Source organism: Microcoleus sp. POL10_C6 (assembly GCF_036701585.1).
Lineage (GTDB): Bacteria > Cyanobacteriota > Cyanobacteriia > Cyanobacteriales > Microcoleaceae > Microcoleus.
The window spans coordinates 209,148-313,844 of sequence record NZ_JAUBRB010000001.1; the positions used below are offsets into that span (position 1 = coordinate 209,148).

The window sequence follows — 104,697 nt, forward strand, 5'->3', positions numbered from 1 at the left end:
AGTCGGTGTGGGAGTTGGTGTGGGAGTTGGAGTTGGTGTTGGTGCTATCAGTCCATCCACAGTAGCGGTAGCAGGGGGACTGATAGCACCGCTGTTGTCTGTGGCGCTGTAGGTGAAATTGCTTCCTGTAAAGGTGCCCGTCGTTTGGAAAAATAGTTGCTGCAACTGTGCTGGAGTCAGGACTTGGCCTGGTGTCACTGGTACGCCACCGTTGGCTGGATCTCCTAAAAACAGGACTGCTTGGTCTGGTGAGGGCAGGGTGTTGATCGTGTAAGAGACGATCGACCCGTCGGGGTCGAGGTCGCGGCCTCCCAATCCCGTGACTAACTGGCTGCTGTTGGGCCCTAGGCTGGAGGTGGCATTGTTGGCCTCTGGCGGTTGGTTGGGAGTTGGAGGTGGTGTCAGAGTTGTGGTGACTGTAGATGCGTTGTTGTCCAGAGTCGGGTCAGCGGTAGTTGAGGTACTTCTGGCGGTGTTGGTGACGCTGCCGGATGCAGGTACGATGAAGCTGACTGTGTTGGTGACGGCGGCACCGCTGGCTAAGCTGGGAACGGGCGCGAAGGTGACAATACCTGTATTGGGATCGTAGACACCGCCGTTGACTTCTGTTACGGCGCCAACGATGCTGTCAGTAATTGTGAGGTTTTCGGCTGTGCTTGGGCCGTTGTTGACTGTGGAAATTATGTAAGTAACTCTTTCACCTGGTGCTGCTGCCGCAGTCCCGCTTTTGGTGGTAACGACATCGGCACTAGGTGTCAGAGTTGTGGTGACTGTAGCCAGCGGATCAGTGCCGTTGTTGTTCTCAGGAAAAGGATCTGGGGTAGCTGAGGTATTTCTGGCAGTGTTGGTGACGCTGCCAGATGCAGATGCAGGTGCGATGAAGCGGACTGTGTTAATGGCAGGAGCACCGGAAGGCAAGCTGGGAATCGGTGGGAAGGTGACAATCCCAGTATCTGGATTGTAAACAGCCTCGTTGGGTAGACTAACTATTGTTAAACCGCGAACAATGCTGTCGGTAACGGTGACGTTTTCGGCTGTGCTTGGCCCGTTGTTGACCGTGGAAATTGTGTAAGTAACTGTTTCACCCGGTGCTGCTGCCGTAGTCCCGGTTTTGGTGGTAACAACATCGGCAAGAGCAGCAACAATTGTAGTTGAGACTTGAGAGATGGGTTGGGAACTATTGTTGTTAGCTAGATTGGGGTCGAAAGTGCTGGATGTGCTATAGGCAGTGTTAGTTAAGGGAGCTGTGACTGTTGGGGAAACTGTGGCGGTGATGGTGCGGGTTTGGCTAGCACCATTAGCCAGAGTCGGAATCGCCGGCCAGATGACCGTCCTCGTTGTGGGGTTGTATGTGGCGAGGTCGGAGGCGCTGACGAAACTTAAGCCCTCTGGGAGCGGATCTTGAATCAGGACGCTTTCGGCGCTGTTTGGCCCGTTATTTGTGGAGGTAATCGTATAGGTAATGGTGCTATTGGGTATGGCGAACAGCGGGCCTTTTTTAACAATGGAAACGTCTGCTACAAGTGTAGGCGGATCGATACTTTGGACGATGACATTGTTAACTTCGTGAATGTTTGTATTTCCCCCTGTCGAAGCAGCAAACCCAAATTTAAAAGTACGTGGCACTTCTCCGTTTATGGTTGTCAAATTTGGTATGTCGATCAGTGTTTCGCCCGCATCAAAGATGCCGTTGCTGTCCAAGTCGAAGGCAACTGTGAGACGGTTAGGAGATATTATTGAATTCGCCGGAAATAATGTAATTTGGACACTTCTTTTAGCAGCAGTGCGAGTGGTTGTATCTTTATTATCTATGCCAAGGGCAATGGAAGTGCTAGTTAAAAAATTATAAGATGTGCTTTGGCTGCCTCTAAGTCCTAATGAATCCGGCCGTTGCCCGGGGCCGCCCACACGCCCTCCCACTCCTGTTTGACTAGCAGAATAATTGCCAAACTCGTCTAATCCGACACCTAAATAACCTCCTGAAATACCAAGTGAAGCGGGGCTATTATTATTCTGAGCATAGCCGAGAGAGCCACCATAGCCTCCCGCTTCTGTTGGCGTAGCTGTTCCGTCAATGAGGAAAAAACTAATGCCATCGGCACCAAGGGGGGTATCATCCCCTACTGGTCGTTGTGGAAAAAGGACAGTACCTCTGTTATAGGCAAAGTAATCAAAGGTAACTCTCAGACCCTCAGTGGCCGAGATGGGGTTGTTGTAGATTACAAAAGCTGCTTGTTGAAAGGCGTTTGATGTTAATCTCAAAGTACCTTGTCCCTCTAGATCGCCAGTCCCTAAAGCAGGAATAACACCGCTGGTGTTGGCTGTACTACCTGCGGTTAAGCCTGGGTTAGATGAAAGGGTGTTGCCAACTCCATATATCCAAGGCCCGATTACTGTTGAATTTTTAAATTCTTCAGCAGCTAAGGTAGCCAGGACTGATGTGTAGCTTTCTAGGACTTTTTTTTCAAAGGCTAATTCGGTATTTATTTGTCCTGTGGTAATTTCTAATTCCCAGTTGCCACCTAATGCTGCACTCCCTGTTAAATTATTGGAAGCGGCAATATTTGCTCCTGTTATTTCGCTGAGTTTTTGTATAAACTTTAGACCTGATTCCCCGGCGCCTGTGTAGCAACTTAACAGCAGAATACTACCTGTTTCTTTGAGAGCTTTACCCCACTGCTGCAATTGGCGGGAATAGGTTTCTATATTGTGAATATTGAGTTCTGCCCGGCCGATTTCTACTGATGCTGATGCGCCGTGAGCAACTATTTGAATGCTGTTGAGGTTGTGCCGCGAGGCTGCTATTTCGGCAATTTGTTCGATTCCATCCCGGGTTCTATCGAGCAGGATTACTTCTGTATCGCTTTTCACTCCCCTGAGAAACTCTTGGTAGTTTTCTACTTGTGAATCCACAATCGCTAGATTTTTTCGACTAGCCGTCTCTGCTTTATGGCTAGCTTGTCTCAAGATTTTAGTTTCCATATTGGTAGATTTCCCTGTTTGTGTAGATGACTAATTTGACAGATTTAGGAGGGTTTTCATTTGGGGTTAATTTTGTTGCTAAATCTAAGCTACCCCTTTTCATAGATGACGATAAACTTTCAACTATAAAGTTTTAAAAGTTATTTTTTACGAGACATAATACTTACCTCTATTTGTTATTTGTGATGTTAGTCAATCATTAGACAGGATTTACTGCGATCGCCCTTGGATGTCCTGATGCGGCCGATGGCTGCAAATTCTAACATGAATAAGGGGTAACAGCCTTTGTATTAGCGAAGATGCTCTATTTTTGGAAAAAATGATATTAGGTCTAAGGTTAGTTATATGGTAAATTACTTACGGATTTATCAGCATAAGGGGTCTAACCCCTCATAGCGCTGTTCTTAGTCTGGTGATATCGAGGCTGGCTCAGACAGCTTGAACCGTAAATATACTGAAAATATTAATTTCCTAAAAATTGGCAGATTTTGACTTTGAGGTGCGATCGCTCTTAAAAGTTGAGAGTACCGTATTTCTAGAGATTTATACTTATACTAATTGGGTGTGCAGTAAACTCACAGCCATGTAATAATAACAACTTAACGCTACAAAAGTTAACAAAAAAAGTTGACAAATTATATATGTTAATACCAGGATTGCGGTGACAAAAAAGAACGATCGCCCTTCAGTTCAAAAAGTACGATCGCCCTTTACACCCTGTTTTTATCTAAATCATCAAACTGCGTCGATCGCACCCTCTAACGCCGCTTGCTAAGCGTCAATATCGAGTTCGCGCACTAAAAAAGCCCATTCATCAGCCAATTCTTCAATCACTTTAGCTGTAGGTTTGCCACCCCCGTGTCCCGCTTTAGTTTCAATGCGAATTAACACTGGTTTTTCTCCCGCGTGGGTTTCTTGCAAAGCAGAAGCAAACTTGAAACTGTGGGCGGGAACCACGCGATCGTCGTGATCGGCAGTTGTAATCATTGTCGCCGGATAAGCCGTTCCCGGTTTGAGATTGTGCAGGGGAGAATAGCCGTAAATTGTCGGAAATTCCTCGGCATTTTCGGGAGAACCGTATTCCGAAGTCCAGGCCCAACCAATGGTAAACTTGTGGAAGCGCAGCATATCCATAACCCCGACTGCGGGCAATGCTGCACCGAACAATTCCGGTCGCTGAGTCATGCAAGCCCCTACTAATAAACCGCCGTTGCTACCACCTGCGATCGCCAATTTTGCAGGTTTGGTGTATTTGTTTTCGATCAGCCATTCAGCGCCAGCTATAAAGTCATCAAACACGTTTTGCTTATTCAACTTTGTCCCTGCTTGGTGCCATGATTCGCCGTACTCGCCGCCCCCCCGCAAACAGGCGATCGCATAAACTCCGCCCAGATCCAGCCATACGACATTGCTAATCGAAAAACTCGGAGTTAGGGACACGCCAAAACCGCCGTAGCCGTAAAGATAAGTGGGGTTATTGCCATCAAAGTGCAAGCCTTTCTTGTGGGTGATAAACATGGGTACTTGCGTACCGTCTTTGCTGGGGTAAAATACTTGTTTTGTTTCGTAATCCTCGGGATTAAAATCGACATTTGGCTGCCGATAAATCGTACTTTTATCTGTCACCATATTGTAGTGATAGATGATGTTAGGTGCAGTGAAACTGGTGTAAGCATAAAAAGTTTCGGTGTCGTGCCTCTTGCCGCTGAATCCTCCCGCCGAACCGATTCCGGGCAAGGCAACTTCTCGCACGAAAGAGCCATCTAAGTTAAAGATTTTAATCTGAGTGTAGGCGTCTTTCAAGTAGGAAGCCACAAATTGATTGTTCAGCAGGCCTATGCCTTCGAGAGTTTCTGCTGCTTCGGGGATAATTTCTGTGAACCCCCCCTCTCTGGGCGACGGGGGAGTTTCATCACAAGCGAGGGATGAGGGAGGTTGGTTGTTGGTGTCGATCGCAATTACGCGGCCCAACGGTGCATTTAAGTTTGTTTGAAACCAGAAAAGAGAGCCTTCATTGTCGATGAAACTGTACTCAGCCTCGAATTCGCTAATCAGTTCTACAACGGTTGATTCCGGTGCAGTTAAGTCCTTGTAGAAAATCAAGTTTTTGGTTTCAGTTCCTTGCCAAACTGAGATAATCAAGTATTTGCCATCTTCGGTGACGCCGCCGCTAAATCCCCACTCTTTTTGGTCGGGTCGCTCGTAGATTAATACGTCTTCAGATTGGGGGGTGCCGATGTGGTGGTAAAACAGTTTTTGGTAATAGTTAACTTCTTCGTGCTTGCTTTTTTCGTTGGGTTCGTCGTAGCGACTATAAAAAAAGCCTTTGCCGTCATGAGTCCATGAAGCGCCAGAAAATTTAATCCACTTTAAATGGTATGATAAATCTTCTCCGGTTGCCACATCGCGGACTTTCCATTCCTGCCAGTCGGAACCAGAACTTGACAAACCGTAGGCCATGTATTGGCCATCTTCGCTGATAGCTACGCCACCCAGAGCAACGGTTCCATCTTCTGAGAGAGTGTTGGGGTCAATTAATACTTTGGGTTCGGTGTCGAGGGATGTTAATGTGTAGAGTACGGATTGATTTTGCAGGCCGTCATTCTTGTAGTAGAAATAGCGAGATCCTTCTTTGAAAGGTATGCCGTATTTCTCGTAATCCCAAAGTTGAGTCAGGCGCTGTTTGATTTTTTCCCGCGCCGGAATTTCGTTGAGGTAGGCAAAGGTAACTTGATTTTGGGCTTCCACCCAAGCTTGGGTTTCCTCAGAGTCGGGATTTTCCAGCCATCTGTAGGGGTCGGATACTTTGACGCCGTGGTAGTCGTCTGTTTGGTCGATTTTGCGGGTTGTGGGGTAGGTGAAAGGTCGATCGAATTTGGTCATGATTTTTTACTATTCTCGGTAACTTTTTCCAGTTTACCCTTTCGCGGCAGTGACAGGGGAGAGTCGCTCAATTGGGGATTTGAGATTTTATCCTAAATCTGGGTTAAATAAGTAACCCCACCTCAAAAAACAGAAGACTTAGATACCTGAATCGTTTAAAATATTGGGTGTAGAGCAATCCTAAATCATTTGTGAATTTCTTACTCCCTCCCCGCGAGTTCGGGGAGGGTTGGGGTGGGGTAAAAGAATTAGGACTCCTGCAAGGAGTGCTATATAACATAAAAGCTAGAGTCAATAAATACTATTTTAAAATGAGATATAATTAATGTGGTTTTTGTCGGAATAAAGGGCTTCCCAAGAATGACTAAATTTCCCCATGACAGTTGGCAAAAGAATACCTCAGAGAGTTATTGTCACCTCTAGGAGAAGTAGAAACAAGTAAAGATGTTTCTGCTCAAGTTTGAGAAATTGATATCGGGTTTAAACCCACCTCTGGATCGCCTGAATACGTAGAGAATTTAGGTTTATTAGGTCAAATGACTGCGACTGTGGCTGCGATCGAACCATTTCGCAATGCCGTCAATACAGAGGATATCTTCAGTTGTGTTGTCAAACTTTTAAATACTAGGGCAGAATTACTGCGCCGAGCTAATCGAGAAGAGCAACGTTTAGAATCCCAGCAATTACCCCGGTTGTGGATTCTGACTCCCACTGCTTCGGAGGCTTTGTTAAGCAGTTTTAATTTTATGGTTCCAGAAGAATCAGAAGGTTGGGGGAGGGGGGTTTATTTTCTATCGGAAGTTTGGCGAGTAGGATTGATAGCTATTCACCAGCTACCGAATGTTCCAGAAACGATGTGGTTGCGGATTTTAGGTAAGGGTAAAGTACAGCAAGGGGCGATCGCGGAATTAACAAGATTGCCTGTTGATAGTCCCTTACGAGCTAATACGCTAGAATTATTGTACAACCTGCAAGCGAATCTGCAAGTAAATTTAGCAGCTAGTGCCCCAGGAAATCAGGAAGATAAGGAGTTAGTTATGGCGCTCGTACCTCTGTTACAACAAAAAATAGATGAGGCAACACAACAAGGAAGAGAAGAAGGAAGAGAAGAAGGAAGAGAAGAAGCACAGCGGTTGATTTGGCAGAACTTTCTGCAAGTCCGATTTGGGGAGTTAGACGCTCAGACAATTGCCTTTTTTTCCTCTGTCTCGGCTTTACCTGTTGGTGAATTCACTATGTTGTTAGTGCAATTATCCACATTGCCAATCGCTTCTTCAGATAGACAGCAAGTACAAACTTTAATCGCCGAAAATGTCTTGAGAAAGCGCTTTGGTCAATTAGAAGCAAACACCGTCAATCTCATCCCAAATTTGCTCGCATTGTCTGCCGAAAACTTATCGCTATTGCTGTCACAACTGCCAGATTTGTCAATAGAAAAACTAATTTCTCGATTAGAAAACTCTTCCCTTTGACTAAAAAAAGAGCGATTAAGCTTGCTCAAGTTCTTGTGGAAAGTAGGGGTTGGGCGTCCCGCCCGCCGCCAGAAAAGACAATTTAGATGCGGGACAACTTATAACTAATCCAACTCCCTCCTTCCTTCCAAAGCGCGAGCCAATGTAACTTCATCGGCATATTCCAAATCTCCCCCCATCGGCAAACCAAAAGCTATGCGCGTTACAAGGGTAAAAGGTTTTAATAAGTGACCGATATAAAGAGTAGTAGTTTCGCCTTCCACGCTGGGACTAATAGCAATAATTACTTCCTTAACCTTTTGCTGGCTGACGCGCCGGACTAATGGTTGAATATTCAATTGTTCCGGGCCAATTCCATCCATCGGCGAGATAACGCCACCAACAACGTGATATTTGCCCATGTATTCCCGCGTTTTTTCTAAAGCGATTACATCGCGGGATTCTGACACTACACAAATGGTATGACTGTCGCGGTTGGGATTGCGGCAAATTTCGCAAACAGGGTCAGCAGATAAGTGAAAGCATACTTGACAGAAACCTACTTGCTGTTTGGCATCAATCAAAGATTTAGCTAGGGCTTGCACTTCTTCTTCCGGTCGCTTCAAAATATGTAAAGCGAGCCGCTGGGCTGTTTTTGGGCCGACTCCGGGCAAGCGCTGCAATTGTTCGATTAAACGAGCTAAAGGTCGAGTGTACATTAAAAATTGGCGGTAATTGGTAATATCATTTCTGGTTGATTCGCGACAATATAATTTGTGCGATGTAGGGGCGGGTTTTACCAACCATCTATGTTTAAAACTAAGTATATCATAAACCAGCCCCGCCCATACACTGATGATTATTGACTAATTTACCCTCCACTAATTTTAGCTTTGTAGCCTAACTTTGTGATAATTTCTAGCAGCTTTTGCTTGTGTTCGCCTTGAATTTCGATTTCATTATCTTTGACTGTGCCGCCAGTACCGCATTGGGCTTTTAGCTGCTTGGCTAAAGTTGCTAATGTTTCGGGTTTTTCCTGAAAGCCGCTGATGACTGTAACTGTTTTGCCGCCGCGTCCTTTTCGGGATGCTTCGATTTTGAGGTTTTGTTGATTGGGGGGAACTTCGGCAATTCCCCGTTGGAGGGCTGCCGAGTTGTCAACGTTGCCGAATTCGGAGTAAACTATTCGTTTGCCCTCGGTTGTTTTGCTGTCAGAATCTTTGCGTTTGGATGCTGCCATAGGTTAAGATGCTTGAACTTTTTTTACTGCTATTTCTAGTTTTAGCGGATTGGGGTATGGTTGCGATCGCTCGGAATGGCATCTATCTTCTACTTATTGTATTAGCCCGTCAAGCGTTCAAGGAATTATAATGAAATTTGTTCGATCGCCTCCAGTCCACAACCAATTTGGTACGATCAACACCAAGCCTCTAGCTTACCCGTGAATCTAAAAAATCTAAAATCTAAAATCTAAAATCAAATGACAGTCACCCCCCTGCATCTCACCACCGAAACCAGCGCCCAACGCCCCGACTCCCTCGGCAGATTCGGCAAATTCGGCGGCAAATACGTCCCCGAAACCCTGATGCCCGCTTTATTTGAACTAGAAGCCGCTTTCCACAAATACCGCAGCGAACCGGAATTTCAACAGCAACTCCAACAATTGCTCAAAGATTATGTCGGCCGCCCCAGCCCTTTGTATTTTGCCGAGCGCCTCACAGAGCATTATGCTAAAGCAGACGGAACTGGCCCGCAAATTTACCTCAAACGCGAAGATTTAAACCACACGGGAGCTCACAAAATTAACAATGCTTTAGCTCAAGCATTGCTCGCAAAACGTATGGGCAAAAAGCGCGTAATTGCTGAAACTGGTGCGGGTCAACACGGCGTTGCTACCGCCACAGTTTGCGCTCGTTTTGGTATAGAATGCGTTGTCTACATGGGCGTTCACGACATGGAAAGACAGGCTTTAAATGTGTTTAGAATGCGCTTGATGGGAGCCGAAGTGCGGCCGGTGGCTGCGGGTACGGGAACGCTGAAAGATGCCACTTCCGAAGCGATTCGCGACTGGGTGACAAATGTTGAAACAACTCATTACATTCTCGGTTCCGTAGCGGGCCCGCATCCTTACCCCATGATGGTACGCGATTTCCATGCGGTAATCGGTGAAGAAACGCGCGCTCAGTGTCAGGAAAAGTGGGGTGGTTTGCCGGATATTTTATTAGCTTGTGTCGGCGGCGGTTCTAATGCAATGGGTCTTTTCCACGAGTTTGTCGGGGAAGAAACTGTCAGATTGATCGGTATTGAAGCGGCGGGCGAAGGTGTGGAAACTGATAAACACGCTGCTACTTTGACTAAGGGAAGTGTGGGAGTTCTGCACGGGGCGATGAGTTATTTGCTGCAAGATAATGAAGGTCAAGTGATTGAGCCGCATTCGATTAGTGCAGGTTTGGATTATCCGGGTGTGGGGCCGGAACACAGTTATTTGAAGGATGCGGGCAGGGCTGAATATTATAGCGTAACTGATGCAGAAGCGCTGGAAGCATTTCAGCGGCTTTCGCAGTTGGAGGGGATTATTCCAGCTTTGGAAACTTCTCATGCGATCGCCTATTTGGAGACTCTGTGCCCGCAGCTAACAGGCAATCCGCGCATTGTGCTTAACTGTTCCGGACGCGGCGACAAAGACGTGAACACTGTAGCGAAGGTTCTGAATATCTAGGCTAGCGGAATGTGGGGCGATCGCTCTGTAGGAATTGGTAACAATTAACTTTATTTCTCGTTTGATTTCATGTCCAAAGGTTTGATTTCGATTTGCTTGGGATTGTTGACAATCCTGCCTAAGTGTGAGACCTCCATTCCTATGCGATCGCTGCCACAAACTCCCATGAATACTAATGTTGCTTCCAGTGCTATTACTGACTTAGAAAAAGCGGTTAACCAACAGATAAATCAATACCGAGCATCTAAAAAGTTGCCACCGCTGAGTATCGATCCGCGAATCACTCAGATAGCAAGAATTCACAGCGAAAATATGGCTAAGGGTAAAGTCAGTTTTAGCCACGATGGATTTGAGGGGCGGGCGAAAGCAATTACCATTCCTTATCAAAGTGTAGCTGAAAATCTTGCTTACAATTTTGGCTACAACGACCCGGTACGCAATGCTGTTGAGGGTTGGATTAAAAGTGACGGCCACCGTAAAAATATGGAGGGTCAGTTTAATGTGACAGGTATTGGGGTTGCGAAAAATGCCAAAGGCGAGTATTATTTTACTCAGCTTTTTGTTCGCAGTCGATAATTTGAAGGAAGAAGGAAGAAGGAAGAGGGAAGAGGGAAGAGGGAAGAAGGAAGAAGGCAGTCAACAGTCAACAGCCAACAGTCAACAGTCAACAGTTACCAATAATGGAATTTGCAGATTTTCAAGTGTGCGATGGTGATATTCCCGATTCTCTCTTATCTTATTATTTGACTGCGCCGGCGATCGCGGTTGATACGGAAACAATGGGTTTGCTACCTTGGCGCGATCGCTTGTGTTTGGTTCAGTTGTGCAATCCCGAAGGTAAAGTTGCAGTGGTGCGGATTGCCAAAGGCCAGACAGCAGCACCGAATTTAAAGAAGTTAATGGAAGCCGAAAATATTGAGAAAGTATTTCATTTTGCGCGCTTTGATATGGCAACAATGCGTTACAATTTAAGTATTGACATTGCACCAGTTTTCTGCACCAAGCTAGCTAGTAAACTTGCTAGAACTTATACCAACAAACACGGATTGAAAGAATTAATTCTAGAACTCGAAAAGGTAGAATTAAATAAAACATCTCAAAGTTCCGACTGGGGAAATGCGACTAATCTTTCGGACGATCAACTAAATTATGCTGCTAACGATGTCCGCTATTTGCTGAGCGCTAAACAAAAGTTGACTGCTATGTTGCAGCGAGAAGAACGCTGGGAAATTGCACAGCAATGTTTTCAGTGTTTGCCAGTTTTTGTGAGTTTGGATTTATTGCAGTACAACAATGTTTTCGAGCACGGCTAATACTATTTTAGATTTTAGATTTTAGATTGGCAATGACTGATGACTACCAGGGTTTAGAACACGAGCATAAAATTGCATTCTTTTTTGGAACTGGTATAATATTCTGTCACCTCGCAGAACTGCCCTCAAATTGGTTTGTAGTGAAGACTTGAGTTATCATAAAACTCGCTCGGAATTTAGTCCTCACTACAAACATAATTATTATTATTTGACCGGACTTGATGTGAGTTAAAAAAAATTCAAAACAGTGATCTATGGGTGATTAGGACTGATCGGGATTGTGTTCGTGCAGTAAAGCTTCAATTTGGTCGTCAACATTTCTAATCACCTGTTCCAAAGCGGGCAACCCCTCTAAAGGCACAGGAGAAAGCCGAGTTCGATCGCGAATTTGATTCACTTTCCGCTGCAATTCTTCGGCCAGCCGCAGTGCGTCCCGACTCAAAGTAGACAATTGCTGCTGCTGGTAAAACCTCAAAGCTGCCCCCCGCAAAACTTGCAGGGTGGCTTCTTCCTTGCCACCCACCGTCATTACCCGCAAGCGCAACAGCAAATGAGTGTTTTGATATATGCGCTCAACTTCGACTTGTTTGGGCTGTTCCACCGGGCAAACAGGCATATCTGTCAGCCGCTTCAACTCGTCGATGACCTCTTGGAAAAGGACGATATCGATACCTTCGAGCATGGATTTCAAAACGCCATCTTGACTCCAAAGAATCCGGCCTTGGGACTGGTGGCGCTCAAAAAACAGGCGACCGATACCCTCTCGCAGCACTCTACCGAGCAATTCTTGTAGGAGTTGGGGCGCGGGCAAAGTTGCCAAAACTTCCACTTGGCTTGACAAGTGCAAGGCCTCGACATTCAAAACCGATAGCTGTGTCGGTGTCGGGGGAACCTCAGCGGCAGCAGGTTTAAACGGCTCAGGAGGGGGCATCGAGGGTTCTGGCACAGACAGCAGCGTTGCTGCATTGGGGCCTGAAGTTGCTGGTGCGGATTTTTTGGCTGTTGGGGCTGCAGCGGTTTCTGTCTGGCTCGGTTCTCGGAGTTGGTTCCCGTGCAGCAAGTAAGCTGAGAGCATCGAGCGCTGAGTTTCCGAGGCAATTGGCTCTGTTGTGACTGAGCAATTCATGTAAGCTAAAATCCGCTGCACGTAGTCCAAGGCGGAGTCATCTTGGGCATCGACTACGCCCAATTTAAACAGATTACCTTCTAGAGATAAAGGCAAAACTTGATAATAAAGGCAAGCTTCAAAGGGGACAACAGTGTCGATTAGGTGAAATATTCGATCGGAGTCCATTGTAGCTGCCGAGTGTGTTGAAGATGTATGTACCATTAGCTGCTTTGTAGTTGGAAGCGCGATCGAGCGCGACGCACCAACCTGATGCGATAAAATTAAACGCTGCAACTTCCCTGACGGAGGAATTGGCCTAACAACCGGAAGCTTTTCTTAAATAAAAATTCTTAGTCCCAGAATTTTCTCCCTTCTGTATTGCAGCCTCAAACTCTACCAAAAGATTGAGAACTAGATGATGGCTAGCGCACTCTAGACCCACTATCATTGATCGCCCGATGTTGATGCCCGTGGCTGGCAACAATAGAATTATATCTTTAATGCACAAGTATTAGAGATGCACCACAACCGATGATTTACGGGCTACCGCTGAATAGAGGATTGGCTAAAAAAGCCTGAAAAGTCGATCGTGCTGCTAGTATCTTACCTCAGAGAGTTAACTGTGAGCGTTTTGGAGCGCGATCGTCACGGCAGCGCTACGATATCCCGATCGATCTAACCTGAATTGATACAAGGGGCATGGCGCGGTTTTCCACGGGGAAACTCGCAGCACTCTGTGGCTTTTGGGGAATTGATTTGTAGCGCGGATTCTGAAAAATGCTACCGCCCATTAACAATTAGCAATTGCCCGCCACCCATTACCAATCTACTCGTTGCGGAGCGATTGAGCTGCTAAATAGAGTTTGCTCCACTCGCCGATGACTTGATTGGTTTTCAGTTTTAATTCAGATGCGATCGTCTCTACACTTTTCCCTGCTTTCAACGATTCTACCAACTGCCGCTGCACCGGTGTGAGGTCTTGTAAATATTGCTGCCACTGGGCGGGAGTCAAGCCCAAACTGTGTTCTTGGAGCGAAGTTTCCAGCCAGTTGGCGACTAATTCCGGTGCTTGTTTGACCGCAAAAACCCGAATCGCGTGGTAACTAACTTTTTCTCGCAAGCGGTAAATTTGCTTGATTGGAACATTCAACTCCTCGGCAATTGCCTCTTGGGAACGACCTTGCAGGTAAAGCTGCAGCCACCGGGAAGCCAGCGGATCGACTTCAGCGGCCAAGTAATTCTCAAATTCTTGTTGGACAATCTGCCGCTGAGTTTGCTGCTCTTCCCAAGCTTGATTTTCTCGATACTCGGACATCGCCTGTTCGTCTAGCAGGCTGAGCGGTTCGTCTGTATCGTCGGGTAGAACCTGTTCCGACACCAGCCGCACCCAGTCTCCAGCAGGCACTTGCGTCAACCCGCCGCGCTGAGCACGCCGCAGGTAGTTGACAAAACGGTACACCAGCAGCGGCTGGTTGCGGATCGGCCGCAAGCAGTATTCTTCTGTGCTCGCTAGCAGCAAAGCATTTCGCAGGCGTCTGTCTGAGGTGCATTCGGCAATCCAGGCGACTTGCTGCTGCAGGTAGCGATCGGAATTGAGCATTTCCTGAATCACTTCTTGCAGTACCTCCACCGCACTCCGCTGTCTGTCGCGACTCAGGGAAACCCACGCTTGGATTTTTTGCCGGAGCACAACTAAACCGCCGAGCCGCCCGATTAAGTTGCGGTAAGCTTTTTCTGGGGGTACTCCCAGATATCGAGAAATCAAAATTCGATATAAAAAGTCGATCGCGCCAGAGGCGACAGACAATTGAGTTGGGCTAAGAGTGTCAAATCTTTCGGGATTGTCTCCCAACAGCCACCGGACAACACTCTCGCGAGTGCTAGAATTTTCGTCCGGGCAATCTTTTTCCAGTCGAGACTTCCAATCTTGTCCTAGTCTTTCCGCCAAGGTCATGGGCTGTCGAGAATATTGTCTTTCACCCCCGATTTTACGTGGTATCCTGGATTTTTGAGTATTTTTCAGATATACGATCGCGCGATCGGATAAATTACCTTAAATTACCCTAAACAAAATTCCATTACGGTGCGATATGCCTAACTTTTTATTAGAACTCGGTACAGAAGAATTGCCCGCATCTTTTGTCGCAAGCAGCGCCCAGCAGTGGCAGCGACTTGTACCTGCAACGCTGGCAGAAGAATCCTTGACAAATGACTCAATTAATGTATACGCTACTCCGAGGCGTTTGGCCGTTCTCGTGAAAGGACTGCCAGTTCAGCAATTAGACAGAGAAGAAGAGGTAAAAGGGCCGCCCGCGAGTTCGGCTTTTAAAGATGGCAAACCGACGAAAGCAGCGGAAGGTTTTGCGAAAAAGCAGGGCGTAGAAATTGATGCTTTGGAAGTTCGCGCTACCGATAAAGGCGATTTTGTATTTGTGCTCAAAAAGATTCCGGGGCGGATGACAGCGGATATTTTGACAGAACTTGTGCCGCAGTGGATTAATAAGTTAGAAGGCAAAAGATTTATGCGGTGGGCTGACGGAGATTTGAAGTTTCCGCGCCCGATTCGATCGCTCGTGGCACTGTTAGATGATACTGTACTGCCAATTACATTGGTGAGCGGTTCGGATACGGTCAAGAGCGATCGAATTTCCCAAGGACACCGGGTGTTATACACCCCCCCTACACCCCTGGGAGGGGTCTCGATTCCCCAAGCCGAGGATTATGTCGAGTGTCTGCGGGCTGCTTGCGTGGAGGTCGATCGAACCCAGCGCAAAAATCAAATTAAAGCACAAGTAGAAGCCGCAGCGACAAAACAAGGCGGTTACGCCGACATTACCGAAGATTTGTTAGAAGAAGTCACCGACTTAGTAGAATGGCCGAACGCAGTTGTCGGCAAATTTGACGAAGAATTTTTGATATTGCCGCCGGAAGTAATCACCACAATTATTGTTACAAACCAGCGATACTTCCCCATCCTCAAAAGCCCAGATTATCCCGAACTTCTGCCCTATTTCATTACAATTTCCAACGGAGATCCTGCTAAAGCCGCGATTATTGCCGCCGGTAACGAGCGAGTAGTGCGGGCAAGATTGGCAGACGGTCAGTTTTTCTATAAAGCAGACTTGGTAAAGCCTCTAGAGGATTATTTGCCAAAGTTGGCAACAGTTACTTTCCAGGAAGATTTAGGGACTGTACGCGCAAAGGTCGATCGGCTGTGCAAGATTGCCAGTTTAATTGTCAATCAACTGCAAATCACAGAGGAAGAGCAAGCTGATGTAGCCAGAGCAGCCTTACTTTGTAAAGCCGACCTCGTAACCCAAATGGTTTACGAACTTCCCGAAATGCAAGGAATCATGGGGCAGAAATACGCCTTAGCAAGTGGCGAATCGGAAGAAGTAGCCACAGCGATTTTTGAACATTATTTGCCCAAAGGTGCGGGCGACAATTTACCCCAAACTCTCACAGGTCAAATTGTCGCAATAGCAGACAAATTAGATACTTTAGTCAGCATCTTCGGCTTGGGAATGTTGCCGACGGGTTCATCCGATCCCTTCGCTTTGCGTCGCGCAGCCAATGCAATAACTAACATTATTTGGGCGGCTAAGTTGCCAATTAATTTGCACAAGTTGCTCGCAGAAGTTGTTGCAGAATTTACCGCAGCCCGCCCGCAAACATCGGCGGACTTGCTGGATCAGTTATACGAGTTTTTCCTGCAAAGAATTCGGACTTTGTTGCAAGAAGAAAAGAATGTAGATTACGATTTGGTAAATGCCATTTTGGGAGAAAACGACCCAGAATATACTGAACGAGCATTGAGAGATTTGTTAGACGCGCTGGAAAGAGCGCTCTTTCTGCAACAAATCCGCAATAACCAGACTTTGGATCTAATTTACGAAACAGTCAACCGTTCAACTCGTTTGGCGGCTCAAGGTGATTTGGATAAAATAGAATTGGAACCGAAAACGGCGGTGAAACCGGAGTTATTTCAAAAGTCGTCTGAACAAGCTTTTTACGATGCAGTCGTGCAGTTAGTGCCGCAAACGCTGCTATCCAAACAAACTCGCAATTACCAGCAGTTAGTAGATAGTTTGACGGAAATTGCTCCGACTGTCAGCAACTTTTTCGACGGGCCAGAAAGCGTTTTGGTGATGGATTCTGACCCGGAAATTAAGCAAAATCGGTTGAATTTACTGGGGCTGCTGCGGAATCACGCGCGGGTGTTGGCTGACTTTGGGGCGATCGTGAAAAGTTAGAATTGACAATATTTGAGTCCGCCTGGGATTGAAAACCTCCGCTTCAGTCCGCCGGGGGTTGAAAACCTCCGTCTCAAAGCGAAAGTCCTCGCTCTGAGGACTGAAACCCTGACATAACATACTTTTCAGTCCGCCAGGGGTTGAAACCCCCGTCTCAAAGCGAAAGTCCTCGCTCTGAGGACTGAAACCCTGACATACCATACTTTTCAGTCAGTTTTAACTGACTTTAGCTGTTAGACAGGGGTTTTCAACCCCTGGCGGGCCTGGGGGAAAACGAGGGGGCCTGTAGGCAAACCAACTTGAGAAACCTACTTGTTAAAAATCGGGATCGAAATAACATTAAAGCTTACCAATAAAAGTAGTACATCTATTAGGATTGTTTCCGAACCGCGCGAGTCTCAGCAGAGTTCGATCGCTCTCTTAAAAAATAAGCAAAATGGCCAATAGTCAATAACCAATTCAAGGTTAAAATATAAACTTATAAAACCAGGGAAATTCGCTCCATCACACACACAACTTATGCCGATAGCTCATATCATTGGACTAGGAAAATCAGGAATTGCCGCCGCCAGACTGCTCAAACGCGAAGGATGGGAAGTAACGCTGAGCGATCGCTCATCTTCCCCAAACTTGCTCGAACAGCAACAGGAATTTGCTAACGAAGGAATTAACGTTGAGTTAGGTAAATCCTTTGAACCAGTCGAATCGATAGAATTAATAGTAGTAAGTCCTGGCGTTCCCTGGGACAGTCCAGCCTTAGTGCGCGCCAGAGAGTTAGGCATTGAAACAATCGGAGAAATGGCTCTCGCGTGGCGTTACCTCAAATCTCCTTGGGTGGGAATTACCGGCACTAACGGCAAAACTACTACTACTGCTTTAATTGCTGCTATTTTTGCAGAGGCCGGGCTTTACGCTCCCGCTTGCGGCAATATTGGCTATGCTGCGTGCGAATTAGCTTTAGCAGAAAAACCGCCGGATTGGGTAATTGCAGAAATCAGCAGCTATCAGATAGAATCCTCGCCATTTGTAGCGCCGCGAATCGGAGTTTTGACGACTTTGACGCCGGATCACCTCAGCCGCCACAAAACGTTAGAAAATTACTACAACATTAAAGCACATTTGCTCAAAAAGTCTGAATTGCAAGTAATTAACGGCGACGATCCTTGTTTGCGCCAGCAAGGAGTTGACCTTTGGCCGGATGCGTTTTGGACGAGTGTCAAAGGTGAAAAAGAACTGTTGGGAAATACAGATTTTGGAGCCTATATTCAAGATGGTTGGGTAATAGCTCAAAGCGAGAAAATTCTGCCTGCTGATTCTTTGCGGATGGTGGGAGAACACAATTTGCAGAATTTGTTAATGGCGGTGGCTGCGGCTAATTTAGCGGGAATAGATAAAAGTGCGATCGCCCGGGCGATCGCTAAATTCCCCGGAGTTTCGCACCGCCTCGAACACATCTGCACGTGGGAAGGCATAGATTTCATCAACGACAGCAAAGCTACTAATTATGACGCCGCGCAAGTCGGGTTGGCTTCTGTGAGCGCGCCGGCGATTTTAATTGCGGGCGGTGATGCCAAAGAAGGGGACGATCGCGCTTGGATTGATACAATCAAGGCGAAAGCTGCTGGGGTGTTGCTAATTGGGGATGCGGCAGGTATTTTTGCCGATCGGCTCGAACAAGCAAATTACAACGCTTGGGAAATAGTCGAGACAATGGAACGAGCAATCCCGCGAGCCGCAGAATTAGGCAAACAGAACAACGCTAAAGTCGTGCTGCTTTCGCCAGCTTGTGCTAGCTTCGATCAATACCAAAACTTCGAGCAACGAGGCGATCATTTCCGCCAATTATGCCTCGAATCCCTAGTTTAGATATTTCATTGTTCGCTGTGTACAAATTAAGATTGTTATACACAGCGAACACTAACCAAATTCAATCTGCGTTCATCCGCGTCTATCGGCTTACATCTGCGGTTAAAAATTAAAACCTCTGATTTCCACTTACTTTAACTAACCGTCTTCCAGATATCCTTAATTTTCGCCTGTTGTTCCCACTCTAGCTCATAAAAAACTAGCATCATTTCCTCATGAGTGTAATCAATAATTATTGCAGCCAATTGAGCGGCAGTTTGCGCTTTCAGCATGGCTAGTTTCAACGTGGTCATTCCTTCTTTATCCATCAACACTAAAACTTGGATTTTTACCTCACTTTTATTTTAATTTTGCCTGCAACTATCTGTTAATTTTGCCTTAAAATTAGCAATTTTAGCAGCATTTACTGTGTCAAAATTGTGCGAATTTATTTTAACTTGGCTGCAAAGCTGAGAGAGCAATTTTTCATCAATCTCCAGAATCTTGCCTTCGGAAGTGACTTTTTTTTGCAACAAAGTTGCGATTTCCCTTTCCAGTTGGCGATTTCCTTGCTGAAAGAAATCTTGAGAGTTAGAACGAAACAAACCGCTATTGACTTGCTGAATTTGGCTGGCTGTCAGCGATTGAGCCGAGACAGCAGCCGGAAATGCAAAAGATGCTGCTAGCCACCAGCTAGAAATTATCTGTTTGAGAATGCTGTTCATAACTGTCAGGAGGATTTTTTACCTCAAGTGGTTTCTCGTCTTCTGACTCGCTTACTAATTCATCTTCTTGTTCAAGTTTTTCTTGCCACTCGACAAGCTGCTGAAAAAGTTGCGGGTTAATTTCAAATACGGGTTTGTTGGTTTCTGACATATTTACTCCTGAAAGTAATTGAAAGACTTGGATTTAACTGGTTCCCTGGCTCTGCCAGGGAACCGCTGTCGAGAGGCTCTGCCTCGCTTTTTCAGCAGGAAAATTGGAGGCAGAGCCTCCGGATCTGCGTTACCACGCTGAGCCTGGAAACGAGTAGAAAAACAATTATGTCGATCGGAATTTACGCTCAAACCTTCAGCAGCGACATAATTATGCCAGTTAAAGACCCACCAAGCAAAACTAAAGTAGCTAAGGTACTAATGCCAAATCCTGCCGCTCTTTTTTCAGCAGCTTGATAGTAACCCCAAGCAAACAAAATGCGTCCAATTATCCAAACTGCGCCGATACCGGCGCCCCAAATTGGGCTGATAAATTGCGAGAACAGCCACAGCGAGGGCAAAAATAGAATCATTTGCTCTAAGGTATTTTGCTGAACTCGCACCACTCGCTCAAAGTCTGGGTTTCCTGTCATCTGCGGGGGAGAAACTTTGTATTTGAATCTAGCTCTGCCGACGTTGATGGTAACAACGAAGTAGAGAATTAATGCTGAAACAGTAATTAGACTAGGCCAAAGTGTGGCGTTTGCTTCTGAGAGCATGATTCGGTATTATGGGGTGGAGTATATATCTTGATTATAAATCAATTATTGCCGATCGCGTTATTCATCGCCCTCCCGTCATTCCATGCACGGAATGTGATTCAACTGGTGGCTATTAGCGACGCGACAATTGCTTTCGGATTCTGGGACATCCTCGAAAACTTGCTGGCTGGGATTTTGATTCTTTTGACTGCACCTGCACAGGGAGACAAGCCCCCGACTCTTCTCGTGAGTCACCCCAAATTTTAGACCCTAGTTCAAGCTCCTAGATTCATCTGTGGAGTAAATTTAAAATCTAAAATCTAAAATCTAAAATCGCTGGAGTAAATCTAAAATGTAAAATCGACTGGGTAGCCCCAAATTTTAGACTTTTGTTCCAGCTACCAGATTTATCAGTGGAGTAAATTTAAAATCTAAAATTTGAAATCTAAAATCTAAAATCTAAAATCGACTGACCTTACCTGCATACGGATACAAGTCCCCAACTTAAGGAGATTATTTTGCTCAACAATATTCGAGACAGTCTTAAATATTTCACCAGGAGCAGGATTCCTCGAGAGCATTTAAAGCAAATACGAGTTGACTTGTTGGAAGAATCAACCCTAGATATTAACTATCTTGTCTTAATTCTCGGCTCCTGTATAATCGCTACCTTTGGACTGCTTGCCAACAGTGCCGCCGTCATCATCGGTGCTATGATAATCGCCCCTCTGATGTTGCCAATCCGAGGGTTAGCATTTGGAGCGGTAGAAGGTAACGTTATGCTCTTCCGCAAAGGTTTAATTGCATTAGCAGTTGGGACGGTGCTAGCAATTTTTCTAGCTTGTTTTTTGGGAGCGTTGGTACAACTTCCCGGCTATGGGAGCGAAGTTCTAGCTCGTTCTAAACCTACATTACTAGACTTAGGAATTGCGATCGCCGCTGGGGGAATCAGTGGTTATGCGAAAGTTCAGCCCAAAGTTTCTGCTACTCTGGCGGGAACTGCGATCGCCGTGGCTCTCATGCCGCCAATTTGTGTTATAGGTTTAGGCTTATCTCAAGCTAATTGGTCGCTCAGTTTGGGAGCAAGCCTCCTGTATCTTACTAATTTGCTGGGGATTACTCTCTCCTGTATGCTAACCTCTTTAATGGCCGGCTACACGCCCCTGCATCGCGCCGGTAAAGCCCTCTTGTGGGCGCTAGGATTGACGGCTATACTTGTAATTCCTTTGGGGGTGAGTTTTGCAGAATTGATCGAGCAAGCTCAACTCGAAGCCAGCCTGAAGCGGGCGTTGCTTAACCGAACTATCACTTTTCAACGGGTGGAACTGATTAAAACTGATACTAACTGGTTGATGAAACCGCCGGAAGTGCGTCTGATTGTTCGCAGCAGCGAAGCTTTGACACCCAAACAGGTGCAGCTTTTAGAAGCATTTGTTGAAAAAGAAATGGGTCAACCATTTACCTTAATTTTTCAAGTGAGTCAAGTTGAAGAAGTGCGGCGATCGATGCTGAATAAGTCCCGCTCGAAACCGAAGCCTTAACTATTTTATTCCTAATTATATGACCCCAGAAACTCTAATTAACGAAGCGACTATCGAGGGCAATCTGAAGAAATTTCTTTTAGTGCTATTAGTCTCCTTAAGTGTGGCGATACTGCCGCAACTATGGGGCTGGTTGCGACAAATTCCCTACACGCTGCTTTTAGTAATTGTCGGGTTGGGTTTGGCTTTTATAGATGTGCGATTGGTGTCGCTCTCGCCCGAACTGATTCTGTTGATTTTTTTGCCGCCTCTTTTGTTTGAAGCTGCTTGGAATCTGGAATGGTCTAAACTCAAGCGGGATTTAGTGCCGATCGCTCTTTATGCGGTTTTGGGTGTTGTTGTTTCTGTTGCTGGCGTGGCTTTTGCTCTCAACCAAATAGCTGGAGTTTCTTTAGCAATCGCCCTGTTGGTAGGAGCTAGTATATCTGCTACAGATCCAGTTTCAGTAATTGCATTGTTCCGGGAACTGGGAGTTGAAAAACGCCTAGCTTTGCTGGTGGAGGGAGAGAGTTTATTTAATGATGGCATTGCTGTTGTTGCCTTTAGTTTTTTGGTGGGATTCTCTTTAGGGACGGATGAAGTTGGCATCCCATTTCTGGTGGGGCGTTTCTTAGCTTTTGTGGGAATTGGGATTGCTGTCGGGAGTGCGATCGGTTTTGGTATCTCCTATCTCACCCAACGGTTTGATTTACCTTTGGTGGAGCAATCGTTAACCTTAGTTTCTGCCTACGGCACTTATATAATTGTGGAGGATTTAGGCGGTTCTGGGGTGATTGGTGTGGTGGTGATGGGCTTGATATTTGGCAATTTCGGCTCTCAGATAGGTATGCAGCCCAGTACCAGACTGGCGGTAACACAATTTTGGGATTTTGTGGCGTTTTTTGTAAATTCGATCATGTTCCTGCTGATTGGCGATCGGATTAGTTTTGCTGGTTTGCAAGCGAATTTAGGAGTGATTGCCATAACTGTGGCGGCGATGTTTGTGACGCGAGCGATCGCTATTTTTGGTTTAGGATGGTTGAGCAATAGGTTGGCAAAATCAGAAATTTCATTAGCCGATAGAACAGTGATTTGGTGGGGAGGATTGCGGGGTTCTGTCTCAATTGCTTTAGCTTTGAGCGTGCCGGAGGTTTTCCCCGAACGGGAAAAAATTATTGCGATCGTGTTTGGTGTAGTTTTATTTACGCTGCTAGTACAAGGTTTAACCACCAAGGCGCTGCTGGAAAAACTGGGGTTGTTGGGCAACCAGGAGTTGCGCCAGGAGTATCTGCAGGCGATCGCCCAACGTGTTGCTCTCAATCGGGTTCTCAAGTATCTATCTGAAGTATCGAGCGATCGTAAAATCGAGCCTGAGTTTTCTAATCATCTCGTGAGTCAGCTTCAAGAAAAATTAAACTTGCTGCAAGCAGAAATCAATCAAATGTACGATCGATCTCCTGAACTGCGGCAGATGACTATCGACAAACTAGAAGGGGATTTGCAGGCAATAGAGGCTGATACTTATGCTGAATTTGTGCGAGCTGGTCAATTGAATGAGCTGCCTGTTTCTGTGTTGCAGCAATGTTTTAAAGAGCGGAATGAGACAATTGTTTCTTAAAGCGAATTCGTTGGCAGGATTAACAGAAATAAGTTCTACTACAACGAGTACGGGTTTTGGGCTTTCGACTGAAACCATTGTGGGCAATCAAAAACAGTCCGAATTGTTGAGGGGCGGACATGGTATAATTCCTGATATTGTAGGGTTCGTCAGCCTACGATAATTTGAATATGAGCTAGATCATAGAAAGATTCTGCAGAATTTGGCATACTGAGAGTAAGGTTAAATAGGAGGTCAATTTAATGACCAATACTGCTCTCAATTTTAAGACTGCACCCGGACATGAAGTTCTGGCCGCGGCGGGTAAGAAAATGTTGAGACCGGGGGGGAAACTTGCTACGGAACAGTTATTTGAATGGGCGGATTTTCAGCCTGGGGAGACTGTTTTGGAGTTGGCTGCTAGTTTTGGATATAGTTCGATCGCCCTGGCTGAACGTTTTGGCGTAAAAGTAGTGGGAGTTGAGAAAAATCCCGACAGTGTGGCCCGCGCTCGTGCTAATGTTGCAGCAGCCGGTTTGAGCGATCGAGTGGAAATTGTGGAAGGAGATATTTTTCACTTGGATCGGATTTCTCAACAGTTTGATTGGGTGTTGGCTGAAGCTATCCTGACAATGCAGTCGCCGTCAGGGAAAGCTAAAATTGTATCGGGAATTTGCGCTCGGCTAAAACCAGGCGGCAAGTTTCTCTCTCACGAACTTTTAGCTAGAAACCGAGAATCAGAAATTCAAAAAGCTTTATCAGAAGTGACTCGGGCTAATTCAACGCCTTTGTCTGAGTCTGGCTGGATTGCTGTTTACCAAAACGCGGGTTTGCAAGTAGAAAAGTCTCAAACCGGGGCGATGGGCCTCCTAAATTTGTCGCGAATGCTGCAAGATGAAGGGTTTGTGGGTACTGTGCGGATTGTGTGGAATATATTAAGTCGATCGCAAATTCGCGATCGTATCTTAGCAATGCGTCGAGTTTTCCAGCATTACCAACAGGATCTAGGCTACATCGTTATCTCTGCCAAAAAACAATCTTAACCGACTCAATCGATTTTTGATTTTCGATAGAAGAAAGTGAAGCCACTGATAAATTCGAGACTTGTGACCAAATTAATTAATTGTCAAAAACTATGACTACGACTCTTTTACCGCTACAATCTTCAGCAATCCAACTCCGAGACGCAATTGAATATCCCGCCGCCGGAGTCCTGAACAAAATTTTAGTCAAAGACAAGAATTGTCAGTACAGTTTATTTTGTCTGGCTGCCGGAACGGAAATTTCGGAACACTCTTCGGCACGGAATGCCACAGTTAATGTCATAGAAGGAAAGGGTATTTTGACTTTGGAAGGCAAGGATATTGTTTTGGAACCGGGGGTATTTGTCTTCATGCCCGGTCAAGCTCTTCACGCTTTGAAAGCCGAAGAAAATTTGGCGTTTATTTTGACACTTTCTGAGGTCAATTAATTTCCGCAATATTGCTTGGGGGGCGGGTTTCATACTTGCCTAAAATCAATAATCTCATAAACCCGCCCCGATTCACAGATTGTGGGGGCGGTTTTATATAGTGAGTAAGCTTTTCTACATTTAAACTGTGTGTCAAAAATCAATAAAACTCTTGTGGGACGGGCTTCTAGCCTGTCCCGAATTTCCAATTTAAATGCGTAACAGCTTAGCAGTCAAATAGTGTTTTTGAAACCCGCACTCCAAGAATTGGGATTTTAACATTTAGTCTATTTCATCTCCAGAGGCGATATCCTCCAATCTTTCCCAATCCAATACAATAATTTTACCGCCTCGACTGTAGCAGACAAACGGCTTGAGTTTCTTAAACAACCGCACGCATTCTTCGTAGGTAATTCCAATGCTGCGAGCAATTTGATAGTAGGGAAAACGTTTTTCTAAACATACACTATTATCCGCCATCTTCGTACCTTGCTCGACCCCAAAGTAATGAATAAACCGGGCCAGCCGCACGATCGCCCTTTCCGACACCAAACCGTGCACTGTCTCGTGCAGTTGCTGCAACCGCTGATTAAACACCGCCAATATTCGCAAGGCAATCTCAGGATTTTCTCGAATTGCTGCTAGCAAAACTTCCCGTTCTGTGGTAAGAACTTCCACATCAGTTTCTGCCGTCACCGTTGCGGGGGCAATGCCGTTGCCTAGCAAAGCAGGTGCGGCAAAAATATCTCCCTGAAACAAAGTGCGGAGAATTGTTTCTTTGCCCGCCGCCGCTGTTTTTGCAACCCGCAGAGAACCGCTCAAAAGAGTGTATAATTTTTCGGGGATGCGATCGCCCTCATACATCACAACTTCTCCCTGTCGGTAACTGCAAATTACTGTGTGTTCTTGCAATCGCTCTAATTCAGTTCGGTTTAAGCTGGCAAATATTCCAATTTTAGCCAGTTGCTCGACAGTTGCTTTCATGCAGTTAACTCTACTAGCTCGCAGTTCAATAAGAGTACAATAACGGTGAATCCAGAATACATCCAGCAAAGCAGAGCCATCTACGAAAATGCAGAACCAGAATATCGGCGGCATTATTTTGACGAGCTAGCTGGCGGATTTGTGCTCGTCCACCAACACCACAATCTTAATGATTCGGAAAGTTTTGTGGCTGAAGTTTTGGCTAAAATAGGAAAGAGAGTTAGACTTTTGAGCGAACAAGCACCGTCGGGAACTAAAACTCCAGACGCTGACGTTGACGGTCAAATTTGCGAATTTAAGGAATTAACAAAAGAGTCGAGTAATCTCAAAAATAGAGTACAAGAAGGGTTTGGAAAAGCCAAAAATCAAAGTGCAAATGCAGTCATTTTTCACGTAAATATAGAAATTTACGACATTCGAGAGATAGACGAAGGCATCAGGCAAGCCATATATTGGGATGTTAAGCATCTCATGCAAACTATCATTTTGGTTTTTAACAACCAATCTGTTCTAAAAATTACTAGAGAGGAATGGGAAAATGGGCAGCGTTTTTCAAGAATTTGAAGAAATCGTAAATAGTGGTATAAAAAATAATATGCCGCGGGATGCAAGATTGATTATTGTTGGAGAGATCCTCTACGCAGTAACTCGGGACGAACTAACCAATAAAGAAGGTTGGCTGCTAGAAAATATGCTCGGAGGCAGAGAAGAATGGGAAAAGGGGCTAGAATATGCTATTTTTGGAGATCCAAAACACGGACACATAGCGCCAACCCTAACTATCTCCGATCAACCTCTGGTTATTGCCGGCAAAACTTTTCATTCTCGTTTGATGACGGGTACGGGAAAATATCGCAGTATTTCAGAAATGCAGCAAAGTGTCAACGCTAGCAGGTGCGAAATTGTTACCGTGGCTGTGCGGCGAGTACAAACAAATGCTCCCGGCCATGAAGGATTGGCAGAGGCTCTTGATTGGACTAAAATTTGGATGCTGCCAAATACTGCCGGTTGTCAAACTGCGGATGAGGCGATTAGAGTAGCTCGTTTAGGGCGGGAAATGGCGAAACTTTTAGGGCAAGAAGACAATAATTTTGTCAAATTAGAAGTGATTCCCGATGCTAAATATTTGCTGCCAGATCCGATCGGCACTTTGGAAGCTGCAGAACAATTAGTTAAAGAAGGTTTTGCCGTTTTGCCCTACATCAATGCCGATCCCTTGCTGGCAAAACGCCTCGAAGAAGTCGGTTGTGCGACAGTCATGCCTTTAGGTTCGCCCATCGGTTCAGGGCAAGGGATCAACAATGCGGCCAACATTCAAATAATTATTGACACGGTAAATATTCCTGTGGTTGTCGATGCGGGGATCGGAACGCCCAGCGAAGCGGCGCGAGCAATGGAAATGGGAGCCGATGCACTGTTGATTAATTCCGCGATCGCCAATGCCCAAAATTCCCCGGCAATGGCAAAAGCAATGGGAATGGCAGCAGAAGCGGGGCGGCTGGCGTACTTAGCAGGCAGAATGCCGATCAAAGATTATGCGATCGCCTCTTCCCCCCAAACAGGCACTGTCACCTCAAAATAAATTCCTGAATTTTCCTGGGCGCTTTTTTGGTACAGTTGTAAACATCAAAAATATTAAGGATTGTGACTGATGCCTTACATCAAAGATGACGATGGACGCCTGAACAACTTTGCTAAAGAGCCGAAGGTGTATGAAGCCGTACCTCCCAACAAAAATCAGCAACGCAACTACATCATCATGGGTATTGCAGCAGCCATGTTAGTCGCCGGTTTGGTGTACGTGGCTGCCTCCGTCTGAAAACTGGCCTGAGACTCAAAGCTGCTTCAAATCGCAATTTTAAATAATCCTTCGAGAAACCATGTTTTCCTTTCCCAAGGAAACATGGTTTTTGTGTTTCAATACAAAGCAGGTAGTTGCGACAATCCTGAAGCGTGCCAAGCGAGCTGGAAAGCTAAATAAGACCAGCATAAATTTGGTGTTTTCCTCTTGGCTGTCGGGTTCAGGGACTTGGGTTGCAAATACTAACACGGGTTCGTCACCCACATAAAATTGCCAATTGAAAATCTACAATCCTTTAGTCATCACCGGTGCGATTGACTGCCTTCGGGGCTTAGTTGTGAGTTATGAGCGATCAAGATTTCAACTCTCAACTCTACAATCTAAAATCTACAATCCCAAATCTAAAACCTAAAACCTAAAATCTAAAATCTAAAATCGGCTGCTCCTGATGTCTATTCCTTCCCAAAAAGTTTCTAGCTCAAACAAGCTGATCTATCAACGCTTGAAACAGGCGATCGACCTCAATTTACGCCGTCAAATTTTTATTGCCGCCTGCGACGACTTGTGCTTGCGAGACTGTCTGGCAGCCCGCTTGCAGACAGAATTAGCCGCAGAGAGCGCAGGCTCAGATCCTCGCTCCCCGATCGACTACCCCCGATTTGTCAGTTTGGAACTCGACTTGAGCGATCCAAATCCTTGGGGTTCGATCGCCGCGTGGCTGACCCAACACCCACCGCCGCAAAACAGGGGCAGCTACAGCCCTGTGCCGGGATTTCAAATTCTTGGGGCCGAACACCTGACCAGGCAGTCAGCAGCCGTGCAGTGGTCGTTCCTGAGCTATTTGAGGGAGATTGAAGCAAACCTGCAAATGTGCGAGTCTACTCTGTTGCTGTGGGTGTCGCGTCCCTGGCTAAGTTCGATCGAACAATCGGCGCCGGAATTTTGGCACTGGCGAACCGGAGTATTTGAGTTTGAAGGCGAACCAACTCCAGCTAAGGAAGACTTCGGACACTTTGAGGACTTGGGGAACTCAGGAGACTTGCGAAACCTGCGGGACAGCGGAGACTTTGGCAACAAACTTTTAATGTCTTCTTTGTCTGGACAATCCCCAATTCCCGACGAACAATTCCCAATTTCCTATCCCCCGCCCCCAGCGCCAGATTCTAAATCCGTCCAACTGGCAGATGACGAACAATCCCCAATTTCCCATCCCCCGTCCCCAGCGCCAGATTCTAAATCCGTCCAACTGGCAGATTTGGTGCTAGCAGCGGCTTCTGAGGATTTGGAAGCAGAAAATGATGCCACATCAGAGGAGAATTTTCTGCCGCTGCAAACCCTGCAATACATCGAACTGCTGCAAGAACATCAGTGTTGTTCCGAAGCATTGGCTTTGGCATATCACGGTTTGGGAAATTACTACCGCGATCGCATTCTGGGCGGAGAGGTTTCAGAGCAAAACCTGACAATCGCCATTCGCGCGATCGAACAAGTGATTGCGTATCTCGAAGTTGACAGCAACTCGCAGCAAAATCAACCACTAACTGAGGAATGCGCGCGACTGATTGCCCAATTGACAGAAAATTTAACTCAGTACGCCCAGGAGTCCAACAGCCTACCGCCAATTTCCGATCTGCTCAACGATCTCGGCACTCTCTACTGGATGCTGTCACGCGATCGCACGCAGCATAACGCATCAGATCCGGTATCTTGCCTTGAACGCAGCATCGCCCTCTACCTTGAAGGTTTGAACCGAACAAATGCCGAAACCGTACCCCAAACTCGCGTTAGATTAAACAAAAATTTGGGAATCGCCTCGGCCGATTTAGCCCGCTATCGAGACAAGACAGAGAACTTGCAGCACGCAGTTGCAGCTTACCAACAAGCGCTGCTGGATCTAGACCCCGCCGTGGAACCTCAGCAGTACGCTGCTGCTCAGAATAATTTGGCGACAGCATACTGGAATTTAGCTCAAGATGGTGAGCCGATCGTATATCTCAAAAGTGCGATCGCAGCTTACACCCAAGCCCTCTCCTGCTACAGTCCCGAACGAGAACCCCTCAACTATGCCGGAGTGCAAAACAACCTCGGTACCGCCTGCTGGAACCTCGCCCAGCACGAACCCTCAGAACCCCTGCTAGTCAGGGCGATTTCCGCCTACCGCGAAGCATTGAAATACCGCACCCGAGAATTAGTACCCGCAGCAGCAGCCGCCACGTACAACAATCTCGGTACGGCTTATTGGCATTTGGCGAACCAGTTTCAGCAGAAACAGGCGCGGACGGAATCATTGCAGCAGGCGATTACCGCCTACGAAGCCGCCCTGGATATCGCCGCAGAGATCGATCGAACCAAACTCACCTTTGACGCCTTGGCCGCCCGCAACAATCTCGGACTAGCCCACTATCAACTAGCCACCGACCCAGATTTCGCCGCTAACAAAGTCGCACAGACAAGCCATCTAGAAGCAGCGCTGCACCACCAGTTGCAAGTGTGTGCCGAATGGGGACAAAATCTCAATGACAAAGGGTTAACATATGGGGATAAACTCAACTTGCAAGCCGCGGCAAACTCCCAAGCTGCTGATTCCCGGCAAACAGCATTGAGCTATATTGTCAAAACGATTAGAGCTTTCTATAGTGAATGTGGGCTGCCAGGCCAAAATTTAGCCTTATCCAAAGTTCCTGGAGATTTATTGCCTGAAATTTTGCGTAGGTTATAAATAGGGCTATAACTATTAAAAGCTCAATTTTTTCGAGATTTGTATCCAGTTTTCTATTATTATGGCTGAATATTCTTGCCTAATTCTTCAAGCAAACTTGTGGTCATGGCCCCTGTAAAAATCCTTGTGGTTGATGACGACCCGGCAATCCGAAATTTGATTCACCGTTTTTTGAGCCAGCAAGGTTATCAAGTAGAGTCTGGCGAGGACGGTCAGACTGGTCTGGAATTATTTGAGCAACTCAATCCTGACTTAGTAGTTCTAGATGTAAATTTACCTGATACAACTGGCTACAAACTGTGTCAAGAAATGCAAAGACGCACGGGTGTGTTTGTGTTGATGCTGACTGCCCGAACCGATGAAGCTGACAAAATGAAAGGGTTTGCCGAAGGTGCTGACGACTACATTACTAAACCTTTTAGTCTTGTAGAGATTGGAGCTCGCGTTGCAGCAATTCTGAAGCGCAAACGCATTGTTACTCCCGCCGAACAACAAACTCTTACTTTTGGAGAGCTACTAATAGATCCGGTTCGCCGCGAGGTAATTCTCGGCAGCCAGATAGTTGCTTTGACTGCTTTAGAATTCGACCTGCTGTACTGTTTGGCTAGCAAACCCGGTCGCGTGTGGAGGCGATCGGAATTGCTGCATGAAGTGTGGGACTACGAGTATGTAGGAGCCGATCGCGTGGTGGATGTCCATATCGGTCAAATTCGCCGCAAAATTGAACTAGATCCCACTCAACTGCCGATGATTCAAACCGTCCGGGGGGTGGGTTACAAGTTTGAGCCAACAACCTAGTAGCATTCGCCATTCGGCTTTAGGGGCGGGTTCACCAATATCTCGGATTAACATACTCGATATTTTTAAACCCGCCCTCCCCACACAATAATTCAGATCGATCGAGTATCTGATTGTTTGTTCTGCAAATACTCGCCCACTTCTCGTGCACGATCAAAACCCCTTCGCACGCAATCTCCCAAAGCCACTCCGCCAACGTAGTTGCTGCACAAATACACCCCAGGCAAAGATTTTAAGCCCTCATCGATTTGTTGCAGGCGATCGAAATGCCCCAAATTGTACTGAGGAATCGCCCGCTTCCACACATTCACCGCTAAAACTTTTGGCTGTGGCACATCTGGTTTCAGCAAAATCCGAGACAAATCTCGGTGTACCTCACGAACGATTTGTTCGGAGTCGAGATTGCCAATTTCCGAGTCTGTTGCGCCGCCGATGAAACTGGTGAGAGTGTGCCAGCCCGCAGGCGTGCGATCGGCAAATAAACTCGATGTCCAAATCGTCCCCAGAGTGCGAATTCCCTGCCCTCTCGGAATTAAATTTCCAAAACCTACTAATTTACCATTGACATCTGAGTGAGGATATGCTAATACGACGCAGGCAACCGTAGGATAAGTAAAAGCTTGTAAAGCACTGCTAACTTGCGGTTGCAGAGGCTGCAACAGATCGGCTGTAACATAAGCCGGCGTTGTCAAAACCACGGTGCGCGCCTCAACTTCCTGCTGTCCGTCGGGCGTCGAGAATACAGCAATGTAAGTTTCGCGTTCTGTACGATCGAGGCGAGTCAGATGCCAGTTGAGTTTCACTCGATCGCCCAATTCAGCAGCGATCGCCTCTGGCAAAGCCTTCAACCCCTGTTTGAACGAACCCAACTCCCCCGGTCTAGTCTTAGGAACATTCGGGTCTGCAGGCATTTTCTTCGGTCTGTTTTTAGCAGAAAGCAGCGCCCCCGCTACCAGCCCGCCACCCACATCAGCCATCTTTGCTACCCGGCCAAAAGCCGCCGCCGCGCTAAGTTGTTGCGGATCGCCGGCATAAACCCCAGAAACAAAAGGTTCCACCAACCGCTGCATCACTTCCGTACCGAGATGACGGCGGAAAAATTGAGAAACAGTTTCCTCGTCACCCTGCTGCGAAAGTCGATCGCCCATTGCCGGCCCGACAAACCCCAAAGCCCCGAACAACGCCCGCAGTTTTCCCGGAAAACTCAGTAACTGAGACTGAATCATCGCCGGTGGAGTCATCGGCACCGGTTGCAGCTTTTTTTGCCAATACACAAAACGAGGCAATTTGCGATCGGCAAAAATCAACTCCTGCTTCAATCCCACGTCCACAGCCAACTTCATCAATTCCGGCGTCGGCGAAAAACTGTTCGGGCCCTCCTCCCAGAGAAACCCTTCCCCTGTCACAGTGGTGATGTTCCCGCCCACACGTCCCTGACTCTCAGCGACTAAAATCTTCAGCGGCGATGGACTCGTTGCTTCCTTGTGAAGTGCGTGCGCCAAACTCAAACCGCTAATACCTGCACCCACAATCAAGGTATCTAATAGTTCCATATTACATAGAAAAATATCGCAATCTTTATGTTACATGGCTTTGCACGGCTTGCGTTCTTTGCTGGGCGTACTGCCAAACCGCTTTCAGATTACCGAATTGGGAATTGCGAATCGGGGATTGGGAATCGGGAATTGGGAATTGGGAATCGGTAAGCTTTCCGGCATTTCTTAAGCATTTTTCTCGCAGGTTGTGGATGAGAACCTCTGCCCACCTCCCCGTCTCCCCGCCTCTCCATCTCGCTTTTGTCTCCGCTGGGTCTGGTTTAAAAAAAGAGCATCTGCTCTAATTAAGGTATATTCCCAAAAATACTATTTCTTTAAAATTTTTGTATTATAGGGAACAGCGCCAAAAATTGCACCGGGAAACGCAGCCGTAAACTGTGCAAAAAAATTGGAGTGGGTTAAACTAACTTTAGGAAAATTTTAGAGCTTAACTTGCAAGTCCGCACACCCCTTTGAACAGATGGGGTTTCAGGCCCTAATCAAAAGACATAGTTGACCAGCTATCGTCTTAACTGATTAGGTTATCAAAAATATGCGTGTAAGCTCAAGCTGCTATGCGATCGCGCGTGAAATATTTGAAACGGTAATTGTTCCGTTGAAAGTAGATCATCAAAGTACCAAGTGACCAAGTAGCCCCGTGTAGGAATAATCAATATTCAAGGCGGTTAAAACTGCCTGATGCGTGCTGCCTCGATCGGTCTACTCACATCTTGCACCCTTCTCGATTAACAGGCTTTCCGGCCTGTTCCACATTGAAAATGGTGCAACATATGAGTCTAAAGACACGAGGTTTCCATAATACTAAGCTTTTCTCATGAAAAAATACCCATGCAGGAAGTTATCAACTCGTTTCAGTCTTTTTTCTCTAACTCTGTTGATGCTTTCCTAGAGTGCGATCGACAGCAAAAGTACCTATCGATCAATCCTGTCGCTGCTGCTTGGATGGGATTGGAGCCTGCTGAAATAGTCAACAAAAATAATCAGGAATTATTAAAATTATATCCCAATAATGCTGCTGTCAAAAATATAATCTCGCAGATTGATTCTTGCCTGCAACAAGTATTTATAACCGGGGAAAAACGGCTGGCAATTCATGAGGTGACGACGGCAGACGGCGGGATTAAAATTTACGAAACTGCTTATACGCCAGCGGTGGATGCCTCTAGCAAGCAGATGCGGGTTTTGGGTATTGGTAGAGATATCACCAGGCACTACCGCTGGCAGCAGCAGAAAACTCAACAGTTACGCCGATCGAACCATTTACTGTGGTTGAATGCAGCTAACAGTCCGCTGGCAATGGTAGGCTGGGATGAAGATTTTCGGATTGTTCAGTGGTCGAAACGCGCCGAGGAAATCTTTGGCTGGACATCAGATGATATGATGGGCAAGCAGTTCGGCGATTTGGCTTTGGTTTGCGAGGAAGATAGAGAGGCTGTAAGCGCGATCGAGCTCGAACTAGCCACCGGCAACGGCAATACTTCAATTAACCGCAACTATACTAAAAGCGGACAGGTGATTTGGTGTCGCTGGTTCAACTCGATTATTCGCAGTGGCGATACTTTTACCGTGCTTTCTTTGGTGGAAGATATCACCGATCGCAAAAGATTGGAAGCAGAAAAAGCCCAAGCTTCTCGCCTCACAGCAATGGTAGCCGATGTCGGTATTGCCCTCACCAAACACCCTCAAGATATCCTGCTTCCCTGCTGCGAGGCAATGGTGCGGAATCTTGATGTTGCTTCGGCTGAAATTTGGACTTTCAACTCTCAACAGAATGTTTGGGAATTGCAAGCAGCATCGGAAATATACAGTCGCACAGACGATCGCGCTAGCTTTATTGAAAATAAGGTTAACTCGATCGCCAAACAGCAAAAACCGGAATTTGACTGCGGATTTGAACTGAATAATTTTGGACTCCCAGAGGAAGAATCCGCGAAAGCAACAGCGGCACAGATTTCCGAAGTAGCACTTCTCAACACCAGCCAAAAGCCGACAAATTGCCCAATCCCCAAGCAAATTCTAACTTTCGCCGGCTACCCTTTGATAGTCGAAGAACGGCTGGTTGGAGTCATGGTAATTATCAGCCGCCAGCCGCTGACAGCACCTTTTCAGGAAACTTTAGCATCGGTTGCCGATGTCATCGCTTTAGGCATCGAACGCAAGCGTGCAGAAGCTGAATTAAAATCAGCTAGAGGGTTCCTTAATTCCGTAGTAGAAAATCTGCCTGTGGGAGTTTTTGCTAAAGATGCTTCTTCGCTGAAATTTGTGCTATGGAATAAAGCGGGAGAAACGATCGCAGGTGTTACCTCTCAAGAGGCGATCGGCAAAAATGACTACGATATTTACCCCAAAGAACAAGCTGATGTTTTTACTGCTCAAGACAGAGAAATATTGACCGGTCATCACAATCAGTCTACTGTTAAAGACATCGCCGAAGAGCCGATCCAAACTCGCCACAAAGGTATGAGAATACTGCACACCCGCAAAGTGCCAATTCTCGACGCCGCAGGCCGTCCTCAGTACGTTTTGGGGATTACTGAAGATATTACCGAACGCAGGCAGGTAGACGAAAGCGTGCGCCTCTACGATCAAATTGTCGAGAATATGCAAATTGGTTTGTACGTCTACCATTTAGAAAATATAGACGATGACAGCACTCTCAGGGCGATCGCCTCCAATCCTGCAGCTACCCTATTTACCGGATTAGAAATGGCTGATGTTTTGGGAATGACAATCGACGAGATTTTTCCCCAACTGCGATCGAAAAACATTCCCCAAGCATTTGCTTCGGTAATTCGCACCCAGAAAGCCGTAGAACTTGAAGATATTGACTGCGATGAAGGCGGCCGCATAACTCGCGCTTTTTCTATTAAAGCTTTTCCATTACCCAACAACTGTGTCGGTGTTGCTTTTGAAAACATTACTGCTCGCAAGCGCCTAGAACTAGAACTGCAGGCTTCTTTGGAAAAAACTGAACGTTCCGAACAACTCCTACGCACAGTAATAGACAAAACCAGCGACTGGATTTTTGCCAAAGACAAAAATTTTCGCTATATTCTGGTCAACAGGAGTTTCGCTCAAGCCATCGGTAAAACAGTAGAAGAAATCATTGACAAATCCGATTTAGAGTTAGGATTTTCAGAAGATATCGTTTTTGGGAATTCCGCCCAAAATATCCGAGGATTCCGCACAGACGACTCTGCTGTACTGGCCGGCGAAATTATCCACAATCCCTGCGATCCGGCAACTATTGCTGACGGTTCAGTACATATTTTTGATACCCAAAAACTTCCCCTGCGCGACGCTGAAGGTAATGTATTTGCAGTGCTAGCTTTCGCTCACGATATTACCGAACGACATGAATCGGAAGCAGCTTTGCGTAGAAGTGAATCAAGATTTAGGTCTTTAGTTGCTAATATTCCCGGAGTTGTTTATCGCTGGCAGTGCGATTTTTCGACTAATTTTATTAGCGATGCCGTTTACTTATTAACCGGCTACCCGGCGGCAGATTTTATTTGGCTTTTGGACAGGAGAGGCCGGACTTTTGCTAGCATTATTTATCCGGAAGATTTGGCAAAAGTAGAAGCAACTATTCGGCAAGGCATAGAAAACAAAGAGTCTTATAACTTGGAATACCGCTTGCTAGCAGCAGACGGCACGGTTAAATGGCTGTGGGATAAAGGTTCTCCTGTGTTCGACGCTGAGGGAAACGTTTGCTATTTGGACGGGGTAATTTTTGATATTAGCGATCGCTACTACGCCGAGGAAGCATTGCGCCAAAAAACTTTAGAGTTAGAAGCAGTTTTTCGCGCTTTGCCTGATTTGTATTTTCGACTAGATGCTGACGGTATTATCGTGGATTATTTGTCAGGAACTTCTTCGAGTTTATACCTACCTCCCGAACATTTTATGGGTCAACGAATAACAGACATATTGCCACACAATGTCGCCTGCCAATTTGCCCAAGCAATCTTTGAAGTTTCCGAAACAAGAAATTCAATCGATATAGAATATTCGCTTTCCATGTCGGAAGGAGAAACAACTTATGAAGCCCGACTGTTGCCGTTTAATTCAGATCAGATTATTATTCTAGCACGCAATATTACCAAGCGCAAACAAGCCGAAGCTCAATTAAAACATAAAAATCGCCAGCTAGAGCAAACATTGAAACAATTAGGCAGGACGCAAGCTCAACTAATTCAAGCGGAAAAAATGTCGGGTTTGGGACAGCTAGTGGCGGGAATTGCTCACGAAATCAATAATCCCGTCAGTTTTATTTACGGTAATATCACTTACGCTAGTGAGTATGCCAAAAACTTGCTGGAACTGTGTAGTTTGTACCAAGCACACTACCCGGAACCTGTTGCTGTTATCCAAGATTTGGCAGAAAAAATAGAACTAGAATTCATGAAAGAGGATTTCCCGCACCTGCTGAATTCAATTCAAACCGGAGCAGATCGGATTCGCCAAATAGTTCTGTCTTTGCGTAACTTTTCCCGCCTGGAAGAATCAGATCTTAAGCGTGTTAATATTCACGAAGGAATAGACAGTGCTCTATTGATTTTGCAACACAAGATTAAAGAAAATGGCCGAAACCGTCATATTCAAATAGTTAAAGAATATGGGGAATTGCCCCAGATACAGTGCTACGTGGGACAGTTAAATCAAGTGTTTATGAATATTTTAAATAATGCTGTTGATGCTTTAGCAAATGTCAGGAATAGGAAGTTGGAATTAGCGAGTTATTCGGAAGATGAACGGCAAGATTTGGCTGGTTTACCTTTAACTTGCGACACATTGCCCTGGATTCGGATTCGCACGGATGTGTTGGAGAACAATCGGGTGGCGATCGTAATTTCAGATAACGGGTATGGCATGGTAGAGTCTGTTAAGTGTCGGGTATTTGACCCGTTTTTTACTACTAAACCAGTAGGCAAAGGTACAGGTTTGGGACTGTCTATCTCCTATCAGATTGTGGTGGAAAGGCACGGAGGGACGCTGCAGTGCATTTCCGCGCCGGGAGAGGGAACTGAATTTGCGATCGAGATTCCAATTCGGCAGAGGTAATGAGTTATTGGTAATTGGTAGTTGCACGAGAAAAATGATAATCTAATTAAAGGTTCTAAAAGTCAGGAATATTAGCATGGTATACAAAAGCATACATACTTCTAGTGCCGTTGCAAAACAAATTAAAGAAGAAGAAGATGATGATTCCTATGTTGACTATTTTTATGACGATCAGGGGGCTCCGCCGGGAACTCTCGACTTAGAACCAGATGCGCCGCCTCCGGAGATTGTATTAATTGACTATTGCGACACAGCAGCTACTCGCGCCCACTTGGCAAATCCTCAAAAAGCTGCTGCGTATTTAGATACAGCATCTGTTTCTTGGGTTGATATGTTGGGATTGGGAAACAAAGAAACTTGGCGGCAAATGGCCGAAGTATTTAATTTGCACGTAATGGCTCAGGAAGATGTAGTTAATGTTCCCCAGCGACCGAAAGTTGTAGACTATGAAGAACACATTTTAATCATTGCTTGGATGGTGATGCTGCATCCAGAATCAGATACTTTTCATAAAGAACAAGTAAGTTTGATTTTGGGCAAGCATTACCTGTTAACTGTTCAGGAAGAACCGGACTATGATTGTTTTGAACCAGTGCGCGATCGCATTCGTAAAGGACAAGGCATGATTCGCAAACACGGAGCAGATTATCTGGCTTATACTTTGTTAGATTCGATTATAGATGGATTCTTCCCTGTATTAGAAGTTTACGGAGAGCGCATTGAAGAATTAGAGGATGAAGTGGTGGTGAACCCCACCCGCAAAACCCTGGAAAAAATCTATAAAATCCGCCGAGAATTGCTGACTCTGCGCCGCGCCATTTGGCCACAGCGGGATGCAATTAATGTTTTGATTCGAGATAGCAGTGATTTGATTAGTCCAGAGGTGCGAATTTACCTGCGGGACTGTTACGATCACACGGTGCAGGTGATGGATATGGTGGAAACCTATCGAGAGTTGTCTTCGGGTTTGATGGATGTTTACTTGTCTTCGGTTGGTAATAAAATGAATGAAATCATGAAATTGCTGACGGTGATTTCGAGTATATTTATTCCTCTAACCTTTGTGGCGGGAGTATACGGGATGAATTTCAATACAGAGAAATCGCCATTGAATATGCCGGAACTGAATTGGTATTTTGGCTATCCGCTGTGTTGGGCGGTGATGGTAGGAATCGCCTCTGGTTTAGTTTACTTCTTCTGGCGGCGCGGCTGGTTTGATAATTTTTCTACTATCAAAGATGACTCATTAAAGTAACCGAATTGAAGATTTCAGATTGGGGATTAAAGATTGAATAATTCAAAATCCTGTTAGGTAAAAAGGTTTCCTGCCCCTAGTTGAATCCGTGCGATAAATCCTTGGATGATAATTGCCAACTTTTGTGCCCCCTGATTCATCAGTGAGTGATTTTAAGGGAGTTGCAGGGAAATTTAATTGTTGGGCGGGCTTTCGGGCCCACGGTACAAGAGTTTGAATAAACTGAGATGTTGCACCATTCTCAAGAACAGGCAAGATGCCTGTTCCACAAAAAATAAACTTGATTGTGGAACAGGCATCTTGCCTGTTCATAAAAAGCTTATTGACAATAGTGCCAGATGTGAGAATAAACACAAATGTCCAAGTTAAGTGGGCGACAAGTTAAAATATTCAATCTCAAATCCCAAATTGATTGACGAACGATCGCGTACAATAAATCTGGGGAAAAAGTAGGCGCAGGCGGTTGCGGATTAGCGAAAGCTTGTCTGAGGAAAGTCCGGGCTCCCGAAAAACCAAACTTGCTGGGTAACGCCCAGTGCGAGCGATCGTGAGGATAGTGCCACAGAAAGATACCGCCCCCCATTTGAGATTTGAGATTTGAGACTGGAGATTGAATCAAAAATCAAGCCTCGAAAATCGCCAAGTGTTAGGGGGTAAGGGTGCAAAGGTGCGGTAAGAGCGCACCAGCAGCATCGAGAGGTGCTGGCTCGGTAAACCCCAGTTGGGAGCAAGGTCGGAGGGACTATGGTTGGTTTTTTACCAGTTCCGTTTTTTGGTACTGCTTGAGGCGTCTGGTAACAGGCGTCCCAGATAGATAACTGCCCTCGACAACTGCTTGCAGTTGAGAGAACAGAACCCGGCTTATGTCCGACTTTTTCCCCACCCAAATTTGGGTAAGGTGCTTAGGGCAGATTTGTCAAGGTGTAGTTAAGGTGTTGGCGTCATCGTAACCGTTGAGCTTTATTCTTGATATGTTATTTATTGCTAATAATTTATCAAATAAAGAAGATTGATCGATCGCCAGAAGCAGAGATTTCCAGCGTTTGAGGCACTTCTTCACCACCTTGACAGAGCGGACTATAAGCACCAGGAGGACTATTTAGTTTTTTAATAAAAAGCTTTTTAGTGATATGAATCTGATATACCATTTTCAAAAAGTCATGCAACTTTATACAATATCCAAGCCCGGATAGTCATCCGTAATTCGCAATTAATTATAAAATCTAAAATCTAAAATCTAAAATCTAAAATGGTATGATTTATCCGGGTCGCCAAAAGCAACTTGAAACAGTAATTCAAAAATTGGGACTGCCAAAGAATGATGCGATAAAATGGCATCTCCTCGATTTAGCTTTGACTCATGCGAGCGCGTCAGCTAAGGCAAATTACGAGCAACTAGAGTTTGTCGGTGATGCAGTGGTGCGGCTGGCTGCGTCGGAATTGTTGTTTGAGACTTATCCTGACTGTACAGTGGGAGAATTTGCTGCTATTCGATCGATCTTGGTGAGCGATCGCATTCTTGCTAAAATCGCTGAAAGTTACGGGTTCGATCGCTATTTAATTGTTTCCAGCAGCGCCGCCTCGGACAAAACAGGCGCTGAACCCCGACTGGCCGATGCTTTGGAAGCGGTACTGGCTGCGCTTTATTTGAGTACCCAAAGCTTAGAATTAATTCGCCCTTGGCTAGATTCTCACTTTCAACGCTTAGCGACAGAAATCCGCAGCGATCCGGCCCGCCAAAACTACAAAGCTGCTCTCCAAGAGTTGACTCAAGGCAAATACAAAACTTTGCCCAAATATAGCGTGCAAGAAACCGGGACAGTGCAGGGGGGGGAGGATCGTTTTACCGCAGAAGTTCTCATTCAGGGAAAGTTGGTAGCAGAGGGAAAAGGTCGATCGATCAAAGCGGCGGAACAAGCAGCGGCTCAGGCAGCTTTTAATAAATTAGTTAATAGTCAGTAGTCAGTTGACTGTTGACTGTTGACTGTTGACTGTTGACTGTTGACTGTTGACTGTTGACTGTTGACTGGTGTTATCAGTTATTTGTTATTTGTTAGCTGCTACCAATAACCAATAACCAATAACCAATAACTACTGCCAACAGTCAACAGTCAACAGTAATTTTTTTGAGTTAAAACATAGATAATAATAACAAAATATGCTATAATTGCTGTGCGATTTTTGAAATTATAATCAATGAAAATCGGAATAGCTGTATTGGGTGCAGGTCGCTGGGGAGTTAACCTAATTCGCAACTTTCTCGAACATCCCAACAGCCAAGTTTTAGCGGTGGTAGACCCGAATCGAGATTCATTGGCGGCCGTTCAAAAACAGTTTAATCTCGATGCCTCGGTGATTCTAGCTACCGATTGGTCTCAAGTGCAAGCCTTGCCGGGACTGCAAGCTGTGGCGATCGCTACTCCAGCTTCCACACACTATACCCTCGCAGCAGCAGCGCTGAAACAAGGCTACCACGTCTTAGCAGAAAAACCCCTCGCCATCAACCTCACTGAAGCAATAGAACTCTGTCAATTAGCCGAAAAACAGCAGCGGCAACTCTTCGTTGACCACACTTATCTGTTTCATCCAGCAGTCGATCGAGGCCAAAGAATTATTCAACAGCATCAACTCGGAAAATTGCGCTACGGTTACGCCCAGCGCACCCATTTTGAACCGGTGCGCCATGACGTTGATGCCCTTTGGGACTTGGCAGTTCACGATATCGCTATTTTCAATACTTGGTTGGAACAAACGCCAATTGAAGTAAGGGCGATCGGCACTGTTTTTCCGAAGGAAGAAGGAATAAATCAAGAAGCAGCAGAAATTGAAAATCAATTTTCTCCTTCACTGCTGACTACTAATCCTGCAGAAAAACTAGCAGATTTAGTTTGGGTAACGCTCACCTATCCCGACGGATTTCAAGCATTTATTCACCTGTGCTGGCTAAATCCCGACAAACAACGGCGCTTAACAGTTGTTGGCAGTTTGGGAACCTTGATTTTTGACGAAATGTCGCCAGAAACTCCCCTGATTGTGCAGCGCGGCCATTCAGATTGGGGAGGCGAAGAGAATAACTCTTTTGAAAGTGCGTTAGCGAAGCCCGCCCCTACGGGGGCTACGCCAACGAATAGGATCGCGCCGCAGCCAAAAAGCATCAGACACCGCGAAGTGTTGATTTTAGAACAAGTAGAACCGCTGAGGAGAGTGTGCGATCGCTTCCTCAACTGCGTGCAAACTAATACCGCCTGTCCTACCTCTTCGGGCGCCGCCTCCGTCGAATTAATCCGCATTCTCAGCACTTTGAGCAAATCCCTCGAACTCAGCGGACAGCCCCTAATACCATTTTAGATTTGAGATTTTAGATTGGGAAAATCACTCCTCAACTTTTGAAATTTCCCTTTTCCGTTACTAAGTCGGGGCTGTGAAAATAAAAACTTGACTGCTGATTTACCGGCAAAGAAATCATCACCGTAGTACCTTGATTCACGCCCGCGCTGTGCAGGGTAATGCTTCCGATCATAGATTCCATTATCCTTCGCGAGATAGCTAAGCCCAAACCGTTACCGCCAAACTTGCGAGTTGTAGAACCATCAGCCATCACAAAAGGTTGAAACAATTTCTGCTGGTGTTCGGGATCGATACCAATTCCCGTATCTTTAATTGTCACCACCACCCAATCGCTTTGACCGCTGGGACCCGTCATACTTTCCCCACTGCCGTTAAAACTACCAGAATTAGTCCTCGACTCTACCCGCACAGATATATTAATGCTGCCCGACTCTGTAAACTTAACGGCATTGCTCAAAACATTTAAAAACACCTGTTTTAGCTTCTCTGGATCGGCATGAACAATAATCGGATCATGAGGAGCTGGCAAACTTAACTTCAAGCCTTTTTCCTCAATTTGAGCCGATTGCAAATCAATCGCGTCTTCAAGTACCTGGGTAATGTCAACTACTTCTAACATCATCGAGAACGTGCCGGATTCTATTTTAGCAATGTCCAAAATATCATTAATAATATTGAGCAATTGCATTGACGAGTCGTGGGCCCGCTGTAAAAATTCCATTTCTTCATCTCGGTCATCGCAGTAGCCGTCCCGCACAATTTGAATAAAACCAATAATCCCGTTGAGCGGCGTTCTCAATTCGTGAGAAATATTGCCCAAAAATTCATTTTTTAATTGATTGGCAACTTGCGCTTCCTTGGTTGCGACTTCCAATTCTTTGGCCCTGGATCTGAGACCCTGCACCATGCTGTTTAGTGCTTCTGATAGTTGATTGAATTCCCTAATTTGGAAATTTTGTGGCACTGTCTGCGACGCTTCTGTATCTACTTTCATCGCGTAGTCTCTCAGTTTTTCCACAGGACGCGCCAAGTCGCGAGACAGATATAAAGTCGCGATGATACTAGCAGCAACCAAACCTACAATTAAATTAAATAAAACTTGCTGAATTTCTTCCAAACCCGACAGAGCGTAATCTAAACGAGAGACAGCTAAAATAATCCACTTGCTGTTCTCCTGTGTAGTTGAAGGACTCGGGATAGCGGCGTATCCTGCTAGCAACTCTACACCATTTCTTTCAAAGGAAAATAGGTGGAGAAAAGCTGTTCCGCCGGCGATCGCCCTTCTGACAATACTTTTTAGTCGAGCGGCATCTGCCTCTTGGTCAATATTGCGGCCCACGCGATTGATATTCGGGTGCGCCAAAATCGTCCCATCTTGGTCGATCGCCACCGTATAGCCGGCTAAAGAACCCTTGGGAGCGCTGGTTTGCACAGGCAATGCCGACTGCAAACTCAAAGCATAACTCAACTGCAGGGTATTGCCCCGACGAATGTAAACAGGAGCGCTCAACACCAAACTCGCTTGGCTATCGGAGCCTTCTTTACCCGCATCGGGAAAATCCTCAGCCCCCAAAGCCGCCTTCTGATCGTTTGCTGTCCCCTGTCGCTGCGGAGGTAAGGACAGACTGATGTAAACGCTCTTGTCGTCCAGCAGCGTTTGCTGCTGCTGTACGGGTGGCCAAAATTTGGCCGGCAACGACTGAATCGGCTGTTGCCCGCAAGTGCTTGCTATCACTTGATTTGTCTTTAAATTAGTCAATTGCAAGCAATCAACCTGCGCTGGCAACCGCTGCCCTAATTGGGCGATAAACTTTTGATAATCCTTCGGATCTACCGACTGCAACATCGAGCTTTCCGAAGCGCCGATCAGATTCGACTTCAGCGATTTCGCCCACTGTTCAATAGTGTCTGCTTTTCTGACTGCACTTTCTGTCAAGTTTTGACGAGCAGTTTCCAGAAGCGTCGAGCGTGCCTTGCGATAGGTAACATACTCCCCCACCAGTAGAACAGGTACGCTGAGCAACAAAATCCGCGACAGTAAAATACGGCGAAAGGAGGATTGACCTAACTTAACCATAGGAAATATCTAAATTAAGGTGCAACACCCAACAGCGACCATTACAGTGAAATAAACCAGACCGAAAGCATGAATCTGTCTAGGGGGCTCTGCTGACTGGACAACACAGCTTCAGAACAACATTTAAACACAATTATAGAAGCCACTGTAGTAATCTCGATTCTAAGTGTGTGGACTAAAAGATGCTCAGCAATTTGTTGGGCAAATGCCTGTGATTTCGGTCACACTTCCCTTCTCAATTCTCGAAGCGAGTGACACCCGATCGCCCAGGTGCCTATTTTTCAGGCTGCAAAAAGCATCGGGTGGACATACCGCAGTGGCTTGAAGCTAGAATCGCATAGATGCACTCGCCCCCAATTAACAGGCAAAAAGTTCGGTTTCCGGCTAGTGTACAGAGATCATTCTTGCTCGATCGGACTTTTTCTTTCCCAAGGCCTTCGAGAGATGGGCCAGAGATGGGCGATGCGAGATTTTGCACCCTGTCAAATATTTCTTTTGCCATCCGATTGATTCAGTGACAATAATTCACCTGTCAAACAAAAAGAATGAGACGATCGAGCTGCCGATCGACTCTGACAACCCTAATGTGGGGAACCTTGGCCCAAACAGTGCACCCACGCTCCGTAAATTCGCGGTCTCGGCAATAATCTCCATAGCTTAATCGATGAAAAAAAACTTTAGCAATTATACGTATTATTACACAAACAACCGTCCGAGATATCATCACGCTTATTTGATATCTCCCCTTTTAGAAATGCTGGCGACACTTCAGCATACCAGCAAGACAAAACTCCGAGTTTTGGATCTCGGCTGCGGCAATGGCAGCCTCAGTCACGTTATCGCAGAGCACGGCTGCGAAGTTGTCGGCGTTGACACTTCTGCGCCCGGAATTGCCATCTCCCGTCAAAGTTTCCCCGATTGTCAGTTTATCCAAGCAGATATTTACGACCTTCCAGATATCGATATTCTGAACTCATTTGATGTTGTCTTAGCTATTGAAGTAATCGAACACTTGCTTTATCCTAAAGAACTAGCAAAAACTGCAAAAAGATGCCTCAATCCGGGAGGAAGACTAATTATTTCCACACCCTATCACGGCTATTTAAAAAATCTGGCTTTAGCGGTTTCTGGCAAACTAGATCAACATTTTACCGTTCTTTGGGATAACGGTCACATTAAATTTTTTTCAGTAGAGACGCTGACCAAGTTATTAACATCTGAAGGATACACGGACATAAAATTTAAATTTGCTGGTCGGTGTCCCTATCTTTGGAAATCAATGTTATGCTCTAGTAAGTTCTCGCCACAAGCGGAGAAATCATGAGTTTTGAGGGGTGATTTTTCAGCCCATTAATTTCTCTGAATAAACGACCAGCCCTCATGAAAAGTAAAAGATAACTTTTATGGTGAAAGGGTGAAACAAATAAAATGACGGTCGGCGTTTGGATCTTAGGCGATCGACTTTGGCAGAACCAAGCTGCTATCAACTGCACCGATGATAAATCTTCCCTACTGGGATTTCCTAGCGCGCCACCGGGACAAATTTCAGTCGATCGGTCCCATGAGTGTTCTCTTAGCCAATCTCGACAAAATGCCGCCAACAGAATTGGCAACCATCCGGCAACAAGCGGCAGAGTGGCACTTAGGAAGTCATTAGTCAGTAGTCAGTAGTCAGTAGTCAGTAGTCAACAGTCATTAGTTATTTGCTATTTGCTACCAATGCCCCATGCCCTGTTTGGCCGATGCCCGATGGCCTGTTTGGCCGATGCCCTGTTTGGCCGATGCCCCATGCCCTTTGCAATTCTTATTTTTTCCCTGACTTTTCCCTAAACATTCCACAGCGTTTCCACAGGCAAGTCTGAGGTTTTCCACAGATCCGACAAAGTTTTCCACAGAAATTAACGGCACGGTAGCATCTTGCTGCGGAATTGGGGATTTCCTTAACTTGCTGGCTAATTACTTATAAACCCCCCACTACATAAAGATATGTAACAAAAAATGCCCTAAAAAGCTTATTATTTGGTAAACCTTTTTTTTATCTAAAGGACTTTGTAATATTTCGCAACATTGACAAACCCACCCCCTCATAGCGCACAATGATGCGACCGACCTAAAAAAAAGCGCTCTGATTTCGGCTGTGCCTGCACCTGTATCCGGCCGAAGGGGGGGTTCTGTTTTCAATTTATTAGCGAGACTAAAAAAAATGATGAACCCAACAGTCAGTATTTTTGCTGAAATTCCCGAAACGCTGCACGATTCTCTCAAAACTTACCTGGAAACCCATCCCGAATGGGATCTAGACCGAGTATTTTGCGCGGCGCTGTCGCTGTTTTTGTTGCAGAATGCCGATAGCGGTACGCCTGAAGCTTCGCGCAGTTATCGCCAAGCTGCGAGAGTTTATCTCGAAACTCTGTTTCAATCTCCTCAAGACTTGCACAGCAACAATGTAACTCCGTCGTCTTAAAGGATAAGGGGAGAGGGGGAGACGCGGTTTCTGGGAAGGATTTTAGTTCATCGAGAGGGCGCGCACTGCATAGCTGTCAACTTCAGCTTAAAATCCCTGAGAACTATCGCTCATAGCTTAATGCTGAGCCCCATTGCATCTCCCTTAAGAAGCAGGCCGGTTTCATTCTCAGGGAAATCATCGTTTTGTAGGGGTAGTGCCCCCGTGCCTACCCCCTCCACGGACAAGGGAATCGGTGTTTCAAATATCGGGGCAACCACGGGAGATTGCCCCTACAAGAGAATGAAAAATCCCCCCGGACAATCAGGGGATGCCGGGGGGATAAACTGCCTTAATCGTCAAACAGTAGACGGGTAGTAAATAAGACGCGCTTGTTTACACCCATGGTGCTTATGGCGCACTCTACAGACTACAAACTCATGGCTGAAGACTACATCATGCCCATGCCGCCCATGCCGCCCATGCCGCCCATGCCGCCCATGCCGCCCATGCCGCCCATGCCGCCCATGCCGCCCATGTCGCCCATGTCGCCGCCGGCTTTTTTCTTCTCGGGTTTTTCGACAATCACAGCTTCAGTGGTCAAAACCATACCAGCGATGGAACCGGCATTTTGCAAAGCCGATCGCACTACCTTAGCCGGGTCAATAATCCCGGCGGCAATCATATCTTCGTACACGTCGGTGAGTGCGTTGTAGCCAATGTTGAACTCGCTCGCCCGCACTCGCTCGATGACGATCGAACCTTCAACACCCGCATTATCAGCGATTTGACGCAAAGGTGCTTCCAAAGCTTTCTTCACCAAGTCAGCGCCTACTTGTTCTTCGGCGTCTAAAGTATTTCTGATCGCATCTATTTTTGTAATCAGGTGAATTAGTGTCGTGCCACCGCCGGCAACGATACCTTCTTCCACAGCAGCTTTAGTAGCGTTCAAAGCGTCTTCAATACGCAGTTTACGGTCTTTGAGCTCGGTTTCGGTAGCTGCGCCGACTTTAATTACAGCGATGCCGCCGGCGAGTTTGGCGATGCGTTCGGTTAGCTTTTCCTTGTCGTAGTCGGAATCCGTCGCTTCTAGCTGCTTGCGGATTTGCTCGATCCGTTTTAGCACGTCAGCTTTGTGTTCTTCGCCAGCAACAACGATCGTGTTTTCTTTGTCGATCGTAATTTTGCGGGCGGTACCGAGCATTTCTAGGGTTGCGGTATCGATGCTGAGTCCGACTTCTTCGGAGATCAGTTGACCGCCAGTAAGAACGGCGATATCTTGAAGCATAGCTTTGCGCCGCTCGCCAAAACCAGGAGATTTCGTTGCTGCGATGTTCAATACGCCGCGGGCTTTGTTGACTACCAGAGTTGCCAAAGCTTCGCCTTCAATATCTTCGGCGATAATTAGCAGGGGTTGACCGGTGCGGGCGATTTTTTCGAGAACTGGAATGAGTTCTTGAATCGAGCTAATTTTTTTGTCGGTAATCAGGATGCGAGCGTTTTCGTACTCAACTTCCATGCGATCGGTGTTAGTGACGAAATACGGAGAAAGATATCCGCGATCGTACTGCATCCCTTCGACAACTTCCAATTCTGTTGTCAGAGATTTCGACTCTTCAACAGTAATTACGCCGTCTTTGGTGACTTTTTCCATGGCTTGGGCAATCATGGCGCCGACTTCTTCGTCGTTACCGGCGGAGACAGTGGCGACTTGAGCAATTGCAGCCCCTTCGACGGGTTTCGCCAATTTCTCGATTTCCAGCACCAAGTGGGCGATCGTTTTTTCAATACCCCGGCGCAGCGCGACTGGGTTTGCGCCTGCAGCGACATTCTTCAAACCTTCGCGAATGAGGGATTGAGCTAGAACCGTTGCGGTTGTTGTGCCGTCGCCTGCGATATCTTTAGTTTTGGAGGCGACTTCTTGAATTAAGCGAGCGCCGGCATTTTCCAGGGGGTCTTCGAGTTCGATCTCCCTAGCAACGGTGATACCGTCGTTAACGATTTGGGGAGCGCCGTATTTCTTTTCCAATAGGACGTTCCGGCCTTTCGGGCCCAAGGTGATGCGGACAGCATCGGCGAGTTGATTGACGCCGCGTTCTAGTGCCCGCCGAGATTTGTCGCTAAATGCAACTATTTTGGTCATGTTTGTCTCCAATCACTTACATTAGCAAATTTAGCACTCTCTGAGGCTGAGTGCTAAGTTGATCGATTTTTGATTGTAGCGCGACTCAACGGTGTGGGGGATTGCGGGGACGGATTGGAGATTGGGGCGATCGTTCCGGGTGGCTAAGGACAGGGCATTGCCGTGTCCCCACATATCTCGTGTTCCCACAGATATAATGTGGTTTGTTACATATCGATATAATCAGGTTTTAGTTAATACCAAAACCTAATTTTGATGGCACGTTATCCCAAAGCAGAATTTTTATTAAAAATTTCTTAACTTGTGTTTTCGGTCATCTACCTTTCGATAGAGCTTCTCTTATTTTTCAAACTTCAACCTTCTATAGCAACACAACAGCCAAGACTATTAGGACGTTGTTAATTGCTGAAAACCTTGGGGAAGACTCCTTCTTCCTTCAGCATCCATCCGTTACATCCCGTACATTGCTCGTTGCCGAACCTTCTTCCTTCTTCCTTCTTCCTTCTTCCTTCTTCCTATGGCTCGTTATTCTCGACTGCAAAAACTCGGCTCTTATATGCGCCCGCACTGGAAGCCAACATTCTGGGGCATTTTTTCGCTATTAGTTGTCAATGCTGTGGGCGTTTACATTCCCCTGCTGATTCGGAATTCAGTTGACACTCTGCAAATTGCGACTAAATTTGACCAAGTTTTCAATTTCGTGGCACTAATTCTGCTTCTCGCCTCAATTATGTGGGTGATTCGGATGGCGTCGCGGATTTTGCTGTTTGGCGTTGGGCGTCAAGTCGAATTTGATCTCAAACAGCAAATATTTAATCATTTATTAACATTAGAACCGTCTTATTTTGCAGCCAATACGGTAGGAGATTTAATTAACCGCGCTACTTCCGATTTGGACAATATTCGGCGCTTGGTGGGGTTTGCGGTGCTGAGTTTGGCGAATACGGCATTTGCCTATGCTTTGACTTTGCCGGTGATGCTGGGGATTAATGTAAGGCTGACACTGTTTGCGATCGCAGTTTATCCTTTAATGCTGGTTTTGGTACAGTTATTTAGCGACAAACTTCGCATCCAACAGTTAGCCGTGCAAGAGGAATTGTCGGCGATGAGCGATTTAATTCAAGAAGATATGAGCGGGATGTCCGTAATTAAAATCTACGCTCAAGAAGAGAACGAACGCCGAGCTTTTCGCAATTCCAATGCGAAGTTGCTATTAGCAAATTTAGAATTAGCAAAAACTAGAAACTTTATTTTTCCCCTGCTGGGCGGTTTGGCAAGCATTAGTTTGTTGGTGCTGCTTTCTGCTGGTGGCGGGGCAATTGCTAATGGCCAAATTAGCATTGGCGATTTTGTGGCGTTGCTGATTTATGTCGAGCGTTTGGTGTTTCCGACGGCGCTGTTGGGTTTCACAATTACTGCTTACCAGCGGGGAGAAGTGAGTGTCGATCGCATCGAATCAATTCTGACTGTGGAACCGCAAATTAAGGATGCTGCCGACGCAGTGGAACTGGCAACTCCAGTCAAAGGCGAAATTGCGGCTCGCCATCTAAATTATACTTATCCGGGTGCTAACACACCCGCGCTTAAAAATGTTGATTTTACCATAAAACCGGGCGAAACTGTCGCCATTGTCGGGGCGATCGGCTCAGGAAAATCAACTTTAGCTAATGCACTGCCCAGACTGCTGGACATCGATCGGGGTCAGTTATTTGTAGACGGACAGGATATTACCGAGGTAAAATTGACAGAATTGCGCGGGGCGATCGCCTACGTTCCACAAGAAAGCTTTCTGTTCGGCACTACCATCAAGAATAACATCCGCTACGGAAACCCTTTAGCGGAACAGCCGGAGATTGAAGCCGCAGCAAAACAAGCGCAAATTCACGCCGAAATCCTCAACTTTCCGCAGCAGTACAAAACAGTTGTTGGCGAGCGCGGCATTACTTTATCGGGTGGACAGCGCCAGCGGACGGCACTTGCTCGCGCTTTGTTAGTTGACGCCCCGGTGTTAATTTTGGATGACGCTCTTTCCAGCGTTGACAATCAAACTGCTACCGACATTTTGCGAAACTTGGCAACGGGAACCGATCGCAAAACAGTAATTTTTATCTCGCATCAAATGTCAGCGGCGGCCAGTGCCGATCGCATTTTTGTGATGGAGAGAGGAGAAATAGTTCAGAGTGGCACTCACCTTGAATTGGTAGGGCAAACAGGGCTTTATCAGTATTTGTGGAACCAGCAAAAATTAGAGGAATTGCTGCATTGACAAGTAACAGATGCTTTGATTTATATCAAATCCGCTAGCTAGCATCGGAATTAATATTACCCACAGCTTTCGACACCGCGAGTGTCCCGTGTCCCTACAATTAATCCGTATAGGGACACAGCACTGCTGTGTCCTCTATATAATTCCGGTGCAACCGGAAACGAGATCATAGGATGGTGGGGATAAAGAAGCAAGCAAATTTATTGCCCACCGATTTTAATTAGCTACATTACTCAAGGGAATTTCTTCTTGTTGTTGAAATAATTTAATCGATTGCAGACTATCTGAAGCAGCATCCCAAAGAATGAATTGGAAGCAGTCAGGAATATCGCGAATTGTCAGTGATTTTGAATTAGCCAGCAGGTGAATATTAGCATTGTGACAAGCCCGAAGATTATAGTTAGGTATTCGCTCAGAGAGATGATGAATATTGTGGTAAGCAATATCAGCCGAAAACCAATTAAGAATAGTTGGTAATTTCAGATAACTGCTGCCTTCTATTGCGCCCAGCAGATAGTCCCAGCCCTCTGTTTTGTGGGCGTAGGAACCGTCAAAATTATGCTGTACAAAGAAAATACAGATAAATATCGCTGCAGAACAAGTCATGACAATTGAGTAAACACTCCAGAAAAAGCCAAACCCCAGTAAGTTGCTCAGATAAATCCAGCTACCAACAACACAAATATTGTTGAACAGTAAATCCCAAAATTCAGCCGTCGTATACCAATGTTTGGATTTATAAGAAGCAATGATTGCAAATAAACCCATGCCAAAATCTTTAGTTATACAAGCAAAAATATGTCTGATAAAACCAGTAATTCCCAATATAAGGGCGAGTCTTGGCTTAATAATTAGATAGAAAAAACCACCTGGAAAAAGCATCAATGGGTGTCTGAGTAACTGATAGATTTTTTGACTAGAGGGACTTAGCGTCGCAAATTGTTCAGTGGATATCAACGCCGAAGGGCCTCGGTACATATCCCAATTACCATTATGTTTGTGGTGATAAGCGTGCCCCCTCGACCAGGGGTACTGAGGAATCGCATTGATGATACCTAGCAGAAAACCCATAATGCGATTGACTTTTTTGGAACTAAAAAGAGAATAGTGCCCGCAATCGTGCATCAAAGAGAAACAACGTCCTGAAAAAAGTGTCATCAACACCATTATCGGCGGCAGCAGGAATACAGAAATGGCCGCAGATTTAAAGGCTAAAAACCATAAGAATATATAAGGAACCACTGTATTGAGTATTTGGCAAGTAGCTGTCAAATTGTTGCTCTTCATATAAGGAGCTAGCACAAAATCCGACTTTTTGATCGCGTTTTTCATTCAGTATATCTAGGGTGTGTGGATAAGTGCTTAGCTTACCATCAGGATAGGATGCGTATTTTTGGCAGTGTTTTATTGCAGGTAATTGGCTTAATTGCGGTTAAAAATTTGCCCCTACTTTACAAAATTGCTGATAATATTTAGTTCATTATATCCTCCTTGGGATGGTTTCGCCAAGCTGAAATTAATCCCAGCATTGACGTACTTGCTCATAACAAAGGGCAAGAGTAATTTCTAATTGTTGCAGAAAATCGATTTCTATTTGACCGTCATTTGTTAGCAGAATAATTTCTTGGGTGGGATGGTATGTCGCAAGGATTTGAAGCAAAATTGAGATAGCGGATGGCTCTCTTGACAGTCGTTACAGATAATCTGTTAGCGATAATTCAGTTAGGAATTGCAAGTGATGCGGAACCGTAGGACTGTATAATCTCATCACATTTGCGGGACAGGGGCGGATTTACGCCGGACTTTCCCCGTTTCTTCCAAAGGTTTTTTTGTTGGAACCGATTTTTGCACATTTATGAGGTTATCACAACTCTGCTTTGTTTACAGAAAAAACTGTGAAGCCTGTCAGCCGCCGAACAAATCGCTGCACCGGAAGGCATGAATATCATTGGTTGGTTGGACGCCATTCAGTAATTTATGCCACTATTTTTGCTTGCATCGTCTGTGCCACACTTTACTGTACCGGGTTCTAGCCCAACTCGATCGCACGCTCAAAAGTTGGGCTACTGGCGAAAACTTTTTATTGGCGGGCTATAGGGGCGATCGACAAACGGCCCATCTCGGAAACCAAAGCTGACACAACATCCAGAACCGCAGAGGCTTTTGGCTCAATTCCTTGAGAAGAGAATTTGAGGAGCGATCGCAATTACCTGCGTTTTTTGTGCTCGGAGATAGCTCGGATTTGCTACAATCTAATCGCACACGCGATTAGAAATGGGTTATGACCGAACTATTAGATGAGACGCTTTCTATTGAAATGGCGACTCGCATCAAAAGCAACCGTAAAAACTGCTTTGACAACGCCTGTAAAGCAGCGTTAGCCACTGAGGGCGCGATTTATGTTCAAGGCTTTTTAGCCGTGCCGGGAGTGCCATATAAACCCATCGAATATAGCTGGATTGAACTCGACGAGCGAATTATTGACCCAACCTTTCCCCATCTCGGTTTCATCGCTCAAGACATTCATTACTTCCCAGTCCAGCGCTTCAGCGTCAAGAAACTCAAAGCAATCCTAGAAGAATCAAAAGAAGATTATCCTGAAGACGACCCGCTGCCGATTTATGGCAATCAACCTTATGAATATTACGGCGATTTGATGTTAGGCGGTAGCGATTACCAAAATGCTTACGATTTGGCTGCCGCTAAATGCAGGGAATTAAACCAACCCAAAAAACAGGATGCGAACTAATTCAAGACTTACTAAAAAATGGTTGGATGCGCCTCTTATAGCAGTAAGGTACGCTGCACCCTCCGTATAGAGGTTCAAGTAAGTGCTGAAGCTCCAAACCTCGAATAATGAAAAGCAGCCAATAACGGATCTAATTTCTGATTCCCAATCAAATCAGCCAACAATTTAGCCGTCACCGGAGCCAACAAAATGCCATTGCGGTAATGCCCCGTAGCCCATGTCAAATTCTCCCAAGCACTAGCACCCAAAATCGGCAATTCATCGGTCGTAGTCGGCCGAAATCCCCACCAAAACTCCAGAATCGGATAATTTTGTAATTCGGGATATAACTTAATCGCTCCTGCTAGCAAACTTTGGATTCCTGCAGGCGTATTTCCGGGCGTGAAATCGACATTTTCGCTAGTTGCACCAATAATAATTCTGCCATCTTGACGTGGCACAATATAAATGCCAGTCCCGAATATAACGGTTTGCAGGGGCTGGATAACTCCCCTATCTTCTGGTACACATACTGACAGCATTTGTCCCTTTCTTGGAAAAACAGGAATATCCAGTAATTTCTCAGACCAAGGGCCCGCAGCCAAAACATAACGGTCAGCTTGTAATTTTCCTGCCGTTGTTTCTACTCCAAAAACTCGGTTTTTCTGCCGAATGATTTCCTCTGCACTGCCTTGAATAATCTCAATCTGCAATTCTTTAGTTGCGGCCTGAAGCGTCCGAAATAAAGCGCGGTTGTCTACTTGAGCGTCGTCAGGATACCACCAACCGCCAATTACTTCTTGACCTAATCCAAACTGGTGCTGGCGAACAGTATCTCTGTCCAACCATTGATAATTAAGGTTTGACAAAAGTGGCTTTTCTTGAGGCTCATTTTGACAAACTGGTGCGAGAATTCCCGATCGCCAATATCCCGTTTTCAATCCGGTAATATCTTCTAGCCTTTCCACCCAGGCAGGATACAGTGCGCGACTTTGCAAGCACAAATCCAGCATCGGACTGGGGGGAATTCGTTCGGCTTGCGGGGCAAGCATTCCCGCCGCAGCCCGGGCCGTCGGTTGTTTAGAATCGGCGGTGAGAACTGCGACAGATGCCCCTCGCAATTTCAGTTCAACTGCTAGCGAAAGGCCAATTATTCCGCCGCCAATAATCAGAATATCTTTAGATGAATTCATTAACTTTTATATGGACTTTCTGGGTTTTTTAACCTCTCGGATTTCTTTATGGTAAGGTGCCGCGTGTGCACCTTACAGTTAGAATTCTTGCATAAGTCTTACAGATTATCTGGCAAGGCGATCGTCCTATCTGCCTTCCTTAACAAAAAATCTATGCTTGGGGTTTCCAGACAGTTTCAGAACCTTGACCCCAGAAACCGTCATATTTTGTCACCTTAATATCGCCTAAAACCTTGGTTTGGCAGGACAAACGGCGGTTGGAGGCGGAAGAATGGGGAGGAACCGAAAGTCGGGCTTTTTCGCGCCACTGGGGCTCGGAAACTTCGCCCTCGACGGTGACGGCGCAGGTGCCGCAAGTGCCGAGGCCGTGGCAGTTGATGACTTTGGCGTTGCCGTTGTAGAGATCGATGCCGTTTTTGAGCAAAACTTCACGGAGATTCGCTCCGCGATCGCACTCAAATGTTTTTCCTTGCGCTTGTACCTTGACCACAGCAATTTACCCCAGTTAGATTTATGTTAATTTTCCTATATATTATCGCATTAAATTCAAATAAATTCATCTAATATGGTAAGTGATATATTACCAATTTCTCGATCGCAATTTCCCATGACAAATCGGCTCTGGATCTACGATACCACGCTGCGAGACGGTGCTCAGTGCGAGGGACTCTCCTTATCTCTCGAAGACAAACTGCGAATTGCTCGACAGTTAGACAGCTTAGGAATTCCCTTTATTGAAGGCGGCTGGCCGGGGGCAAATCCTAAAGACGTACAATTTTTTTGGCGTCTCAAAGAACAGCCCCTAACTCAAGCAGAAGTTGTAGCTTTTTGTTCGACTAGGCGGCCGGGAACTACGGCAGCTAATGATGAAATGTTGCAGGCTATTTTGTCCGCCGGTACTCGCTGGGTGACGCTGTTTGGCAAGTCGTGGGATTTGCACGTTATTGAAAGTTTGAAGACGACGCTAGAAGAAAATTTGGCGATGATTCGAGATACAATTGAATATTTGCGGAGTCAGGGAAGGCGCGTTATTTACGATGCCGAACACTGGTTTGACGGCTACAAACACAATCCAGATTATGCTATTAAAACTTTAGAAGCTGCGGCGGATGCCGGTGCAGAATGGCTGGTGCTTTGCGATACTAACGGGGGTACTTTACCTCACGAAGTCAGTCAGGTTGTTCGTGATGTTTTAGAAGCTTTAGGAACCAATCGCGAAAAATCTTTACAATTAGGAATTCACACTCACAACGACTCAGGAGTTGCGGTTGCTAATGCTTTGGCTGCTGTGCGGGAAGGAGTGAGGATGGTACAGGGAACTATTAACGGTTACGGCGAACGCTGCGGCAATGCGGATTTATGTTCTTTGATTCCAAATTTTCAGCTAAAGTTAGGTTGTGATTGCATTGAAGACCAGCAATTAGTTAGATTAACTCAAGTAAGTCGCTCGATTAGCGAAATTGTCAATCTGGCTCCCGATGATCATGCTCCTTTTGTGGGTCTTTCGGCTTTTGCTCACAAAGGCGGAATTCACGTCTCGGCTGTTGAAAAAAATCCGTTAACTTACGAACATTTGGAACCGGAAAAAATTGGCAACAGGCGGCGAATTGTGATTTCGGATCAAGCCGGTTTGAGCAATGTTTTGGCGAAGGCGCGCACTTTTGGCATGGATCTCGATCGCAAAAATCCTGCTTGCCGCCAAATTTTGGAAAAATTGAAAGATTTGGAAAGTCAGGGATATCAATTTGAGGGTGCTGAGGCTTCTTTTGAATTGTTAATGCGGGAGGCTTTGGGAAAGCGGAAGCATTTATTTGAAATCAAAGGTTTTCAAGTTCACTGCGATAAAGGTAAGGAGGAAACAGTTAATTCTTTAGCAACCGTGAAAGTGACTGTTAACGGTCAAGATATTCTGGAATGCGCGGAAGGAAACGGGCCTGTTTCGGCACTTGATGCGGCTTTGCGGAAGGCTTTGCGGAATTTTTATCCGGCAATTACTGATTTTAACTTAACAGATTATAAGGTGCGAATTCTGGACGGATGTGCCGGAACTTCTGCTAAAACTCGCGTGTTGGCTGAGTTTAGCAACGGTCAAGATCGCTGGACAACTGTTGGGGTTTCTGGTAATATTTTGGATGCTTCTTATCAGGCGGTTGTTGAAGGTTTGGAGTATGGTTTGGTGTTGGGAGATAGGGAGGCGATCGTTTTAACTGTGTCGAGTTATTAGGTTAACGACCAAGAGAAGTTGCCTGAAGATCGATGTTTAAATAGATACCAAATACCAAGGGGAGCATCTCAATGAAAGCAGCCAAGCCCAAAATTGGAGTTTTGAGGCATGAGGCTCTCTTGCTGCGAGGCAGGAGGAAAGAGTCATATCAATTCCGGTTACACCGTCCGTGATTGTTGACTGTTGACTGTAGAAGGAGGGGTCGAAAAACTGAATAGTTGAGTGTTAACTGTTGACTCGATTTTATGATTCCGATGCAACCGGAAACGATATCAGAAGGAAGGAGCCAGAAGAAGTGTTTTTACAAATGTGAGATGCTCCCCTACTTTTGGGAGCATCTCAATGAAAGCAGCCAAGCCCAAAATTGGAGTTTTGAGGCAGGAGGCTCTCTTGCTGCGAGGCAGAAGGAGCCAGAAGAAGTGTTTTTACAAATATGAGATGCTCCCCTACTTTTTCACGTCATTATTATTACCTTCCCCAACGATCGATCGCATTCCTTCGAGCGTGGCGGGAATGCTGCGCGGGTCCATAAACATCACCTTGCTGCTGTCGCTGGTGCCAATTTTCAAGCCCATATCGAGATAGTTTTGAGCTAACAAAAATTGTAAAGCTTCGCGAGCAGTGGGGTCATTTTGCAGAGTTTTGGCGATTATTTGCAAGGCCTCAGAAGTAGCTTGAGCTTTCAAAACCTGACTTTGGCGTTCTGCTTGAGCTTTCAGGACGATCGCCTTTTGTTGAGCTTCCGCCTCCAAAATAGTCGCTTTTTGGCGCGCTTCTGCATCCAAAACTTGCGCTTCTGCTTTACCTTTGGCGCTGTTAACTGCTGACTCGCGTTCGCCCTCGGATGTCAGAATTGCCGCCCGCTTGCGTCGATCGGCTGCCATCTGCAATTCCATCGATTCCTGTACAGTTTTAGAAGGGATAATATCGCGCAATTCTACCCGCGTTACTTTCACTCCCCAAGGATCAGTAACAATATCTAAATCTCTGAGCAATATTTCATTAATTTGAGAACGAGCAGTAAAGGTTTGTTCGAGATCCAGTTGACCCATTTCGGCGCGAATTTGAGTCAGCACCATATTTACCATTGCTGACTGGAGATTTTCTACTTTGTAACAAGCTTTTTCCAAGTCTACAATGCGCCAGTAAACCACAGCATCAACCGTGAAGGAAACGTTATCCCGGGTGATACAAGCTTGCGGAGGAATATCTAAGACTTTTTCCCGAATTGTTTGCTCGTACACGACGCGATCGAGAAACGGCTTGACAAAATTCAAACCGGGTTCCAGTCTCCTGCCACTGTATTTACCTAAAGTTTCCACCAGCGCTTCATTTCCCTGATTGATAATCTTGACGGAACCTGCGAGGGCTGAGCCGCCGAGTGCTAAAAAGACAAGTAAAAAAAATTGTTCCACGGTCGCCTCCTATAAATGTTGAGTGTTGAGTGTTAAATGTTAAATGTTGACTAAAGACTGATGACTAACTACTAATTGTCTGTAATTAATTACGCATTTTGTTTAAGAATGCAAGAGATTTTCTGGCAAAACTATCAGAGTAGTGCCTTTTCGTCCGACGACAATTACGTTTTGGTTGGGGGGGATAGTGGCCTTCGTGTCTTCGCAGCGAGCTTGCCAAGAATTCCCCTCATAAATGACTCGGCCGGCTTCTCCGGGGGGAATTTCTGTTAAAGTTTTTGCTTCCTGAGAATCTGCGATCGCCCTTGCGGTGCCTTTTGGTATCAACCGCCGAGACAGCAGCACAAAAACGGTCGAAAATACCATCCAGAGGAAAATTTGTAAATTAACGTAAGGTAGAACTAGAGAGCATCCAGCTACGGCGAAGGCGCTCAGTCCCATCATAAAAGCGACAAAAGCAGTCGGGAGAAATAGCTCTGCCAAACAGAGCAAAGACCCAGCTATCAGCCAAAGGAGCGTCGGAGTCAAGATCATAAAAAGAATAGGTGATACTATTTAGATCTTAGATTGGAAATTTAAGATTTAAGAAATGCAAACAACTGACTCTGCAAGGGTTTGCGACTTGCTGGCCCTCAGAGCGATTTTTCGCGCCACGGTATCAGGTTGAGGCTTATACCGTACTCCAAGTCTGAGTTTAGCTAGGCAGACGGACCTCCCCACAGGGTAAGTCGTACTCGACTTACCCTGGGGATGAGAGTCGAGTGAGTTGACGATTGCACCGCCAAATAAATTGACAAGCGATTCTCTCTTTGATTGAGGCGGTGTATGAGAAAACGAACAAATCCATTACTCTATTCCTGGCTCTATGTTATCATGGTTAGCAGAACTGCGGTAAAAGTATTGTGTTAAGAGTCCTCAAGGTCAGAATCTATCCCAAAAAAGAACAACAAAGTCATTTGACCGGGGCGTTTGGCTGTGTTCGTTGGGTGTGGAATCAGTCTCTTGCTACTATGTCCCAGACCTACAAAGAAACTGGGAAAGGTATCTCTGCCTTAACAATGAAGAAACAGATTCCAGTCTGGAAAAAGGAGCATGAGTGGCTCAAAGAATGCTATTCCCAATGCCTCCAATCTTCTTGTCTGAATCTGTCTCAAGCTTTTATCAACTTCTTTGATGGTCGAGCACAGTACCCTACATTCAAAAAGCGTCAGGGTAGACAATCAATGCAGTACCCTCAGAACGTCAAAATTCTGAGTAACTCCTCGATTAAGTTCCCAGGAAATCTTGGCATCGTAAAAGCCAAAATTCATCGTGATACTGTTGGCAAATTAAGAACTGTCACGGTGTCTAAAATGCCTGACGGTCGTTATTACGCTTCCTTGTTAATGGAGGATGGGCTGGAGTCACCGACAGCCGATGAAGAGGGTAAAGCCATCGGCCTAGACTTGGGACTGCTTGATTTTGCTGTCACATCTAACGGCTCAAAGTATCAAAATCCCAGACATCTCAAGAAACACGAACGCAACCTCAAACGCAAACAGCGTCAGCTATCTCGTAAAAAGGATAAGACGACTAACAAACGTCGCAAAGCTAAACGGGCTGTTGCCAAGGTGCATTCAAAAATAGCCAGAGTGCGTGAAGATTTCCGACATAAACTATCCCGTAAGATAGTCAACGAAAACCAAGTTATTGTTGTCGAAAATCTGGCAGTAAAGAACATGGTCAAGAACCACAATGTAGCCAAAGTAATAAGTGATGCTAGTTGGGGGATGTTCTGCACTATGCTCAAGTACAAAGCAGAGGCAGAAGGCAAAGTTTACCTAGAAGTAGGTAGATTTTTCCCTTCGTCACATCTTTGCTCAAATACTTTACTGCCAATACCAAAAATGGATCTATCAGTCCGTGAATTTAACTGTCCCCACTGCCAATCGCGACACGATAGAGACATCAACGCGGCGATTAACATCAGAAACGAAGGCTTACGGATATTGGCGTTGGGAACCAGCGTTACTGCCTTTGGAGGCAATGTAAGACCAAAACAGTATGGACGCAAGTCCACTGCTGCCGAGGCTGTTGCCCTTGAATTGGGAAGCCCACATCATACTGCTCCGGCAGTTGATGTGTGGTAGTTCACTAACTTAAATTACAATTTAAGCCGGTGCAGACTGGCAGAAACTACAATTTCTAGGGGCCCAAAGGCAGTTAAGAAATTGATAGGGGCTAAAATCAGTTTATTCTCAAGCTCATGAATTTGAGCTTGCGAATTATATATCTTCAGAATGTTTTTACACAAACTATTTCGATATGATCAGCAGTTTCTCCGAACCCATTTATTGCCCGAGTCTTAGCTGTCCCGATCCCCGCAATACCTTTGGCCGCCAGCACTGTGCAGCGTGCGAAACGGATTTAATTTATCGCTATGTGTGGGTGGTGGGGCAAGCAGCCGAGGAAGTGCCGACGGGTAAGGTAATAGCCGATCGATACTTTGTCATTGCACCCCAAATCTGGCTCGACAGCCGTCCAGCGTTGCCTCCCAGCGTCCCGGAACAACTGCCGGATACGATTATGCCTTACCTGCATTTGTATCCCCAACGGCTGCATACGCCGGAAGTCTACGGTTTTTGTTCGCTTGGGGAAGCACCGGAAGCCACAGAAGTGCTGTTGTTGCAAAATGTGCCCATCAATAATTTCGGTCGCCTGTATCCTTCTATTTTAGAATCTTGGTCTGGGACAACCGCCGCGCGCCAAGTTTACTGGTTGTGGCAAATGCTCCAACTGTGGGCGCCGCTGTCGGAACAGGGAGTCGCTTCGAGTTTGCTGGTACCGGAAAATTTGCGGGTGGAAGGTTGGCGGGTACGCCTGCTGGAACTGCACCGGGGCAATTTTGTACCGACGCTGCGGGATTTGGGAGATGTGTGGTCAGGTTTGGTGGAATCAGCGCAACCCGAGGTGCAGTCGAAACTCGGAGAGATTTGTCAGTTTATGCGCCGCAGCAGCATGAATTTCGAGGCGATCGCCCTGGAACTAAACGATTTACTATTAGAACAAGCCGCTCAATTGCCTCTGCACTTAGAAGTAGTCGGCATGACTGATACCGGGCCACAGCGCTCCCAAAATGAAGACAGTTGCTATCCGGTTGCTGCTGATTTTCAATTTAGCAAAACTTCAGGGGGCGAGAAACTAATTCCTTACTTGACAATGGTTTGCGACGGGGTTGGAGGCCACGAAGGAGGAGAAGTTGCCAGTCAATTAGCCGTGCAGTCCCTGAAAGCTTTAATCCAAAATTTGCTCGCAGAAATTGCTCAACAAGAAGAATTGATGACGCCAACAATGGTCATCAAGCAACTTGAAGAAATAGTCAGAGTTGTGAATAATGTGATTTCCGCTCAAAATAATGAGCAGGGAAAAGAGTTGCGGCAACGGATGGGGACGACTTTGGTGATGGCCCTCCAGTTGCCTCAAAAAGTGAAAATTTCCGAGGATTTGCCCTCGAATAACAGCCACGAACTTTATTTAGTCAATGTTGGAGACAGCCGCGCTTATTGGATTGGCAAAAATTACTGTCACCGGCTGACTGTGGACGACGACGTAGCCTCAAGGGAAGTCCAGCTAGGACATTGTTTGTACTGGGAGACTCAACTGCGATCCGATGCGGGAGCCCTGACTCAAGCTTTGGGCACGCGGGATGCCGATTTCCTGCGCCCGACGATTCAGCGATTTATTGTCGAAGAGGAAGGCTTACTGCTGCTGTGTTCCGACGGTTTGAGCGACAACGACTGGGTAGAGAAATCTTGGGAGAATTATGGCCCAGAGGTGCTTGAGGGCAAAATGTCTTTGGAAGCGGCAGTTCAGTCTTGGATTCGTCTCGCCAACGAGAAAAATGGTTATGACAACACCTCCGTGGTAGCGACTCACTGTCGGATGTCGCCGGAGAGATTGGTACTGTTTGATCCGGCGGTGGCCTCAGCGCCGGCGTCAGCGCCAGTGTCAGCCTCGGTGTCGCTGCCGCCTTCCCTCGTCGCTGCGTCCCTCCAGAAGTCCGGGAGGATTCCAGAATCTCAGCTTTCAGAATCGTCCAAACAGTTGTTGTACCCCGAAACTTCCCCCGCCCCGGAACCAGTTCAAAAACGGCGCTCCAAGCTGCCGCTGCCCCTACTGGGGGTGTTGGGGCTGATATTAGCCGGCGGCGGTTTAGGTTTGTGGGTGCAAAGCCTCCAAAGCCCGCAGCCAGATCCCGCACAACTTCCACCACCGCCGGAAACTCCCGCCCCAAGTCCTTCGGAGAGTCCCTCGCCCGGGGCCGAGAGTCCCTCGCCGTCGCCGGAATCGACTCCTGCGGAAATTCCGCCGCCCGATAGCGAGAGTCCCTCGCCGTCGCCCGAATCGACTCCTGCGGAAATTCCGCTGCCCGATAGCGAGAGTCCCTCGCCGTCGCCGGAATCGACTCCTGCGGAAATTGCGCCGCCCGAAGAAGCGGAAACTCCTTTGCCATCAGCGGAGTAAGCGAGAGTCTCTCGCCGTCGCCCGAATCGACTTTTGAGCTTACAAAATAATGCTTCGAGCGTCGCAGCTCTCTACTATCCAAATTCGGGAAAACTTTTCCAGTGTAAATGGAATGATTTCTGGTAGAGGTTGTTGATTTACAGCATATTCCATGTAGATGTAGCTCGCGAGAAACCGGGTTTTTTGAACAGAATCAGTAAGGATGCGAGAACTGTAAAGAAACCTGGTTTCTGGGGTGTACTTCATAAACCTGGAATACGCTGTATATAAATCACACTTCACAGAGGAGCATCTCACTTTTGCAGCAAAGCTAGAAATTAAAGTTTTGAGGCAGAAGGAAGGAGCCAGAAGAAGTGTTTTTACAAATATGAGATGCTCCATCACAGTTAATGATTTTGTATCATAGTCCGCTTGCAGAAACAAGATGGCTAAAAAGTCAGCCATCACTACAAAAAGTAGTTAAAAATGCTTAATAATCTCCATGCAGCTAACAATTAGCGATTAGCAACTAACAAGATAAGCTTTTTTTATATTGACGACGCACAATTTATTAACTATAATTACCAGGCTAAAAATAACAAAAATCTTACGCCTAACAGTTTTTCTCAAATAACCGTTAAACTATTCTAACGTTTGCGCGTACCCAACCTCGCAGGCACAACCTATATCTGTTAAGGATTCGTCCTGATTCACAGGAGCAAGATTTTAAAATATGCATCTCAGCGAACTGACTCACCCAAACCAATTACACGGCCTCTCGATTCATCAACTCGAACAAATTGCCCGACAAATTCGAGAAAAGCATTTAGAAACTGTAGCCGCTAGCGGCGGCCACCTCGGCCCAGGATTGGGTGTAGTCGAACTGACCTTAGCACTCTACCAAACACTCGACCTCGATCGCGACAAAGTTACCTGGGATGTCGGCCACCAAGCTTATCCTCACAAATTAATCACCGGCCGCTACAACCAATTCCACACCCTACGCCAAAAAGACGGCGTTGCAGGCTATCTCAAGCGCTGCGAGAGCAAATTTGACCACTTCGGTGCAGGTCACGCTTCCACAAGCATTTCCGCAGCGTTAGGAATGGCAATGGCGCGCGACCTCAAGGGGGAAAACTTTAAAACTGTAGCAGTCATCGGCGACGGCGCATTGACTGGCGGCATGGCACTCGAAGCCATCAACCACGCGGGCCATATGCCGAAAACCAATTTGTTAGTTGTGCTCAACGACAACGAGATGTCAATCTCGCCCAACGTCGGCGCAATTACGCGGTATTTGAACAAGATGCGATTGTCGCCACCGGTGCAGTTTCTCAAAGATAACTTAGAGGAACAATTCAAACACATTCCCTTTGTCGGCGAAACTTTTACTCCAGAAATGGAACGCCTCAAAGAAGGGATGAAACGCTTGGCCGTCTCGAAAGTTGGAGCAGTAATTGAAGAATTGGGCTTTACTTACATGGGCCCGGTAGATGGACACAATTTGGAAGAGTTAATTGCCACTTTCAAACAAGCTCATACCATCCAAGGGCCGGTGTTGGTTCATGTGGTGACGGTGAAAGGCAAAGGATATGCGATCGCCGAAAAAGACCAAGTAGGATATCACGCCCAAAATCCCTTTAACTTAGCCACCGGCAAAGGCATTCCCTCCACTAAACCCAAGCCTCCAGCTTACTCGAAAGTATTTGCCCACGCCCTAGTCAAGCTAGCAGAAGATAATCCCAAAATTGTCGGCATTACCGCTGCAATGGCAACCGGAACAGGTCTGGATAAACTTCATGAAAAACTGCCTAAACAGTACATTGATGTCGGGATTGCCGAACAGCACGCCGTGACTTTATCCGCTGGTTTAGCCTGCGAAGGAATGCGCCCGGTTGTGGCAATTTACTCGACATTTGTGCAGCGAGGCTATGACCAAATAATTCATGATGTCTGCATCCAAAATTTGCCAGTTTTCTTCTGTTTGGATCGCGCCGGCATTGTCGGTGCTGACGGCCCCACTCACCAAGGAATGTACGACATTGCCTTCTTGCGGTGCCTGCCAAATATGGTAGTTATGGCGCCAAAAGATGAGGCAGAATTGCAGCGGATGATAGTCACGGGAATCAACCACACCAGCGGCCCGATCACCATGCGTTACCCGCGCGGCAACGGTTACGGCGTGCCTCTGATGGAAGAAGGTTGGGAAGAATTGCCGATCGGCAAAGCCGAAATTCTCCGCAACGGCGACGATGTGCTGATCTTGGGTTACGGTTCAATGGTTTATCCGGCAATGCAAACTGCCGAGATGCTGAGCGAACACGGTATTGAAGCAACTGTGATCAATGCGCGTTTTGTCAAGCCTTTGGACACCGAATTAATCTTGCCTTTAGCACAGCGAATCGGCAAAGTTGTCACAATGGAAGAAGGCTGTTTGATGGGTGGCTTCGGTTCAGCAGTTGCTGAATCTTTGCTCGACAATAATGTTCTCGTGCCACTGATGCGGCTGGGCGTACCGGATACATTAGTAGATCATGCAACGCCAGAGCAATCATTTGCAAGTTTAGGATTAACTCCGTCGCAAATGTGCGATCGCATCTTAGCAACATTCAGCCGCAAACAGTCTCCTGTTAGCGTGTAAATAGCTAGAATTGTAGGGTGCGCCTAGCGCACCTTACCATTCGAGACTAATCCTAAGAAATACCCGATCTATGACAGTGTAATAAAACGACCCCGCAAGTCCGATGGTGTCACATTCAGAACTCTACCTAAAATTTGACCGTTTGAAGCAATTTGAATAGTAGTAGCGTCATAACTACCATTGCGATCGGGATCTAAATCGGCTAAAGAAATTTTGCTTTCTTGAGGAAATCTCCCCGAAACCAAGCGAATATTTTGCAGCGGTACTGAAAAGGCGGTGAGTCTGACGTTTGCCTCAGTTAAACCATTAGTAAGACCAATTCGATCCAGAGAATTTTCAAAGTCGAGAATAATATCCCACGCCTGTACGCTACTGTTAGGGTTGCGCTTTGGATCTCCTAAAACAATATCCGTTCTTAGGACGAACACATCACTACCCGTTCCCCCTTTATAGAGAGTGTAACCCAGGTCGCCGCTCAGAGTATCGTTACCCGCACCTCCATCTAATAAATCATCACCTCGACCGCCATTCAAAATGTCGTCTCCGTCACCACCCGCGATATAATCATCACCAAGACCGCCAATGAGAGAATCTCGACCAACTTCGCCGTATAAATCGTCTTCGTCTCTACCGCCTTGCAAGTTGTCATTGCCATCACCACCGAATAAAATATCTTTACCAGCATTTCCGTTGATGATTTCGCTCTCAAACGAGCCTCTGATTGTATCATTGCCATCTAAGGCAAGAACACCTCCAGGGAACTGAACCATCAAACCAGGAACGACTGTAAAATTATCAGGATTAAAAGTCAAGTTGAAAGTATTTGCCATAATTGATTTCAGAAATATTCAATTCAACCAATAAATATATTACCATCTGATACAACGGAGAAAAAACAATGACTAACGTGAAACCAAATCGTACCGTGCGGCGGGGAAGATTGTTCCCAGAGATTCAGTGGTCAGAAGAAAAAAAAGCCCAGTGGCGAGCCGAAAGAGAAACATTTTATCAGCGCTGCAAACCAATTTTCGATCGCCTAAAACCAGAATTGATTAAAACCCACTACAACTGGTACATGGCGGTTGAACCCGACAGCGGAGACTATTTTATCGACAAAGATGATATGGTCGCTACCAAAATGTGCCGCCAGAAACACCCAAATGCTATCCCGTTTCTTTTCCGCCTCAACCATACAGGGGCGTGCGGCACGATATGATTGCAGGAAGATTTGGTGATGAAGACGAGCTATTTTTTGAAGTAGAATTGATTGCTGATAACGGCTTAGAATTACCTGTTGATGCCCTGCTAGATACAGGTTTTTCTGGCTGGCTAGCAATGGACAGTCAGGATTTAGAAGGGCTTGATTGGATTTATATTAGGCGACAAAAAATGCGGACAGCTAAGGGAGAATTCAATTTCGATCTTTATGCAGGAAAAGTACGCATAGATGAGCAAGAGTTTGACATTCCCGTTCATCTGGGTGACGGAGTACCGGAAATTTTAATAGGCTGCCAGTGGCTAAAAACTCGGCGGTTAGTAGTTGATATATCTGCAGGTATTTTGACATTGGAAGCTAGTTAAAAGCAAAATGAATTTAAAAAGTTTTGACATAGTAATAGTAGGAGCAGGCCCAGCAGGCGGTCACTGCGCGAGAATCCTAGCCCAATCCGGCCACAAAGTCTTGCTGGCAGAGCAAAACGACAATTTTAATAAAAATGACTTTTCTAGCGCCGCTACACCTCTAGAAACTCTCTCTAAATTCGATTTACCAGAGTCCGTTATCGGCAGTTTTTGGCACAAACTTACTATTGAAACTAGCAAAGTCAGTCAAACTTGGGAGTCTCCCGAAAGCTTGGGAGTTGTTCTCAATTTTGCTAAATTTAGAGCATTTTTGGCCAGCGAAGTTGAGCGATTTGGCGGTGAAATTTGGCTTGGTTATCGCTACACCGGACATTCACAAAGCAAGGGCGAAACAACAGTCGAGTTTAAACAGTTATCCGACGGTCAACTTATCAAAGTTAGAACTAAAGTATTGGTTGATGCTACTGGCTTTGCTAGGGCGATTATGTACGAAAAAGAGAATGATAAGCCGGATTTTTTGTCGGGAACCGGAATCGAATATTTGATTGAAGTAGAGCCAGAAGTTTACAATAAATACAGCGGTGATTTAATCTTATTTGTGGGCGATAAATGGATGCCTAAAGGTTATTCTTGGATATTTCCCATGGAACAAAATAGGCTGAAAGTTGGTGCTGCTCGCATTTTTTTAGAGCAGAAAACACTGAGGCATTTGTCACCGCTGAAAAAATATATTGATTTACTGATTGATGAATATCTAAAGTCTAAAAATTATAAAATTCTTGACAAACACGGTTCCATGCTGAAGTATAGTCGTGGTTTGAAGGATATTTATTGCAAGGATAATATAATTGCGATCGGCGATAGTGTTTCGACAGTAAATTTTTTGGGTGGCGAAGGGATTAGACACGGGATGGATGGTGCCCAAATCGCGGGGAAATATATTCAAAGGTATTTGGAGGGGAAAATCTCAGATTTTCGGGATTATGAGACGGAAATGCACCGCAAGTTTGATCAGAAATGGCATATTTCGGAAAGGTTGGCGGTGAGAAAGTATATCGATGATGTTAATGATGAGCTGACCGATAAAATAATTTATTATTTAAAGTATATGAAAACTGAAGATGTGATGGATATTTTATTTTATTATAAATTTGAGAAAATTTCCAGAGGGTTAGGCGGTTATTTGCAGAGAAAAATCAAGGAATTGATTAATAAATTTCACTGGTAAGGTGCGTCCGGTGAGAGATGGTTTGTTGAGGGAAAACTCTCGCTGATTGACGCACATTACTAAGCTAATTTTAAGGCATTTTCGGCGGTGACTTGAATGCGCGGCAGCGACAATAAAGAATCTTCAAAACTGCTCAAATTTAATGTATATGATACACCAAAAGTATATCCACTCGCTCCAATTAAATGCGCTACAATTGGATCGACATCGCCGTAAGGATAGGCAAAACATTTAACAGGTTTCTCTAATTCCCGTTCCAAGATAGCACGGGATTTGGCTGCCTCCCGCACAATTTCTGTCGGCGACAATGCAGTCAAAGGTTGATGAGTAGCAGACATAGAACCGAATTCAATCCCTGCATCCCGCAGTTGCAAAATTTCCGACCATCCCATTAACGGCACTTCTTCAAATTCGGCTTTTTCCCAACTATTTGTCTTTCCTATTGACTCCGCTACGAGAAAAACAGTTGCTGTAAAATCAAACCGTTTTAGCAGAGGCCAAGCATATTGGAAAAAGTCGAGATAGCCGCCGTCAAATGTCATCAATACAGCTTTACCGGGTAAAGGAGTTTTAGCCAGTTTCGCGCTTCGCCAATTTTCCCAACTCGCACTGTAATAACCCAGATTTTTAAGATTGTGTAACTGTTGTTCAAAAATTTGGGGAGTAACTGCGTCTAAACCGTCAGGAGAAATGCGGCGGTAGGAGAGAATCGGGAGTTTTTGTGTAACGCTATGGTTGTCCAAAAATTGAGGTTTCACCGAGTGAGAAACTTCCCGATAAGAAGATTTTGAGCCAATGATTTCCGGTGCGTAAAATACTTGCTTTGGAAACTCGTTTTCTTGGGGAATTTGCATTGTCGGTTCCCCAGCGATTGCTGCGGCTGACTCGATTTCCGGCAGCGCCGCCGCCGGGAGTGAGGCGCGACGGCTGACACTCGTCCCGATCGCACCCGATCGCCTGCCGAACATCACCGCATTTTGGGGGTAAATGCCCCCAGCACCCGGTGCATTCAACCATTCGGGCAAATTAGACCTTTGTTGAGCACAAGAGGCTAAGCGCGATCGTAGCCATTGCTTGCCGTTGAGTGGTTTTCCCAGCAAAGCTTCTCGCACGGCGGCGATGCACAACTCAAAACCCATATTTCGATTAATTGTCGATCGCAATTTTTGAGCCGAAACAAAATTATTTTCCACCGCAACAGTAACAATACCGACAGCAACGCCGCCTACTTTTACCAGCACGTCTATTTCAGAAAGCTCAACTTTTATATTAGCAAATTCCTCGCTAATTTCTAAGACAATCAATTTTTTTTCGAGGGTAATTGTTGGAACTTCCTCAGCTATTTCAGGCTTGTAGAAATCCTCCAAATGCCAATGCGGACGCCCCCATAATTCTTGCATAAATAGCGTCCAGTCATGTTTAGGGTGCAATGGTTCCAGCAAATTTTCCCACAATTTATTGCCTTTTTCGCAGCGATTGCGTTGACAGAAGCGATCGAGAATTTGCCAAGCAAACTGGGCTGCAACCGCATCCGCCAACACCGCAGCCGCCACCATGCCATCGCAAATCGGCAATTCAATAATACCGAGTTGAATTCCTTCTAGTTTGATCGTACAGCACAGGCGATCGCATAGTTGCCAAGCGTAAATATCCGAAATTGGTTCGGTCACTTCCACCGTAACTTTCCAGGTCATTTCATCCTTGACTCGCTGAATTTTATCTAAAATATATCGGATTTCATTGCGCGTGAAAATTTTATGATATTTGTGAACGTTACTACTTTTGACATCTCTCTCAATTCCTTTGTGCCAAGGTAGATTTAAACTGAGCTTCGCGGCTTTTTCTTGATAATTAACGAGCATTGTGCCGTCATATTCAATGCCCATGAAATTACAAATTTTTCCTAAAATTTGTGTTTTGTTATCTAAAAGCTCCTCATATTTAACTAATATATGATTGGATTTATTAATGTATTTGTGGCTAGTTAACATCGCGTGTTCCCAGCGATAGATACAGTGGTTTAAATCCCAACCAGCGCCCCACAATTCGTTAAAACTCCTAGTAGCATCATACATAGAAGCTATTGTATCCATACCGTTTCGCAAAATATGTATAAATTTCGCATCCGGCAAAAAGCGCTCTATGTCATCAATAAAATATATGTGTTCCGGCGTTTTTTCCAACCAAATGCTTTTTTTTTGTTCAGCAGCCAAACCATCCAAAACTCTCACAAACCAACTAGCTTTAGCTTCCACACTTTGGCTGTCATCAAAATCTTTCAAAAGTTCAGGACGTTTAATCTCATCCTTAAAAAAAGCTTCCATTCTACCTGGCAACTTTCCCGCAAACTGATCGTATAGCAAATAGTGAAAAAACTTAGATTCCGGAAAAGAAATAACTTCGGGATGAGCAGCTAATAAGCTTTGAAGAATTGTCGTGCCACTGCGAGGCGAGCCTAGGAGAAATATGCGTTTCATAACATTTTGCAATTCTAATTAACTCTAGATTTTGAGGGGGGGTTGGGTTTTGTTCTCGGAACCCAACCTGCCAATTTTAACTCCAAGTAAAATCCTGTTTTAACATATCAGAAAGTTCCTGATTGTAAGGTTTGAAATAATCTGTCAGTTGTTGTTCGATTGCTGCTGGTATTTTGCTGTACTCCTCGATCGTATTAATCTCATATTGTTTACTTGCGAGCGCACTAATATCCAAGAAATCTAACACTTCCGAAAAAACTTTATCGGTATTTGCCTCAAAATCTTCGCTTTTGAGAATTAGCAACTGTTCCCTCGGAAAATAATCAAGCCAATTCCTGATTTGTTCAACATAAATTCCTCGCGACAAATACGAATAATGTTGGTGGTTGAAACTGTAATAACTTTGATCGGTTTTAATTTTTTCAATTTCACCTTTTAGGCGATCGGGTTCGGAAGCGATCGCCTTTTCAAAATCCAGCTTTTCGCAGCCGATCGCCACTTCTAAATGATAGTGCAGCCAAGCTCGTTTGACCGGGTTTCGCAGCATTACAATTAGCTTAACATCCGGGAAACACTTGTAAACCCGCTCTGCCACCAACGGATGATAAATATAGTAAGGAGTCATTTCCCACAGCACCACCTTCTCATCCGCAACACTGCGCGTCAACTGCTTGCTGTACCAATCAACACCCCGCTCAAAATTCAAATCAAAAAAGTGAATGTTGCGGGAACCATCTTTGATAATTTGCAAGTGATTTGCGAGATAGCCGGATAGAGGTTCCGTGCCGCACTTTTGAGCGCCAATAATTAAAAAGTCTGGTTCCTGCTTATTTTTCAACTGAGTCGAAATCTGGGCATAGGCGGGATTATTTTTATTCAAGGCGTGAACTTTATCGGCTGGTTCTGGTAAATCCGCAACTTGCATTTTGCCATCAAATTCCCAGTGGTAGGGCGGACAAAGAATCGTTTTTTGGCTTACAGTCGATCGCACGTACAGCGGATAAAGATGCCAATGATAATCGTAGGCGTAAGCCAAACTCTTCTCGTAAACCCCAGCATTCACGTAATACTGACCATTGCCTAAATCTAACCTGTCTACGTGCAGGCGGATTGTGCCTTTACCTTCCGCCAGCGGCAGCAATCTGCCCATTTGATTAGTATTAGTCTCAAAACAACTTTGACCGTCTTCCCGGCTAATTGTCACGCCAAAAATAGCAGCCGAAATTGGCTTCGGTACAGAATAATGAATTTCCACAGTAATAGGATCGCCACTGTTTATCTCATCATCCGGCAACACTTTAACATCCGTAATTTCTACTTCCAAAGAACCGAAGCGATTGTCATTGACTCGCAGTTGCGAACCCATACTCGTCACTTCAGGAGGACGCATGGGAGTGCGTTGTTCGGTTGCTGGGCGCATTTCCGACAAATACTGACCGACTACCACTTCCGGTTCCCCGTAAGCCACGATTTCACCTGATTTCAGCCACAAAGCCCGATCGCACAGTTTATGAATTTGCGCCGCGTTGTGAGAAATCAAAACAATCGCACATCCTTGATTCTTAAACTCCGTGATTCTGTTCAAACATTTAGTTTGAAAAGCCACATCACCAACCGACAAATGTTCATCAACTAACAGCACTTCTGGATCGGTGTGCACCGCCACCGAAAAAGCCAGCCGCATTTGCATCCCGGTACTGTAAGTCCGCAGCGGACTATCAATAAACTGTTGCAATTCCGCAAATTCAACAATATCATCAAACCTGCGGGCCACTTCCCGACGAGTCAAACCGGCCACCACCGCACCCACAAACACATTTTCTCTGCCCGTTAAATCCCAGTGAAAACCCGCACCCAAATCCAACAAACCGCCAATTCTACCATTAACTTCAATAGTTCCTTCTTGAGCATGACCGATACCGCCAACAAGTTGCAGCAGCGTCGATTTTCCCGCGCCATTCTTGCCGAGAATTCCCAGCATTTCGCCGGGAGAAACAGTGAAATTGATATCCCGCAGTGCCCAAAAACGCGCCTGCGGTTTCATCTGCCGAAAACCCGCCAAAGCGGCCTGCATAATCGTATAAGGTCGATCGGCAGAGTAGCGGTTGAAACGTTTCCCCAAACCCTTGACAACAATAGCGTGACGCATTTACAATTCCTCCACAAAAGTATTGCTTTGCCGTCTAAAAATTCCCAGTCCGATCGGCAAAAGAGCAGCCACAACCAAGCTAACAATTAACAGCGCCAGCCAATCCGGCTGCGTACCTTTGAGCAGAATGGCGCGGTAAGCTCCAAGCAGTGGCACCATAGGATTTAACTGATAAAAAGGCTGAAATTCTTTCGGGACGCTGTTGAGGTCGTAGAAAATCGGAGTCAGGTAAAACAGCATCTGCAAAACTACGCCCAAAGTGTGCTGAGTATCGCGAAAAGTGACATTCAAAGCGGCGAGGGGATAAGCCAAACTTACTGTCAAAATAAACTGAATAACCATCAGCAGCGGCAACACTAACAGCACGGCACTCGGCTGAACGCCATCAATTGCCAGAAAGATAATTAACACCGGCAAAGCTAACAGAAAGTGAATTAGCCCCGTCATAGTCGTGACTACCGGCAAAATTGCCGTGGGGAAATTCGGCTGTCTGATTAGCGCTTTATTGTTGGTAATTAATCCCGTTGCTTGAAATAATGCGGTTTGAGACCAACTCCAGATTAACAAACCGCTGAAAGCAAAGGAAGAAAATTGCGGAACGTTAATCGGTACAACAGAACGAAACACAAAGGAAAATACAGCTAACTGCAACAGCGGATTGATTAAAGTCCAAGCAATCCCCAAAGCCGATCGCTTGTAAAGTAATTTCATATCGCGATCGACCAACACCCGCAGCAAATCGAAGAAATGAGCGATTTTGCGCCTGTTAATCAGCTTTGGAACACTTCTCATCGGACACCTCCTGCAACTTCCTGCGGTTCCGACTGTAGTTGCTCTTCCGGCTCAATCTCAGCTAACTGCTGCGCCTGCAACTGCGCTTTTCTGTAAGCAAAAGGACTGTCGAGAGCTCCCAGCAACTCGCTGACTACCAACTTGCGCGGCAGCAAACCCGGAGATCCCAAGCGCCGCACCAGCCACCAACCAAGCCACTGAAACATAGCAAATTTCCAAATTTCCCAGCGCGGCACAGTGCGGTTGCGATAGCACGTGATTACATAAGCCCCAAAACCGCGCCCGTTATCCTGCAACTGTCGGCTCAAAGCATCGGCGCTGCGCCGGTGCAAGTGCCACACAAAAGCTCTCGGCTCATAAAAAGTCGAGTATCCATTCGCCAAAATCCGATGAAACATCTCAATATCCCCACCACCGCGAGTCGCAGTCCCCACATCGAGAGCAACGTCAAAATTGCCCACAGCCTCGAAAACTTGCCGCCGGAAAGCCATATTCGCCCCCACGCCGTATTTGCTCGCCCACAGCAACTCCCGCACAGAAAGCTTGCTACCGTTGGTTTTGTGGCTGTCGAGGTGTTGCAGCATTCCGCCATATATCAGTTCAAATTGCTGTTGTGGCAAGGTTTCCAGTTCGGCTGCCGCCACTAAACCGCTCACGGCCATAATTTCTGGGTCAGCAAACGCCGAAGCAATACCCCGCAGCCAACCGCGATCGGGCCGCACGTCGTCGTCAGTAAAAGCAATAATCTCATGCCGCGCTTCAGCGATCCCGCGATTGCGCGCCCAGTCCAATCCTGGCCGTTCTTCCTTGACGTACCGTACAGGCAAACGCGCGACTAATTCAGCGGTGCTGCTGCTTGCAGGAGCGTTGTCTATAACGATAATTTCGCGGTGGGGATAGTCGAGGGCGAGCAGAGCTTCCAGAGCGCCTTTGAGCAAATCTGTGCGATCGCGCGTGCAGATGACAACGCTAATTGACGGCAGGTCGCGATCCGCCACTGCTTCAGAAACAGCGCCGAACTCCTCTCCTAAAGTCGATCGCACCAACTCTTTTCCTAACTGATCCACAATTGTTTGTCGCACTCGCTCAGCGGAAATTGTTTGTTCCCAGGGATTGTTACTAACATAAGTCCAGCCCAGAGGCCGTCCCCGGTAGCGAACTAAAATGCGAACTCCTTCGTATTGTTCGAGTTGCCTAATCGGATTAATCTGTTCGGCAAACTCAATCTCCATAACTTTTATTGCCATAACTTGCTCCTGAAAATTTTGCAGCGGGCACTAGATAGAAAAGTTTTGACTTGGGACTTTTAACTTTGGGGGTGCAACTTTCCAATTTCCCAACTTTTGAAGTTTGAGTTTTTGGTTTAACTTCCCCGCATTCAGTAAATATGAACGAAAAAAAGAACGGAACAAATATCTTCTAGGGGCTAGTTTAGCTAAGCATAACCAGATATAAGGGAGAAAATGAAGGCACTCACCTGCCCGAATGATGTAATCTTTATTTGTACCTATTTACTTAGCTCTTAATTGCTAACTCGTAAGTTTCAAAAGCAACTAAAGATTTTTCTTCAAGCGTTTCAGCACTGCGGGGCATACCGTTAACCGCGATCGCCCCAGCCAGCGGTTGAGCAAAGTGAAGCGCCAGAATCGATCGCAAGTGAGCGCCCCGCAGCGGTTCCGCCCCCGCTTGCGGAAAAATATGGCCGATTGCCAGTTGGTCGTAATACAGGTAAACCCCAGCCGGTCGTTCCGCATCTAGCAGACTTTCTGCCGCTTCCCAACCTTGCTGCAAATCAATGTTAATTTCATGTCCGCCCAAATCAGCACGGGCCGGGCCCCCTTGCATAAAACTAGAAATAGCAGAGCGACTTTTTAGCTCATCAATCACACCCCTCAAATACCAATAACCGCGCAATTTTGCCCGCAACCACCGCCAAGTTTCCCGCATCCCCAAGCTTTCGAGCAAATCCAGAGATTTCCTGCCTCCCACAGCCAGCCAATCCATAACCGCCGGCCAGAAAAACGTGAGCGCCACCACAATCTTGTCTACCAAAAAATAAGGAGTTTCGTAGTCTTTTATGTGCAGCGTCGGTCTGAGTTCCGGGTGTCGGCGGCCGATCAAAACATCCGATCGCCCTTCCTGACGAGAGCGGCGGAAAGAGCGATCGAGATTGTTAGTTTCGTGTTCGTAATGATAGCCCACAGCATCCTCCGCTAAAGCAAAAGGTACATCAGCTTTCAGCAAACGCAGCCCAAACTCGTAATCTTCCCCGCCGCAGTTCCCGAAAGCCGAATCAAAGCCTTCGACACGAGCAAACAGTTCTGCATCCAAAGAAAGGTTGCCGCTGAGCAAATCTTGATAAGTAAATCGGTGATCGGGTTGGCTCATCTGATAAAACTTCTCTTCCCACCACGAACGCACTTCCACGTCAAAAAACCTAGTTGCTCCGTGCAACTTAGGCGGATAGGGCCCCATGACAGCCGCTCCCGGACGCAAAGAGTGAACCCGCGCGTGGCTTTCCACCAAAGGCGGCAGCGCTTCGATGTCGTCGTCGAGAAACAGCAGCAATTGCCCGGTAGCCGAAGCCGCTCCTGTATTGCGGGCGATGGCAGCGCTCCGGCAATTTACCTCGATCACCTGCAGTTTAAACGGAGCTTTGTAGTCTTGTAGCATTGCCAAAGTATCGTCAATGCAGCTATCTGCCACTACAATAACTTCGAGCAGGTCGATCGGATAAGTCTGCGAGTGCACAGCATCAAGAGCGCGCCGCAGCGAAGAACTTCGATTGTGGCTCGGAATAATTATGCTAATTGTTGGATTTTCCCTATTCATATTAGATTGGTAATTGGTAATTGGTAATTGGTAATTGGTAATTGGTAATTGGTAATTGGGGAATTAATATTTGGTATTTGGTATTGGGGAAGTTATAATTGGTGATGAAAATTTCCCACACTCTTACTTCTTCCCTGTCCCATCAATATCCATCTGTTAAATCCCTTAAATCCATTAAACCATCCGTTGCCGAACTTCCCTGTTCCTCCTGACTCATGACTAATGACTAATCCCAAAAGCTTAGACCTTAGTTTCATTTCCCAGATTCATTTGTGAGTAAATCTAAAATCTAAAATCTAAAATCTAAAATCGATTAACTTCCCCTTTAACTTCCTGCAACCGCTTGCGAGAATAAAAATAAGCCATCGGCCCGCTAATGCACCCCCGCAGTTGAGCCAAAAGTAAATCACTAGGAATACAGCCCGGTTGCTTTCGCAAAGAAGCAAATAATTCAGGAATTTGCTTGTAATACAGCCAGGCCCAAGCTAATAGAGGCACACTAAATTCTTTGTTGATTACAAACATCCGCGTCCAGAAAGCATAGACTCCGATTCCGTAGCATCGCAGCAAGTTGCGTAGTTCTTCCCAGGTGCGTCGATGGCGGTGCCAACTCAAGGCCCTCGGTTCGTAGACAATGCGGTAGCCCGATCGCAAAATGCGGGCAAAGAGTTCGCTGTCTGAACCGCACTTAGCGGGCGTGCCCACGCCCAAAGCTTCGTCAAACAGGCCAATGTAGTCGATCAAACTTTTTCGCAAAGCCATACTCGCCGAAACCCCCACTGGAGCTATCATCAGCGGATTGCAGTACGCCCCGTCAACAACTCGGCGCTCGTAGCCCCGCCCGTGGGGGCTGTAGCACTCAAACCATTCTTGCGCTTCGGTTTCCAGTTCCAAGGGCATCACCAGCCCCGTGACGCACATCACTCGCGGATCACTAAAATTCCACAAGAGCGATCGCAGCCAGTTCGGATCGGGAGCAGCATCGTCATCTGTAAACGCTACGAATTCGTGTTTAGCTTCGCGTAAAGCTCGGTTGCGGGCAGCGCTCTCGCCCGCTACATCTTCGCGGACATAGCGGATTTGCGGGTAATTTTTGACCAATTCACTGCTAGCCTCGGTGGCGGGACAATTGTCAATTACCAGGTATTCCTGACCATCATCTGGCAGTAGCATCAGCGCGTCTAGACAGCGCCGCAAATCTTCCGGGCGATCGCGCGTGCAAACTGCTACTGTGGCGAGCGGCAATGCCTCCACCGGCCCCCGCTCATCCCATTCTAGAGTGTCGTAGAGCCAGTTTTTCCACAAGTTGTCACCAGCAGCATTCATCAGTGTTTCCCGTAATTCGTCACCGCCAAAGCGGCCTCCGACTACGGGCAAAAGAGCTTGACCGATCGGTTTTCCGTGCAGTCGAATTAAAATCAAGGCTTTACTGTAACGCTCCTCAACCGTAATTTCTGGCGGGAGTTTGGATATTTCCAGGTCAAGAATAGCTGTTGCCATTTTAGATTTTAGATTTTAGATTGGGAAAAAATCCTAGATACTCCCTATATTACCGGAGGTATTTTAGCAGAAATTGTTTTAGGGGATAGCAACTTCTCAATGCCATACTTGCCGATTGCTGATCGCGAATCAAAGATAAAGCCTCATTGTTTTTATTGCTTTTATTTATTTTTACTTTCAATTACCCGCTGATGTCAAGTTTTTTCCCAACACAACTTTTACCACCGGCAACGATCTCTCGTCGAGGCTTGTGTCAATTGCAGGTGTTATTGGCAGCCGACCGCCACCAAGCCTCGCCATTAATGCCACATCTAAAAACCAGATTTTTTGACAAAACCCGGTTTGTGCGATCGTTCCTCATTTCAGCTTTAATTGCGATCGGGTACTATTCAAGGGCAATATACCAAACCATTAAGCACTCTCGCAATTCCAACTTTTGCAATTAGGTAGTTATATAGCAATCCCAAACCCGTTGTGAGAATAGAGACCAAGCCCATGAAATACTCTTTTTTGACAATCAAGCCCAATGCTAAGTATAACGGCACAAAAAACCATAATAAGTACATAGACAGAAATATTTACACAGATATAATGTTGCAAGGCTCACAGGAAGAGAATTTCAGATTCTATTTTGTGTAATTAATTCTGTCCAACTACTTATCTTGTAGGGTCTTGTAGGGGCCACTTGAGCTAAGAATCACTTTTATAAGTAACCACACAAAATTAATTACATAAAGACTCCTTGCTAGGTAATGGTTTCAGTAGAAATATTGTGTAATTAATTCTGAACTACTACTTACAACCCACTTTATGAGTGATCTCACCCGCCTGACCCACATTTTCGCGATTGCCCAAATCAGCACGCGCCAGGCCTCCGTGCATAAAATTGAGATGCACCCTTGGTATTTGGTATTTGGTAATTTATAACGGGTGATTAAAATTTCAAACACTCTTACTTCTTCCTTGTCCCCTCAATATCCATCTGTTAAATCCCTTAAATTTATTACACCATCCGTTGCCGAACCTCTTTGTTCCTCCTGACTAATGAGTAATCCAAAAAGCTTTAGACCTTAGTTTAATTTCCCCCATTCATCTGTGGAGTAAATCTAAAATCTAAAATCTAAAATCTAAAATCTAAAATCTAAAATCTATTGACTTCCCCTTTAACTTCCCGCAACCGCTTGCGAGAAGAAAAATAAGCCATCGGCCCGCTAATGCACCCCCGCAGTTGAGCCAAAAGTAAATCACTAGGAATACAGCCCGGTTGCTTCCGCCAAGAAGCAATTAATTCAGGAATTTGCTTATACCGCAGCCATCCCCAAGCTAATAGAGGCACACTGAATTCTCTATTGATTACAAACATCCGCGTCCAGAAAGCATAGACTCCGATGCCGTAGCCTTGGAGCGTTTTTCGCAATTCTTCCCAAGTGCGCCGATGGCGGTGCCAGCTCAATGCTCTCGGCTCGTAAACAATGCAGTAGCCCGCACGCAAAATGCGGGCAAAAAGTTCACAGTCTTCGCCGCCCACCGTAGGTGTTCCCGCCCCCAAAGCTTCGTCAAACAGGCCAATGTAGTCGATCACACTTTTCCGCACAGCCATACTGGCCGAAACTCCCACAAGATGCACAATCAGAGGATTGCAGTGCGCCCCATCAAACACTAGGCGCTCAAATCCCCGCCCGTGGGGGCTGTAGCACTCAAACCATTCTTGCGCTTCGGTTTCCAGTTCCAAGGGCATCACCAGCCCTGTAACGCACATCACTCGCGGATCACTAAAATTCCACAAGAGCGATCGCAGCCAGTTCGGATCGGGGGCAGCATCGTCATCTGTAAAGGCTACGAATTCATGTTTAGCTTCGCATAAAGCTCGGTTACGGGCAGCGCTGGAGCCTGGTAAGTCTTCGCGCACATAGCGGACTTTTGGGTAATTTTTGACCAGTTCCTTGGTAGCGTCCGTGCTGGGACAATTGTCAATTACTAAGTATTCCTGACCCTCGTCTGGGAGCAGCATCAGCGCGTCTAGACAGCGCCGCAAATCTTCCGGTCGATCGCGCGTGCAAACCGCTACTGTGGCGATCGGCAATACCTCAACCGACCCCCGCTCATCCCATTCTAGAGTGTCGTAGAGCAAGTTTTTCCACAAGTTGTCACCAGCACAATTCCTCAGTGTTTTCCGTAATTCGTCACCGCCAATTTGGCCTCCGACTACGTGAAAAAGAGCTTGGCCGATCGGTTTTCCGTGCAGTCGAATTAAAATCAAGGCTTTGCTGTAACGCTCCTCAACCGTAATTTCTGGCGGGAGTTTGGATATTTCCAGCTCAAGAATAGCTGTTGCCATTTTAGATTTTAGATTTTAGATTTTAGATTGCGAAAAAATCCTAGATACTCCGTATATTACCGGATGTATTTTAGCAGAAATTGTTTTAGGGGGTAGCAACTTCTCAATGCCATACTTGCCGATCGCCGATCGCGAATCAAACATAAAGCTTCATTTTGTTATGGCTATTATTTATTTTAACTTTCGATGACCCGCTGATGTCAAGTTTTTTCCTACAGAATATTTTTTATGGAAAACCTTCGCACATTGAGGCTTGTGTCAATTTCAGGTGTTATTGGCGCTCTGCGCGCTCCCCAGTCTACCCATTAATACCAAATCTAAAAACCAGATTTTTTGATCAAACCGGGTTTGTGCGATCGCTCTTCATTTCAGCTTTAATTGCGCTCTGATAATATTTAAGGGCAACATACCACACAATTAAACACTCTCGCCCTTCAAACTTTCGCGATTAAGCCGCGCACGGATTAGGTGAAAAACACTCCCAAACTCAACCCTAAATCAGACCTAGCAATGATAAAAAAACAGGAGATTACAGGCTGGTTGGAGACTCATCGAGCTGAGATTACTTCTGGCAAGTTAGTGGTATTTTTACAGGATGAATATCCTCTCTTGTCTGGGGATTTATGTGGCTATGTTTGAGGTTCAACAAAAAAACCCATCGTTTTGCCCCCTAGTCAATGAGCGGAGTAAACCAACCTATTATGGGGCAGTCAGTCGATTTGAGATTTGAGACTTCGGCGAGATCTCAGCCGAGCCGTCTCGCCGCGCTCAGGCGTTTGGCGAGCACTCAGCCGAGTCGGGTTGAGTCGAACGATTTGAGATTTACTTCACAGATGAATCTGGAGCTTGAACAAGAGTCTAAAACTTTAGGCGGCAGGCGATGCCTGTCGGAAACTTATATCCGTTTTTGGGTGGGGTCAAAAAGCCATTGACACTCTCTCCTCGATAGCCACAAGGTTTGCTTAGAAGAATGTATCAAACTTTTACAAAGAAACCGAGCAAACTCATAAAGTCTCTCTCTGTCCTGACAAAAGCAGTTAGCTAGCACGATGCTGGTTCTCCGTTTTTCAGATTGGACTATACACGACCCTCAAAACCCTAAAAATGAAGAATTGTAAAGTTTTATCAAGATGTTTGGTCATCTGAATTAAAATCTTCTCATAAAAAAGATTACCTTTTAGCAGGCGCAAATTGTGGAAAAAGGTTTAAAACTCAGAATATGAGATCGAGCTCGCTGCTCTTACATGGTGCAATAAAATGTAACTTTTGATGCAAGAACCAGTAGCCTGAACTTTGTCCAAGGCCGAATGCCCGTCCGGCCAATGCCTTCGGAAAATCGCTTTCTGGGCGCTGCATCAAATCTTAAGTGCAATTACTTTCCTTGCACGAGAGCCGGAGCCTTCGAGCAAACATTTAACTCCAGGGCTTACGCACCACAACTTTAGATAAACCGGGTTTTTTTACCGGGAGCGAGGGCGGCAACAAACTGTTTTCGTCCATCAAATCCGGTTTCTGCGTCCGAGACTGAACTTGATCGAATGAATGCAGTCGCAACCAATGTTTAAATGTGGCGATACTGCAAGTTGCGTGCAAAGCAGGGAGCTAACCGCAGTGATGGATCTCGATTGTTTACCTTACGGCGCAGGCCACGCACAGGAAGGGGTCTGTCTGCTAGTCCGAATGGGGCCGCACCGCATTTTACTCGACTGCGGTATAGAGGATATTGAACCGCTGTCAGCAACACTAAATCGATCGCTGCCAGCCGATTTTGTGGTGTGTACCCACGCCCACTCCGATCATGCCAGAGGCTTGCTAGCACTCCATCAATCTTTCCCCCACTTGCCAATTTACGCCAGCGAAGTGACAGCGCGACTGCTACCGCTCAACTGGCCACAACTGGCTCAGCAACCAGAGTCACGGTTCTGTCATGGACTGCCCTGGCAGTCGCCGCTCGAAGTGCGCCCAGGACTGAGCGTGCAGTTGTTCCCGTCGGGCCATTTGCCCGGAGCAGCGACTGTGCTGCTGACTTATGCAGCCCCGCACCGCACCTACACCGTGGTTTACACCGGCGACTTTTTCCTGTCTAATTCTCGTTTGGTGGAAGGTTTGCCCCTGGGAGAACTCAGGGGCATGAAGCCGGATGTGTTAATTTTGGAAGGCAGTTACGGCACGGCGCGCCACCCTCACCGCCGACAACTAGAAAATCAGTTAGCCGATCGCATCCACCGCGCCATCGCCGACGGGTACTCGGTACTGCTGCCCGCGCCGGCCCTTGGTTTGGGCCAAGAAATGCTGATGCTGCTCCGCAGTCACCACTACTTTACTGGCCGCGACTTGGATATTTGGGTGGACGGCACTGTCGCCGACGGGTGCGACGCTTATCTGGAACTGTTACCCCAATTTCCCACCGCCGTCCAAAATTTTGCTCTGCACCAACCTTTGTTTTGGGACGAAAGGGTGAAACCCCGCGTCCGCCGGCTGTCTGCCGAACAACGCCCCGGATTGGGAGCCACGCCCTGTATTGTGATTACTGACCACATAGCTGATTTGGGTTTGTATGTTGCCGATGGCACAAATCCTTGGATTTTGCTCGCCCCTCAAAAACCAGGATATCCCGTCACCGACTGGCTGGGCAACAGGCCCCAATTTGGAGTCACAAGTGTCGAAACTTATCTGCTAGCCGAACACTGCGACGGGCCGGGGACTACCCAACTCATCCACAATTTGCGTCCCCAGCACGTAATTTTACTCCACGGTTCCCCTGCATATTTGGCTGACTTGGCTAACTTGGACGAGCTGCGAAACCGCTACCAGTTGCACACTCCGGCGGCCGGAACACTTGTCGAATTGCCGATCGGGGAAATGTTTTTGCAGCCCGCTATCCCAGAAACTAACTATGAGGGAGAACTCAGCGAATTGGGGACAGAGGTAGCAATTAGCTTGCCGAGTCCGATTACAGCCGATCCTCGGTGGGCCAATTTTGCCGATACCGGTTTGGTAGAAGCGCGCTGGCAAGGCGAAGAACTGGTATTGCGGGGCATCTCCCAGCGGGAACTCCTTTTTCAAGGCAGCGCCGTTCAGGCCAACCTAGAATGCTGTGGCAATTGCCAGCACTACCGCAGCCAGCGCTGTTGGAACCAGTCCAGTGCTTTGTTTGGCTTTAAAGTTACCCCCGACGGTTTCTGTCCGGTGTTTAAAGCGATACCGGAGTCCGAACTTTTCCTAGATGGGGAAACAGACGGCGAATAAGCTGTCGGGCACCTCGAAACCAGCGCGCAGGCAAAAAAACAGTCCTGGACGCACCCAGACAAAAAACCCGGTTTCAGCAGGGGTAAGCTGTAGCGTATTGAATTTTTAAACTACTGTGTACTTACGCTGTTGTGGGGAGTAGGGGTTGGGCAGGAGATCCCGCCATCAAGCTTAAATTTAAATGGAAAATAGCTTATGGGGTCACAACCCAGAATATGTTTGGCCTAAACCGGGTTTTTTGCATAATTTCTCCACAAAAAAGGGAGAAAAGTCGTTTTCTTTTCCCCCAAGTTTTCCTTGTGCCTCAAGCGCGAGCTCAAAACTATTCCAAATTCGAGTCCGGGTAGTGATTGCGAATTTGTTCGGCTTCGGGACAATCGTCAGAAACTAGGGGTTCGCAGTTAGTTCGGGATACCGAAGCCAACTTCTGGGACACAGCTCCAATACTTTCAAGACGCACCATTTCTTCCCAGGAGCTGATTTCGTCTTCTTCGTCGGTTTCGTAGCGCAGCGTGACTAGATCCCCTTCAATATCTAGGATACGAGCGCGCTCTATCCAACGTTGCTGATCTCGAAGAAAAATAGAAACCTCACGACCATCACAACAGAGTTGATAGATTTTGCGCTGTAGCATTTGTCAGTTCTCCTGCGCAGTGTAACTTGCTTAAAATATGGTCTGTTTACCGTAACGTACTTTGGGTTTTACATCGGAAGGCACAGCCGTATGGACTGACCAGTTTTACGTTTTCCGCAACTTTTGTACCGATGGGAGTTACCAAATTCGATTTTACCACCAAATCTATCTAGTACGCCATTTATCCAATTACAGGTTTTGCAGTCAGTGGCATCCCTCGTGAGAGGCATTTGCCAGCATAGATCGAAGCATTAGGAGTTGACGACGGCACGCGATTAACAGCGACAATAACAACAGACTCTGCCTCAAAAATCTCGCTCTCTTTGGCCTCAAGTCCCCCATAAACCTATTGTTTCGACGTTTGTTCGATCGCCCACTAACGCCGTCAAGGCTCAATCTCAAATCTCAAATCTCAAAGCGAAAGCTCTAAAGCGACACTCAAACAGCGACAATAAAAACAGACTCTACCTCAGAAATCTCGCTCTTTTCTGCCTCAAGTCTCACAGAAACCTTTTGTTTCGACTTTTGTTCTGGTTCCGAGTACCCTCTGTGAACTCAATCTAAAATCTAAAATCTAAAATCTAAAATCGATTGATCGGAGTGTGATAAAAATCACTGACAGCAGGCAGCCCCTAAATGTAGAAAATGGTGGCGGCCAACAACTAGCTTCAAAACGGGCAGCGGAACCTGTGGCGGTTAAGCTAAAAGAATTGCGGTTCCGTTCAAAACAAATTGGAGTCATTGCTCGTGCGTATTAAGGAGGCTAATTGATGGTGTACGCAGAAAATTGGTCGCAGCCGTCTATCTTGGAGCTAGCGCGATCGGGCAACTTTCAAGCCCTGAATTACTGGATTGACAGCTTGCTGCGCCCCGAAGGGATTTATGCCCGCGTCGAACAGGCTCAGGCCGGCTGCGTCCAAATCCTCGTAGAATTCCAGCGCGAATTTGCGCCAGATACTACATTACTGGGGAGCACTCTCCGGGAAGGCTTAGTCAAATTTATTTGTCACCAACTCTGGAGACTCAACTCGCCAGCAGTAGAAGGAGTGCGAATTCACGCGCGCTTGGCTGGGGATGCAGACATTCTCTGGAAACAGTCAGTGCGAATTGTCACTCCGGCAAACCGCCAGCGGCGGCGTTACCGTTCCCTACCGGTCGTCGATTGGGTTAAATTTAAAACGTATCGTTCTCTGCTGCTAGTGGGATCGGCACTTGCCTCATTTATTTTAGGGTGTTGGGTCAGCTACCACGAAGCTCTGACCCTGCAGTCAGTATCCCCAGTATCCGGGTACCAACAAACTGCGGTGTCGGGGCCGCCTCCCAAACGTGCGGATACGGTGCAAGCGGCCTTAGAAGTGGTACCAGTAGTACAGCAAAAGCAAGTTGCTAATCCTTACGACCCAACAGTAACGCTGATGTTCGGAGGAAATGTGAATCTATCGGATGCGCTCGGAGCATCTGCTGCCAACGATCACCAATGGGCTTTCGCCAATATGGACGAGTATCGGCAAGCAGATGTGGCGATGGTTAACCTAGAAAACTCCCTGACTCGCTCTACATTGGGCTCTGCCAAAAAACAATTAAATTTTAAAGCCGATCCAGAATCGGTGAAAGTATTAACAGCCGGAGGAGTGGATATTGTCAATCTGGCAAATAGCCGCGCTATGGATTACGAGGAACCGGGGCTGGTGGAGACTATGAATACTCTAGATAGTAGTGGGATTCAACACCTGGGAGCCGGCAGAGATATTAAACAAGCGAGGCGTCCAGATATTATTGAAGTTAAGGGTCAGCGGATTGCCTACCTCGGTTATTACGATGCTGAGCTTAATGTCGCTGACCAAGGGAAAGCGGGCACTAACCCCCGCCGGAACAATCGCGTGGCTGAGGATATTCGAGCTCTTAGGGGTCAGGTAGACTGGATTATTGTTAATTACCACTGGGGAGTCGAATTGGCAGATTATCCGGGGGACTGGCAGATAGATTTGGCTCGGTTCACGATCGACCAAGGAGCTGATTTGGTAGTGGGACACCATCCCCAGGTACTGCAAGGTGCAGAAATTTACAAGGGCCGCCCGATAGTTTACTCGCTGGGTAATTTTATATTCGGCGGGAATGCTCGCAGGGATTACGATACCGCAGTCCTGAAAGTATCGCTCAAAGACAGGAATATGAAGGTAGAGTTTCTGCCTGTGGAAGTGAAAAAGTTGCAGCCGAAGGTGGTGAAGGGAGCAGCAGCCGATCGTATCCTCAAACGCGTCGAGCAAATTTCTAGTATTTTTGATCGACCGATGCGCTCTTCTGTAGTTCTCGATGCCCTAGTCCAGCCAGGAGTGGCATCAAAAACTCCCAATTCTCCATTGCCAGGAGCAGCAAAGAGCAGTACATACCAGCCGGGGCGGGGTTCCGGGGGAACCTCCGGTGAAAGCAATCAGCAAGGCTCCGGACCACCCAAACCTACTTTGATTTTGCCGGCTTTGCCGGCTGCGCCCCAACAGCCGGACAACTCCTCATTTTTCCCGAACGGGACAGGGCCTGCAATTGAATCAAACCCATCTCCGAATCAAAATTTGCCGCCGCGCATCTACCCCACTCAACCTCAAAATCCCAGCCGGGAACCAGAGCCGTTTACAAAAGAGCCATTCATCAAAGAGCCGTTTATTTCGCCCCCCTCTCCCAATCAAGGAGCAGTGCCGAGTCCCCAAAGCTATCTTCCACGCACTCGGGGTGTATCTTTTGAAGTCGCACTCAAAGAGCAGCCGGCCTCCGCGATCGTTCCAGCTAACAGCAGCAACCGCTCCAAGCACCGGATCGCCCTGCCTCCTATAGCTAGGAGCATTGGTTAGCCTGTGGGGGCCGGAGCGAGGATGCAGGGGGAGGATAGGGGCGGTAATGGGTGAACATCAAGATAATAGCGACCAATTATTAACGATCGATTTACTGACAACCAATGATCAATGACCTACTACCGATGACAAATGTGTTTGCGATCGCGCTCAAGCAAAAGCAGTACAAAACCTATATCCTCTCCGACGAAACGGCTAACTCTACTTTAGAAGTTGTGCCGGAACGGGGCGGTATTGCCACTAGCTGGCTGGTTGAAGGCAAAGAAATCTTCTATTTGGACGCGGAACGGTTCGCCAATCCCGATCTGACTGTACGTGGCGGGATTCCCATCCTGTTTCCCATCTGCAGCAATCTCCCCGACAATACTTACACGCACAAGGGAGTGGAGCGTCACCTCAAACAGCACGGCTTTGCTCGAGACTTGCCTTGGACAGTAGGCGAACAAGTTACCGAGGGTTGCGCCGCCATTACGCTGATTCTCGACAGCAGCGACAAGACGCTGGCTGTTTATCCCTTTGATTTCCAACTAGCCTTCACTTATCAGATTAAAGGCAATTCTTTGGAAATTTTTCAGCGATACACGAATCTGTCTGACGAACCCATGCCGTTTTCTAGTGGTTTGCACCCCTACTTTTTGGCGACGGACAAATCTAAGCTGCGCTTTGAGATTCCGGGGATGCAGTACAGAGATCAGAACACCCATCAAAAGGGTTACTTCACTGGGGTTTTTGACCCGACGCTGGATGAAATTGATGTTTCCTTTGACGAGCTCACTGGTCTTGCTGCTACTGTCACTGACGCGGCTTGCGGCTTGCGGCTCACCCTCAGTTACAACTCCAGCTATGGGAAGTTGGTTTTCTGGATGGTGAAGGGCAAGGATTTTTACTGTTTGGAACCTTGGACTGCTCCTCGAAATGCCCTCAACACTGGCGAACACTTGATTTATTTGCAGCCGGGAGCGACTTGCGAGATGCTGGTTCGCATGACTGCAAATTTTATTTAACAAAACACTTGCTATTTCAAATGAGGGGTGCTACTATTAGAAATTGTGTGCGGTAACAATGTTTTCGCGGGTCGCTAGCTCAGCGGTAGAGCATTCGGCTTTTAACCGATTGGTCTCGGGTTCAAATCCCGGGCGACCCATAAAAAATTTGTGAGTTAAGAATTTTGAGTTTTGAGCTAAATGCTCGGAACTCAAAATTTTGTTTTTTGAAGTTTTAAGTAAATCTGGAAAGATAGTGCGCGATCGGTGGCAAATTGTCTTAATATTATCGTAAGAATTAAGCTTGTCCAAAATTCACTGCCCAAAAATCACAAATAATTAGGAGGAATATCTATGGCGCTTGTACCTATGCGATTGCTGCTCGACCACGCGGCTGAAAATGGTTACGGCCTACCGGCTTACAACGTCAACAACATGGAGCAAATCCAAGCGATCATGCGCGCTGCTGACGAAACCAACAGCCCTGTGATTCTGCAAGCTTCTCGCGGCGCTCGCTCCTACGCTGGCGAAAATTTCCTGCGCCACTTGATTTTGGCAGCAGTTGAAACATATCCTCACATTCCCATTTCCATGCACCAAGACCACGGCAATGCCCCCGGCACTTGCTATTCTGCCATGCGCCAAGGTTTCACCAGCGTGATGATGGACGGTTCTCTGGAAGCGGATGCTAAGACTCCCGCCAGCTACGAGTACAACGTTCAAGTTACTCGCGATGTGGTGAATGTTGCTCATTCGATCGGCGTTAGCGTTGAAGGCGAACTGGGTTGCTTGGGTTCTCTGGAAACAGGGATGGGCGAAGCAGAAGACGGCCACGGCTTTGAAGGTGCGCTTTCTCACGATCAGTTGCTGACAGATCCTGAACAAGCTGTGGATTTCGTTGAGCAAACCGGCGTTGATGCTCTAGCAGTCGCGATCGGCACTTCTCACGGCGCTTACAAGTTCACTCGCAAGCCGACTGGCGAAATTTTGGCAATCAGCCGCATTGAAGAAATTCACCGCCGCTTGCCGAATACTCACTTGGTAATGCACGGTTCTTCTTCTGTGCCCCAAGAATTGCTGGAAATCATCAACAGCAACGGTGGCAAAATCCGCGAAACCTACGGCGTACCTGTGGAAGAAATCCAAAAGGGCATCAAGTGCGGTGTTCGCAAGATCAATATCGATACTGACAACCGTTTGGCGATTACCGCTGCGGTGCGTGAAGCTTTGTTTGCCAAGCCCGATGAGTTTGACCCCCGCCACTTCTTGAAGCCGTCGATCAAGTATATGCAGAAGGTTTGTAGCGATCGCTATAACTCTTTCGGTTGCGCCGGTCACGGTACAAAGATTAAGCAAGTGTCTTTGGATGATTTTGCAGCTAAGTATGCTAAGGGCGAATTGAGCTCCTCTGCTAAGAAGACTGTAGCTGTTTAAGAATTTTAGGTTTTAGATTTTAGATTTGTCTGAAGTCTAAAGTTACGATTGCCGGGTAGCTTTGAAGTTGCCCGGTTTTTGTTTGTGCAACTTTATCAGAAATTGGATTGAAAACCCCGTCCTTTTAGGACGACTTTTTCTTGCCCTTAGTATATTCTATTATGATAGCGAGAAGAGAGTTTCAATCCCCTTGCGGGGAAAAGTGAATGGCAACTTATATCGAACTCAGGTTAATATTAAGTAAGCAACAATTGAGGATGTAATTTATGAATACTGATTTGTTTAACAAGATTGCTAAAACACTCAAACAGCAATTTCCGAAAGCTACTGATGAATTTCTGATGCAACAAGCGCGTGAGATGTATGAAGCTGAAATGCAAAGAAGGTCAACGCTTTCTAAAGTTGAACAGTTGAGTGCAGAATTTGAAGACAAACTTTCTTGAGAATTTCACTGGGAGAAATCGTCTGAGCGCGACGCTGAAGACACCATATTTACTGTCGTTGTGTAAGTCCTGTTTGCAAAGGTTCTGCGGCTGCGATCGCATTTTCCCTACTTTTGCTTACAATGAAGCTAATTTTCCTTGGAAATTCAACCGTTTGAATCAAAGGTGAACGAATGGCAAAGGTTATTGCAGTTACAGAAGCTATTAAAAGCCTTGCTGAGGCTGAATCAAGGTTGAATTTGAGCCGAAATGAGGATGAGGCTTTTTTTACAGAGTGGCAAACCCAATTGCCAAGTCTCAGCGATTCTGAACAGACTGCTTTGGATACGCTACGACGCAGATTGCTATATCATAGAGCCGATGGAGAGTTGTTAGAAGGGGCAGTGACATTGCTGGTGGCATCCCCTTTGTTAGAACTGGCGGGATTCTACGATCCACCGTTTAGGATGAAGGTTGAAGCTGCGATCGAAATTGCGATCGATGATGGGGAAGAAACCCTGCGCGGACGAATTGATATCTTGATTTTGCAGAATCAGCTTTGGGTAATGGTTTTGGAGTGTAAGAAGACTACGATTTCGACGCGATCGGCATTACCTCAAGCATTAGCATACATGATGGCAAATCCTGATTTGGATAAACCGAGATTTGGTATGTTGACGAATGGCGATGATGTGTTGTTTGTGAAACTCAGGGCTCAACCTACAGCCGAATACGGGTTATCGCGGGCCTTTTCGATTTATACTGTGCGAAGTGAATTGCGATCGGCTTTTCAAGTCTTGAAGCATTTAGGCCAAGGCATTACTGCCATCTAAGTTACGGTGAAGGTATTGCTTCAACACAGGTGAAATCGTGTAAAAACTTGCTTGTTGTTCTATCAAGCAGCGGCGCGATAGAGATTGCAGCGCATTTAGAAAATCTGAAGCCGGAATTCGGTCATTTTCTAGCAATTTTGCCCGGTTCATTGGCTGGCTTTCTTTCGCTAACAAGGAGATTACTTGTTTTTCTAGTTCGGATAGGCGATCGAACTGCTGCTGTAAAATATCTTTCAAATCTTCTGACAACAATATAGTATCATTTGGTAATAACTCTGTCACGCCTCCACCCAAGTCTTGAATCAGATTCGCCACGCTTTTTAACCATAGGGGATTGCCTTGGTAGCGATGAATGAGTGCTTCACTGTTGTCGCTTTCTTCTAACCCATAATCTCTGAGTATTTCCCGTCCGGCTGCGATGTCTAAACCTTTGAGTTGTAAGGTGCGAAGAGAAGTATTTTGGTTTTTAGCTTGAGTCACTTCTCTCGGTTGTTCCCAACCGATTAACAGAAAGCAGCTTTGATGGGATAATTTTTCTATTTGTTTGAATAAAGTGCGATATTCTTCGGAGTCTGGTTTGTATTTTCCTGCCAATTGTCCGCTACAGAAAAGGTTGTGAACGTCATCTAAGACGATTAAACAGCGATGGTTTTGTAAATACTTAATCAGCGGTAAGCGTTTCTGGTTGGTTGGGGATGAATCTTGTTTTTCTGAATTTGAAAAAAGCTGTATTAGGTTAGATTGAAATTTATCTATACTGGGGAATTCGTCTAGTGTGTACCAAACTGCGTACTCAAACTCGTCTTTGATTTGTTGTACGAGTTGGACTGCTAAGGTGGTTTTGCCGATACCGCTGATGCCAGTGAGGGTGATGAGGCGACAGCGTTGTTGTAGAATCCAGGTGGTGAGGGTTTGGAGTTCGGGAGTGCGATCGTAGAAATCGCCTAATTCTGGCATCTGGCTTAAATCTTGATGCGAGGTTTCTTGATTTGGTGGGTGTGAGTTTGGTAGGTTTGGCGGGTGTCTGGCTTCTCCACAGGTGTTAAAACTACTAATTGCTACAACGTCTTTTGCAAAATTGGAGACATTTGAAACTTGCCACCTCTGCATTGCCGATCGAAAATTTGATTTACTGACTTTTTTTCCTAACTCTTTTGAGAGTATCTGCCATAATTCCATTCCAACCTCTCTAACACGAGCCTCAGAGAGGTTAACCTCCTTGGCAATCTCGTTGTAATCCTCATGTTGCCATGTCCCGCACAGGATTTTCTCTTGTAAGTCATTGAGATGCTTACCTGTTCGAGCAAATACCAGATCGTCTGCGAGTTTTACCACTTCCTTAAGGTTCATAGAGTCGGGTAGAGGTCAGGGTTGTTTGTATTGTATCCAACATTTACCAACATTTACCAACATTTCCCTATTTTGGAGCGCGTTATCAACGGGAAAAGTCCCGATAAATACCATACTTTTGGCAAGCCGACAAAAAATATAATTGCTAGTATGGATAAAGATCAAGTGTACTCCCTTGGAAATGTCAAATAGATGGAGCGACCTATAAATTTAATAAGAGATCAATGAGATGAAAGACAGCCTAATCGTAAAAATTCTCCAGGAAGGTGACAAAGTTTTGAATGTCTCACACCAGGGTGAAGAGATTCATATAGTTGTGCAGAAATCAAACGAGGAAGTTGTTGTTTGGGTTCTGTATCGCGATGAAAAAGGGCAGCCTATACTGTCTAAAAGACCAGAGATTACCATCACTTTTGGAGATGGTATGGTTGAAGCCAGGGCAACCGATTCTAATGGTCAACAATTTTTCTCTTTAACTACTTCATGAGGTGAACAGTGGGTAAAAAGTCTCTTAAAATAACAGTCAACAATTTGAATGATGAGAACTACGTTAAGGTTGCTTATCAGGTAGCTGAGTCAGTCAAGTCGGTTGCTCCAAATAGCACTATCTCTATTCTAGGGGCAAGTCCAGAAGTGTTTGAAGGTTCCTCCAATAAGCAAATCAAGGGTGAGTAACATGGCAAGTCAAAGACGACCTCCTGAACACCTGAAGGCGCAGAGAGAAGTCAAGGTGAGGGATGGTAACGAATGTGAAATTTGCGCTAAAGTCTCCAAAATCGCCGATGGACACCATGTTATTGCTTACAGTGATGGTGGTCCGGCGGATTTGAAGAATATGATGACACTTTGCCCAGAGTGTCACAAGGCTTACCACCATGCAAAAATACAAGTAGATATTTGGCGATTTTAAATACAGAGTAAAGCTTGCCTAAAGTTTTTCTCCATAAGTTTAATATTTTAAAAACCTCAGTTTTGGTTACTGAGGTTTTTATTTTTATTGATTTATTTTTTAGGTGGTATACTTAATATACCAAGCATCTTTTTTATCGGAAACATGAGGCTTAGAGTCAGAGTCGTGTCGCTATTCCGTAGGGAATCGCTTTATCAAAATAAATAGCCCTCGCCTTACAAAAAAAATGGCGATCGCCCATCTTGCCTATTCCGTTGACACTCGTGTTACCCAACCTCTTTTTCCACTCACAATCTGATCCATTTTCACCATTTCAAAGGGCTATGGTTGCACTCCAGGCGTGAAGCGTAGCTATCCAATAGGGAATCGCCCCAGCAAAAAAAGGGATCTCGCCCACAGAAATATAGAATATTGCCTAACTGAGTGTTTGTAGCGCCGAAGTGCCTGTAAGGTTGGCATCAACTGTAGCTAATATTAACCCATAATAAATAGCTGTGGCCGCAATAAATCGGTCTCCGGGGTCTTGATGGGGTAGTGCAATCTCGCGACTTAAAACGGCAATGGCGTGATTCATTTGGGCTTCACGAGTTTCCAGAGTTTTTAAAGCTAAGTTAACCCATGTAACCGGATCTGGCTGTAAAGATATCCTTCCTTTTTCTGCAAGAATGAGCGTCTCCCAAATGCTAATTGGACTGAGCCAAAGTTCAGTATTAGGATCGGCGATCGCCCTTTGAAGTTGGAGCGATAGGCGTCGATCGCCGAGTAAATACCAAAGCCAAATGTGGGTATCCAGTAAAAGTTTCATTCTAAAACTTCCCACAGTTCGGCGACAGGAGCAATTAAATCTCCTAATATTTCACCGCTTCCTTTCATTGTGCCAAACACAGGGCGTGGGGTTTGGGTAGTGGCAGGATAGATAATCACTAATGGTTTTCCTTCATGGATGATGGTGAGGGGGGTTTTGGTACGTTCGACCTCTATAAGTAGAGTCTGGAGGGTTTGAGGTAATTCAGTCGTGGTAATTTGTGCCATCTGTTCACCTTTCACAATCTTATTCTATTTCTACTATGATAATGCGAGGATTAGACGGAAAGCGATGCTTGAGTGAAAAAAGATCGATCGCCCCTCACAGCAAATACCAAACACTGCGATGATTCTACAGAGTGCGATCGCACATAATCATCATCCCTAATTTGCGATCGACCTCCGGCATCAATTCTCAACAAAGCATCCGGCTGAAATTCGTTATCTGCGTCCAAGCACACAGTCGCATTGTCGCCCAATTCCACCCCAGCCAACCTCTAATTTGATTGTGTGGTTCGCCGTGACTTCTGAATGTTACCGATGATGCCACATAAAATATTTTTTCACTCTATTGAGTTAGCGAGAAAAATGTAAGCAAACATAGCATCGGGGGGCGAGTTTTGCCGCACTAAACTCGCTCCTACTATCAAATTATAACTAAATCCGCCCCTTAAACCTTCTGCTTCTTCCTTCGCGTCCTAGCGCTTACGCGCCGCTTCGCTAACGCGTCTTCGCGGTTCATTTCTAACACAAATACCCAATCCAAGTCGGCAAAACCTCCGGCGAACCGTACCACTTCCCCGGAGAACGAGGCGAATGCCAAACCCCATCCAACACCAGATTTTCGGCCCCATCCAAAACAGCAGCTTCCACCGGCGTAATTCCATCTCCCCAAGTTTCGCCCTTCCCCACAGTTAACTCGTAACTCTTATAAGCCAGCCAAGTCCCAAAACCGCGCTTGCCAAAAACAGCCTTCCCAGCAGCGCACACGTAGCGCACCTGCGGGTGAAAAGCCCCCGGATAGTGAATTTTGACAAAATCTAGATTTTTGCGCGTCCAGCGCTCTTGAGAGACGTGCGGCGTGCCTAAAGTGATTAAAGTATTCACATAAGGGTGAGCTTCCCACAAACCTGCGTCCTCAAGCACGTCGCCGTGAATGGTGTAAGGCTTTTCGCCCAAATAGATGCGAGAAATCCAGCCGCCGGCCGAATGACCGACGAGATTGATCTGGGGAACGCCGTATTGCTGTAACATTTGTTTGACCGTGCGATCGAGCTGTCGCAAAATTGGCACCATCGACCGCCCGCCAAAAGTCGGCAACCAATCTCCCTTGCCCAGAGGCACTGTTACTGTTGGAAAACCTCGATCGACCAGAGACTTTTCTAATTCCCGATAGTCGGAAGCTGCAGCAAAATATCCTGGTAAAATCACGGTTGGTAATGGCATTGTCAATTTTAGATTTTAGATTTTAGATTTTAGATTTTAGATTTTGCGGTCGGAGTGCTACGATCTGTTTTTCAAGTTCAAAGACGCTTGCCGAAGCATCCTTTGGATTGCTAACATCTGCCGCTCGTTAAACCTTTTGCTTAGGGAATATCTACTTCTATGGCTCGCGAGCCGATTCAAACATGGTATTTTACCCTAGTTGTCGTTCACTTAGAAGACCGTTTTCTACTGGTACAAGAGCGCAAGTACGAGCAGCAGTGGTATCTCCCAGCAGGGCGAGTGGAAAAAGGGGAAACTTTGCTCGAAGCTGCTATGCGTAATACCCTTGAGGAAGCGGGCATTTCCATCATCATTGAGGGAATTCTCCGGGTAGAGCACACAGTGATGCCTAAGGGTAATGTGCGCCTCCGAGTCATTTTTGTGGCTCGTCCACAAGATAAGACGCCGCCCAAGAGTAAGCCGGATGAGCATACTTTGTGCGCGGGCTGGTATTCTCTCAAGGAATTAGACCAGTTGTCGTTGCGGGGAGAGGAAGTTCGAGAAATGTTTCAATATATGGCAAGCGGCGCTCCCATTTATCCTATCGACTTGCTCACCATCGAGGGAGCTCCTTTTAAAAATTACCGCTATCGCTGGTGAATCAAGAGGGTTTTGAGATTGCCGCCACAGCCTCCGCGTACAACGCGCAGTAACTCGATCAGTTTTGAGTTTTTTGAGTTCGTAACCGAATTGGAAACGCCGATCGAGCCAACGGATCGATCGTGTGTAATGAATAAATTAGGCCTCAGAACCCGAAAAAAGACGGTAGAGCAGTGGCACTGTCTGTTTTTTGCTTCCCCCAGTCCGGCCCGTCTGAGGCCCTGCTCACCATTCTCCACAATATCTGATAAACCGCGTATAGGATTCGGCCAAAAGGATTGGGCAAGAAAAACAATGGTTTCAGCAATTAACAACGTCCTCACCCTATTAGCGACTGCTATACAAGCGTGGAACCCGTCAAAAAACCGGGTTTCTACGCTTGAGTGCTTGATGTGAGGGTCGCGAAATCTCAATAAAAGTCGATCGGGCAATTTCGATACCGACCGTGCTAAAATTATACCTTTGAATTCTCCAACAGCCACTTTTAAAATCACTCAAAAAAAATATCAATTAATAACTATTAACTTCCAATTCCCAATTATCAATTCTCAATTACCAATTCCCCATTCCCCATAGTCATGACTGACTCTTCCTCCCTAGCCAACACCCTTTCCGAACCGCTGCGCCAGCCTTTTTGGTGGGCAGCCCTAGCTTCTGTCAGCCTGCACGGAGTCCTCGGAGTAAGCGCCCCGACGCTCTCAAACATACTTTATGGTGGAAATTCCTCAAAAAATATCCCCGGTTCTGTCGGCTTAGTAGAACTAACTCCCGCAGAAGCCGGCCGCCTGCCACAAACCATACCACCGAAACCGTCTAATACGCGATTTACGCCATTTTCGATCGCACCAGTTCCCCTTCGGCCAGCGCCAAAGTTAGCCCCGCCCTTGCCCCCCGCACCGGATACCATCAACTTGCCCGCCATGCCGCCGGGAATGCCGCCTCCTGGATTCTTTTCCCCTCTCCCTCCTTCCCCTCTCCCGCCCTTCACGGCCCCAACAGCCCCGCCACCTCCCAAAACTCCATCCCCAACAGTCAGAGCCCCCTCCCAGCCAATACCCACTTTCGTCCCACCCGTACCTCCCAGCGGTTTTCTTTTCCCGCCCTTACCTGGTAATTTCGATCGCAATATCCCGCCACCGCCATCGCTGCCAGAAGCGCCCCAGCTTCCAGGCGGCGGATCGGAAGATGAAGCAGAGGCGCTCAAAAAAATCATAGCCAGTAGAGGCGGACTCCCACTATTTCCAGACGGAGCTCCAGTCTTTACCCCGGAATTCCCAATTGGCAGGAATGTGGGACCCGATGGAGTACCAAAATTGACTCAAAAAGATCCCAATAAAAGGAATCTCATCGCAGAAACTCCCGAAGAAAGAATCAGGAGACAACAATTTGAAGAGGGACAGCGACAGCTAGGACAGTCCGGCCAACCGGGTTCAAACTTACCCACCGACAGAGAGACACTGCTGGCGGCTGGAGAGACCTATGTTGCTTTGTTTGATAAATTCAAAAAGGCTTATCCTGACTTGGAAACGACGGGCCCGACTCCTGTGCCTGTCCCTTATCCCGTAACAGCTTGCTCGCAAAAACTCCAAGGAAGAGCAGTTTTTGGAGCAGTTGTCAGCCCTCAAGGCTTGCTCAAGGCCGAGCCACAGCCGATCGTCCCCACGGGTTACGGTATTCTCGATAATGCGGCTAAAATTGCGATTATTAGCCCTTCTCTAACATTTGAAGCAGCCAGCACGCACAAGCTTTACCAACTGACTGTCGAGTTTAAGTACGACGAAAAAGTTTGCAGTGGCATTCCTCTCACCCCAACCAAGCCCAACCCACCAGGCCAGCCGCAGCCCGCGCCCGCGCCGACAGCGCCCAGCAGACCAACAGGCCAGCCACCTTCCCCAGCGCCTACTGAAGTGAAACCGCAGTTTGAGAAGCCGCCGGCCCCCTCAAACAAACCACAGCCAGGGGCTCAACCGTCGCCGCCGACACCCAAACCCGCGGCTCAACCGTCGCCCTCGCCTGAACCGAAACCAGCCGCGGAACAGTCACCTTCTCCTCAACGGCAACCCGCCGAAGAGTCTCCGCAGCCCGAAGCAGCGCCTTCTCCGACCGCCGAAGAGTCTCCGCAGCCCGAAGCAGCGCCTTCTCCTGCAGCCGAAGTGTCCCCGCAGCCGGAAGCTGCGCCATCTCCAGCCCCGGAAGTGTCCCCGCAGCCGGAAGCTGCGCCATCTCCGGCCCCGGAAGTGTCGCCATCTCCGGCCCCGGAAGTGTCGCCATCGCCGGAAGCTGCGCCTTCTCCTGCAGCTACCGAAAATTAATTAGGCATCAGTAAGAGGAAATCGGGAATGGGTAGTATCCAATCTGCTTGCTTCACTACTATTGTGAGTTAGTAGTTAGTAGGGTGCGTCAGCTTGAATATTTGTTGGTTCTCAAACTAATTTCTACTTGCTGACGTACCCTACTTTACCCACTAAGAATGAAGTTGTTTTTCGTCCGCCCAACCCGGCTTTAGACGATTGAAGTTTTGACTGCAAACCTAATTACCTATTCCCCTTAACCTCTCAATTGTATTGAACTTTATACATTTGAAATAAGTCGCCGCTTTGCTTTTTTACTACCTTAGCGCCAGCAGCTTTAATCATTTTTTCCCAATCTTCTATTGTCTCTAAAAATACTTCGCCGGCTCGATAAGTTTCCAAAATTGCCCAATCTTCGGCTAAAGGAGCATTGGGGTTGAGGACATCAAAAACAAAATGACCGCCCGGTTTTAGTACCCGCTTTACTTCTCCCATGACAATACTCCAATAGTCTATGGGATAGTAACAGCTAAAGCCTGTAGCGAGGCATAAATCGAACTGAGCCTCCTCGTAATTTAACTGGTGAGCGGGGGCCCATTCTACACCTTTGAACAGCTTAGAATTGAGCTGAGGGCCGCGAGCGTTTAAGGCGTCTCGCGCTACGCTGCTGATTTCTTGACCATAAAAATATGCTTCCCAATCCCGCCAAGGGTAGATGAGAAAGCTGACTCCGCAGCCAATGTCTAAACAGCGCTGATTTTTTTGAGGTTTGGCAATTTTCCAGAAGGGAGAAACTGTTTTTGCTTGGAGAGTTCCTGCGACTGATTCTAGGAAAATCGGCATTGCTTCGACTTCTTCGGGTAAAGCGAAAGCTTCTCCCCGGTATTCGCGATCGAATCGAGAAGCGACTTGCGACAGTAAAACTTGCCAGCTATCTGATTTTCCTTTAGCAAACCAAGTCTGCTCCTGACCCGCTACTGGGCGATCGGACTTTTTAGACATTCTTGAATTACCTTTTAGAAGCTTTGAGAGCTTTTGTAAAGTTTTGGCGGTAAGGCTTATTAAAAATTAACGCGGGCCAGAGCAGCGAGAGCTTCAGGCGATTTGCAAAACTTCGATCGAAGTTAGTGCGATCGAAACCATTCCAAAATTTCCAAATGCCGCCACCGTAAGCGATCAGCAATGCCAAGCTAATTAACGTACTCATTAAAAAAACCCCTAAGCAATGGATAGGATTTTGGGTCAGCTAGTCAAAGCGCTACCCTTAATCTATCATTTATCAGACGCCAAGGCGCACCGATAGCTGTAGTAATTCCACCTTCAGAAAGAGACTTTAAAATCCCCGCTGGCCACAAACTTAAAAATAACACCCCCGAAATAGCTTTCACCGAGCAAGCAAGAAGGGACTTCTGTCAAAAGTCGAGGATTCTGAGGACTTATACGATTGAAGAATTAAAGAATTGGGAATGACTGATGACAGAAGGGTTTCGAGTACGGGCCTACAGTTGCATTCTTTTTTTTAACTGGTATTACCTAACATCACATCCCCTACAAATCCGAGCTCGACCGGGGGATTGGTGCGATGTAGCAAGTTCTAATTCGGTTGAAATCGGTTGCTGTTGGGGGACGGCCTGGCCGAACGGGATTTACCAGACGTGTCACTACTCGAAGATATTTAAGTAAGAACTGATTGCTGGTGGCCGACGAATTACAGCAGGCAAACTTTTTCTAGCGGACAATAGCGGTAGAGAGCTTTTTAAGCAAGGAGGATTTTATGCGTGCAGTGCTGATGGCTGGGGGATCGGGAACGAGGCTCAGACCCCTGACGTGCGATTTGCCCAAACCGATGGTGCCGATTCTGAATCGCCCGATCGCAGAACACATTATTAATTTGCTAAAAAGGCATCAGATTACGGAAATTATTGCCACGCTGCACTACCTTCCCGATGTCATGCGCGAATATTTTACTGACGGGGCAGAGTTTGGCGTTCAAATGACTTACGCTGTGGAGGAAGACCAACCGCTGGGTACGGCTGGTTGCGTCAAAAATATTGCTGAACTGCTCGATCGAACTTTTCTGGTCATCAGCGGCGACAGCATCACAGACTTCGACTTGACGGCAGCGATCAAATTTCACCGTAGCCAGCAATCCAAAGCCACGTTAATTTTAACTCGCGTTCCCAACCCGATGGAATTCGGCGTCGTGATTACCGAGGAAAATTACCGCATCAGCCGCTTTCTGGAAAAGCCTTCTAGCAGCGAAATTTTCTCCGATACTATCAATACCGGCATTTATATTTTAGAACCCGAAGTCTTGGATTACCTGCCGGTAAATCAGGAGTGCGACTTCTCGAAAGACTTGTTTCCCCTGCTACTGGAAAAAAATGAGCCTATGTACGGCTACATCGCTGAGGGTTACTGGTGCGATGTCGGCCAGCTAGATGTTTACCGGGAATCTCAGTACGACGCGCTGCGGGGAAAGGTCAAACTGGATTTGAGCTACTACAACGAAGTTCGATCTGGACTTTGGGTAGGTCAGAATACTTTTATTGACGATAGCGCGATCATCGAAGTACCGGCCATGATCGGCAACAATTGCCGAATAGGAGCCCGGGTTAAAATCGATGCCGGTACAGTGATCGGAGATAACGTGACTGTCGGGGCCGACGCAAACCTCAAACGTCCCATCGTCTGGAACGGAGCAATTGTCGGTGAAGACGCTCATCTTAGGGCCTGCGTGATTTGCCGGAGCACCCGTGTAGACAGGCGGGCTCACGTCCTCGAAGGTGCTGTCGTCGGTTCAATGTCCATTGTGGGAGAAGAAGCACAAGTGGGGCCAAGCGTGCGCGTATGGCCGAGCAAAAATATTGAATCCGGCGCTCTATTAAATCAAAATTTAATTTGGGGAGAACAAGCTAAGCGGAATTTGTTCGGTCAGCGTGGCGTTCAAGGACTGGCAAATGTGGATGTTACTCCGGAATTTGCAGTGAAATTGGGCGCGGCTTATGGCTCGACTTTGAAACCGGGGACTTCGGTATCGGTTTCTCGTGACCAGCGGAGCATTTCGCGGATGGTTTCGAGGTCTTTGATTGCGGGTTTGATGTCGGTGGGAATTAATGTGATCAATTTGGAATCGACGGCAATTCCGATCGCGCGCACGGTTTCGTCTACGCTGTCGATTGCTGGCGGCATTCACGTTCGCATTTCGCCCGATCGCTCCGACCACATTTTAATTGAATTCTTCGATATCAAAGGCATCAATATTACTAAAGGAGCTGAGAAAAAAATCGAGGGGGCTTATTTTAAGGAGGATTTGCGGCGAGCTCTAATTCCCGAAATTGGAGAGATGACGTACTTTAACCAAGCTCTCGAAGTGTACAACCGCATTTTTGAGCGGCAGATGAATGTTGAGGCAATACGCTACAGCAATTCTAAGGTGGTAATCGATTACGTTTACGCGGTTTCGGGAGCAATTCTGCCCCAAATGCTTGCCAAGTTCGGCTGCGATGCGGTGGTACTCAATGCTAGTCTCAAGCAGACTTCTCTAAGCAACGGGGAACGGGAATATTTACTCGACCAACTCGGCCGGGTGGTGAAAGCACTCAGCGCTAATTTCGGAGTGCAGGTATCGGCTAACGGCGAACAGCTCATTTTAGTAGATGAGTCTGGGATAGCGATTCGTGGGGAAATGCTGACGGCGTTGATGGTAAATTTGATGCTGACTTCTCATCCCAAAGGTACAGTAGTAGTGCCGGTGCATGCGTCTTCTGCGGTGGAGGCGATCGCCCGACGCTATCAAAGCAAGGTAATCCGCACGAAGGCGAACCCAACTGCTTTGATGGAAGCCGCTAACAGGAATCCGAATGTGGTTTTGGGCGGCAGCGGCCTTATGGGTTTTATTTTCCCGCAGTTGCATCCCGGATTTGACGGAATGTTCTGCATTGCTAAAGTGATAGAAATGATGACGATTCAGGAGCGATCGCTCGGACAGATCAAGGCGGAACTTCCCCGCATCACCCACCGCAGTTACAGCGTCCGCTGTCCTTGGACTATCAAGGGTTCGCTGATGCGACATTTAGTAGAAACTCATTCGCCCGATCGTTTAGAATTATTAGATGGAGTGAAGATTTTTAACTACAGCGACGACAATTGGGTATTAATTTTACCCGATGCTAGTGAACCGACGGTTCATATCTTCGCCAACAGTGAGGATCGAGATTGGGTATCTGAAACTTTGAAGGAGTACCGCGCCCTCGTTCACGATTTTGTCAGTCAAGCCGAGGCGGCGGTTCTCCAAGATAAATTTGGTAACGTGTAATCCGTCATCGGTGACAACTAATAGCGATGGGGCGCAGAAAAATCAGTAATTACCAATTACCAATTGGCAATTGGCAATTCCCCCAAGCAAGACCCACAAGTCATCGGTACACGGATAGCTATTTCTTCCTTCTTCCTTCTTCCTTGTTCCTTCTTCCTTCTTCCTTCTTCCTTCTTCCTTCCACATCCAATTCCCAATTACGCACAGATAACAGATGAATAGCTGCATTTTGATGGCGGAAATAATTCAACAACCGCAACTCCGTTATACTCCTGACAATCAACTTCAAATCGCTGAGATGTTGGTGCAGTTTCCCGGCCCCAAACCCCAAGATCCTCCCGAACATTTGAAAGTGATAGGATGGGGAAATTTTGCTCAAGAAATTCACGAGAAATATCACGAGGGCGATCACGTGATTATTGAAGGGCGACTGAGCATGAATACGATCGAAAGAGATGGTATTAAAGAAAAGCGCGCTGAACTGACAGCTCAAAGGATTTACAGTGTCGGCGCAGATGCAATGAGTTCGGCTCCCGCAGCTAGAACCGCCCCCGAACCAGCTCAAATTCGCGACAGCGCCCCGGCTAATGTGCCGAGCAATGTAGTTCCTTTAGGCTCGCGGAACCGCAGTTCTAACAGCGCTCCAGGTGGCGCTAACCGCACGTCTAGTTCGGATTGGAACTCGCATCAGTCTTCAAATTCTGAGTCCGATCGCCAGTCGGGTTCGTCTAACGAACCTGACAATCCCGATTACGATCCGATTCCGTTTTAAAAATTAGGGTGCATCACTTTATGAGCGAGCGCGAAACTTCGCCGTTCGATCGAAAGTGACGCACCTTAATTTAAGGGCGATTCCCTACGGGATAGCTTCGCACGCGCGTACTTCAGGAAAAAAAGGGCGCTCCTCTTCGAGGGCTGCGTTAACGAATTTTGCCCAACTACGAGCTAAATTGCAAATTTTACAGCTTGATCGTCACAACTTTTTTCTTGCTTTTTTCGTCGCGCAGCACGACGGTATTGTAGGGTGATGTATCCGTCCCCAGCGGAATTGGCAGCTTAAAGCTGCTGCTCTTATGCTTAACTTCGCCTAAATCAATGCTTTTCGTTATATTGCCATCTGTTGCCAGATAAGCGGTAAGTTCGCCTTTATAATCTTCAATCAAAAAGTCTCTGAAGAAAAGGACTTCCCCAGCACCCTCGACATCGATACCAAGGATGACCGTACCGCTAAACGTTGCGCCTTTTTCTTCTTCATCAACCGTCGCCATTTTAATTTCCGAGGGGTCTTGACCGGACATATCTGGCATAAATTTTTTCTCCTGAACAGAGCGCAATAATTAACAAGAAGCTTACCTGATGCTAGGGGCGATCGCAAAACTCTTAGGACGTATTTCTGCATCGGTCTTGCTTCTGTCTGAGGTTATAGAAGCCCGCGATCGCGAATTATACCACCAAGTCTCGCAAACACCGCCGCGCTAATTCGATTCGATATTTAGCATCCTAAGTCGGGAGTTTTTAAGTGATTGGGTGGAGAATTAAGCCTGATGTTTCTGATAATTTAAGAGCGATCGCACTTTGCTCAATAAAGGGCGATCGCCCTGAAAAATTATTATTTCCAGTAACGGGTCAAAATCCGCATTACTTCACCTGCTAGAGGGGATGGTAAAGGCGGGCTCCATTCACCAACTTCTGCAAAACCTAAAACGTGCAGCAGGCTGATGATGCTTTCTACTCCTTTGGGAATCCCGCAAATCAACAATCGGATCGGTTGTTTGTCGGTGGGTGCGTCGGGAATTTCTTCGCGCAGGAGTTCGGGAACTGACTTTGGCTGTGATATCATAAGTTTTAACTAGGGCTTGCTGAATATATCGATGGCACTTGACGTAGCCTGGGTTATGCGCTCGCGAGAGCGAGGGTAAAGTGCAAA

89 protein-coding genes, 1 tRNA gene and 1 other RNA gene are annotated in these 104,697 nt (G+C 46.5%); 48 read left to right on the top strand and 43 right to left on the bottom strand.

Annotated elements, in window-relative coordinates; translation table 11 throughout:
- Both QUA34_RS00765 and QUA34_RS00770 read right to left on the bottom strand, forming a co-directional pair.
- Positions 1 to 2,982, bottom strand: a 2,982-nt coding sequence (locus QUA34_RS00765) for a DUF4347 domain-containing protein (protein WP_333383284.1), incomplete at its 3' end; no start/stop codon positions are given.
- A 771-nt stretch (positions 2,983 to 3,753) separates the two neighbouring features.
- Positions 3,754 to 5,865: a prolyl oligopeptidase family serine peptidase gene (locus QUA34_RS00770; protein ID WP_333383287.1), complete on the bottom strand. Its 2,112-nt coding sequence runs from the start codon at positions 5,863 to 5,865 to the stop codon at positions 3,754 to 3,756.
- Positions 5,866 to 6,401: 536 nt separating this feature from the next.
- Between QUA34_RS00770 and QUA34_RS00775 the strand changes: the two genes are divergently transcribed.
- Positions 6,402 to 7,337, top strand: coding sequence for a flagellar assembly protein H (locus QUA34_RS00775; RefSeq protein WP_333383289.1), 936 nt, complete (start codon positions 6,402 to 6,404; stop codon positions 7,335 to 7,337).
- Between the two features lie 104 nt (positions 7,338 to 7,441).
- Here QUA34_RS00775 and recR read toward each other — a convergent pair whose 3' ends face one another.
- A complete protein-coding gene (recR, locus tag QUA34_RS00780) occupies positions 7,442 to 8,035 on the bottom strand; it encodes a recombination mediator RecR (protein ID WP_333085182.1) in 594 nt (197 codons plus the stop codon).
- A 152-nt stretch (positions 8,036 to 8,187) separates the two neighbouring features.
- Positions 8,188 to 8,556 (bottom strand): translation initiation factor, encoded by a 369-nt coding sequence (locus QUA34_RS00785; protein ID WP_333383292.1) that lies wholly within the window; start codon positions 8,554 to 8,556, stop codon positions 8,188 to 8,190.
- Between the two features lie 240 nt (positions 8,557 to 8,796).
- Here QUA34_RS00785 and trpB point away from each other — a divergent pair, with 240 nt between their 5' ends.
- The 3 genes from trpB to QUA34_RS00800 all read left to right on the top strand — a co-directional run bounded on the left by trpB (position 8,797) and on the right by QUA34_RS00800 (position 11,348).
- Positions 8,797 to 10,035, top strand: a complete 1,239-nt coding sequence (trpB, locus tag QUA34_RS00790) for a tryptophan synthase subunit beta (RefSeq protein WP_333085184.1) — start codon at positions 8,797 to 8,799, stop codon at positions 10,033 to 10,035.
- 165 nt (positions 10,036 to 10,200) lie between these two features.
- Entirely contained in the window at positions 10,201 to 10,611 is a 411-nt protein-coding gene (locus QUA34_RS00795; protein ID WP_333383295.1) for a CAP domain-containing protein, read from the top strand.
- A gap of 104 nt (positions 10,612 to 10,715) precedes the next feature.
- Positions 10,716 to 11,348, top strand: coding sequence for a ribonuclease D (locus QUA34_RS00800; protein WP_333323649.1), 633 nt, complete (start codon positions 10,716 to 10,718; stop codon positions 11,346 to 11,348).
- Between the two features lie 262 nt (positions 11,349 to 11,610).
- Here the strand turns inward: QUA34_RS00800 and QUA34_RS00805 are convergent, their stop codons facing one another.
- Together QUA34_RS00805 and QUA34_RS00810 are read right to left on the bottom strand one after the other, a co-directional pair.
- The gene (locus QUA34_RS00805) at positions 11,611 to 12,678 is read right to left on the bottom strand and encodes a hypothetical protein (protein ID WP_333323537.1); all 1,068 of its coding nucleotides are present in this window, start codon (positions 12,676 to 12,678) and stop codon (positions 11,611 to 11,613) included.
- A gap of 604 nt (positions 12,679 to 13,282) precedes the next feature.
- The gene (locus QUA34_RS00810; protein ID WP_333323539.1) at positions 13,283 to 14,410 is read right to left on the bottom strand and encodes a HetZ-related protein 2; all 1,128 of its coding nucleotides are present in this window, start codon (positions 14,408 to 14,410) and stop codon (positions 13,283 to 13,285) included.
- 136 nt (positions 14,411 to 14,546) lie between these two features.
- On the opposite strand from QUA34_RS00810, the gene glyS reads away from it, so the two are divergent.
- Both glyS and murD read left to right on the top strand, forming a co-directional pair.
- Positions 14,547 to 16,709, top strand: a complete 2,163-nt coding sequence (gene glyS / locus QUA34_RS00815; RefSeq protein ID WP_333323541.1) for a glycine--tRNA ligase subunit beta — start codon at positions 14,547 to 14,549, stop codon at positions 16,707 to 16,709.
- A 519-nt stretch (positions 16,710 to 17,228) separates the two neighbouring features.
- On the top strand, positions 17,229 to 18,575 hold the full coding sequence (gene murD, locus QUA34_RS00820) for a UDP-N-acetylmuramoyl-L-alanine--D-glutamate ligase (protein WP_333383298.1): 1,347 nt from the start codon (positions 17,229 to 17,231) through the stop codon (positions 18,573 to 18,575).
- Between the two features lie 134 nt (positions 18,576 to 18,709).
- Here murD and QUA34_RS00825 read toward each other — a convergent pair whose 3' ends face one another.
- The 4 genes from QUA34_RS00825 to QUA34_RS00840 all read right to left on the bottom strand — a co-directional run bounded on the left by QUA34_RS00825 (position 18,710) and on the right by QUA34_RS00840 (position 20,028).
- Positions 18,710 to 18,868, bottom strand: a complete 159-nt coding sequence (locus QUA34_RS00825; RefSeq protein ID WP_333085191.1) for a hypothetical protein — start codon at positions 18,866 to 18,868, stop codon at positions 18,710 to 18,712.
- Between the two features lie 51 nt (positions 18,869 to 18,919).
- Positions 18,920 to 19,279 carry a hypothetical protein gene (locus tag QUA34_RS00830; RefSeq protein ID WP_333383300.1) on the bottom strand — a complete coding sequence of 120 codons (360 nt, stop codon included), beginning with the start codon at positions 19,277 to 19,279 and terminating at the stop codon, positions 18,920 to 18,922.
- Positions 19,248 to 19,430, bottom strand: coding sequence for a hypothetical protein (locus QUA34_RS00835; RefSeq protein ID WP_333208919.1), 183 nt, complete (start codon positions 19,428 to 19,430; stop codon positions 19,248 to 19,250). The genes QUA34_RS00830 and QUA34_RS00835 overlap by 32 nt, the downstream gene beginning before the upstream one ends.
- Positions 19,431 to 19,617: 187 nt before the next feature.
- A complete protein-coding gene (locus tag QUA34_RS00840) occupies positions 19,618 to 20,028 on the bottom strand; it encodes an MAPEG family protein (RefSeq protein ID WP_333383303.1) in 411 nt (136 codons plus the stop codon).
- Between the two features lie 30 nt (positions 20,029 to 20,058).
- On the opposite strand from QUA34_RS00840, the gene QUA34_RS00845 reads away from it, so the two are divergent.
- The 5 genes from QUA34_RS00845 to QUA34_RS00865 all read left to right on the top strand — a co-directional run bounded on the left by QUA34_RS00845 (position 20,059) and on the right by QUA34_RS00865 (position 24,598).
- A complete protein-coding gene (locus tag QUA34_RS00845; RefSeq protein WP_333383305.1) occupies positions 20,059 to 20,277 on the top strand; it encodes a hypothetical protein in 219 nt (72 codons plus the stop codon).
- A gap of 338 nt (positions 20,278 to 20,615) precedes the next feature.
- Entirely contained in the window at positions 20,616 to 21,551 is a 936-nt protein-coding gene (locus QUA34_RS00850) for a DUF389 domain-containing protein (protein ID WP_333383309.1), read from the top strand.
- Positions 21,552 to 21,570: 19 nt separating this feature from the next.
- Positions 21,571 to 23,148, top strand: a complete 1,578-nt coding sequence (locus QUA34_RS00855; RefSeq protein WP_333383311.1) for a Na+/H+ antiporter — start codon at positions 21,571 to 21,573, stop codon at positions 23,146 to 23,148.
- A gap of 242 nt (positions 23,149 to 23,390) precedes the next feature.
- Positions 23,391 to 24,170 carry a methyltransferase domain-containing protein gene (locus tag QUA34_RS00860; protein WP_333323553.1) on the top strand — a complete coding sequence of 260 codons (780 nt, stop codon included), beginning with the start codon at positions 23,391 to 23,393 and terminating at the stop codon, positions 24,168 to 24,170.
- 92 nt (positions 24,171 to 24,262) lie between these two features.
- Complete coding sequence (locus QUA34_RS00865; protein ID WP_333036370.1) at positions 24,263 to 24,598, top strand: cupin domain-containing protein; 336 nt, start codon at positions 24,263 to 24,265, stop codon at positions 24,596 to 24,598.
- A gap of 261 nt (positions 24,599 to 24,859) precedes the next feature.
- On the opposite strand, the gene QUA34_RS00870 is transcribed toward QUA34_RS00865, so the two are convergent.
- Positions 24,860 to 25,561, bottom strand: a complete 702-nt coding sequence (locus tag QUA34_RS00870; RefSeq protein ID WP_333383315.1) for a Crp/Fnr family transcriptional regulator — start codon at positions 25,559 to 25,561, stop codon at positions 24,860 to 24,862.
- Between the two features lie 45 nt (positions 25,562 to 25,606).
- Here QUA34_RS00870 and QUA34_RS00875 point away from each other — a divergent pair, with 45 nt between their 5' ends.
- The 5 genes from QUA34_RS00875 (at position 25,607) to QUA34_RS00895 (ending at position 30,879) form a co-directional block, all read left to right on the top strand.
- The gene (locus QUA34_RS00875; RefSeq protein WP_333036368.1) at positions 25,607 to 26,125 is read left to right on the top strand and encodes a CdiA C-terminal domain-containing protein; all 519 of its coding nucleotides are present in this window, start codon (positions 25,607 to 25,609) and stop codon (positions 26,123 to 26,125) included.
- Entirely contained in the window at positions 26,100 to 27,143 is a 1,044-nt protein-coding gene (locus QUA34_RS00880) for a thiazole synthase (protein ID WP_333084612.1), read from the top strand. Before QUA34_RS00875 ends, QUA34_RS00880 begins: the two co-directional genes overlap by 26 nt.
- A 69-nt stretch (positions 27,144 to 27,212) precedes the next feature.
- A complete protein-coding gene (gene psb34, locus QUA34_RS00885) occupies positions 27,213 to 27,380 on the top strand; it encodes a photosystem II assembly protein Psb34 (protein ID WP_106333461.1) in 168 nt (55 codons plus the stop codon).
- Between the two features lie 430 nt (positions 27,381 to 27,810).
- The gene (locus QUA34_RS00890) at positions 27,811 to 30,081 is read left to right on the top strand and encodes a hypothetical protein (protein ID WP_333383319.1); all 2,271 of its coding nucleotides are present in this window, start codon (positions 27,811 to 27,813) and stop codon (positions 30,079 to 30,081) included.
- A 105-nt stretch (positions 30,082 to 30,186) separates the two neighbouring features.
- A complete protein-coding gene (locus QUA34_RS00895; RefSeq protein WP_333383320.1) occupies positions 30,187 to 30,879 on the top strand; it encodes a response regulator transcription factor in 693 nt (230 codons plus the stop codon).
- A 92-nt stretch (positions 30,880 to 30,971) separates the two neighbouring features.
- Here QUA34_RS00895 and hemG read toward each other — a convergent pair whose 3' ends face one another.
- The gene (hemG, locus tag QUA34_RS00900; protein ID WP_333383322.1) at positions 30,972 to 32,432 is read right to left on the bottom strand and encodes a protoporphyrinogen oxidase; all 1,461 of its coding nucleotides are present in this window, start codon (positions 32,430 to 32,432) and stop codon (positions 30,972 to 30,974) included.
- 34 nt (positions 32,433 to 32,466) lie between these two features.
- Between hemG and QUA34_RS00905 the strand changes: the two genes are divergently transcribed.
- From QUA34_RS00905 to QUA34_RS00930, 6 genes are all read left to right on the top strand, one after another.
- Positions 32,467 to 32,604, top strand: coding sequence for a hypothetical protein (locus QUA34_RS00905; RefSeq protein ID WP_333323564.1), 138 nt, complete (start codon positions 32,467 to 32,469; stop codon positions 32,602 to 32,604).
- A gap of 659 nt (positions 32,605 to 33,263) precedes the next feature.
- Positions 33,264 to 37,499, top strand: a complete 4,236-nt coding sequence (locus QUA34_RS00910; protein WP_333383325.1) for a PAS domain S-box protein — start codon at positions 33,264 to 33,266, stop codon at positions 37,497 to 37,499.
- Between the two features lie 76 nt (positions 37,500 to 37,575).
- Positions 37,576 to 38,754, top strand: a complete 1,179-nt coding sequence (gene corA / locus QUA34_RS00915) for a magnesium/cobalt transporter CorA (protein WP_333323568.1) — start codon at positions 37,576 to 37,578, stop codon at positions 38,752 to 38,754.
- 446 nt (positions 38,755 to 39,200) lie between these two features.
- An RNA gene (gene rnpB, locus QUA34_RS00920) (RNase P RNA component class A) lies at positions 39,201 to 39,633 on the top strand.
- Between the two features lie 375 nt (positions 39,634 to 40,008).
- Positions 40,009 to 40,716 (top strand): ribonuclease III, encoded by a 708-nt coding sequence (gene rnc, locus QUA34_RS00925; RefSeq protein WP_333323569.1) that lies wholly within the window; start codon positions 40,009 to 40,011, stop codon positions 40,714 to 40,716.
- 234 nt (positions 40,717 to 40,950) lie between these two features.
- Positions 40,951 to 42,102, top strand: coding sequence for a Gfo/Idh/MocA family oxidoreductase (locus QUA34_RS00930; protein WP_333383329.1), 1,152 nt, complete (start codon positions 40,951 to 40,953; stop codon positions 42,100 to 42,102).
- Between the two features lie 31 nt (positions 42,103 to 42,133).
- Here QUA34_RS00930 and QUA34_RS00935 read toward each other — a convergent pair whose 3' ends face one another.
- Entirely contained in the window at positions 42,134 to 44,179 is a 2,046-nt protein-coding gene (locus tag QUA34_RS00935) for an ATP-binding protein (RefSeq protein WP_333383332.1), read from the bottom strand.
- 664 nt (positions 44,180 to 44,843) lie between these two features.
- On the opposite strand from QUA34_RS00935, the gene QUA34_RS00940 reads away from it, so the two are divergent.
- Together QUA34_RS00940 and QUA34_RS00945 are read left to right on the top strand one after the other, a co-directional pair.
- Positions 44,844 to 45,503, top strand: coding sequence for a class I SAM-dependent methyltransferase (locus QUA34_RS00940; protein ID WP_333383334.1), 660 nt, complete (start codon positions 44,844 to 44,846; stop codon positions 45,501 to 45,503).
- 171 nt (positions 45,504 to 45,674) lie between these two features.
- Positions 45,675 to 45,836 (top strand): hypothetical protein, encoded by a 162-nt coding sequence (locus QUA34_RS00945; protein WP_333383337.1) that lies wholly within the window; start codon positions 45,675 to 45,677, stop codon positions 45,834 to 45,836.
- A 56-nt stretch (positions 45,837 to 45,892) separates the two neighbouring features.
- Here QUA34_RS00945 and QUA34_RS00950 read toward each other — a convergent pair whose 3' ends face one another.
- Positions 45,893 to 46,087: a hypothetical protein gene (locus QUA34_RS00950; RefSeq protein WP_333383340.1), complete on the bottom strand. Its 195-nt coding sequence runs from the start codon at positions 46,085 to 46,087 to the stop codon at positions 45,893 to 45,895.
- Between the two features lie 298 nt (positions 46,088 to 46,385).
- Between QUA34_RS00950 and QUA34_RS00955 the strand changes: the two genes are divergently transcribed.
- Positions 46,386 to 46,643, top strand: a complete 258-nt coding sequence (locus tag QUA34_RS00955) for a DUF2811 domain-containing protein (RefSeq protein WP_050813024.1) — start codon at positions 46,386 to 46,388, stop codon at positions 46,641 to 46,643.
- Positions 46,644 to 47,073: 430 nt separating this feature from the next.
- On the opposite strand, the gene groL is transcribed toward QUA34_RS00955, so the two are convergent.
- Both groL and QUA34_RS00965 read right to left on the bottom strand, forming a co-directional pair.
- Positions 47,074 to 48,765, bottom strand: a complete 1,692-nt coding sequence (groL, locus tag QUA34_RS00960) for a chaperonin GroEL (RefSeq protein ID WP_333208886.1) — start codon at positions 48,763 to 48,765, stop codon at positions 47,074 to 47,076.
- Positions 48,766 to 48,795: 30 nt separating this feature from the next.
- Positions 48,796 to 48,954 (bottom strand): hypothetical protein, encoded by a 159-nt coding sequence (locus QUA34_RS00965; RefSeq protein WP_333086364.1) that lies wholly within the window; start codon positions 48,952 to 48,954, stop codon positions 48,796 to 48,798.
- Positions 48,955 to 49,282: 328 nt separating this feature from the next.
- On the opposite strand from QUA34_RS00965, the gene QUA34_RS00970 reads away from it, so the two are divergent.
- Positions 49,283 to 51,031, top strand: a complete 1,749-nt coding sequence (locus QUA34_RS00970; RefSeq protein WP_333383343.1) for an ABC transporter ATP-binding protein — start codon at positions 49,283 to 49,285, stop codon at positions 51,029 to 51,031.
- A gap of 216 nt (positions 51,032 to 51,247) precedes the next feature.
- Here QUA34_RS00970 and QUA34_RS00975 read toward each other — a convergent pair whose 3' ends face one another.
- Both QUA34_RS00975 and QUA34_RS00980 read right to left on the bottom strand, forming a co-directional pair.
- Positions 51,248 to 52,363, bottom strand: coding sequence for a fatty acid desaturase (locus QUA34_RS00975; RefSeq protein ID WP_333323582.1), 1,116 nt, complete (start codon positions 52,361 to 52,363; stop codon positions 51,248 to 51,250).
- Positions 52,364 to 53,111: 748 nt separating this feature from the next.
- Positions 53,112 to 53,237, bottom strand: coding sequence for a hypothetical protein (locus QUA34_RS00980; protein ID WP_333383346.1), 126 nt, complete (start codon positions 53,235 to 53,237; stop codon positions 53,112 to 53,114).
- Between the two features lie 75 nt (positions 53,238 to 53,312).
- On the opposite strand from QUA34_RS00980, the gene QUA34_RS00985 reads away from it, so the two are divergent.
- The gene (locus QUA34_RS00985; protein ID WP_333383349.1) at positions 53,313 to 53,780 is read left to right on the top strand and encodes a hypothetical protein; all 468 of its coding nucleotides are present in this window, start codon (positions 53,313 to 53,315) and stop codon (positions 53,778 to 53,780) included.
- Positions 53,781 to 53,854: 74 nt separating this feature from the next.
- Here the strand turns inward: QUA34_RS00985 and thiO are convergent, their stop codons facing one another.
- Together thiO and QUA34_RS00995 are read right to left on the bottom strand one after the other, a co-directional pair.
- A complete protein-coding gene (thiO, locus tag QUA34_RS00990; RefSeq protein ID WP_333383351.1) occupies positions 53,855 to 54,952 on the bottom strand; it encodes a glycine oxidase ThiO in 1,098 nt (365 codons plus the stop codon).
- 151 nt (positions 54,953 to 55,103) lie between these two features.
- Entirely contained in the window at positions 55,104 to 55,442 is a 339-nt protein-coding gene (locus QUA34_RS00995) for a 2Fe-2S iron-sulfur cluster-binding protein (RefSeq protein WP_333383353.1), read from the bottom strand.
- A gap of 75 nt (positions 55,443 to 55,517) precedes the next feature.
- On the opposite strand from QUA34_RS00995, the gene cimA reads away from it, so the two are divergent.
- A complete protein-coding gene (cimA, locus tag QUA34_RS01000; protein ID WP_445242783.1) occupies positions 55,518 to 57,176 on the top strand; it encodes a citramalate synthase in 1,659 nt (552 codons plus the stop codon).
- Positions 57,177 to 57,622: 446 nt separating this feature from the next.
- Here the strand turns inward: cimA and QUA34_RS01005 are convergent, their stop codons facing one another.
- Together QUA34_RS01005 and QUA34_RS01010 are read right to left on the bottom strand one after the other, a co-directional pair.
- A complete protein-coding gene (locus QUA34_RS01005; RefSeq protein WP_333383356.1) occupies positions 57,623 to 58,591 on the bottom strand; it encodes an SPFH domain-containing protein in 969 nt (322 codons plus the stop codon).
- A gap of 102 nt (positions 58,592 to 58,693) precedes the next feature.
- Complete coding sequence (locus QUA34_RS01010; protein ID WP_333051437.1) at positions 58,694 to 59,125, bottom strand: NfeD family protein; 432 nt, start codon at positions 59,123 to 59,125, stop codon at positions 58,694 to 58,696.
- A 368-nt stretch (positions 59,126 to 59,493) separates the two neighbouring features.
- On the opposite strand from QUA34_RS01010, the gene QUA34_RS01015 reads away from it, so the two are divergent.
- From QUA34_RS01015 to dxs, 3 genes are all read left to right on the top strand, one after another.
- Positions 59,494 to 60,720, top strand: coding sequence for an RNA-guided endonuclease TnpB family protein (locus QUA34_RS01015; protein ID WP_333383359.1), 1,227 nt, complete (start codon positions 59,494 to 59,496; stop codon positions 60,718 to 60,720).
- Between the two features lie 175 nt (positions 60,721 to 60,895).
- Positions 60,896 to 63,094, top strand: coding sequence for a protein phosphatase 2C domain-containing protein (locus QUA34_RS01020; RefSeq protein WP_333383362.1), 2,199 nt, complete (start codon positions 60,896 to 60,898; stop codon positions 63,092 to 63,094).
- 712 nt (positions 63,095 to 63,806) lie between these two features.
- Positions 63,807 to 65,714: a 1-deoxy-D-xylulose-5-phosphate synthase gene (dxs, locus tag QUA34_RS01025; protein WP_333084635.1), complete on the top strand. Its 1,908-nt coding sequence runs from the start codon at positions 63,807 to 63,809 to the stop codon at positions 65,712 to 65,714.
- A gap of 68 nt (positions 65,715 to 65,782) precedes the next feature.
- On the opposite strand, the gene QUA34_RS01030 is transcribed toward dxs, so the two are convergent.
- A complete protein-coding gene (locus tag QUA34_RS01030; protein WP_333383366.1) occupies positions 65,783 to 66,544 on the bottom strand; it encodes a calcium-binding protein in 762 nt (253 codons plus the stop codon).
- Positions 66,545 to 66,612: 68 nt separating this feature from the next.
- On the opposite strand from QUA34_RS01030, the gene QUA34_RS01035 reads away from it, so the two are divergent.
- The 3 genes from QUA34_RS01035 to QUA34_RS01045 are packed head-to-tail and all read left to right on the top strand — an operon-like array spanning position 66,613 to position 68,523.
- A complete protein-coding gene (locus QUA34_RS01035; RefSeq protein WP_333383369.1) occupies positions 66,613 to 66,930 on the top strand; it encodes a hypothetical protein in 318 nt (105 codons plus the stop codon).
- Complete coding sequence (locus QUA34_RS01040) at positions 66,927 to 67,295, top strand: aspartyl protease (RefSeq protein WP_333383372.1); 369 nt, start codon at positions 66,927 to 66,929, stop codon at positions 67,293 to 67,295. The genes QUA34_RS01035 and QUA34_RS01040 overlap by 4 nt, the downstream gene beginning before the upstream one ends.
- Before the next feature lie 7 nt (positions 67,296 to 67,302).
- The gene (locus tag QUA34_RS01045; protein ID WP_333383374.1) at positions 67,303 to 68,523 is read left to right on the top strand and encodes an NAD(P)/FAD-dependent oxidoreductase; all 1,221 of its coding nucleotides are present in this window, start codon (positions 67,303 to 67,305) and stop codon (positions 68,521 to 68,523) included.
- A gap of 59 nt (positions 68,524 to 68,582) precedes the next feature.
- Here QUA34_RS01045 and QUA34_RS01050 read toward each other — a convergent pair whose 3' ends face one another.
- The 7 genes from QUA34_RS01050 to QUA34_RS01080 form a co-directional block, all read right to left on the bottom strand.
- Entirely contained in the window at positions 68,583 to 71,000 is a 2,418-nt protein-coding gene (locus QUA34_RS01050) for a sulfotransferase (RefSeq protein WP_333383377.1), read from the bottom strand.
- A gap of 76 nt (positions 71,001 to 71,076) precedes the next feature.
- Positions 71,077 to 73,149 carry a Wzt carbohydrate-binding domain-containing protein gene (locus QUA34_RS01055; RefSeq protein ID WP_333383380.1) on the bottom strand — a complete coding sequence of 691 codons (2,073 nt, stop codon included), beginning with the start codon at positions 73,147 to 73,149 and terminating at the stop codon, positions 71,077 to 71,079.
- Positions 73,150 to 73,941 carry an ABC transporter permease gene (locus tag QUA34_RS01060; protein ID WP_333323601.1) on the bottom strand — a complete coding sequence of 264 codons (792 nt, stop codon included), beginning with the start codon at positions 73,939 to 73,941 and terminating at the stop codon, positions 73,150 to 73,152.
- On the bottom strand, positions 73,938 to 75,188 hold the full coding sequence (locus tag QUA34_RS01065) for a glycosyltransferase (protein ID WP_333383383.1): 1,251 nt from the start codon (positions 75,186 to 75,188) through the stop codon (positions 73,938 to 73,940). The genes QUA34_RS01060 and QUA34_RS01065 overlap by 4 nt, the downstream gene beginning before the upstream one ends.
- Positions 75,189 to 75,456: 268 nt before the next feature.
- The gene (locus QUA34_RS01070; protein WP_333383386.1) at positions 75,457 to 76,773 is read right to left on the bottom strand and encodes a glycosyltransferase family 2 protein; all 1,317 of its coding nucleotides are present in this window, start codon (positions 76,771 to 76,773) and stop codon (positions 75,457 to 75,459) included.
- Between the two features lie 303 nt (positions 76,774 to 77,076).
- The gene (locus QUA34_RS01075; protein ID WP_333383389.1) at positions 77,077 to 78,273 is read right to left on the bottom strand and encodes a glycosyltransferase; all 1,197 of its coding nucleotides are present in this window, start codon (positions 78,271 to 78,273) and stop codon (positions 77,077 to 77,079) included.
- Between the two features lie 1,141 nt (positions 78,274 to 79,414).
- On the bottom strand, positions 79,415 to 80,611 hold the full coding sequence (locus tag QUA34_RS01080; RefSeq protein ID WP_333383391.1) for a glycosyltransferase: 1,197 nt from the start codon (positions 80,609 to 80,611) through the stop codon (positions 79,415 to 79,417).
- Positions 80,612 to 82,225: 1,614 nt separating this feature from the next.
- On the opposite strand from QUA34_RS01080, the gene QUA34_RS01085 reads away from it, so the two are divergent.
- Entirely contained in the window at positions 82,226 to 83,860 is a 1,635-nt protein-coding gene (locus QUA34_RS01085) for an MBL fold metallo-hydrolase (RefSeq protein WP_333383434.1), read from the top strand.
- 322 nt (positions 83,861 to 84,182) lie between these two features.
- On the opposite strand, the gene QUA34_RS01090 is transcribed toward QUA34_RS01085, so the two are convergent.
- Complete coding sequence (locus QUA34_RS01090) at positions 84,183 to 84,494, bottom strand: DUF6679 family protein (RefSeq protein WP_006633466.1); 312 nt, start codon at positions 84,492 to 84,494, stop codon at positions 84,183 to 84,185.
- A 602-nt stretch (positions 84,495 to 85,096) separates the two neighbouring features.
- Between QUA34_RS01090 and QUA34_RS01095 the strand changes: the two genes are divergently transcribed.
- The 7 genes from QUA34_RS01095 (at position 85,097) to QUA34_RS01125 (ending at position 91,012) form a co-directional block, all read left to right on the top strand.
- On the top strand, positions 85,097 to 85,252 hold the full coding sequence (locus QUA34_RS01095) for a hypothetical protein (RefSeq protein WP_158307982.1): 156 nt from the start codon (positions 85,097 to 85,099) through the stop codon (positions 85,250 to 85,252).
- Between the two features lie 12 nt (positions 85,253 to 85,264).
- Positions 85,265 to 87,340: a CapA family protein gene (locus QUA34_RS01100; RefSeq protein WP_333323617.1), complete on the top strand. Its 2,076-nt coding sequence runs from the start codon at positions 85,265 to 85,267 to the stop codon at positions 87,338 to 87,340.
- 134 nt (positions 87,341 to 87,474) lie between these two features.
- A complete protein-coding gene (locus QUA34_RS01105) occupies positions 87,475 to 88,344 on the top strand; it encodes an aldose epimerase family protein (RefSeq protein WP_445242784.1) in 870 nt (289 codons plus the stop codon).
- Between the two features lie 68 nt (positions 88,345 to 88,412).
- Positions 88,413 to 88,484: transfer RNA gene (locus tag QUA34_RS01110), tRNA-Lys, on the top strand.
- A 193-nt stretch (positions 88,485 to 88,677) separates the two neighbouring features.
- Positions 88,678 to 89,757: a class II fructose-bisphosphate aldolase gene (fba, locus tag QUA34_RS01115; RefSeq protein WP_006633469.1), complete on the top strand. Its 1,080-nt coding sequence runs from the start codon at positions 88,678 to 88,680 to the stop codon at positions 89,755 to 89,757.
- Between the two features lie 266 nt (positions 89,758 to 90,023).
- Positions 90,024 to 90,200 (top strand): hypothetical protein, encoded by a 177-nt coding sequence (locus tag QUA34_RS01120; protein ID WP_333323620.1) that lies wholly within the window; start codon positions 90,024 to 90,026, stop codon positions 90,198 to 90,200.
- Positions 90,201 to 90,373: 173 nt separating this feature from the next.
- Positions 90,374 to 91,012: a type I restriction endonuclease gene (locus QUA34_RS01125; protein WP_333323622.1), complete on the top strand. Its 639-nt coding sequence runs from the start codon at positions 90,374 to 90,376 to the stop codon at positions 91,010 to 91,012.
- Here QUA34_RS01125 and QUA34_RS01130 read toward each other — a convergent pair.
- Positions 90,986 to 92,362 carry an NB-ARC domain-containing protein gene (locus tag QUA34_RS01130; RefSeq protein WP_333323624.1) on the bottom strand — a complete coding sequence of 459 codons (1,377 nt, stop codon included), beginning with the start codon at positions 92,360 to 92,362 and terminating at the stop codon, positions 90,986 to 90,988. The genes QUA34_RS01125 and QUA34_RS01130 overlap by 27 nt on opposite strands.
- Before the next feature lie 229 nt (positions 92,363 to 92,591).
- Here QUA34_RS01130 and QUA34_RS01135 point away from each other — a divergent pair, with 229 nt between their 5' ends.
- Positions 92,592 to 92,849, top strand: coding sequence for a hypothetical protein (locus QUA34_RS01135; RefSeq protein WP_333323626.1), 258 nt, complete (start codon positions 92,592 to 92,594; stop codon positions 92,847 to 92,849).
- A gap of 189 nt (positions 92,850 to 93,038) precedes the next feature.
- Entirely contained in the window at positions 93,039 to 93,272 is a 234-nt protein-coding gene (locus QUA34_RS01140) for an HNH endonuclease signature motif containing protein (protein WP_333323630.1), read from the top strand.
- A gap of 415 nt (positions 93,273 to 93,687) precedes the next feature.
- Here QUA34_RS01140 and QUA34_RS01145 read toward each other — a convergent pair whose 3' ends face one another.
- The 4 genes from QUA34_RS01145 to QUA34_RS01160 form a co-directional block, all read right to left on the bottom strand.
- The gene (locus QUA34_RS01145) at positions 93,688 to 94,077 is read right to left on the bottom strand and encodes a PIN domain-containing protein (RefSeq protein ID WP_333323632.1); all 390 of its coding nucleotides are present in this window, start codon (positions 94,075 to 94,077) and stop codon (positions 93,688 to 93,690) included.
- Positions 94,074 to 94,319 carry a type II toxin-antitoxin system Phd/YefM family antitoxin gene (locus QUA34_RS01150; protein WP_333305062.1) on the bottom strand — a complete coding sequence of 82 codons (246 nt, stop codon included), beginning with the start codon at positions 94,317 to 94,319 and terminating at the stop codon, positions 94,074 to 94,076. Before QUA34_RS01150 ends, QUA34_RS01145 begins: the two co-directional genes overlap by 4 nt.
- 35 nt (positions 94,320 to 94,354) lie before the next feature.
- Positions 94,355 to 94,561, bottom strand: coding sequence for a hypothetical protein (locus tag QUA34_RS01155; protein WP_333323633.1), 207 nt, complete (start codon positions 94,559 to 94,561; stop codon positions 94,355 to 94,357).
- Positions 94,562 to 94,820: 259 nt separating this feature from the next.
- The gene (locus tag QUA34_RS01160) at positions 94,821 to 95,522 is read right to left on the bottom strand and encodes an alpha/beta fold hydrolase (protein ID WP_333323635.1); all 702 of its coding nucleotides are present in this window, start codon (positions 95,520 to 95,522) and stop codon (positions 94,821 to 94,823) included.
- Between the two features lie 159 nt (positions 95,523 to 95,681).
- Between QUA34_RS01160 and QUA34_RS01165 the strand changes: the two genes are divergently transcribed.
- Complete coding sequence (locus QUA34_RS01165) at positions 95,682 to 96,161, top strand: NUDIX domain-containing protein (RefSeq protein ID WP_190662957.1); 480 nt, start codon at positions 95,682 to 95,684, stop codon at positions 96,159 to 96,161.
- 541 nt (positions 96,162 to 96,702) lie between these two features.
- On the opposite strand, the gene QUA34_RS01170 is transcribed toward QUA34_RS01165, so the two are convergent.
- Both QUA34_RS01170 and QUA34_RS01175 read right to left on the bottom strand, forming a co-directional pair.
- Positions 96,703 to 96,867 (bottom strand): hypothetical protein, encoded by a 165-nt coding sequence (locus tag QUA34_RS01170; RefSeq protein WP_333383398.1) that lies wholly within the window; start codon positions 96,865 to 96,867, stop codon positions 96,703 to 96,705.
- A 3-nt stretch (positions 96,868 to 96,870) separates the two neighbouring features.
- Positions 96,871 to 97,374 carry a hypothetical protein gene (locus tag QUA34_RS01175; protein ID WP_333383400.1) on the bottom strand — a complete coding sequence of 168 codons (504 nt, stop codon included), beginning with the start codon at positions 97,372 to 97,374 and terminating at the stop codon, positions 96,871 to 96,873.
- Positions 97,375 to 97,474: 100 nt separating this feature from the next.
- Between QUA34_RS01175 and QUA34_RS01180 the strand changes: the two genes are divergently transcribed.
- A complete protein-coding gene (locus QUA34_RS01180; RefSeq protein ID WP_333383403.1) occupies positions 97,475 to 98,473 on the top strand; it encodes a hypothetical protein in 999 nt (332 codons plus the stop codon).
- 243 nt (positions 98,474 to 98,716) lie between these two features.
- On the opposite strand, the gene QUA34_RS01185 is transcribed toward QUA34_RS01180, so the two are convergent.
- Positions 98,717 to 99,454: a class I SAM-dependent methyltransferase gene (locus QUA34_RS01185; RefSeq protein WP_333383406.1), complete on the bottom strand. Its 738-nt coding sequence runs from the start codon at positions 99,452 to 99,454 to the stop codon at positions 98,717 to 98,719.
- A 7-nt stretch (positions 99,455 to 99,461) separates the two neighbouring features.
- A complete protein-coding gene (locus QUA34_RS01190) occupies positions 99,462 to 99,659 on the bottom strand; it encodes a hypothetical protein (protein ID WP_333030091.1) in 198 nt (65 codons plus the stop codon).
- A 567-nt stretch (positions 99,660 to 100,226) separates the two neighbouring features.
- Here QUA34_RS01190 and QUA34_RS01195 point away from each other — a divergent pair.
- The gene (locus QUA34_RS01195) at positions 100,227 to 102,770 is read left to right on the top strand and encodes a mannose-1-phosphate guanyltransferase (protein WP_333383409.1); all 2,544 of its coding nucleotides are present in this window, start codon (positions 100,227 to 100,229) and stop codon (positions 102,768 to 102,770) included.
- A 42-nt stretch (positions 102,771 to 102,812) separates the two neighbouring features.
- Here the strand turns inward: QUA34_RS01195 and QUA34_RS01200 are convergent, their stop codons facing one another.
- On the bottom strand, positions 102,813 to 102,956 hold the full coding sequence (locus QUA34_RS01200; protein ID WP_333383411.1) for a hypothetical protein: 144 nt from the start codon (positions 102,954 to 102,956) through the stop codon (positions 102,813 to 102,815).
- Between the two features lie 28 nt (positions 102,957 to 102,984).
- Between QUA34_RS01200 and QUA34_RS01205 the strand changes: the two genes are divergently transcribed.
- On the top strand, positions 102,985 to 103,542 hold the full coding sequence (locus QUA34_RS01205) for a single-stranded DNA-binding protein (protein WP_333383414.1): 558 nt from the start codon (positions 102,985 to 102,987) through the stop codon (positions 103,540 to 103,542).
- A 187-nt stretch (positions 103,543 to 103,729) separates the two neighbouring features.
- On the opposite strand, the gene QUA34_RS01210 is transcribed toward QUA34_RS01205, so the two are convergent.
- Both QUA34_RS01210 and QUA34_RS01215 read right to left on the bottom strand, forming a co-directional pair.
- Positions 103,730 to 104,077: a hypothetical protein gene (locus QUA34_RS01210; protein ID WP_333383416.1), complete on the bottom strand. Its 348-nt coding sequence runs from the start codon at positions 104,075 to 104,077 to the stop codon at positions 103,730 to 103,732.
- Between the two features lie 302 nt (positions 104,078 to 104,379).
- On the bottom strand, positions 104,380 to 104,610 hold the full coding sequence (locus tag QUA34_RS01215) for a hypothetical protein (protein WP_333383418.1): 231 nt from the start codon (positions 104,608 to 104,610) through the stop codon (positions 104,380 to 104,382).
- Between the last annotated feature and the right edge of the window lie 87 nt (positions 104,611 to 104,697).

What these genes read in the sequence shown, in the direction of transcription:
- QUA34_RS01060 (WP_333323601.1), bottom strand. Translation starts at nt 73,941, where the DNA reads ATGAGAAGTGTTCCAAAGCTGATTAACAGGCGCAAAATCGCTCATTTC.
- QUA34_RS01040 (WP_333383372.1), top strand. Translation starts at nt 66,927, where the DNA reads ATGATTGCAGGAAGATTTGGTGATGAAGACGAGCTATTTTTTGAAGTA.
- QUA34_RS00905 (WP_333323564.1), top strand. Translation starts at nt 32,467, where the DNA reads ATGGCTTTGCACGGCTTGCGTTCTTTGCTGGGCGTACTGCCAAACCGC.
- QUA34_RS00835 (WP_333208919.1), bottom strand. Translation starts at nt 19,430, where the DNA reads ATGTCAGAAACCAACAAACCCGTATTTGAAATTAACCCGCAACTTTTT.
- QUA34_RS00985 (WP_333383349.1), top strand. Translation starts at nt 53,313, where the DNA reads ATGACCGAACTATTAGATGAGACGCTTTCTATTGAAATGGCGACTCGC.
- murD (WP_333383298.1), top strand. Translation starts at nt 17,229, where the DNA reads ATGCCGATAGCTCATATCATTGGACTAGGAAAATCAGGAATTGCCGCC.
- fba (WP_006633469.1), top strand. Translation starts at nt 88,678, where the DNA reads ATGGCGCTTGTACCTATGCGATTGCTGCTCGACCACGCGGCTGAAAAT.
- groL (WP_333208886.1), bottom strand. Translation starts at nt 48,765, where the DNA reads ATGACCAAAATAGTTGCATTTAGCGACAAATCTCGGCGGGCACTAGAA.
- QUA34_RS01195 (WP_333383409.1), top strand. Translation starts at nt 100,227, where the DNA reads ATGCGTGCAGTGCTGATGGCTGGGGGATCGGGAACGAGGCTCAGACCC.
- QUA34_RS01075 (WP_333383389.1), bottom strand. Translation starts at nt 78,273, where the DNA reads ATGGCAACAGCTATTCTTGACCTGGAAATATCCAAACTCCCGCCAGAA.
- QUA34_RS01140 (WP_333323630.1), top strand. Translation starts at nt 93,039, where the DNA reads ATGGCAAGTCAAAGACGACCTCCTGAACACCTGAAGGCGCAGAGAGAA.
- QUA34_RS00865 (WP_333036370.1), top strand. Translation starts at nt 24,263, where the DNA reads ATGACTACGACTCTTTTACCGCTACAATCTTCAGCAATCCAACTCCGA.
- QUA34_RS00770 (WP_333383287.1), bottom strand. Translation starts at nt 5,865, where the DNA reads ATGACCAAATTCGATCGACCTTTCACCTACCCCACAACCCGCAAAATC.
- QUA34_RS00870 (WP_333383315.1), bottom strand. Translation starts at nt 25,561, where the DNA reads ATGAAAGCAACTGTCGAGCAACTGGCTAAAATTGGAATATTTGCCAGC.
- QUA34_RS01165 (WP_190662957.1), top strand. Translation starts at nt 95,682, where the DNA reads ATGGCTCGCGAGCCGATTCAAACATGGTATTTTACCCTAGTTGTCGTT.
- QUA34_RS01070 (WP_333383386.1), bottom strand. Translation starts at nt 76,773, where the DNA reads ATGAATAGGGAAAATCCAACAATTAGCATAATTATTCCGAGCCACAAT.
- QUA34_RS01160 (WP_333323635.1), bottom strand. Translation starts at nt 95,522, where the DNA reads ATGCCATTACCAACCGTGATTTTACCAGGATATTTTGCTGCAGCTTCC.
- QUA34_RS00810 (WP_333323539.1), bottom strand. Translation starts at nt 14,410, where the DNA reads ATGACCTTGGCGGAAAGACTAGGACAAGATTGGAAGTCTCGACTGGAA.
- psb34 (WP_106333461.1), top strand. Translation starts at nt 27,213, where the DNA reads ATGCCTTACATCAAAGATGACGATGGACGCCTGAACAACTTTGCTAAA.
- QUA34_RS01205 (WP_333383414.1), top strand. Translation starts at nt 102,985, where the DNA reads ATGAATAGCTGCATTTTGATGGCGGAAATAATTCAACAACCGCAACTC.
- recR (WP_333085182.1), bottom strand. Translation starts at nt 8,035, where the DNA reads ATGTACACTCGACCTTTAGCTCGTTTAATCGAACAATTGCAGCGCTTG.
- QUA34_RS00855 (WP_333383311.1), top strand. Translation starts at nt 21,571, where the DNA reads ATGACCCCAGAAACTCTAATTAACGAAGCGACTATCGAGGGCAATCTG.
- QUA34_RS00860 (WP_333323553.1), top strand. Translation starts at nt 23,391, where the DNA reads ATGACCAATACTGCTCTCAATTTTAAGACTGCACCCGGACATGAAGTT.
- QUA34_RS01090 (WP_006633466.1), bottom strand. Translation starts at nt 84,494, where the DNA reads ATGCTACAGCGCAAAATCTATCAACTCTGTTGTGATGGTCGTGAGGTT.
- cimA (WP_445242783.1), top strand. Translation starts at nt 55,518, where the DNA reads ATGGTAAGTGATATATTACCAATTTCTCGATCGCAATTTCCCATGACA.
- QUA34_RS00955 (WP_050813024.1), top strand. Translation starts at nt 46,386, where the DNA reads ATGAACCCAACAGTCAGTATTTTTGCTGAAATTCCCGAAACGCTGCAC.
- QUA34_RS01175 (WP_333383400.1), bottom strand. Translation starts at nt 97,374, where the DNA reads ATGATTTTTTTGAGCGCCTCTGCTTCATCTTCCGATCCGCCGCCTGGA.
- QUA34_RS00970 (WP_333383343.1), top strand. Translation starts at nt 49,283, where the DNA reads ATGGCTCGTTATTCTCGACTGCAAAAACTCGGCTCTTATATGCGCCCG.
- QUA34_RS00930 (WP_333383329.1), top strand. Translation starts at nt 40,951, where the DNA reads ATGAAAATCGGAATAGCTGTATTGGGTGCAGGTCGCTGGGGAGTTAAC.
- QUA34_RS01170 (WP_333383398.1), bottom strand. Translation starts at nt 96,867, where the DNA reads ATGTTTGAGAGCGTCGGGGCGCTTACTCCGAGGACTCCGTGCAGGCTG.
- QUA34_RS01010 (WP_333051437.1), bottom strand. Translation starts at nt 59,125, where the DNA reads ATGATCTTGACTCCGACGCTCCTTTGGCTGATAGCTGGGTCTTTGCTC.
- QUA34_RS00890 (WP_333383319.1), top strand. Translation starts at nt 27,811, where the DNA reads ATGTCTATTCCTTCCCAAAAAGTTTCTAGCTCAAACAAGCTGATCTAT.
- QUA34_RS01100 (WP_333323617.1), top strand. Translation starts at nt 85,265, where the DNA reads ATGGTGTACGCAGAAAATTGGTCGCAGCCGTCTATCTTGGAGCTAGCG.
- QUA34_RS01085 (WP_333383434.1), top strand. Translation starts at nt 82,226, where the DNA reads ATGGATCTCGATTGTTTACCTTACGGCGCAGGCCACGCACAGGAAGGG.
- QUA34_RS01045 (WP_333383374.1), top strand. Translation starts at nt 67,303, where the DNA reads ATGAATTTAAAAAGTTTTGACATAGTAATAGTAGGAGCAGGCCCAGCA.
- glyS (WP_333323541.1), top strand. Translation starts at nt 14,547, where the DNA reads ATGCCTAACTTTTTATTAGAACTCGGTACAGAAGAATTGCCCGCATCT.
- QUA34_RS00940 (WP_333383334.1), top strand. Translation starts at nt 44,844, where the DNA reads ATGAAAAAAAACTTTAGCAATTATACGTATTATTACACAAACAACCGT.
- QUA34_RS00830 (WP_333383300.1), bottom strand. Translation starts at nt 19,279, where the DNA reads ATGAACAGCATTCTCAAACAGATAATTTCTAGCTGGTGGCTAGCAGCA.
- QUA34_RS01080 (WP_333383391.1), bottom strand. Translation starts at nt 80,611, where the DNA reads ATGGCAACAGCTATTCTTGAGCTGGAAATATCCAAACTCCCGCCAGAA.
- QUA34_RS01125 (WP_333323622.1), top strand. Translation starts at nt 90,374, where the DNA reads ATGGCAAAGGTTATTGCAGTTACAGAAGCTATTAAAAGCCTTGCTGAG.
- thiO (WP_333383351.1), bottom strand. Translation starts at nt 54,952, where the DNA reads ATGAATTCATCTAAAGATATTCTGATTATTGGCGGCGGAATAATTGGC.
- QUA34_RS00800 (WP_333323649.1), top strand. Translation starts at nt 10,716, where the DNA reads ATGGAATTTGCAGATTTTCAAGTGTGCGATGGTGATATTCCCGATTCT.
- hemG (WP_333383322.1), bottom strand. Translation starts at nt 32,432, where the DNA reads ATGGAACTATTAGATACCTTGATTGTGGGTGCAGGTATTAGCGGTTTG.
- QUA34_RS01145 (WP_333323632.1), bottom strand. Translation starts at nt 94,077, where the DNA reads ATGAAACTTTTACTGGATACCCACATTTGGCTTTGGTATTTACTCGGC.
- QUA34_RS01035 (WP_333383369.1), top strand. Translation starts at nt 66,613, where the DNA reads ATGACTAACGTGAAACCAAATCGTACCGTGCGGCGGGGAAGATTGTTC.
- QUA34_RS00775 (WP_333383289.1), top strand. Translation starts at nt 6,402, where the DNA reads ATGACTGCGACTGTGGCTGCGATCGAACCATTTCGCAATGCCGTCAAT.
- QUA34_RS01190 (WP_333030091.1), bottom strand. Translation starts at nt 99,659, where the DNA reads ATGAGTACGTTAATTAGCTTGGCATTGCTGATCGCTTACGGTGGCGGC.
- rnc (WP_333323569.1), top strand. Translation starts at nt 40,009, where the DNA reads ATGATTTATCCGGGTCGCCAAAAGCAACTTGAAACAGTAATTCAAAAA.
- QUA34_RS01215 (WP_333383418.1), bottom strand. Translation starts at nt 104,610, where the DNA reads ATGATATCACAGCCAAAGTCAGTTCCCGAACTCCTGCGCGAAGAAATT.
- QUA34_RS00880 (WP_333084612.1), top strand. Translation starts at nt 26,100, where the DNA reads ATGGGCAGCGTTTTTCAAGAATTTGAAGAAATCGTAAATAGTGGTATA.
- QUA34_RS00785 (WP_333383292.1), bottom strand. Translation starts at nt 8,556, where the DNA reads ATGGCAGCATCCAAACGCAAAGATTCTGACAGCAAAACAACCGAGGGC.
- QUA34_RS00825 (WP_333085191.1), bottom strand. Translation starts at nt 18,868, where the DNA reads ATGACCACGTTGAAACTAGCCATGCTGAAAGCGCAAACTGCCGCTCAA.
- QUA34_RS01020 (WP_333383362.1), top strand. Translation starts at nt 60,896, where the DNA reads ATGATCAGCAGTTTCTCCGAACCCATTTATTGCCCGAGTCTTAGCTGT.
- QUA34_RS00935 (WP_333383332.1), bottom strand. Translation starts at nt 44,179, where the DNA reads ATGGTTAAGTTAGGTCAATCCTCCTTTCGCCGTATTTTACTGTCGCGG.
- QUA34_RS01210 (WP_333383416.1), bottom strand. Translation starts at nt 104,077, where the DNA reads ATGCCAGATATGTCCGGTCAAGACCCCTCGGAAATTAAAATGGCGACG.
- QUA34_RS01030 (WP_333383366.1), bottom strand. Translation starts at nt 66,544, where the DNA reads ATGGCAAATACTTTCAACTTGACTTTTAATCCTGATAATTTTACAGTC.
- QUA34_RS01135 (WP_333323626.1), top strand. Translation starts at nt 92,592, where the DNA reads ATGAAAGACAGCCTAATCGTAAAAATTCTCCAGGAAGGTGACAAAGTT.
- QUA34_RS01130 (WP_333323624.1), bottom strand. Translation starts at nt 92,362, where the DNA reads ATGAACCTTAAGGAAGTGGTAAAACTCGCAGACGATCTGGTATTTGCT.
- QUA34_RS01120 (WP_333323620.1), top strand. Translation starts at nt 90,024, where the DNA reads ATGAATACTGATTTGTTTAACAAGATTGCTAAAACACTCAAACAGCAA.
- QUA34_RS00945 (WP_333383337.1), top strand. Translation starts at nt 45,675, where the DNA reads ATGATAAATCTTCCCTACTGGGATTTCCTAGCGCGCCACCGGGACAAA.
- QUA34_RS01185 (WP_333383406.1), bottom strand. Translation starts at nt 99,454, where the DNA reads ATGTCTAAAAAGTCCGATCGCCCAGTAGCGGGTCAGGAGCAGACTTGG.
- QUA34_RS00795 (WP_333383295.1), top strand. Translation starts at nt 10,201, where the DNA reads ATGAATACTAATGTTGCTTCCAGTGCTATTACTGACTTAGAAAAAGCG.
- QUA34_RS01200 (WP_333383411.1), bottom strand. Translation starts at nt 102,956, where the DNA reads ATGTGGAAGGAAGAAGGAAGAAGGAAGAAGGAAGAAGGAACAAGGAAG.
- QUA34_RS01055 (WP_333383380.1), bottom strand. Translation starts at nt 73,149, where the DNA reads ATGCGTCACGCTATTGTTGTCAAGGGTTTGGGGAAACGTTTCAACCGC.
- QUA34_RS01050 (WP_333383377.1), bottom strand. Translation starts at nt 71,000, where the DNA reads ATGAAACGCATATTTCTCCTAGGCTCGCCTCGCAGTGGCACGACAATT.
- QUA34_RS00805 (WP_333323537.1), bottom strand. Translation starts at nt 12,678, where the DNA reads ATGGTACATACATCTTCAACACACTCGGCAGCTACAATGGACTCCGAT.
- QUA34_RS00895 (WP_333383320.1), top strand. Translation starts at nt 30,187, where the DNA reads ATGGCCCCTGTAAAAATCCTTGTGGTTGATGACGACCCGGCAATCCGA.
- QUA34_RS00840 (WP_333383303.1), bottom strand. Translation starts at nt 20,028, where the DNA reads ATGCTCTCAGAAGCAAACGCCACACTTTGGCCTAGTCTAATTACTGTT.
- QUA34_RS00910 (WP_333383325.1), top strand. Translation starts at nt 33,264, where the DNA reads ATGCAGGAAGTTATCAACTCGTTTCAGTCTTTTTTCTCTAACTCTGTT.
- dxs (WP_333084635.1), top strand. Translation starts at nt 63,807, where the DNA reads ATGCATCTCAGCGAACTGACTCACCCAAACCAATTACACGGCCTCTCG.
- trpB (WP_333085184.1), top strand. Translation starts at nt 8,797, where the DNA reads ATGACAGTCACCCCCCTGCATCTCACCACCGAAACCAGCGCCCAACGC.
- corA (WP_333323568.1), top strand. Translation starts at nt 37,576, where the DNA reads ATGGTATACAAAAGCATACATACTTCTAGTGCCGTTGCAAAACAAATT.
- QUA34_RS00975 (WP_333323582.1), bottom strand. Translation starts at nt 52,363, where the DNA reads ATGAAAAACGCGATCAAAAAGTCGGATTTTGTGCTAGCTCCTTATATG.
- QUA34_RS01065 (WP_333383383.1), bottom strand. Translation starts at nt 75,188, where the DNA reads ATGGCAATAAAAGTTATGGAGATTGAGTTTGCCGAACAGATTAATCCG.